The organism is Paenibacillus sp. FSL M7-0420 (genome assembly GCF_038002345.1).
In the GTDB taxonomy this organism is placed as follows: domain Bacteria; phylum Bacillota; class Bacilli; order Paenibacillales; family Paenibacillaceae; genus Paenibacillus_AQ.
Map to the genome: position 1 here is coordinate 7,493,612 of NZ_JBBOCJ010000001.1, position 115,343 is coordinate 7,608,954.

The following is a 115,343-nucleotide window of genomic DNA, read 5'->3' on the forward strand; positions in this document are numbered from 1 at the left end:
CCGCCATTGCTCGGTAAGCTCGTGAATCTGATTATGCTGCGAGGTAAAGACACTCGATAAGTATTCCAGTTCATTGGCATTCGCGCCAAGGCCCGGCTTCTCCGCCTGATGCTGCCGCATGACCCGGCTGATCAGCTCCTGAATGGGCGAGTATACCCGTTTGGAGATTAGAATAATCACCGCCAGGGAGGCCGCGAACAAGACGAGGAACAGGATCAGGCTGGTATTTCGCAGGACTGTGATTTTGCCCAGGATGGCGGACTTCGGTATCATCTCAATGAAGGTCCAATCCTGGATGCCCTTGATCGAGGAGTCGGCATACACCACCAGCTTCTCCCCCTGGCCATAGGGCTGGAACAGCTTCCAGCCGCTGGCGCCCTTCATTCCGTGGCTCCGGAGCTCTGCAATCTGCTGCGGACTCATGTCCGTACTGCTGAAGATCGTCTCGTCGCGGTCATTCAGCACGGTGATGGATCTGCTGGCGAAGTTTGAATTGTTCTGAAGCAGGGTCATGAGATTATCCGTATCCACATTCATGACGAACGCAGAGATGGAACTGCCTTTTTCATAAAATCTGACAATGGTCAGCACGTCCTTGGGTGTATTCCCGGTAAGAGGGAGGGATAAGGTTCGCGGAATGAGCACGCTATGGTTCACTATATCCGGGTCACGTAAGCGCTTAAGTATATCCTGATCGTAAAAAGCGGCGGTATCATTTAACCCAAGCCTGGAGTCAACAACCGTATTCGTATAATCGTTAATGAGGTAGACAGAATCAATGGAGGGGTTGGCGTTCTTAATGTCCATCAGCTGGCTCCATACCTCATAGGTTTCGAAATCGCCGTAATGATCTGAAAGCGCATACACCTTAAGTGCACTGTCATTACTGGAGGAGAAGCTGAAATCAAGCGCCCATTCCATCAGCCGTGACGTATTTCGGGCTCCGTTTACCAAGAGGGATTCCGAATGATCTCCGATCTCGTGCAGCAGGGTCTTGGAGGATTGCCCATAGAGCAGTACGAAGGATACCCCCAGTACCAGAACGTTCGCACTGACAAAATAAAAAATAAGCTTCATATAAGTAGGGTGCCGCTTCAGCGATGCGAAGAGTGGTTGTCTGAATTTCATGGCGCTGGAACCTCCGTAATCATAACTGCCCGGCTCGTAATAAGTAGGTTTATTATAGCATAACGTGCATTTTCGTCTGCCAAATCGTTTGTTTTCGGAAGAGTGTTGTTTTTGGGAAGGCGGTAAATCTGCGCTTGCGGGAAGGATTGGAGCTTCTCGGAATTGCTCTGGCCGTAAGGGCTTGATAAGGTGACGGCATAGATAACGGGACCCTCTTGGGGCGGTTACCGGTCTTGAGGAAAGGGGGGATGTAAAGATGAACTACCAGCTTAACGCAGGTAGACGTTCAAAATGGAGGCATATCGTGCAGAATCCATTTCTGTATGTAATGGCTGTACCGGGGCTGTTGTTCTTTCTCGTGTTCAGTTATTTGCCCATATACGGGATTATGATTGCCTTCAAAGACTATGATTTTGCCAAGGGGATCACGGGGAGTGACTGGGTAGGTTTTAGAAATTTTGATTACTTTTTTACATCAGATGACTTCTGGATTATTCTGCGGAACACACTGATGCTCAACGTGCTGTTTATTGTGTTTACGACAGCGGCTGCCGTTCTGATTGCACTCATGTTCAATGAGATCCGCAATAAGTATTTCAAACGGATCTCGCAGTCGCTTATTTTCCTTCCTTATTTCATGTCCTGGATTGTGATCGGAATGATTGTGCAATCCTTATTCGGCGGGGAAGAGCCCATGATTAATGTCTGGTTGCACAATATCGGCATGGAACCGGTCAACTGGATGTTTGAGTCGAAGCTTTGGCCGTATATACTGACTGTGATCCGTGTATGGCAAGGCGCCGGTTATCTTTCGATCATTTTCCTGGCTTCCATTACGGGAATACCGGAGGATCTGTACGAGGCTGCCCGGATTGACGGAGCATCCAAGCTGCAGATTGTAACCCGCATTACATTGCCGCTGCTGGTGCCGACGATTATGATCATGACGCTGCTGGCCGTAGGCAAAATTTTCAATGGTGACTTTGCGATGATCTATGCGATCATTGGAGACAACTCCATGCTGTATCCGACTACGGACGTTATTGATACCTTTGTCTTCCGCTCGATGAGACAGCTGCACGATTTCGGCATGTCTTCGGCTGTAGGCCTGTTCCAGTCCATTATGGGGCTGATCTTCGTCATTGCCGCCAACTGGGTAACCCGGAGGGTATCCAAAGAATCTGCTTTATTCTAGGAGAGTAACTATGAGACAGAAACATAGCGCTGCGGATCGCACCTTTACGGCATTCGCCCATACGTTCATTTTGCTGTTCACTCTATTTTGTCTGTTTCCTTTTCTGCTGATGATTGCCGGCTCGTTTACGGATGAGGAGGAGCTGATTGCGCACGGCTACACCTTATTTCCGCAAAAATTATCGCTGGCCGCTTATAAGGCGGTTCTGCAATCCGATGTATTGTTCAACGGCTATGGCGTCACCGTGTTCATTACGGTTGTCGGGGCCTTAAGCGCCCTGTGCATTTCGGCCATGCTCGGCTATTCACTGGCGAATAAACGGAATGTTCTGCAAACGCCTTTTCTGTTATTCTGCTACTTGCCTATGCTCTTCTCGGGAGGCATCATTCCGTTCTATATTGTGGTTAGCCAGTGGCTGCATTTGCAGAATACGATCTGGGTACTGATTCTAACCATGTTGTGCCAGCCATTCCTCGTCTTCCTGCTGGTCAGCTTCTTCCGCACCATTCCTGAGGAGCTGGAGGAAGCCGCCAGAATAGACGGAGCGAATGAGATGAGAGTGTTCTTCCAGATTATGATTCCGATCTCGAAGCCGATTCTGGCTTCTGTCGGCCTCTTCTATGCGCTGAGCTTCTGGAATGACTGGTTCATGGGACTGATGTTCATCGATAATGAGAAATTATTCCCGCTGCAATTAATTCTGCGCCGGATGGTCTCCAATATGGAGGCGGCCAAGAATCTGATTCCTTCCGGTGCGGCGATTGCAGTGACACCACCGACTTACGGGGTGCGGATGGCGACAACAGTGCTGACCATCGGCCCGATTGTGCTGCTGTATCCGATGCTTCAGAAATATTTTGTCAAAGGTCTAACGGTAGGAGCGGTAAAAGGGTAAGCCATTCAGATTGTGTCCATAGATATGGGAGGGTTATGAGATGAGGTTAAAAAGATGGTTTGGCACGGCAACAACAGCGGTATTGGTATCGTCACTGGTGCTCGCGGGCTGCGGGGGAAATACGAAAAATGAAGGCAATGCCGCGAATCCTCCGTCCAGTACAGACAGTGCAGCTCCTGCTGCCAAAGACATTGTGACGCTAAAGGCTTATTTCCCGGGAGATAAACCTGCGGGGTTCGATACTGTGCTGCAGGCGGTTAACGACAAGCTGAAAGCGGATAATATCGGAGCCGCCCTGAATGTCAATTTCATGCCATGGTCCGATTACGGGAATGCGGTATCCGTGAAGATGTCTGCCGGGGAAGAGTTCGATATGTATCTGGATGCTCCTTGGATATCCATGAACCAGATGATTGAGAGTAAATCTTTGATGGAGCTGGATGCGGCAGTGGCTGCACGGCCCGAGCTGAAGGCGTCCATTCCAGAGGAAATGTGGGAGTACAACAAGTTCGGCGGCAAAATTATGGGGGTTCCGCTCGGCACCACCCAAGGCCAGCTCTATGGCCTGCTGATCCGCAAGGACTTACGCGAGAAATACGGGCTTCCCGAGCTGAAAACGCTGGGTGACCTGGAGAAATTCCTGTATGCGGTCAAGGAAAATGAGAAAGACGTCAAGCCTTTTGTCATTAACGGAATTAAGGCGGATAAGCTGCCATTCATTCTGAGTGACTCTGCGAATCTGGCAAAGGATGAAGTGCTGGAGATTGGGGTCAACATGTTCTCGTATTCGATCAAGGATAAGAAGGTCATTGGCCAATGGGTGAGTCCGACGATTGCCGATGCCTATGAACGTGTCACCAAATATTATAAGGATGGAATTATCTCCAAGAATATTGCCCAGGAGCAAAATGCGGAGACGCTGTTCAAGCAAGGTAAATATGCGGCGACCTACTATGCAGCCGATGGTGTGGAAGGATTGAAATATTCGGAAATGCTGAAGGATGGCAGCGACAAGCTGGAGATCTTCATTCCGAACGGGGAGCAGGCCAAGCCTTATACAGCTTATCAGCAATGGAACTTCCTCTGTATACCGACGACTTCCAAGCATTCGGATACAGTTATGGATGTAATGAACTGGCTGTCGATTAAGGAGAACCATGATCTGATGGAATACGGCATTCAAGGGAAAGACTGGGAGCCTGTCGGCGATTCGAGCTATAAGGTACTGTCCGCGTATACCTTCCCTGGTTATGTGCTGACCTGGCGGCCGACGCTGAACCGTACACCTGACAACATGATGCCGGATGACAAGAAGTGGTTCGATTTCTCGACCAAGACATCCAACTTCACGCTGAGTCCAATTGCAGGCTTCAACTTCAACGCCGAGAAGGTAAAGACGGAATATGCCAAAATCACGCCGCTTCATGATTCGATCTTCCTGCCGCTCAGCCAAGGCCTGATCCCTGCGGAGGAAGGAAAGAAAACGATGGAGGATAAAATGGCCAGTCTCGGCGGGCAAAAAGTGATCGATGAAATCCAGGCTCAGATTGATGCCGTTACTTCCGGGAAATAACCGTACTTCACACACAGAAAGAGGTCACTCCAATGAAAATAACACGCAGCGCGCATAATCCGCTGATTGAAGCCGGGGATGTTGTCCCCTCCCGTCCCGATTTCCGGGTGCTGGGTGCCTTCAATGCAGGCGTGGCGCAGCTACAGGATGAGACGATCCTCTTGCTGCGCGTTGCCGAAGCGCCGATATCGGACCAGGCGGACGAGGTGCTCGTTCCCCGGCTGAATGAGTCAGGGACGGAGGTGCAGGTGGAGCGTTACGACAAGAGCGATCCGGGCTATGATTTCTCCGACTCGCGCTTCGTAGCCAAGGACGGACAGACGGTCATGCTCACCTCCTTATCCCATCTGCGGGTAGCACGAAGCCGGGATGGCATTCATTTCGAGGTGGAGCCGCAGCCGGCCCTGTTCCCGGAGCATCCTCTGGAAGCCTGGGGGATCGAAGATCCGCGGGTGACCCGGATCGGGGACACCTATTACATTACTTACAGCGCGGCCTCCGCGCGCGGTGTCGGTGTCGGGCTGGCGGAGACCCGCGACTTTCAGACGTTCAAGCGGCGCGGGATGATGCTGCCTCCCGAGAATAAGGATGTCATGATTTTCCCCGAGAAAATTGGCGGCAAATACTACGCCCTGCATCGTCCGGTGCCGAAGTCATTCGGCGCTCCCGAGATGTGGATCGCGGAATCGCCCGATCTGGATCATTGGGGGAACCACCGCTTCCTGATGGGACTCGGCGAGCAGGGCTGGGACTCGGCCCGTATGGGCGGCGGGGCGGTTCCGATTCGAACTGAACGCGGCTGGCTTGCACTGTATCATGGCGCGGACAGCAGCCACCGTTATTGTATGGGAGCGGTGCTGCTGGATCTGGAGGACCCGTCCCGGGTCATTGCGAGATCGCGTGTCCCGGTGCTGGAGCCGGAAGCTTCCTATGAGGTGAACGGATTCTTCGGCAAGGTCGTGTTCTCATGCGGAGCCCTGCTGCTGGACCAGACGGTCCGTATGTATTACGGAGCTGCGGACGAAGTGATGGCAGTGGCGGACATTCCCCTGGAGGATATATTAAGTACGCTGTGGTAAAAAGCTGGAGGCAGTGCAAGCTGCCTTCTTTCATCCGCTAAAAGGAAAGCGCTGTCAAAATAATGGCCCAGATAGCAAAGGAGCGTGTACATGACTGGTAACATGCAAAGTAGGATCAAGAGATGGATATGTCTCGTTATGGTTGGTTTGATGATCTCGACCCTCGGGTTCCACTACCCTGTATCGGCAGATGGATCGTCGCAAGAGCTGGCTGAAATGAAGCTGATGAAGCAGCGGGTGGTAGACTTCTATATCTCCAAAGATATCATCAATGACGGCACGAATGGGCGGGTCGAATGGACTTTTAAATCACAGGCCGGAACCTACTTATCTAGTCAAAAGGCGAATGGAAGCTGGGGCGATGTAGATTATACCAGTACGGCTTCCAGTGCCAACGGCAGAGCTTGGTCGCCTTACCTTGCGCTGGACCGGATGCAGTCGATGGCTCAGGCTTTTGCAGACCCGAAGGGGCCTTACTATCACGATGAAGCCCTGTTAGCCGGTATTCAGAAAGCACTGGATCACTGGTTCACGGTCAAGCCGACCTCCACTAATTGGTGGGAGACCGGGATCGGCAAACAATTACGGCTCAGCAAAGTTGCACTGCTATGCGAGGGCTATCTGACTGCGGAGCAGGCTGCCAATATTATCGACACGTTAGACAGTAAACCGAATACGATCGATGGGGCCAATTCGTCCTGGTACAATCAGAATTATATGATCCGCGGCTTACTGCTGGAGGATACCCAGAATGTCCGTAGCGCTGTAGAGGCGTTTAACGTGCTCTCGGCGGTGACGGAGACGCTAACGGGAATCCAGTCTGACATGTCCTTTTTCATGCATGGGAAGACGAATTATACCACGGGCTACGGAAGAAGCTTCGCCAGAGATATGTCCTTCTGGGCTTATGTCGTCTCGGGCACAAGCTTCGCTTACAGCCAGGCGGCCATTGACTCGTTGTCCTCTTATGTGCTGGATGGAACCAGATATCTGGTCAGAGGCGATGTTGCCGATCTCGGCATGGGAATGAACGGACCGGAGTGGCCGGATTATGAGAGCTCTGCGCTGACCTTCTATGAAGATCCGCTGGAGTGGATGCAGGCGGCTAACCCGAAGCGGGCGGATGAGTTCGCTGTTTTCCTGAATAACATCCGGGGTATTGGCACGGTCTCGGGCAATGGACTGGATGCGAACAATATGACGCAATGGCAGACCCTGGTCTCCTCTCATATGCGCAAGGATTACGGAATTACAGTCAAGATGTCCTCCAGCACGGTCAAGGGCGGTGAATGGAGAACCATTAATCCAAGCGGATATAACCTGCTCTATTGGACTTCGCAAGGCGCCACGGCCATTCAGAGAACCGGGGATGAGTACAGAACGGTGTACCCGCTGATGGACTGGAATCATGTTCCGGGAACAACAGCTCCCTACGTTTTCACGAAGGAGAATAACTTCAACAACCCGAAGACCTTTGTAGGCGGCGTAACCAATGAGCGCTACGGAGCCACGGCGTTTGATTTCAATAAGCTGAGTACCAGCGGGAAAAAGGGCTACTTTTTCTTCGATGATGAAATGGTAGCGCTGGGCGCAGGCATCACTTCAACGAATGCTGCACCGGTCCATACCACGCTGAACCAGAGTCTGGCAGTAGGCGATGTGCTCGTTGACGGCAAAGCTGTTGCAGACGCAACGTCGAAGGTGAACGGACGCTGGGCCTATAACGATCATACCGGTTATGTGTTCCCGGATAAGACGGACTTCCAGGTGAAGCAGGAGACGAAGACCGGGAAATGGAGCGATGTGGTTACTGGCAGTGCACCAGAACCGATCACGAAGCCGGTGTTCTCGATGTGGCTGGATCACGGCGTGAAGCCGGTCAATGCCTCCTATCAATACATCGTATTGCCGGGTAAAACCGCCGGGGAGGTTGGCAGCTACGCGGAAGCAAACCCGATTAGTATTCTCGCGAATACCCCGTCCGTGCAAGCGGTCCGGCACCGTTCGCTTGGCATTGCGGAGTTGCTGTTCTATCAGCCGGGTACGGTGACGCTAAGAGAAGGACTGACTGTCACCGTAGATAAACCGTCGATGGTGATCGTTGATGAATCCGCGGACCCTGTCCGCATCTCGGTGGCGAATCCCGAAACGCCGGGGATTACCGTTAATGTAACGCTGAACCGGAACGGGGACCAGACTACAACCACGTACAGACTCGGTAAAGATACGTTCACCGGGCGGAGTGAGACGATAAGCGAGGGAGCTTCCATCGACGACAGCGGGTATGATCTCGCTTACAGTAAAGGAGCGGCTGCTTCCTCCAGCGTAGGCAAGCAATTTGCTTCCAATGCTAACGATCTCTACAGAACCTCCAGCTGGAGTTCTAACGCTTCGGACGATGAATGGATTTATGTGGATCTGCAGGATCAATATATGATCAATAAGGTTAGACTGCATTGGGAGAAGGCTTACGGCAAAAGCTATAAAATCCAAGTATCCGATGATGCGGCTACCTGGAAGGATGTTTATGCGACCTCGATGGGAGATGGGGGAACCGATGACATTACGTTCGGTAAAACCAGTGCCAGATTCGTCCGCATGCAGGGCGTTCAGCAGGGAACCGGAGAGGGCTACTCGCTTGCTGAATTTAACGTGTATGAAGCGGTTGCCCTGAACCTTGCGGAAGGCAAAACCGTGATTGCAAGCTCATCCAAAGCCGCCGATGTGGCAGTGGGGAATGCGGTAGACGGCTCATTGACGACCCGCTGGGGGTCCAACTATGCCGATCCGCAGTGGATTTATGTCGATCTTGGCGCAAGTCAGCCTATTGCTAAGGTCATGCTGCACTGGGAAAGCTCGTATGGAAAGGAATACCGCATCGATGTCTCCGATACGCTGGACGACTGGAAGACAGTATATAGTACATCCAGCGGAGACGGAGATATCGACGAGATCTCTATCGATTCGGTGAATGCCAGATATGTCCGGATGTACGGAACTCAGAGAGCATCCAAGTACGGATACTCGCTCTGGGAATTCAAAGTGTTCGGACCAGAGAACGCAGAGAGGGTTCCGGCCCGGGTTGAGCTGGCGGCAGCGCCATCTTCGGTGGTGCCTGGAGGCAAAGTATCCGTTACGGGGGCCGTTTATGGGGACAACGATCTTCCGGTTCCGGGTGTAGACGTTGAACTCATAGCAGCCGATGGTAGCCTTGAACCTGCTAAAGTAACTACAGATGTGTACGGCAAGTTCAGTACGATCTATACTGCAGCATCGGTTCCCGGTAAGGTATCCATCTCGGCCGTACTGCCGGCAAGTCCATTCGTGACAGGGGCGGTTACCGTATCCGTTGAAGAAGAGGCTGTGCCTGTATCCGCCCGGATTGAACTGCAGGCCACACCGTCCTCCGTATCCGCTGGAGGCAAAGTGTCCGTTACGGGAACCGTCTATGACGGTGAAGATCTTCCGTTAGCCGGTGCTGCGGTCAGTCTCATGGCAGCCTCGGGTAGTTTCGAGCCTGCACTTGCCGTAACGGATGAGAACGGAAGGTTCAGTACGGTGTTTACGGCACCATCCGCAGCCGGGGATATCGCAATTACGGCTGTACTGACCGGCAATCCTTCCGTGACGAATACGGTTACCGTTTCGGTTAGCAAGGCGATACCGGTACCTGCTCTTATTGAACTACAGGCAGCACCGTCTACTGTGAATACCGGAGATGAAGTATCCATCACAGGGATCGTCTCGGGTAGTGACAATCTTCCGGTCTCCGGCGTAGAGGTTGCACTCGCGGCTTCCTCGGGCAGCCTTGAGCCTGCTCATGCCGTCACAGACGCGAACGGCCGGTTCAGCGCGGTCCTTACGGCACCGTCCACATCTGGAGAAGTGACGGTTACGGCGGTCTTGAGTGCGTATCCGTCCATTACGGGGAAAATCAACGTTTCGGTTAACGAGCGTTCGGGCGGCGGAAACGGCGGCGATCCGGGAGGTGAAGGGCCAGTGACTCCGACAGTACCAGTGCCGCCGGTTATTGTTGGAACGCCTAGTAAGCCGGACGAGAGTCCGCAAACCCCGGCTACTCCTCCGGTGGCTGGTCCATCCCTCACCGATATTGCGGGCCATTGGGCCGAAGCCAGTATCAGTGAAGCTGTTCGGTTGGGCATCATTACAGGGTATCCGAACGGCTCGTTCCAGCCTAACCGTAACGTCACCCGTGCTGAATTCACGGTGATGCTGGCGAAGGCGTTGAAGCTTCAGAACACAGAAGCAGCGTTGTCCTTCAAGGACAATGACCGGATCGGTTCGTGGGCCCGGACCGCCATCTCGCAGGCGGTAGCCATGGGAATCATCCAAGGGGATAACCAGAGCAACTTCCGCCCGGATGCGCCTGTAACCAGAGCGGAAATGGCCGTCATGCTGGCGAGAGCTTTACATCTGGCTCCTGTTGCCCGCTCCGCAGGATTCACGGATGACCGCGACATCCCGGCCTGGGCAGTTGGAGCAGCAGCCGAGATGAAGAAGTCGGGACTGATGCAAGGCAAAGGCAACAACAGCTTCTTCCCGAAGGATGCCGCAACGCGGGCAGAGACCGTCACAGTTCTGCTTAGAATGCTGGCAGCTAAGTAAACATAACCAACCTTTCATTTGTATACGTTAGAACACGGCAAAGCAGCGATTCTCCTGTTGTTAGGGAATCGCTGCTTTGCTTATGCTATAATTTAATAAAGTGTTTTTGAGCTTAGAGAAAATTGGATAAAGGATGCATCGACCAACCATGTATGAGAATCAGACTTCTATGCACCACAAGCTCTTTATTATCGGCGCAGGTGCTGCCGGACTAATGGCTGCTGTTACTGCGAGTGATATGGGGATCGATACTGCCATTCTGGAGAGTAACGACCGGATTGGCAAGAAGATCTTAATGACAGGTGATGGCCGCTGCAACATTACGAATGAATCCACTGTGACAGATACGGATGAAGCAGCTGCTTTATCGCGCAAATATCACAGTAATCAATCCGAATTTCCGCTTGCAGTAGTGCAGCAGTATGGCGTCAGTCAGACGATTGATTTTTTCTCCTTTCTCGGGCTGCCGCTGACAAGACTCAAGGGGGGCTTGCTGTACCCGATGTCGCTGCAGGCAGCGGCGGTACTGGATATTTTCCAGCTGGCGCTAGAGGATCGGAATGTTCCCGTATACCTTAAGAATAAAGTGGTGGATGTTACGGCTTCGGCAGATCATTCTCGCTTCACGATAAAATGCCTAACCGAGACAGAGGAAGAGGTTGTGTATACTAGCGACTATCTGCTTCTGTCTACGGGGGGCAACACCGGTCCCAATGCAGGAAAAGAACCTCCGGGTTATACCCTTGCCGAACGTCTGGGGCACACCGTGATTGAGCCTTTTCCGGCCATTGTGCAATTGAAGCTGCAATATCCGAATATGAGGGCACTGTCCAGTATCAAATCCCAGGGACAAGCCCATATCCTTGTAAAGGGTAAAGTCATCGGCAGTGAACAGGGTGAGCTGGCCTTCACAGACTATGGTATTACCGGTCCGCCCATTCTCCAGTTAAGCCGAAAGGCCGCGTATCATCTGGCAAGAGGAGAACAGGTGAAATTATCGGTGGATCTGATGCCTGGCCGCACAGAGGAAGAGCTGGTGGAGTTCCTAGAAAAGCTCTGGGAGACCTTTGGGCACCGGACCGTGGCGGATTCCCTCGTGGGTATCTTCAACAAAAAGCTTGTTACTGTTCTGCTTAAGGAGACGGGCTTAGATCAACAGCCACAGCTTCTTTGCCAGAATCTGCCGCAGAAAACTAAAGAGAACTTTTATAGGCTCTTGAAGCGTTGGGAATTTAAAGTGACGGATACCAATGGCTTTACGAATGCGCAGGTGACAGCCGGCGGCATTGATACGTCGGAGCTCACCCGGGGAACGCTGGAATCCAAGCTGGTGCCCGGGCTGTATCTGGCTGGCGAGGTGATGGATGTGGACGGAGATTTCGGCGGCTATAACCTGCAATGGGCCTGGAGTTCCGGATATGTGGCCGCCATGGCGATAGCTAAGTCCATTCAATAAATTTATTAGGAAAAGGGATGCATCAATTAACATGTATAAGGATCAGACTTCTAAGCACCACGAGCTGTTCATTATCGGTGGGGGTGCTGCAGGTCTAATGGCTGCAGTTACAGCGAGAGATCAAGGTATTGATACAGCCATTATTGAAAGCAATGACCGGCTCGGTAAGAAAATAATAACGACAGGTAACGGGCGTTGCAACATTACGAACCAATCCACCGCCACCGGTACGGATGAAGCAGCCGCTTTATCCATTAAGTATCACAGCAATCAGGCAGGATTCCCAATACATGTACTGCGGCAATTCGGTGTCCGCCAGACGATCGAATTTTTCTCCTCGCTCGGGCTTCCTTTTATGAGCTTGGAGAATGGCCGGATGTATCCGATGTCGCTGCAGGCGGCTTCGGTGCCTGGGGTGTTTAAGCTGGCGCTGGAGGACCGGAATGTTCCCGTATATTATAAACATAAAGTGCTGGATGTGACCGTTTCGGCGGGACATCCGCGGTTCGCGATAACCTGCCAGACGGAGACAGAGGAGCAGGTTGTGTATACCAGCGACTATCTTTTTCTATGTACCGGCGGCCTTACCGCTCCCAAAACAGGAACAGACGGCTCCGGTTATACACTTGTCCAGCGTCTGGGACACACCATGATCCACCCGGTGCCAGGCATTGTGCAATTGAAGCTGGATTATCCGTATTTAAAGGAACTGTCGGGCATCAAATTTGAGGGAGAGGCCCATGTGATCGTGAACCATGAGGTTATCCGCACGGAGTCCGGGGAGATTCTTTTTACAGACTATGGGATCTCGGGCCCGCCCATCCTTCAGCTAAGCAGAAAAGCTGCGTATAATCTCGGCATAGGAGAATCGGTGACCCTGTCGGTTGATTTGATGCCGGAGCGCACAGAGGAAGAGTTAATTGATTTCCTGGAGATCCACTGGGGGATCTTCGGACACCGGACGGTTGCCGATTCCTTCGTGGGTATCGTCAGCAAGAAACTGATTCCAGTGCTGCTGAAGGAGGCTGGAATTGATCAACAGCTGCATCTGCTGTGTCAGGATCTATCGTGGAAAACCAAGAAAATATTCTATAAACTATTGAAGCGTTGGGAATTTAAAATCACCGATACCAACAGCTTCACGAATGCACAGACCACTGCCGGTGGCATCGATACGACGGAGCTAGTCGAAGGAACGCTCGAATCTAAGCTGGTGCCGGGACTCTATTTGGCCGGTGAGGTGATGGATGTGGACGGCGATTGCGGCGGCTATAACCTGCAATGGGCCTGGAGCTCCGGATATGTCGCCGCGATGGCGCTTGCGGACTGGCGTGCCCGCATCACGTAAGGGTAGAGGGCCGCTGACAATACAGTACTAATGAAGGCACCTTTAAGGGTGTCTTTTTTTGGATTTTCAGACCTCCGAAAGATTCTTTAATGTTCGCTTTTTTATATTTTTCCAGCGACACAGTGTGCTTTAATAAGTTTAGTTAATGCTTGAAGTTCATATTTATGGTTAACCATATCAACAGTGAAGTCTTCTGCTTTTTTGACATCCATATTAAAGAACAAGTCATTATAGCTTAGGAAAATAACAAGTGCTGTGAAAGCAGTACGTTTATTTGCATTGTGAAACGGATGGTTTTGACCCAGTGACTCGAACAAAGCGGCGGCTTTTTCAAAAATGGTAGGGTAAGCATCTTCTTCAAAAGCTGAAGATTGTGGGCGAAGGACAGCAGATTCGAGCAGTCCCGGCTCTTTTACACCAACTTGTTCACCGGGACTATAGCGTTGAATCATTGCGAGATTAATGGCTATGACTTCTTGGACGGATAAATAACGGGTTTGAATCATCTGTCTTTGAGACCATGTAAGGTCTGATCGTATTGATTAATAACATCTGCCAAAGAATCCATAAAATCTTCACTAATTCCATGAGGAAGCGATACCTTTGTTGACTTTTTTATAATAATTTCTCCAGTGGACTGGTTTATGTCGATAAGAACGGTATCCCCTTGATCCAGCCCTATTTGCTTTAGTGCATCAGTCATTGTTATACCTAAGCTGTTTCCGAATTTAGTGACTTTTCGTTCCATTTCAACCATCCTATTCATTAAAAGTCCTCCTCAATATTGTATTCAACTGTTATAACAATTATACATTAGGGATGGCTTAACGTAAATATGCTAAGCAACTGTTAAGCCTATCCTGATCGTCCATGTTAACAGGTTTTTAAGGACCTAAAGAATTGTTGATAGGACTAGATTTAAATGAATAAGTTCAACTAAGCCAAGGAGGCCTTATTATATGAGCAGAGAGGCTGAGAAGCCACTGAACGATGGCCCTATAATCCGCAAGGAAAAGGTTATTGCTTCAAAAATGATCCGTATCTATTGCAAGAAAAAACATCATAAAAAGGAGCTCTGTGAGGAATGCCGGAATTTAAATGAGTATGTCATGAAAAGACTCTCCTACTGCAAATTTGGTGAAGAGAAAACCGCTTGTGCGAAGTGTCCGATTCATTGTTATACACCCGTCTACCGCCAGAAAATCAAGGGAGTTATGCGTTTCTCGGGACCATGGATGTTGTTGTATCATCCGTTAGAGTCCATAAAGCATATCCCCATGCCGGAGAAGTTAAAAAGACCGCTGTCCCGATAGTCGGCAGCCACCTCCCACGGTTGCCGGGCGAATGGCGCTACATCATCTCCTGTAGGTTTTGGTCCAGGAAAATAAAAAACCCAACTCTGCTAACGAAGCGGAGAAGGGTCTTTTCAGGATATAGTCAGCTCCACTAAAGAAGCGGAGAAGACTGTATCCATCCGTATTATTTCTGTGTATTCATGATATTATGTATGTGTGCGAAAGTCAAGTTATACGTTATCATTTTGGTTATTTAGGATGTGTACAATGATCTATAATATCTATTTCGATGAAGCAAATAAAATTGACCAGCCGGGAAAAGCAAATTCATATTACGGTGCGTATGGTGGTAGTGAGCAGACCATGTCTGAAATAGGACATTCGGTACAACGTATATATGATGAGCTTGGAACTAAGAGCGAGCTCCATTTCAGGGAATACAATCATGATCAGTATTTAAAGAAATATTTTAAGGCTCTTCATTATATTATCAATCAGGATGTTAATATTAATATTCTGATTGTTAGCAACACAGAAGCGCATAGTATAGCTAGACAACTAAACCTGACAATGAAGGAGCTACGGAACCTTTTTTATATCAAAATTCCCGAGAGGCTGTTCTACGGGGTAACGCGGCACTTGCAGGGTCAGGTGGATGTTAACATTAAAATTGATCGCAACGATGAATACGACGCTCTTGGACTTCCTACAAAAATTAAAGAACAAATGAACGCTCATTCAGTTTATCGGAGCAAAAAGTACAAAATTTCATCGGTTAAGTCAGAAGAGTCCCATGAGTCCATTCCCCTGCAAATCATTGATACATTCATGGGAATTGTAGTGTTTTTGATGGAAAAAAGCTACATGGCAGATTCAAACACAACTCTGATAAAGAGTGATTTAGTGTATCGTTTTTTATCAGAAGGTGATAATATCGAGCGATTTATAAAGCAGATTAAGCTCTATTCATGGAACGGCAATGAGAACTTGTCTGAATTGTCTGTAGGTAATTACGTATCTCAATTTATGGTACACAAAACTCGTTATGATGTTTCAGAAATAGCCAAGCTTCAGGCGGTTATGTTAAGGAACCCTAATCTATCTGCAATGGAATACCGTAAGCTAATGGAGTATCCTAACACGTTAGCACGTATGTTGTTGGGGTATAAGGATGAAGTTGAGGGTAGGGGAAGGAATTACTCATTAAAATAGCAGCGTTGAGCATGCAAAGGAACAGGTATGAAGGTATGTCCTGCTCCCCGGCTCTTCATTGGCTACACGGATTAAACCTTCCCTTGCCCCAACCACTCCCGCTTCAATATAGCGAATTGCTGGGTATTCTCGTACTTCGGCGTTCCGTCTTCGTTCGTGGTGAAGGAGATGAATTCGAGGAAGCAGCCTTCCCGGCGCATGCCCAGCTTCTCGACCAGCTTCTGCGATCTGAAGTTGTCGTCCTCGACGTAGGCGTAGATGCGTCTGGCTTCCTGCTCCAGGAAAAGGTAGCGCAGCAGCGCGCGGGCGCTTTCGCTGGCATAGCCGACGCCCTCGTAGGCCGGGTTGAAGTGCCAGCCTACGCTATAGGTATCGGGCTCCTCTTTCATGCAGAACAGATCGCCAATAATCGCCCCGGTCTCCTTCAGAGTGACGGCCAGATGGGAGTCGTCCTGACTTCGTTCAATTGCGGTGGCGATGGCTTCTTCTAACGTGGAGAGGCGTTCGCTCAGGAAGCAGTTCACCCGCGGATTCGCCAAATACTCTAGCATCCCCGGTGCATCCGTCTCCCGGAAGTTTCTGATGATTAATCGGTCTGTAGTGAATTTTTGCATGATGATCCTCCCTAAATGAAGTGAGCGTGTTATTTACCGGCAAACGGATGTGGACGGAATACGTGTCCCCATTGCTTGTGAATGTGATTTCGCCCTTATGCTGGCTGATGATTTTGTGGCAGGTTTTGAGGCCGATCCCGGTGCTATGGACCTCATGGGCCTCCGTTTGTATAACATTCGTGATATCTATCAACAGCCAGCGGTCTTCAATCCTATACGCAATCGTGACGGGAGCAGACGTATCGGCATACTTCGTAATGTTGGAGAACAGGTTGTCGAATACCCGCCTGAAGGAGATCAGGTGAAGATCCACGCGGAAAGGGACAGGGGACGGCTCCCAGGCTACCTGGAAGCCGTGATTCTCCAGCAACATCGACTGCTCATCGATTAACTGATCCATGAGCTGAATCCCATCGTACGACTCGAACTCCAAGTCATTCTCCTCTGTGTTGTACACGGTGAAATATTCGAATAGCTTGTCGGACAGATGCTTGATCTGATAGGCTTTTTCCCTGCTGTTATGAATGTATTTCGCTAACGCTTCCTGATCCTGATATTTCTTGTATTCGATGATGTCCAGGTAGCCGACCAATGCGGTGAGCGGTGTCCGCAGATCGTGGGACATGGCGGTGACCAGCTCGCTGTTGGCCAATCTGGCCTGCTCCTCGCTCTCCAGGCGCTCGATGAACGATTTCCTCATCTCATTAATGCTCTGGGCCAGCGACGATAGCTCATCCTTCCCTTTCAGCGTAATCGGATAATCCAGATTCCCGCCCTCCAGAATTTTAATTTCCTTCTCCAGCACGCCAATGTAAGAGGTCTTCTTGTTGATGAAGAACAGGACCAGGACGATGAAGAATAAGAACGACAGAATCACACCCAGAATCGTAATGAGGTTGTAGTACTTGTATTCAAAAAAATACTCCATATAGACCTTCGCAGTCGTATCCGCAAAGGTAACCGTAGAATATTGGGATTTGCTGAAAATGCTAGGGTCCGGTAGAAACCTTGTATTCTCGGTCTTGATGGTGTACCCGTCTGTAGAGTAGAGAAATTGGTTGTCCTTATAGAGATAGAGATTTACGTACTTGGTTTTCCTGACCCATTCAGCTATTTTTGCGTCATCCTTAAGCGCAAGATGCTGCCCGGAGATATATTCCTGGAGTGCCGGAAGGGCTTGCTCTTCTTGCTTGTTGATGAACGAGCTTCTGGTCCGGTAATGCTCCAGCAGATCTTCGCCTGTGGACTGCAGCAGCAGGAACAGCATGGCAGAGGCTATGAAAGAACCGATCAGGCACAGGATTAATTTCAGTTTCAGCCTGCTCCACCGCAGCTTGTTATTCAATCCGGTACCCCTTTCCCCAGACGGTTTTGATGAACTTGGGATTCTGCGGGTCCTTCTCCAGCTTCATCCGCAGGTTGCGGATATGAACCATCACCGTATTGTTGCAGCTGTAGAAGTAAGGCTCGCCCCACACACTCTCATACAGATTCTGCGCCGAGAAAATTTTATTGCGGTTAATGGACATCAGCGCCAGCAGCTTGTACTCAATTTCGGTCAGGGTCAGCTCCTTCCCGTTCATCATTACCTCGTTGACAGTAGGATTAATGCTTAGCCCGTTGAAGGTAATCACATCTGAGGGAGCGGAGGAATCCTCCTTGCCTTTGTACACATAATACCGCCTAAGTAAGGCCTTCACCCGTGACACCATTTCGGTGTAGGAGAAGGGCTTGGACAGGTAGTCGTCACTTCCGGCCGAGAAGGCCAGTGTTTTATCAGAGTCTTGAGTCTTAGCTGTCAGAAATAGTATAGGCGCGCTGGTCAGCTCACGAATCTCCACGCAGGCCTTAATTCCCGACTTCCGGGGCATCATCATGTCCAGAATGATCAGGTCAATGGTATCGTCTACTTTATTCACGGCATCTTCACCGTCAACAGCCTCAATGACATGGTATTGCTCACTCTCCAGCAGCACCCGGACAATCTCCCGGATCTCGTGGTTGTCGTCGGCTATAAGTATGGTCTTCGCAGGATTCATCATTCCTCCATCCCCCTCCTTTCCCGGGCACTCGTCGTGCTTACATTATAGATTGTCCATAGCGCTTAAACCACCGGATGACAGGCGACTTAAGAATTCTTAAGGAATTCCATGCCCGGATCTTAAGAATATTCACCTAAGCTGGAGATATCATAAGCCAGTGAAGAGAGGGATTCGTAAATGGATTGGTTATTACAAAAAAAGCGGGTCAGCAAGGTTCTCCTCGCTTGCGTAGGCCTTGTGACCACGATCGTATTCATCAGATACCTGCCGCAGCTTCTGCGGCTGACGATGTCGCTGGACGGCTTCCGCGATTATATCCTCTCTACGGGGAAGTTAGGGCCGGTTATGCTGGTGCTCTTCCAGATTCTCCAGACGGTAATCGCCCCGATACCGGGGGAGGTCGTTCAAATTGCCGGGGGATACATCTATGGCACCACGTTAGGTGCGGTCTTCGTTACCGGGGGAATGCTGCTGGGGGCGATGATCGCCTTTTACTTCACCAGATTCCTGGGCGGATCTTTCATTGAAGGCTTGCTGCAAAGGGAGAAGTTCAAGTGGATGCGGGGGATGATGGATAATAACAAATTCTCGGTTTTCCTGTTCATTATCTTTATCATTCCCGGACTTCCCAAGGATATGTTCATCTATGCAGCGGGTTTGACGACGATGAAGCCCCTAAGATTCTTTATGATCCTGCTCATCGCCAGATTTCCGTGGCTGCTGGCCTCCGTAAGCATTGGGGCTAATATCTACCACAAGAATTATGGACCCACCATCGTCATCTCCGCTATCTCCGTCCTGGCCTTTATCTTCGGATTAATCTATAAGGACAAGCTAATTGACAAATTATCTTCCTTCAAAGGTGGCAAAAGCGGGCTGTAGCCGCAACATGCAGGAATGATGTCTGTAAGTTGGACATAGAGTGGTACTACAGGAGGCGTTGCATATGTTAATTCAGCTTAGTGTTGCTTTGGCTGCGGTTGCTTTTGTCTGTCTGGTTGCATTTGTCATCCTTACGCTGCGCAAGGGAATGACCACACTCGGCGAGACCAACAGGACGCTGGGCGAGGTGAGGAATGCGATTCATGGATTAACGGGAGAGGCGACTCAGCTCATTCACACGGCGAATCAGGTTACCCGGGATGTGAAGGGGAAGATCAAGACCATCGATCCGATCTTTGAATCGGCACATAATGTAGGGGAAGTTATTCAGACGGTGACCGAGACCTTCAAGAAGAACGCTACCGACATCGGCCAGAGCTTGAACCCAGAGCCGGAGAAGGCTGCGGTCAAAAGTAAAAGCGGCCAGATCCGCGTTAATACGAAGTTTCAGTGAGCTTTCCATTATTGATGAAGAAGCGTCAGTTCAAGGCACCCCGGACGGGTGTCTTTTTGTATGCAGGTATCATTTCGCTGCAAAATAATCATTATCTCATAATAGCGCATAATCGGAGGTGATATGAGCAAATGATTGTTTCAGCACTAATTCGGCTTCTGCTATGCTCGGGGTATCCGACAGGTTCATTTCCGTCTACTTCAAGGGTTCGGATCACCCGGTACAAGAGGAGGGAAGACACCGAAATTCCACAGGTTATTGCAAGCGGTTACAACTGTATTCTGCAACAAATTTAAATCGGGAGGCAAATCAATGAATAGAATCGTTGCGAAGGTAACCAGTATAGGATTGTTGTTTTCTCTTGGACTCACTCTGTTATTCAGCGGGTGGGGGACTGCAGTAGTACATGCTGCGGGGCTTACGGTAACAGGCAGTGGAGGCGGAAATGAAGCAGCCTACGTGGAGTGGTCACCTGTCAGTAATGCATCGGGATATAAGGTATTCATCAAAGCGGCAAGCGCCGCAGATTCCCAGTATCAGCAGCTTCATAATGAACTGATCCGCAAATATGCCTCTTACTGGAGAGCAGATGCCGTAGGATTGGCCGCTGGTAATTATGTGATCAAAGTCGAAGCCGTGCTGTCAGGCGGGGGAACGGCGAGTGCAGTGACGGGTACGCTGGCCGCTGCGCCATATGACCGGTCAGGGTTTGCATTTTCCACAGCTTCACCTTATGGTACAGGCTCTGGTGCTTATAATGACAATGGAACGCTGAAGAGCGGGGCACAGGTGCTGTATGTCACCTCTCAGAATGCGCAGACCGTAACACTTCCCGTAGTGGTCAGCAGCTCGGGTACCGTGCAGACGGGAGTAGGTCTTGGTGGTATTCTTACTCTTCGGCAAAAAGGCTATGATACCACCCCGCTCGCCATCCGGTTCATCGGAAAGGTGACAGCCGCCGACCTCAGCGGACAGCTGAACAGCAGCGGGTATCTTGAGCTCAAAGGCAAAAATAATTATACGGAAATGAACATTACCCTCGAAGGAATAGGAAAAGATGCGACTGCCTACGGCTGGGGAATGCTGCTCAGGTATACCGGGAATGTAGAGGTAAGGAACCTGGGCGTGATGTTGTTCCCGGATGACGGCATTTCCATGGATACAGGCAACGCGAATGTGTGGGTGCACAATAACGATATTTTCTATGGATCAGCGGGAAGCGATGCCGACCAGGTCAAGGGGGACGGTTCTACGGACCTCAAGAAGGGATCAACGTATATCTCTATCTCGTACAACCACTATTTTGATTCCGGAAAAGCATCACTGGTCGGACTTAGCGAGTCTGCAGAATTCTTCGTGACCTTCCATCATAACTGGTTCGATCATTCCGACTCCCGTCACCCGCGGATCAGAGTGGCTTCGGTGCATGTGTATAATAACTTCTATGACGGCGTATCCAAATATGGTGTGGGCGTAACTACCGGCGCTTCGGCCTTCGTGGAAGGAAATGTGTTCAGGAATACCAAGAACCCGATGCTAAGCTCCCTGCAAGGCACAGATGCTCTGGGCGAAGGCACGTTCTCCGGGGAGAACGGCGGGATGATCAAAGCCTACAACAACAGTATCACAGGTGCGGCCAGTCTGATCTATGCGAACTCTAGCAGCGGAACAGCTCCGGCAAACGCAGCTTCACACGATGCTTACCTGGCCTCATCGAGAAGCGAGGCCGTTCCCGGCTCGTACAAAGCACTTGTCGGCGGAACAGCATATAACAACTTCGATACGCTGGTGGATACAGGTGTCAGCGTAGCAGCTGTCGATAACGTAAGCGTAGTACAACAGAAAGTTACAGCGGGAGCCGGACGCCAAGGGGGCGGCGATTTCAGTTGGACGTTCAACAACTCCGTGGACGACGCATCCTATGCCCTCAATGCGCCGTTAATGTCTGCCATCCGCAGCTACACCTCAGGACTGGTGTCTGTGGGAGGCAATTCCGGCCCCGTAGGACCGACCCCGGCTCCATCGGCGACGCCAGTGCCGACAGTGACACCGGCGCCAACAGCGACTCCGGTGCCGACAACAACTCCCGTGCCGACAGCAGCACCTACGTCAACACCAGCCCCTGGAGCAGCGGTTCACAATTTTACAGCGTCAGGAACATCGAGCAGCTTTTTCACTATTCAGGGTAATCTCTCCACCAGCAAAGGAACGGTAGTCTATAAAGGCCTGACCTTAACGCAATGTCTGAAAATCGAGAGCGCCACCAGTATCCAGTTCAACGCAGCCAAGGCCTCAACGCTAACGCTGGTGTTCAATTCAGAGGGGACCAAAATCAAAGTCGATGGGACAAGCTATCCCATAACGAACGGCGTGGCCACTATCTCCCTTGCGGCGGGCGCACATACGATTTCGAAGGATAGTACTGCTAATTTGTATTATGTGGTGGTGGAATAATATAACTACCAACCCCATTATCGCTTGGCGATGGCATCACTGGAAGTGATGGATTGTGTCATGATTCATGAACTGTACCATATTCACCACATGAATCATGACCGTTCTTTCTGGCGGCGTATTGGTAGTATAGTGCTGGATCAGGAATAAGATACTTGAACACCGTATTGTGTGAAAAAGTGAGTGACTGCATCCATGTCCATGCGGTGATCGAACAAGTGCTCAGGATAATAAATGCCTGGAGCCATCGGCTCATCCGTCGACATCATCAGCAGTAAATTTTCGGCCTGCACCGCAGCGCCAAGTGCAGTCATATGGGTCTGACCGAGTGGATCGGAGACAGTCATCCTGCGTTCCACTACGTTACCTTTCGCATCCATGCCTTTCATTAGAATCACCAGGTGATGAGCGCTCCCGGTTCCCGGATTGTACAATAATTTCCGTCTGAAAGGCTTGAATCGATCCCCACTAATCATCTTCCATATTCCGGTTTTGACCAGTCCTGCGAGTGCATAAGTAGAAACCTTATGATCGAAGGAGATGCGAAAGCTGGCAGAATCGATATGATGGGTACGAGGCAAGGTGACATGATCAGGAGTATCCAGTCTGTAACAGTGCGTCGCGTATCCATTTGGAAACTGTATTTTAACCGGGTCAGTCATGGGATAGACAAGCCGGCTCGTATTGGATTGAGTGATATGAAAAGGAATGCTCATCCGGTCCATAAAGGCTGCTGAATCCGGGCCGGCCTTATCCCGCAGGGAGTACAAGGCATGGATGTTAACTTCAACGTTCTGAAGCGATTTCGAGAGCATCATTGCAAACAGGGAGGCCGTTCCCGCCATCCATCCGGAAGAGAGAATCACGGGGGCATGAAGCTCTTCCTGATCTATTGTGCGGATCGCTTGCTGAAAAACTTCTGTCCAGCGTGTGACATCAATGAGTGGAATTTTTCTTCGTACTGCTGCTACCAGTAGTCGGTCATCCAGATCGTTCACCGCACTAATGATTAAAGTTATATTTTCTCCTGCGTGAATCAGCGGATCGACTGCCTGGGTATCAACAACAACCGTGTGCACCCGGTCCGATGGGAAAGGGGCTGCTTTGCCAGCAGAACGACCGCCAAGCACTAACTCCAGATCAGGGTGCCTGTCATGTAAAATGCGGGCAATCTGTACCCCTACAGCACCATAGCCTCCAGCGATGAGAACCTTTTTTCTATTCATTTGTTAACCTCCGTTTATAGGTTTATGTACTTATATGTTTAAACAATTGAACATAATAGTGTGAAGAAAAGGAATGCAGTTCACCAGCGCGGCTTGCGCTAGCTCTGACATTCCACTTCTACGAGATGAACGAGCTGTTTGAGCAATTCAATAGCATCGTTGAACTCCAGTTTGTAATACATCTCAGTCCCTTTTTTCTGAACCGACAGCAGCCCGGATTGGCGCAATATTTTCAGGTGATGAGAGACTGTAGGGCGTGACATGGGAACATGCTCTGCAATCTGTGATACGTTCATGCTGTCTCGGTCAATGAGCAGCGATATGATTCGCTGGCGAACGGGATCTCCCAGACCTTGAAGATAAGGGCTTAGATTCTCGAAAATATCAATGACTTGTTGATTACCTATCGGCTCGCTCATGGCTCACTCCGTTATAATGTTTAATTGTTTAAACGTATTATAGCCTTACATGCCACCTAAATCAAATTTAATATTCATGCCATATGAAAATAGCTGTTCCGCTTGTACAATAATCTTCATATCAATCGTTCTCTTTACTATCAACCAAATCAATAATCTCCCGTATATCCTGAATATTTAAAGCCTCTGCAATTCTAATGATATGGCTAAAATTAATACTTTCTCGTTTTCCATTGGCCAGTTCGCTTAATGCAGCATGGCGGACATGTGATAGTCTAGACAACTCCCGCATCGAAATCTTATGCTTTTTAGCTAAATCAGCTATGTTTACCACTATTCTTTTTCCCATAGTAATCCCTCACTCTTCCATCTCCCCATACCTTCCCACCGCCATCTCCGCCGACTTCAGCATACGCTGCTTCAGCTGCTCGCCCTCAGTGATCTTCACGCGCAGGCCCAGGAAGCGGATGCGGGAGAGCAGGAACTCGCTGTCGTCTCTCATGTAGTGGACGGTGATGCGGTAGATCCCGGTAGCTTCATCGAAGGCCACGGACTTATCGAAGCAGGAGAAGGTGGACAAGATCCGCGACAGCTCGGCATTGTAGACAGGAATGACCTGAATGCAGGCCGATTCTCTCAGACCGTCTAGAAGACGGGCGATCCGGGCCTTGAGGCTGTCTATCCGGTGGGCGGGGATGGGAGCGGGATCGGCAGACACAATGTTCCGCAGCTTCGTGGACATGAGCGAGCGCTGCCGGGTGCTGTACCACTGTAAGTACCACTCCCGCTTATACATATTGTACTCCAGCTTGTGGGGGAAGCCGGATGGGTCGGTTCGTTCCCCGCCATGCTTGATCGCATAGGTGAGCTGAATTCCCTGATTCTCCATGATGATGCGGCGCAGGGGGCGGAGCAGCGGATGATAGACCTGACGCTCCTTGCTGCGGGCCTTCTCGATGATAATCTCACCTACTTGAATAGAAGCTTCGGCCTCCAGCAGGGAATTCAGTTTAAGCAAGGTTTCGGTTGAAAAAGCTTCAGCCGCCGCCGGATGCCCCAGCATCGTCTTCAGCCAGGAGCGCTCCTGTGAGGTTAACGCCAGGGAGCCGGCCTCTTCCAGGCGGGAGATGATCTGGAAGTTGAATATTTTCTCAAAGGGATTCATAGTAGCTCTTAATCTCCTTCCATTCCTCCATGAACTGCTTGCGTAGCCAGCGGGGCTCCAGAATCTCGCAGCTGGAGCCGAAGCTCCGCAGCCACGGCTTGATCTCAAAGATCTCGTTCACCGTAATCTCGTACAGGAAGGTCGTATCGGATTCTTCTGTAATCACTCCCCACTGCCCCTGCGCCTCGACCCGCTCCCGGATGAAGTTGGCGCCGGACCTGCTCGGGTTATAGAATCGGACGGCGACCTTCACCGCACGGTTGGTATCCGTTACCCAGCTATACTCCAATTGAGCCTCTAATTGCTGAAGTCTCTGCGCAAACTCCTCTTCATCTACAAGCTCGCCCTCTTCAACCTGGGTCAGGCCATCCATCCTTAATTTCTTAATCCCGGTCCGGCTGTGATAGCCGATCAGATACCAGCGCCCATACTGATGATCGTAGACGACACGCAGGGGAAGAAGGCTATCCGTAATCCCTGCCGATTCCCGCTCGAAGAGGGGGTTGGTGTTCTGGGAGGTGTAGTTCATGCCTTTTTTGGGCGACAGGTAGAGGAATTTGATTCTCCGCCGCTGCTGGATCGCCCCATGGATCGAATAGAGATGCGCCTCATCCAGAATCCGTGAATGGTAATGATATTTGTACCGGTGGGTCTCCGTGGCTTCGGGAAGAATGCCCCGTAACCGCAGCGCCTTCTTCAAGGTGTCACGCAGGAGGTAACCCTGGACAGACGGAATCTGCGTATTGGCAATGACATCTGCATAATCGAACAGGTCGAGTAGCTCGTCATCCGTAAGCTGGTCCAGCAGTTCGTTGGCTGCCTTGTACCGGTAGGGACGCTTCTCATTTACCCTTACAATCACGCCGACCTCCTCCAGGTATTTCAGGTCTCCCCGGATGGTCTTCTCGTCCGGCAGCGGCGAATCGGCAGGCATCTGGTCACAACAGCCGTCATGCAGCTCCTTGGCCGTCAGTTCTTCGCTCTGAAGTGCGGTTAACAGCAGCGTCAGCCGGATGCTCTCCGTCTCCTTCAGCGATTTCGCCCGGAACAGGAACAGGAGCAGCGGATCGGCCGATTCATAGTAATTGTAGCGGAGCCATTCAGATAGCTCGGTGCCTTGTTCTGTGCTCAGATCCTGCTGCAGGACGGTTACCATCTCTTTGAGATTGCGCAGCGTTTTGTCATAGGTATGTACGGAAATGCCGAGCCGCTCGGCGAATTGCTGCCTGCTATAAGCTCCCCCGGCTAGTGACAGCATACGGAGAAACTGGATTTCTTTATCGAAGCTTTCCTTGGCCATATGTATACCTCCAGCCTGTAACGCGTTCATGAGTTGTAATAGTTAATACCTCTATTAAGCACCAGAGTTGCTTGAAAGGGAAGGTTTTTTGCCTGCTGCCATACTTTCACCCTGTTCACCCTTGGAAAAATGAGGGAAGATAAGGCCAGTGAAGCCGACTTTGAACGGAGGGATGGCATGAACCCTATCAATACGCTCATCCATGAGCAATTGAAGCAGATTGAACAAGAGGAGCAAGTGACGATCCTCTATGCCTGTGAATCGGGCAGCCGGGCGTGGGGCTTCCCCTCGCAGGACAGCGATTACGATGTGCGGTTCATTTATGTGCATCGGCCGGAGTGGTACCTATCGATCTGGGATACACGGGATGTCATAGAGCGTCCGATTAATAATATGCTGGATATTAGCGGCTGGGATCTGCGCAAAGCGCTGAAGCTGTTCCGTAAATCCAACCCCCGCTGCTGGAGTGGTTGCAATCGCCGATCCAGTATGCTGAGAAATTCAGTGTAGCGGAGCAGCTTAGAGGGATCTCACCGTATACTTTCTCGCCGCAATCCTGTATGTACCATTACCTGAATATGGCTAAGGGCAACTACCGGGATTACCTCCAGGGTGAGCAGGTGAAGATCAAGAAATACTTCTACGTGCTGCGTCCGGTGCTGGCCTGTGAGTGGATTCGCCGGTACGGGGAGATGCCGCCGATGGCATTCGAAGTGCTGGTAGACCGGCTGATTCCAAGGGACAGTGAGCTGTGGCAGGTTGTGCAGCAACTGCTGGCCCGGAAGAAATCGGGTGAGGAGCTGGACCTGGAACTGCGGCTAAGTGCGATTAACGAGTATCTGGAGGAGCAACTGCAAGGGCTGGAGAAGACAGCGGCGGCATACCTCAGTGCCAAGACGGATAATAGGGACCGGGAGCTTGACGCTCTGTTCCGGGATGCCTTGCAGGAAGTGTGGGGGCTGAATTTAATTTTAAACTAAAAGTGAAAAGGATCGAAGGGGAATTTTGGAACTGTAGGAGCGATAGCGACCGCCTTTATGGTTGGATTTCTACCGCCATTGGCGGTCTAAATCAGGAAATCCAACCATAACAGCGGCCGGAAGTCCAAAACTTCACCGAAGTGACGACTAAGCTTTAAGTTAGGTTTTGCTGATAATGAACGACCGACAGGAGGAAGACAATCATGGCTATTGTACAACTGAGATCAACGAACCCGCAGCTAAGTTTCATAATTAAAAAGAATCCGCAGAGCGGCATGCAGCTTCGCCCGGTCCGCCAGGGTATCGCTTACGGCTGGTATTCGGATGAGGCCACTTATAATGTGTATTTCAAGGATGCTGATAATGAGGTCTCCTATAAAAAGAACGAAGGCGAGAGCTTCGAGTATCTCAATGTCTCCCGCTATAACACCCCGTTATTCCCGCTGAATGCGGTGAATGAGTTCTTCTCTACCCCGTTCAAGGCGCGGGATGAGCGGGATGCGGAGGGGTTTGAGCACTCTTTTACCATCCAGATGATTCATGTCGAGCGCCTGCATTACATCCGGTTCTTCGAGCAGCATCTGAAGGATTATACGTTCACCCTGGAGCATCAGGCGCATAAGAGCTATTCCCTGACCATTACTACGCAGCTAAGCTTATACCACCTCCTGCATGTGGTCAGTGTGCTGTCCTTATTCTTATCGATCTTCGGGGATGAATATATCGATATTTCGGACCGGATTCTGGACAAATATATCCGCAGTCTGAACGTGATGGACGCCCCCTTCTATATCCGCAGCCTGTTCGCCCGGAATCTCCTGAAGACCCGGGAGCAGTTCAAGCGGTACAAGGTGGCGGTCGAGCAAACGGAGCTGTATCCGATCGGTCTGGAATATGGCAGTACGGCGATGCAGCGGCGAACGTTCATCTCAGGTGTGCTTCCGTTCGATAAGCCCATTCTGGATATCGGCTGCGGGGAAGGCTTCTACGCCATTCCGTATGCCGGGAAGATCGAGGGCGCTTATTATGCGGTGGACATCAACGAGGAGCTGCTGGAGGTCGTGAACCGGAAGGCAAAGGCCAAGGAGCTCGATAACATCGTCACCTTCCGTTCGCTGGAGCATTTCCTGGAGCTGTACAACGGAGAGCAGGTGGATATCATACTGACTGAGGTTGTGGAGCATATGAGTGAGACGGAAGCGGCTGCGCTGATCCGGCAGATCATCCGCCATGTGGATTTCGGGCAGCTGATTGTGACTACGCCGAATGCGGATTTCAATCCTTACTATGAGCTGGAAGGCTTCCGGCACGAGGATCACAAGTGGGAAAAGAGTCAGGCGGCGTTCGAAGAGTGGCTGACCGCCACACTTCAAGGGCTGGGCGTAGAAGCCGAATTCTCGCTCGTGGGTGACCGGGTGGGCGACATTCGTACTTCGCAGAGCGCGATTGTGCGCAGACAGGAGGGTTAGACCATGGACATTCAGACGAAGGTACACACGATATTCATGCTGGTGGGCGCGACGGAGTGCGGGAAGTCTACTTTTGCCAAAGAAGTGCTGATTCCACAGCTTAAGGCTGCGGACAGCGCTACAGGTCTGCGTACGAATGTGCAGTACCTCTCCTCAGACCTGATCCGTCAGGAGATCTTGGGCTACGATTACGATAAATACGACCAGGTCATGCTGGAGGCCAGCTCGCATACGTTCGCGCTGTTATTCGAGCGGCTGAAGCGGGTCACCTCCTGGCCGATTAATGCGGAGTTTGTCATTATGGATACGATAGGTCTCGCCGAGGATTACCGCAGCAAGGTGCGGGCGATTGCCCAGGAGAACCAGTATAATCTGGAGGTCATTCTGTTCGATTACCGTAAGCGGGAGGATTATTATGCCTCGGAGCGCTCGAAGAAGCTGATCTCGGGTCACCTGAACCGGCTGCGCCGGGAAGTGCTGCCAGTGCTGTCCCGCGAGGGCTACCATAGCATTCATAAGGTGCGGGCGAAGGATTTTCTGCTGGAAGGTCTGGAAGGTACTGATGATTCGGGGGAAAAGCGGCCGAACCCGGATTACCGGGTGCACATTCAGGACTGGGAGGCGTATGCCGCTGCGGTGCTTCCGCAGGAGCAGGAATACATTGTGGTCGGGGACGTACACGAGTGTGTTCAAGAGCTGCAAGGGCTGCTGCGCAGCTACGGCTACCGGATTGAAGAAGGGAAGCTAAGCGCTACGGATAAGCTGAAGAATACACGGATCATCCTGGCGGGCGACTGGATCGATAAGGGCAAGCAGACCCGGGAGATTATCGAGTTCTTGTATAGCAATCAGGAGCATTTCCTGCTGGTAATGGGTAACCATGAGAATTTCGTCTATAAGTACCTGCGGGGGGAGATCAAGGGGACTGAGCCGGAGCTGCTGAGAACCTATTTCGATTCCACTCAGGTGTTACAGGAAGATGAGGAGCTGCTGCGCAAATTCTCCGTGCTGGTGGAGAGTGCGAAGCCCTTTTACCGCTATATCGGGAATCGGGGGCCTTCCTTCTATGTAACGCATGCCCCTTGCCGCAATAAGTATATCGGGAAGCTGGATACGAATTCGCAGCGCCATCAGCGCAACTTCCGGCTGGACCGTGAGTCTGCGTATGAGCAGCAGCTGGAATTCCTGAAGGAGGAGGCGGAGGGGAATCATCCGTTCCATCTGTTCGGACATATTGCCGCGAAGCAGACGTTCCGGATCAAGAACAAATTACATCTGGATACGGGGGCGGTGCATGGGAACGGGCTGACTTCTGTCCTTATAACCTTCAAGCCGTTCTACAAAAGCCATAAATCCCGGCAGCAGCTATTGCAGGAGGATTTGCCTATCCTGTTCCGCGAAGTGAGCACAGTCTCCGTGGAGGAGCTGGATGCGGAGTCCATGCGCAGACTGCACTATTCCTCGCAGAATAAGGTCAACTTCATCTCCGGGACGATGTCGCCTGCGGATAAGGATGAAGTAGCAGGCGAGCTGGAGTCACTGCGCAAGGGTCTGGATTATTTTGCCGGACGCGGGGTGTATGAGGTGGTCCTTCAGCCCAAGTATATGGGCTCGCGTTGCACAGTGTATCTGTACCGGGACGTAGAGCATTGCTATGCGGTTAGCCGCAACGGTTATAAGGTCAAGGCTGTAGATCTGACGCCGGTCTATCAAGGTCTGCTGGACCGGTTCGGGGCGTATATGGAGGAGCAAGACATCCGCGTGCTGCTGCTGGACGGGGAGCTTTTGCCCTGGAAGGCGCTGGGGGAAGGGCTGATTGAACGCCAGTTCCAGCCGATTGGGCGGGCACTGGAGAACGAGCTTGCGTTCCTGAGAGAGCACGGGTTCGAGGAATCGCTCGGCGAGCTGATCCGGGAGTATGAAGCCAGCGGGTTCGAGCAGGACCAGCATCATCTGACCAAAGAGGCGCTTAACACCAGCTACGGCGCTCATGTGTACCAGACGTATAAGCATGTCCGCAGCATCCGGGATGCCTATGTGGGGCTTGACCAGCGGGACGAAGCGTACCGGGTGTATAAGCAGCAGCTGGAGCTGTATGCGGGGGATGCGGAGCTTGCGTATAAGCCGTTTGCCATATTGAAGGAAGTGCTGGAGAGCGGAGAGGAACGGCTGCCTGAAGGATTAACCTCGGAGCAGTACCGTTTCCTGAATGATGATGAGATTCTGGTGCTGGATCTGAAGGACACGGAAGCGTACCGCAGCGCAGAGGCGTTCTTCGCCACAATTACCGTAGAGCAGCAGATGGAAGGCATCGTCATCAAGCCGGAGCAAGAGCAACCGGGAGTGGTCCCTTACCTGAAGGTCCGTAATCCGGGGTACCTGTCCATTATTTACGGCTACGACTACAGATTCCCGCACAAGTATTCCAAGCTGATGAAGCAGAAGAACATCGTGCCCAAGCTGCGGACATCCCTTGCCGAGTACCGGCTGGGTAAGCAAATGCTGGAGATTAAGCTGGAGGAGATCTCGGCCGACAACAGTGCCTATAAGCAGATTGCCGCGAACCTGTTGTTCGAGGTGACGAAGGAGAAGGAGATCGATCCGAGGTTATAAAATGTCAAGGCAGGCTGCCGGGAAGCTCCCGGCAGTCTTGTTCGCGTACCTGTTTAGCCGCAGAAGGAGCTAAAATGAAACAAAACGCCAGATTCCTGCAAGAAAACGCAGATTGATGGTCAAGACGCTTTTAGGATAATAATATGGGTGTTGAGAGGAGGCAGTGCCAGTTGGAGATTAGATTTGAAGCAGACACCGGCATGAACCGGGGATGGGCTAAGGTCGTTACGCATCCGGCGGAGCAGGAGCATTGGAAGAATCTTGAGGCAACCTTTCAAGCAGCAGAGAAGCGGATCATAGTGATCAATGCCAGCAATAACCGCCAGGTCTCCCTGGAGACAAGCAAGGTTGCGGTAATCGAAGTGGAAGACCGGATGTGCAGTGTACACCTGATTACCGGAGAGATGTACCTGCTGAATACGAGGCTGAAGTTCGCGCTGGAAGCGCTGGATACACCCGGGTTCATCAAGATCAACAACCAGACCATCATCAATACCCGCTATATCAAAGAATTCTCGGCAACCGCTAATGCGCGGGTGGAAGTCCTGCTGACGAATGATAGTTCTTATACTGTCAGCCGCTACTATATCAATCATTTCAGGAGGAGTTATCATGGCTAATCAGCTCAAGCAAGCATTCTTTCAGGTATTTACCCTTACGTCACTCTGGGTCACGCTGCTGTTAACGGTGTTCTTCAGGGATCAGCCAGTGGAGATGCTGTATCTGTGGCGTCTGGCGGGCATCGCCGCCATCGCTGCTGTGCTATTCGGCGTCATGTACAATGTGCTGTGGAATCACTTCACGCTGAAGCCGCTGTGGAATATTCTTATTGGATCGATTCTCAGTATTGCAGGCGGAATGGGCATGGTGTGGTTGTTCTCTGTCGAGATGTTCGATTCCATCAGTGCCTGGTGGCCTGGAATGCTGCTGTTATCCGTGATCCTGCATACGGTTGCGTTCTACTTCTATGCCAGAGCGAACAGCAGGAAGTCGGCAGAAGAGCTGAATAAGATTTTGAAGTAACATGATGCGTGATGCCAAAAGAAGGAGAGCACCCGCCGGGGCTGCTCTCCTTCTTCGTATATACACTATGCCGTTCCTTGGACCGGCTTGGAGTTAACCCATCACAACCAGCACTTCGTTCTCTGCCGCCATCCGGGACACAGGAATGAGGTTGCCCTGGATTTCTTCGCCATTGATGACGATGCGGGAGACGCCCTTCTGGACGCCGTGCTTGTTCTCTACCTGGATGTTCAGCTTCTTCCCGCGGAATTCGCGCACCATGGAGAAGTCGGTCCAGTCCGAAGGGACACACGGGTCCAGACGGAGGCCGTCCTTCTGCGGCTGAACGCCCATAATGCCCTCTGCCAGTGAGACCATAACAGTGGAGGCTGTGCCTGTCAGCCAGTGGACATGGGCCCGGCCCTGATACGGGCTGTCCTTGGACTCCACGAATTGGCCGTGGACGTAAGGCTCCAGCTTGCGGACCTCCGCATTCTCATTCATGGTGGCCGGACTGCAGTTCAGGAAATACTCGAACGCGCGTTCACCGTTGCCGATCACCGTCTCCGCCAGGATAAGCCAGCCCTGCGGCTGGCTGAAGATGCCGCCGTTCTCCTTGGTCGAAGCGTTGAACAGCGCCATCAGTGCTACCGGCAAGCCGTATTTGCGGAATGGGGGGTAGAACAGCATCGTGCCGTAATCGGTCCGCAGATTGTCATAGACCTTGTCCATGGCGAGCTTGGCCTGTTCCGGGCGGGCCGCACCGCTTAGCACCGACCAGCTCTGCGGGTTCAGCCAGATTCGGCCCTCGTCGTTCTCCCAGGAGCCGATGGTATAGTTGTCCTCGGTGAAGCCGCGGACGAACTGATCCTTCTCCCAGGCATACTTCTGGATATTACCGTCCAGCTCCTCCAGCAGGCCTTGTGCCCACGCAGCATCCTCCGGCTTGTTCTTGTTCTCCGCGATGTCCATGAATACCTTGAAGCCCATGTACAGCTGGAAGGCCACGAACAGTGATTCACCCTTGGCGCCAAGCCGCAGGCAATCGTTCCAGTCGGCATGAAGTCCAATCGGCATGCCGTGGGCACCCATCCGGTCGAGACTGAATTGAAGTGCCTGCCGCAGGTGCTCATATACCGTAGCTTCGCCTTGATCCGAATAAGGAATGACCTCATCGGTGAAGTCCCAGTTCCCGCTCTCATTCAGATACTTGATTACCGTCGGGAATAGCCACAGAGCGTCATCGGCCCGGTAGTGGGGATGTCCGGTCTCCCGCACATATTCAGGGTCGTCCGGTGTTCCTTCATGACCCGGATTATGGTCGAATTTCACCAACGGCAGCCCGCCGCCGTTGGATACCTGGGCAGAGATCATCAGCCGCAGGCGTTCAAGAGCCATCTCATGGTCCAGATGGATAATGCCCTGGATGTCCTGCACCGTATCCCGGTAGCCGAGCCCGTTGCGCAATCCGGAGTACTGGAAGGAGGCAGCACGCGACCAGATGAAGGTAATGAAGCACTGGTAAGCATTCCACGTGTTGATCATATGGTTCAGATTGCTGCTTGGCGTCTGCACCTGGAAGCGGTTAAGCTTGCTGTGCCAGAAGGTCTTCAGCTCTTCAAGCTCCCGGTCTACCACGGACAAATCCTGGTAGTGGCTAAGAATGCCGGAGGCTCCCTCTTCATCATATTGTCCCAGCAGGAAGGCGACTTCCTTCTCTTCCCCCGGCTGCAGCTCCACATTGAGCTGCAAGGCACCGCAGGCATTGGTATTATAGTTCAGCGAATTGGAGCATTGACCGTTCTCCACGGAGAGCGGATTCCCGTAGCTGCGGTAATCTCCAAGGAACGTATCGCGGTCCCCGTCATAACCGGCCACCTCTGCTCCGGCCGCGCCGAAGAATCTCCAGGTTTGCTCTCCCGCGATGTTTTCATTGATGACTTGAAGAATTTTATCGTGCTTGAAGTAGGTCCGGGAAATAAACAGCGTGTATTGCAGGTTCACAGTATCTTGCTCATAGTTGTTGTCATTGGTGAATTCGGCGAAGCCGAAGAGGGCCAGCTTGCGAGCCGCAGTGCCGTCATTGCGGATCTTCATGCGCCATACTTCATAGGTCTTGTTCAGCGGTACGTAGTATAAGGACTCGGTATGAATGTTGTCATAATCTGAGACGATGTTCGTGTATCCGGTTCCATGATGGCAGACGGACTTGTATTGCTCCAGATCCTTGCCTACCGGCTGCCAGGAGCCGGACCAATAATCCCCATTCTCCAGGTCTTTGACATAAATGTAGCGCCCAGGCTCGTCCTTGGAGTTGAAGTGATAGCGGATATGCCGTCCGTTGGCCCCGGATTTCACGAAGCTGTAGCCCCCGGCGTTACCAGAGATAATCGCACCGTATTCCGGCGAACCGAGATAGTTGGCCCAAGGAGCAGGCGTATTCGGCTTCGTAATCAGGTACTCTTTGTTCTTGTCGTCAAAATGACCGTATTGCATAACCATTCCTCCTCATGATAGATGACAGGCAGGGCTATGAACGCGCGTTCATAAATGACCGAAGAATCCCGCCCAATTCCATTATAAGACAGTTGCGGTCTGACAATATACCCTATATTTGAGAAAACAACAAACAGTAGAGCCTTTTTATAGCAGTTTCCTATATTTGAATGGGCACATGGCCTTGTTAAGATCAAAAGGAAGGTCTATGTGAGTGCAGCCGAATGGCTGGAGGTATAAGGAGGAGTGCAGGATGAGTGTAAAGCAATGGTCTGAAGATACGATATCCTACGATTTAAATGGTGAATGGTCTATCCGCAGAGCAGAGCCCGAGGAGTGGGGAGTATATTGCTCCGTCTATTATAACATGCAGTATAACGGCTTTTTTAGAGAAGAAGGTTATACGAACCCGCGCAGGAATGCCTTTTGGATATACAAGGGGGAGAGTAGAATCGGCGGAGTCCGGATGTCACCGAATGTGATCTACCATCTCTTTGTAATCCCTCCGTTTAACGATTCATTCGGAATATTGAAGCAGCTTAAAAAGTTGTTGATTCAGTGGTCTGACCGGAAGGAACCGATACGGACCTATGAGGTTCTGCCGGATCAGGTTCAGCTATACGCGCGGGCAGGCTTCTGGCCGGATGAATTCAGATGCCGCTGGATGCAGCGGCCTACAGAAGAGTTCCACATCAGCTGGGAGGACAATCTGCGGATTGAGAGTCCTGAAGTGGAAGTAACTGAGGAGGGAGGCAAACGGTTCATCCTTGCAGAAGAGATTGCCCGCTGTGATTTTGAGAGCTTTAGAGGGGGCTTAGATGCGACCCGGCGGAAGCAAACTGCTGTGAAAGATTTCCTGCCTACTGACCCTAGTTACTCTAATGAAGAATTAACACAGGCCTCCACACTGGTATTTGATAAGGCCACGGGACAGCTCATTGCCAATTGCCGGCTGTGTCTGCAGGATCATGTGGCGGCAGTCTATAGCATCGGCGTTAACCCCGCCTATCGTGGGAGAAGACTGGCTACACGGATGCTGCAAAGAGCGCTGACGATGCTGAAGGGGACTTATCCGCTGCTGAGATTGTATGTAATGGAGGGAAATGATGCGGAATCTGTGTACTATAATCTCGGGTTTAAGCCCGGGGTGCAGGAGGTTCAGAAGATGTATATCCCGGTGAATTAACGGAAATAAGCGATCCGCAGGATCAACCAGGGCATCCTTAGGGTGTCTTTTTTTAACTTTTCAAATGAACCGCAACACAAGGTTGGGAGGAAATTCGTAATTACGCAATGATCTTTGTCACAAAAAAGGGGATTTGTAGAGTTAATGTAGAGGACTGTCGGATAGTATTAGAAACTAAGAGATTATTATACACAACCTGTCGGTATCCGTATCGCACGATTTGGTGAACGCCTGCAAAGGAAGGGAGGATTTTACAGGTAATAGGCAAGCGGTCTATGAACAATAGGAAGTGTCGGCTGATCCAATAAAAGTCCCTTTAGATGAGGAGAACAAAAAAAGATGACAACATCGAAGAAATGGAATAAAAGAGGTTCCCGCGCTCTGGCAGCCTCGTTGTCGATTGCGCTGGTTGCTGCCAACTTTGCGCTGGCCGGACCCGTGGCCCATGCGGCTGTAGCGGATAATGATGGTTCGGAACAAATTTTCACTTCGGAGAAGTACCGGAGCTTCACCAAGCCCGATAGCGGAGCTGTTAACCTAACCTTCCCGGAGCTCTCCATTACCGCAGATCCTGATGAGATGATGACGGGGGCTACGGTTGTAATCAATGGATATAAGTCAGGTGACAAGATTACGTTCGCCACATCCGGCACTGGAATTACAGTTGCCACCAGCGGAGGTAACGGAGCCTACATCTTAACAGGCAATGCGCCGGTTGAAGTCTACCAGCAGGTATTGGAGAATGCCCAGTTTACGATGACCTCGCCGGGTGAACGCAGTCTGACCTTCGGTCTGGGGCCTGTTCTCGCTTTTAATAAGAATGGCCATTTCTATGAATATGTGACAAATGGTGCAAACATCAAGTGGCCGGATGCCTTAGCGAAGGCTGAAGAGCGGACCTATTATGGACGCCAAGGGTATCTAGCGACGATTACCGACCCGGATGAGAACGCTTTTATTGCGGAGAAGGCTAGAGGAATTGGTTGGGTTGGCGGGAAAGATGTAGCTCGTTCCGAGACGAACGGAAGGGCCAATACACGTGTGTTCGCCTTGCAGAACAACGAATATAATGGTTATGGCGATTGGCGCTGGGTAACCGGACCCGAAGGAAAGCTGCAGTATGAAGGCAAATCCGGACTTCCATTCTATAAGGGTTACAATGCTAATGGTGGAAGAAATGATTCCGCCACGGTGACGGATCTTACTTATGGGCTGGGAACTGGCCATATCATGCACAATAACTGGGATGCAGGGGAGCCCAATGACTCCTCCTACGAGCACGTAGTGCATATTTTTGCAAGTGGAAAATGGAACGATTATCCGATTGATAACATCGTGAATGCCTACCTCGTTGAATACGGCGGTATGGAAGGCGATGCCACCACCAGCATAAGTACCACCATTACACTGGTGGATAAAACTCCGCTGAAACAGGATAACGATGCGGCAGAAGAGTATCTCGGCGTGAATCCGCCAATCTATACGAAGGCATCACTTGCAGTTCTCAAGACAGCAACAGATGCTGCCAACGCTGTCCTTGAAGATGAGCATGCGTCTCCTGAAGAGGTTGAGGCCGCCCGTAAGGGTCTGGAGGATGCGATTGCCGGACTGGTTAAGCAGCCGCCAGTAGCTGACAACGCAAGCTATACCGAGGGCAGCAACAATCAGGTATCCATTAAGTTCGACAAGCCTATCAAGTTCAATGAAGGCGATACGGATACTACGGATGACTTCAGAGTGACACTGGACGGAAGATTGGTCGATGTTACGCATGCTGTAGTATCTGACCAAGATCCTAGTGTCATTATTCTGACCCTGGCCAGCCCGCTGGTTAATGATCCTGTGGTTAGAATCGAATATGATGCCGCAGAGTCGGCAATCCAGGCTCAGACACCTGGGAAGGAGCCAGTGTCCGACTTTACACTCATTGCGAACGGACCGTTTGGTGATTCCTTGGAAATTGAAACGCCTGCTAAGGGAACAGAGGTATATGGAGCAGACTTCCCGCTCCCGGTAACCGGACAAGCTGCACTGGACTCGGTGGTTACGGCTGCTGTGTATAAAGTGGATGTCCACCCGAATGCGCATCTGTTCGATCTTGAGGTAGGGATTACGGTAACCGATGATGTCTATAAGTGGGACACCAAGCTGCCGGGTCCGCTGGCACCAGGCTCCTACCATGTGGCGGTGACTTCGACCAAGACATTTGGCGATGAAGTAAGAACAGAAACGAAGCTGGTGCCGTTCACGGTACCGCAGCTGGAATTGACCCATGTGGCGGTAAACGAAGGCCAGCCGGATCACGCGGTATTGACGTTCAACCAGCCTGTAGGCTCTGCATTGACTGATGCTGACCTCACCGGACTGACCATTGATGGACGGAAGGTTATTGCTGTGAAGTCCGTACAGGGCGATAAAGTAGAAGTCGTTCTGGAGGAAGCGCTTGGTCCAAATGATGCATTGGTCGTAGGGTACGATCCTGCTGCCGGTAATGTTACGGCTGAGGGCAACGTCCTGAACGAATTGAAACCGATCCAGGCCGGCGACCAGTCAGGCATCACGAAGGATAACAATGTAATTCCGCTTCAGCTGATTGCCGCCTATCCCGAAGCGGGCAAGCTTAAGCTGGTGTTCAACAAGCCGATCAACGATCTGACTGATCTGGCCGGATTCACTTACGGCGGCGTGCCGCTTCAGGCACCTTTTGAGATTAACGGCAATGAGCTTATCGTTTCAATTCCCGCAGATCATAACGGCGGCATGCTCAGCTACGATCCGGAGCTTGGCAATGTAACGGAGAACGGCAACAAGAATAACCTGCTTACAGGATTGCAGCCGGGCATTGACCTAGGCGGGGATAGCAAATATATCGCAGACGGCGGCAAGCTGCCGGAGAACGGTCTGGGATTAACGGCAGGGGATAAGCCGGTATCGCTGAGTCCAGCCTTCCAGCCGGATGTACCAAGCGGCTATCAGGCGACCGTGCCTAATGAGACGGGGACTATTGCGCTGAATCTTGCTCCGGCAGGAGACAACGATACGCTGCGCAAGGTTAGCTTGAACGGTGTAGAGGTCCCTGACGGAGATTGGAGCAAGCTGCCGCTTCAGGAAGGGCTGAACATCATCCAGGTGGACATTGTGGATGCGAAGCGTCCAGGCGTTAAGCTGGGGCAATACCAGATTCAGGTTATCCGCGCAAGCGGGAAGCTCGTATCGCTTGATCCTTCGAGCGGCACACTGCAGCCAGAATTCAAGCCTGAAACTGCAAGCTATGATGTATCCGTAGCGAACAGTGTATATGAAATGTCATTCAAGCCGGTTACACTTGATCCGGGTGCGGTGGTAACACTCAGCATTGCCGGTGAAGCTCCGGTAGAGGTTACGAACGGTCAATGGAGCAAAGCGCTCCCTCTAAAAGTAGGCAAGAATGAAGTTCTGGTTACCGTCAAGGATTCCGCAGGCGGAACGAATACGTATACAATGATCATTACCAGACAAGAGCCTGTATCTTCAGGCGGAGGCGGAGGTTCCGCTCCGGCTCCAGCAGCTCCTGAAACATCCAAGACCGAAGTGATTCAGGTAGATGTGGCTATCGGCGGAGCCAATGCGGCTGGCATCACGAAAGTGCCGGTCCAGCGGACGACTCACAGCAACGGAACGATAACGGATCTGGTCCGCTTCACCAAGGATAAGGCCGAAGAGGCAGTGAAGAAAGCAAAAGAGACGGGACAAAGCATCGCCCGTGTGGTCATTCCGGATCCGGCAGACAATGTCAGCGAAGTGAATGTCCAGATTCCGGCAGAGACTGCCAAATTGCTGAAAGAGAATGGCATTGTGCTTGAAATTTACACAGAGAATGCGATCATCCGTATCCCGAACGCTTCTCTGGAAGGAATCGGGCAGGATTTCTATTTCCGGCTAGTACCGGTAAGGAATGCAGCAGAGCGCAATGAGATTGAGAAGAGAGCCACACTTGAGGCTGTGGTCCGTGAAGTGGCGAAGGACAACAAAATCGAAGTGGTCGCAAGACCGATGACCATCGAGACGAACCTGTCTAGCCGGGCGGTAACTCTGATTCTGCCGCTCAAAGATGTGAAGCTGCCTGCGAACGAAGCGGCGCGTAATGCCTTCCTCGCACAGCTCGGTATTTTCATTGAACACACTGACGGCACGAAAGAGGTTGTCAAAGGCAAAGCGGTTACCTATAAAGAGGGACTGCTTGGACTGGAATTCTCGGTAAGCAAATTCAGTACCTTTACGATTATCAACTTCAATAATCAGTCGCCTGCTACGCATGTATCCTATATCGTTGGCTTCCCGGATGGTCAATTCAAGCCGGACGATCGGGTAACGCGCTCGCAGATGGCACTTATGATTGCCCGGAATCTGGGCTATGATGCTAGTGCGGCTGTAGGCACTCCTCCCTTCCCGGATGTAGCTGTCCGCCATTATGCGGCAGCAGCCATTGCCTTCGTAAATGCACAGGGCGTGATGAAGGGTGATCCGGCCGGGAAATTCCGGGGGGATGCGCCGATTACGAGAGCAGAGATGGCCGCTGCTGCTGCCAACTACCTGAAGCTTGCGGTACCGGCAGACGGAAAATCGAGCTTCAGCGATACAACTGGACATTGGGCCCAGGCTGTAATTGAAGCCAACGTGTCGGCAGGCCTGCTCAAGGGCTACCCGGACGGCAGCTTCAAGCCGAATGCTTATCTGACCCGTGCGGAAGCAGTAGTCATTGTTAATCAGATGTTTGACCGCGGCCCGCTCCATGGAGCAGATGCGGTGAAATTCCCGGATGTCTCCAAGAATCATTGGGCCTACCTGGATATCCAGGAGGCTATCATCGACCATCAGTACCGGATCGACAGTGAACAGAAGGAACAACGGGTTACAGAATAAATGGATAGGGGTTGGAGGAGAGATCATTTCTCCTCCAGCCCCTAAATCATTAAATTTGAAGTATAATGGTTATAAAACCGTACCGATTTCCAGTTGCGAAGGAGATCCGAATGAAAGCAATCCTGATTGACGATGAAGAATTGGCACTAAAGGCTTTGGAACGCCAATTGCATGCGCTTGGGTGTTTCGAGATTATCGGCAAATATACCGATCCGCTGCAAGGGCAGCAAAAGGTAGAGGAGACCGAGACCGATATTGTGTTTCTCGATATTCATTTACCGGAGCTGAGCGGGATTGAGCTGGCGGAAAGGCTGCTTGAACAGAGACCCGATCTGCAGGTTGTATTCGTAACGGCATATGATAAGTATGCGATCAAGGCTTTTGAGCTGAATGCCCTGGATTATTTGCTTAAGCCGATTCATACGGACCGTCTGAAGCTTACAGTTCGGAGATTGAATGCTCAGCAGAAGCCTGGCCTGGTAGCCCGGGCAGCGTCAGCGCAGACAAGCTGGAGAATGCTGATGCTCGATGCCTTCCGGATCTACGAAGGGAGCCAGGAGCTTCCGTCGCTGCAATGGAGAACGGCGAAGGCGCAGGAAATCTTCTTTTACCTGCTGCATCATCGCGGCAAAGTGGTCAGTAAAGCCACCCTGATTGAATTGCTGTGGGCTGATTTTGATCCGAATAGGGCCTATCCGCAGTTATATACAGCTGTGTATCATATCCGCAAGATGCTGGAGCCCTTCAGCAGAGAACGGATTCTCCTGCAAAATACGGCGGACGGCTATCTGCTTAAGCTGAATGGCATCTGCCTGGACGTTGATGAGTTTGACCGCTTTATCCAAGCGGGGTTAGAGCTCTCGAATGACACCCTGCCCGAATACGAACGAATCCTGAAGCTGTTCAAGAGCGAATATCTGGAGGGGTACGATTATGTGTGGGCGGAGCTTGAACGGCAGAGATTCCAGCTGCAGTGGATTCGGCTGAAGCTGAATCTGGTCCGCTGGTATATGGGGAATGCAGAATATGAACAGGCCTTCAAGCATATTGAACAGGTCTGCACCCGCTATCCGTTAGAGGAGCAAGCGCAATTATTGTACATGCAAATATCGGATAGAATGGGCTTTCATTTTCTGGTGCAAAGACAGTATGTATTGCTGGAAACGGTCATGGAAGCAGAGGTTGCGGAGAAACCGAGCCGGGAGATTGTCAAATGGTATAGGGATTGGGACAACAAGCGTCAGAAAGGGTGAATCCGTGGATTCATCCTTTTTGCCCTATCTAAATTATGATATATTTAATCTTGAATGAACTTGTTCTGCAAAGACCCGACGAAGGAGCCCCCCATGACCCAATTTGTCTACAAGCAGATTATTGCTGACCTCAAAACGAAGATCTTTGCCGGGCAGTACGCCGATATGAAGCTGCCGGATGAGCGCAGTCTCAGCGAGGCGTATCAGGTTAGCCGCAGTACCATTAAGCGTGCGCTGATGAAGATGGAGAGCTCGGGCATTATTTTCAAGAAACGCGGCTCCGGCACCTTCATCAATCCGTTATACATCAAGAACGATTCGATCTTCAATTACGAGGGCTCTAATCTGGGGGTGTCGGATAACTTCCAGATGCACGGCAAGAAGCCGGAGATCAAGGTGCTGAGCTTCGAGGTCATCCGGCCCACGGAGGAGCTTCAGCGGGATTTGTTCCTGATGCCTCATGATTTCGTGTATAAAATCGTGCGTCTGCGCCTGTTCGAAGGTGCGCCGTTCATGATTGAGACGGGATATATTCCGATTAAAATTGTGCAAAATCTCGACCAGACGATTATCGAGGGGTCGATTTTTCATTATCTGGAGGAATCGCGCAATCTGGCGGTGACCAAATCCTTTTTGTCTATTTTTGCCGAGCCTTCAATGCCGAATGACCAGGAGCTGCTCCATCTGAAGGAGAATGAACCCGTAGGAATTATGGAGGGGATCTTCTTCCTGGATAACGGCACGCCGTTCGAATTCTCGCATATGCGCTTCCATTATGAGTATCTGAAGTTTAACACGTTCGTATCTGTGCATTGAGGATGGACGGTGTAAATAGCATAATTTAGGTATAGCAGGCCGGGAGGAGTCCCGGTCTTTTTTTGGTGTTTTTTATATAACAAATTAATCCATAATTATAAAAATAAACATCTTTTTGTGCGTAGTTTGCAGAGGATTTCATACTATGTTCAAAATTTCACAATATTGGACCGTATTAATTTCTAAAAAGATTGAATTTCTGAAATGCCGATGTATGATGTAACTGTAGAAGTGATACATTCAATTTACAAAGAAAAAGATTAGGGAGTGGAAGACATGGGATTAACAATCGAACAGGTGGATTATTCCTCGAAAACGTATCTGGCAAAGCTTGATGCTTACTGGCGTGCAACGAACTACATTTCCGTAGGCCAGCTTTATTTGAAGGATAACCCGTTGTTAAGAGAACCGCTGAAGGATGCAGATGTCAAAGTGAAGCCGATCGGACACTGGGGGACCATCCCTGGGCAGAACTTTATCTATGCGCACCTGAACCGTGTAATCACTAAATATGATCTCAACATGTTCTATATTGAAGGCCCGGGCCATGGCGGCCAGGTGATGGTGTCGAACTCTTATCTGGACGGAAGCTACACCGAAATCTATCCGCAGATCACCCAAGACATCCCTGGTCTGAAAAAGCTGTTCAAGCAGTTCTCCTTCCCTGGCGGTGTTGCCTCCCATGCGGCTCCTGAAACACCCGGATCGATTCATGAAGGCGGCGAGCTGGGTTACTCCCTGTCGCACAGCGTGGGCTCAATTCTGGATAACCCTGAGCTGATCTCCGCAGTAGTGGTAGGTGACGGCGAAGCAGAGACCGGTCCGCTGGCCGCTTCCTGGCTGTCCAACCGGTTCATCAACCCGATTACAGACGGTGCGGTATTACCGATTCTGCACTTGAACGGCTTCAAGATCAGTAACCCGACCATCCTCTCCCGGATGAGCAGAGAAGAATTAACCGCCTATTTTGCCGGAAACGGCTGGGAAGCATTCTTCGTGGAAGGTGAGAACCCTGATCTGATGCACCCGGAAATGGCGAAGGTGCTGGATACGATCGTAGAGAGAATTGCCGCCATTCAGAAGAATGCCCGTGAAAATAACGATACTGCCCGTCCGGTATGGCCGATGCTGGTCTTCCGCTCCCCTAAAGGCTGGACCGGTCCGAAATCGTGGGATGGCGTGCCGAACGAAGGCTCTTTCCGTGCACACCAGGTACCGATTCCTGTGGATCAGAAAAACATGAAGCATGCTCCGGCGCTGCTGGAATGGCTGAACAGCTACAGACCTGAAGAATTGTTCGATGCTAACGGCCGTCTGAACGCGGATCTGGCGGAAATTCTGCCAACCGGCGACAGACGTATGGGGATGAACCCGGTAACGAATGCCGGTAAACTGATCAAAGACCTGCACAAGCCGAATTTCCGCAACTACACCTTAGATAATTCTGTTCCGGGTCAAGTGATTGCGCAGGATATGGCCGTGCTGGGGAAATACCTGAAAGAGGTTGTTACGCTCAACGAAGAGAACCGCAACTTCCGGATCTTTGGACCGGATGAGACCATGTCCAACCGTCTGGGACCTGTATTCGAAGTGACCAAGCGCCAATGGATGGACGCTATTCAGGAACCGCAGGATGAATTCCTCGCTCCGTATGGCCGTGTCATTGACTCCCAGTTATCAGAGCATCAGGCAGAGGGGATTCTGGAAGGGTACGTACTGACCGGCCGCCACGGATTCTTCGCCAGCTATGAAGCGTTCCTGCGCGTGGTCGATTCGATGATCACCCAGCACTTCAAGTGGCTGCGCAAGGCGACAGATCAGACCTGGAGAGAAGATATTCCATCCCTGAACGTCATCGCTACATCGACCGTGTTCCAGCAAGACCATAACGGTTATACCCACCAAGATCCGGGTCTGCTCGGCCATCTGGCTGACAAGAAGCCTGAATTCATCCGTGAGTATCTGCCGTCCGATGCGAACAGCCTGCTGGCTGTATTCGACACGATCCTGAATGACCGTCAGAAGATCAACCTGATCGTATCCTCCAAGCATCCGCGTCCACAGTGGTTCTCGGCCGATGAAGCTCAGGAGCTGGTAACTAAAGGACTCAAAATCATTGACTGGGCCAGCACCGACAAAGGCGGCGAGCCGGATCTCGTAATTGCTTCTTCCGGTACAGAACCAACTATGGAAGCCTTGGCTGCGATCTCGATCCTGCATGAGAAGCTGCCTGAGCTGAAGATCCGCTACATCAACGTGGTCGACCTGCTGAAGCTGAGAAGTCAGAAGCTTGATCCGCGCGGCTTGTCTGACGAGGAGTTTGATCAATTTTTCACAAAAGACAAACCGGTCATCTTCGCCTTCCACGGCTATGAAGGCCTGATCAAAGACCTGTTCTTCGACCGCCACAACCATAACCTGCATGTGCACGGCTACCGCGAGAATGGCGACATCACGACACCGTTCGATATGCGTGTACTCAACCAGATGGACCGCTTCGACCTCACGAAGGAAGCGGTGCTGAGTCTGCCGGAAGCAAGCAAATACCAGGCTATCGCTGACGAGATGGATGCTATGGTGCAGAAGCACCACGCGTACATCCGTGAAGAGGGCATCGACCTCCCAGAGGTTGAGAACTGGGTATGGAAGGCTTTGAACTAAGGTTAGGACGATAGTGTTATTTCATTAATAATATAGTAGGCTTCAATTAAGGAGCGCCCCGGTTAGTCATGTTGATGGCTGCGGGGCGCTTTTTGTGTCCGATGATTGGAGCTGGATTATGGTCTCCGGGTTGTCCGGGATCGATGAGGTCTCCGGCTGCAATACCTTCTTCCGCTGCGCCGCGGTGAGTACAGGGACACCATTACTCCCATTCATCTCCAACATGTGCTTCCAATAGCGCTTCGGCATCTTAGAGGAACGCAGCCGGTCATTGCGGCGCTCCTTGATGCCGATGGCGTGATAGAAGCCGGTCCATAAGCGGCGGTACGCTTCCTCGGTCTCATCGGGCTCGGGTGGAGTCCACCCGCTTAAGGGAACGATGGCCTCCCGTCCGGGCTCATGAATCAGCGCCGCCCCGTGCGTCTGGTCGTAGATCATGAAGCTCTCCCCCTGGAACCGGTCGCAGAAGTGTTCCCGGATTACAGGCAGCACATAGCCCTGCGGTTCAATGACTGCGGCCATGACCGGGCCGTATACAGAGAAGCGGACGAAGCCTGTATACAGATGCGCTTCATGCCGGAGCTGCTGAACGGCCTTCATCAGACTGTTAACAGTATCATCAGCCAGCATATTCATCACCTTGCGGCCATGCTGGAAGCCGAGATACAGGAAGTTCAGCAGCAGCATTTCCTTATCGGGGGCGCAGCTCCAGAAGCCCAGACGCACCAGCTCCTCGGCTTCGCGGCTGATCCGCAGCGGCAGGGACTTCAGTACCCGCGCGGCCTTCTCCTTGTCGGTCTCAATCCATTTCGCTTCCAGCAGCAGGCCTATTTCTCCGCCTTCAGCATGAATTGCCAGCGGAATCTCCTTCCAGGCATAGCTCTCAAATACACAGCACAGCAGACCCTCGAAGCTTCCGTCATAGGTGTACGCCAGTGCGGACGGCTTGAACATCAGGCCTTCGCCCCCTTGTTGAAGCTGTTCCAGTCCCCGGCGGCGGGCAAGGTGGAGAGGTTGAAGTCATCGAACAGCGTGAGCTGTTCCACCTGCGGCTGCTGGAGAGCCAGCTGCTGCCCGGACATGAGGGAGCGGAGCAGCGTATGCTCGCTTACCTTCAGCCCTTCCAGCGGTTTGTCCTTGCAGGTGATGAAGAACTGGGCACGCTTGAGGACCACTCCCAGCTTCTTCAGCGCGTGGAAATCGAGCGATCCGGCCCGTCTGGCCTTCACGATCCGCTGTGCACTTCTTACGCCGATGCCGGGTACACGCAGCAGCATTTCGTACGGGGCGCGGTTGATCTCAACGGGGAACTGCTCCCGGTGGTTAACGGCCCAGCTGCACTTGGGGTCCAGCAGCGGGTTGAAGTTCGGCACGGCCTCATCCAATAATTCATTCGCCTTGAAGCCGTAGAAGCGCAGCAGCCAATCGGCTTGATAGAGCCGGTGTTCCCGCAGCAGCGGCGGCTTGGTGTCTAGAGCGGGCAGGAGGGAATCCTCTACCACCGGGGTGTAGGCCGAGAAGAATACGCGCTTAAGTGAGTATTTGCGGTATAAGCCTTCCGTCAGATTCAGAATCTGGTAATCGGTATCTGGCGTTGCTCCCACGATCATCTGGGTGCTCTGTCCAGCCGGAGCGAAGCGGGGAGCATGGTTATACTTGACGATATCGGAGCGGTTCTCCTTGATCCGGCTGGTAATCAGCCCCATCGGCTTCAGGATGGATACCTTGCTCTTATCAGGTGCGAGCCGTCCGAGGCTCTCCTGCGAGGGCAGCTCGATGTTGACGCTCATGCGGTCGGCGAGCAGCCCAAGTCTGGACAGCAGGGCTTCGTCTGCTCCGGGGATGGCTTTTACATGAATATATCCGTTGAAATGATAGACATTGCGCAGCAGCTCAAGTGCGGCAATTAACTGCTCTGTGGTGTAGTCCGGATTGCGCATAATGCCTGAGCTAAGAAATAGTCCTTCTATATAATTACGGCGGTAGAATTGCATGGTGATATCTGCGATCTCTTCGGGGGTGAAGGCCGCCCGGCGAATGGGGTTAGATTTGCGGTTGATGCAATAGGCACAATCATATACACAACCGTTGGTCATAAGCACCTTCAGCAGCGAGATACAGCGCCCGTCCGCCGCGAAGCTGTGACAGATGCCCATCGGAGAGGTGTTGCCGAGCGCCCCGGCCTGGCCCTTGCGGTCGGAACCGCTTGAAGTGCACGCCACATCATATTTGGCGGAAGCGGTCAGAATCTCTAGTTTCTCCATTACATCCACGGTCTCAATCCCCCTCATATGTGAGCATTATATACCGAACGTACGTTCTTGTCAAAAGTATCTCCCCCTTCTTGGCCGACTGTAAAATGTATGCGCATTCCTTCTTGTGCTATAATAGAACCTGATGGTTCATGGAATGAGGAATCATACGGTTATTGAAATTCGGGTTAGGAGTGTTGCTGAAGTGAGAGGATATAACATATGGCGGCCCATCATGCTGATTGCGGTTGCGCTGCTGACAAGACAGTTAGTGACAAGTGTGTGCCTGATGTTCGGCATGTCGCAGGAATCGGCAGGCAGTGTAGCCATGCTGGGCATGATCGTTGCTGCTCTTATTATGTACAACCGCATGATGAAGGGCCGCCGCCGCAGATAAAATAAACAGAAGATCCGGCCGTATCTCTTCAGGCGGAGCGGATTGCATAGGAACAGGCTTGAAAGACGCCCGCACAGGTGTCTTTTTATTTTAGAACTGTCTTTTTACTAAAAAAATTTATGCAGACAGGTGCGCATCCCGGCGATCCGGCAAGCGGTGCTTGAATAATCTGGCTGGAGCTTATATTCTTAGAAGGATATGCTATATGAAGGACCATAGAGATTCAAGGTAACGTATATTCCCTGCAGGGAGGGCGTTATCTATAGAATCAACCCACAGCATGGGAAATGAACATACAGGAGGAAACCAATTGAGTACACAGAACATTGGAGTGCCGTTAGAGGGTTTTGCAGAATTTAGCCGGACGGTAGCCGCAGAGGGTGCGGTACTGCTTAAGAATGAGGGACAGGTGCTTCCGCTGGGTGACGGTGAGAGCGTCGCTGTTTTTGGCAGAATACAGGTGAATTATTACCGCAGCGGTACAGGATCGGGCGGTAGCGTTCACGTTGCATATACGACGAATCTGCTGGATGGACTGCGCAGCAAGAAGAACATTAGCGTGAATGAAGAGCTGGCTGCAGCCTACGAGGCCTGGATCGGGCTTAACCCGTTCGATGACGGCGGCAAGGTATGGGCTGCGGAGCCGTGGAACCAGAAGGAAATGCCGCTTACGGACGAGCTGGTGAAACAGGCAAGAAGCCAGTCAGCCAAAGCGGTTGTGGTCATTGGACGTACGGCGGGCGAGGATCAGGATAATGCCGATACTGCAGGCAGCTACCGGCTGACGGAAGATGAGAAGGCGATGCTTGTCTCGGTTACGGCTCATTTTGAACAGACGATTGTGGTGCTCAACGTATCCAACATTATGGATATGAGCTGGGTAAATGACGCCGCTTATGTGAACCCTATCTCTGCAGTGATCTATTCTTGGCATGGCGGCATGGAGGGCGGCCACGCGATCGCCGATGTTCTGGCCGGAGAGGTTACGCCAAGCGGCAAGCTGACGGACACTATCGCGTATTCCATTGAGGATTACCCGTCGACCCGCAACTACGGCAATGAGTTCAAGAATTTGTACGAGGAAGATATCTACGTGGGCTACCGTTATTTCGAGACCTTCTGTCCCGATAAGGTTCAGTATGAATTCGGCTACGGGATCTCTTACACGACCTTCAAGCTGGAGCCGGAGGAAGCGAAGCTGGTGAACCAGGCGGGCGAGCCGCAGATTGAAATCGGCGTCACCGTAACGAATACGGGAGCCGTATATGCCGGTAAAGAAGTAGTGCAGGTGTATGTTGAAGCGCCGCAAGGACAGCTGGGTCAACCGGCCAAAGCGCTGGCAGCCTTCGCTAAGACCAAGCTGCTGGAGCCTGGTGAGTCTCAGCGCATTACTGTAAGCTTCCCGCTCCATTCCATGGCTTCCTATGATGACGCCGGAGTGACCGGGCACGCTTCCGCTTATGTGCTGGAAGCCGGAACGTACCGCTTCTATGCAGGAACCAGCGTCAAAGCGGTATCAGCAGTACTTCTGGATGGACAAGAAGGCTATGTGCTGGATGAGCTTAAGGTCGTGGAACAGCTGCAAGAGGCTATGGCGCCTACCGAGAGCTTCATGCGGATGAAGCCGGGTGCCCGCAAGGCAGACGGTTCGTATGAGCTGGTCTCCTCCGAGGTGCCAACGCGCAAGGTGGATCTGGCGGAGCGGATTGAACGCAATCTGCCGCAACAGCTTCCGCAGACTGGCAATCAGGGATATACCCTGAGAGATGTCCATGACGGAAAAGTTAGCATGAGCACCTTCATTGCCCAGCTAAGCGACCAGGATCTGGCGGCGATTGTCCGGGGCGAAGGAATGAGCAGCCCGCTGGTCACTCCAGGTACGGCATCGGCGTTCGGGGGCGTGAGCGACAGTCTGTTCAGCTACGGCATTCCGGTTGCAGCTACAGCGGACGGCCCTTCCGGCATCCGTATGGACAGTGGTGCTAAGGCAACACAGGTATCGATTGGAACCCTGCTGGCCGCTACATGGAATGCGGAGCTGGTGGAAGAACTGTATGTTATGGAAGGCCAGGAATTATTGCGCAACCAGGTGGATGCGCTGCTGGGACCGGGGCTGAATATCCGGCGCAGCCCGCTCAACGGGCGTAACTTCGAATATTTCTCCGAAGATCCGCTGATCTCGGGGATCTTCGCTGCCGCATGCACACGCGGAATTATGAAGGGCGGCTCTAATGCGACGCTGAAGCATTTTGCCTGCAACAACCAGGAGAAGCACCGCAGTAAGGTCGATGCTGTAGTATCGGAACGCGCGCTTCGTGAGATCTACCTGAAGGGCTTCGAAATCGCAGTCAAGCAGGGCGGAGCCAATTCGATCATGACCTCCTACAATCCGGTGAACGGGCATTGGGCGGCTTCGAATTATGACCTCAACACTACGCTGCTTCGCGGCGAATGGGGCTTCCAGGGCATCGTCATGACCGACTGGTGGGCGATCATGAACGATGTGGTGAACGGAGGACCGGCAGACCGTAAGAATACGAACTGGATGGTCCGCGCCGAGAATGATCTGTACATGGTTGTTAGTAACTATGGGGCAGAGGTTAATGCTTACGATGACAATACAATCGCATCACTGGAGAACGGCACGCTTACCCGCGGGGAGCTTCAGCGCTCAGCGATCAACATCTGTGAGTTCATCATGAAGGCGCCGGTATTCTCCAGAAAGCACGAGATTATTGAAGCGGTCGATACGTTCAAGGCTGATCCGGCTATCGGGGCTGAGCAGATGCAGGTGCTGAGCGAGAACGCACAGGTAACGCCTGCTGTGTCCGGGCCGACCTACATTCAGGCTGACGAGGCGGGCCAGTACCGCATTATTGTCAGCATCATGTCTCCTGAGCCTGAGCTTGCGCAGAGCGCCTGCAACCTGACCCTGAATGGACAAGCGGTAACCACCATTCAGACGAACGGAACGGAGGGCCGGTGGATCAGACAGAAGCTGGTCAAGGTTGAACTGGAAGCCGGACGGTATGAGCTGAAGCTGGACTTCGTCAAGCCCGGCCTGCAGATTGAATGGATTGAATTCAAGCGGGTATAGCATCAGATCATTGATAGCATGAGCAGCAAGGCACCCTCCGGGGTGTCTTTTTTTGCAAATATTGAATTTACATGATCCGCCTGATTCCGCATACCCGCACGGCCGCCGAATAAAATAGAGATAAAACGGCTACTATGAAGGGATGGCAGGAACGTATGCAAATACATGTAGTGCAGCCGGGCCAGACGCTGTATGGTATTTCACAGGCCTACGGAGTAAGCACTGATACTATAACTGAGGCGAATCAGCTCTCTGCGCCGGGAAGCCTGGTGGCAGGGCAGGCGCTGGTAATCCCGATTGCCGGGCAGTATTATTGGGTGCAGCCGGGCGACAGCTACTACAGCATCGCCAAGCGGTTCGGCCTGAAGGCAAGCGAGCTGGCGGAGGTGAACGGGCTGACGCTGAATCAGCCGCTGCAGGTCGGACTCCGTATGTACATTCCCCCTGGACCCAGGCGGCAGGCGGAAGTGAACGCGTATGTGGAGCCAAGGGGGGAGAGTGTCTCCCAGCCGCTGCAGAATGCTGCCCGTGAGGCTGCTCCTGAGCTGACGTATCTCGCACCGTTCAGCTTCCGGATCAAGCGGGACGGAACGCTGGTCCCGCCGCCCCTGGACGGCCTCGCCTCCATTGCCGCGAAGCATCAGGTGACGCTGATGATGGTCGTGACGAATCTGGAGGATGCCCAGTTCAGCTCTGAGCTCGGGCGCATTATTCTGAATGATCAGGAGGTTCAGGATCGGCTGCTTGAGAACATCATCGCGGAAGCGAAGCGGCTGAACTTCCGGGATATCCACTTTGATCTGGAGTTTCTCCGGCCGGAGGACCGTGAAGCGTACAATACTTTTCTGCGGAAAGCGGCAGAGGTCATTCATAAGGAGGGCTTCCTGCTGTCCACCGCCCTTGCCCCCAAGACCAGCGCGTCACAGGTTGGGGCCTGGTATACGGCGCATGACTATAAGGTCCACGGCGAGGTGGCCGACTTCGTCATTATTATGACGTATGAATGGGGCTATAGCGGGGGGCCGGCGATGCCTGTCTCGCCCATCGGGCCTGTCCGTCAGGTACTGACTTATGCAGCAAGTGAGATGCCCGCAGGTAAAATCATGATGGGCCAGAATCTGTACGGCTATGATTGGACGCTGCCTTTTGTAGCAGGGGGGCAATATGCCAAAGCGCTCAGTCCGCAGGCGGCCATTGATCTGGCGAGGAACAGGAATGAAGCCATTCTGTATGACTATAGGGCCCAGGCGCCGCATTTCAATTACACCGATGACGAAGGGCGGCAGCATACGGTATGGTTCGAGGATGCCCGCTCCATTCAGGCCAAGTTCGATCTGATCAAGGAGCTGGGCCTGCGGGGCATCAGCTACTGGAAGCTGGGCCTGCCTTTTCCGCAGAATTGGTTGCTGCTTGAGGATAACTTCAAGGTGGTCAAAAAATAGACTGGAGACCGTGCGGCCAGCGGCGGCGTAAGAATCCCCACACCAAAACGGATGTGCCCATGCTTCATGGCGGCGCATCCGTTTTTTTGAAAATATAAATGTTAGCCCATTAAGCCCTTGAGCCCGCCCAGAAAAGGCCGGATCGACTTGATCATGTTGTAGCCCATCTTCATCACCGGCATAGCCTTCTGCACCATTCCGAACATGCCCATGAACCGTCCCAGCCCTCCGCCGATACCGGCAGCCCCGCCTCCCCCGCCCATTAGCGAGCCGAGTAGAGGCATGAAGCCGGATACCTCTGCTCTGCGCGCAGCTGAAGAGGATTTCCGTTTCGGGGTTGGCCCCTTACGCGTGCCGGGTCTGGACAGAATCACCGCCTCCTGGTTCAGGTCTGTAATCCACCCTACATAGGAACGCCCATTATGCAAAGTGATGCAGACCGGCTGGCCTTTCAGCTGCTGTGCCCGCTTGCGGAGCTTTGTTGAATTTGCCATTCGTCATTCACCTCACTGTTCTATTTACTCTATTTTACTCAGAACCTGAGGGGCGGCTTGTGCGGGTATGGAGTTCTGCGGAATATATTTGAACAACCCAGGGTTGTCTTTGGGGGCAGATGTTCTAAAAATATACAAATTGTGAATTCAGATTAATTGTCGTGAAATATTTTACAGTGAAAAAAAGGGAAACGGATATGCATGTAGAATTACCCTGAAGTACTGGGTTTAGAGTGAAAAATCATGACTTTAGTCCCGGTTCTAATTCTATTGGGGAGTGACCTAATCTCTTGGCTATCCATCGTTATTTAAGAAATACTTGCTTCATCGTCTTATTATTTGTTCTGTTACCCTTTACACGGAGTTACGCCGATGCCGGGCAAATGGCAGACATCAAAGGACACTGGGCGGAATCCGATATTCAGCAGTGGCTGGATCAAGGACTCATTAACGGCTATCCCGATCATACCTTCCGGCCGGGGGCAGAAGTATCCAGAGGTGAATTCGTAGCGCTAGTGAACAGAGCGTATAAGTATTCAGATACGAAGGCTATTAGCTTCAAGGATCTGAAGCCGGAGAATTTTGCGTACATAGAAGTACAGAAGGCTACCGCTCAAGGATATATCAGCGGATTCAGCGACAATACTTTCCGTCCTGACAAGCCAATTACACGACAGGAAACCGCAGTGATCCTATCCAGAATATTAGGCTTTGACAGTAAAGGGGCAACGGCCTCCGTCTCTTCACTGGACGCGAATCTTATTCCTGCCTGGAGCAGACCCGCCGTTCAGTATCTTCTGGATCAGGGGATCATGAGCAAGAATGCGGATGGCACCTTCCAACCTCAGCGCAATATGACCCGTGCCGAGACTGTAGTGGTCATTAAGAAGGCGCTGGCTCTGGGTACAGTGGTTTATGATCAGGCAGGTACTTTTGGAGAGTCCGCAATTAGCACAGTACAGCATAATGTAAGAATTACAGCTTCCAATGTCACGCTCCGCAATATGCATATCCAGGGTGACCTCGTCATTGCTAAAGAGGTGGCAGACGGGAACGCCTACCTTGAACAAGTTCAAGTAGACGGTGTAACCCGTGTTGAAGGCGGAGGCAGCAACAGTATTCATATCCGGAACAGCAAACTAAACACAGTATCTGTGAACAGGCTGAATCATGCGGTGAGAGTTGTAGCTGAGGGTACAAGCGCTGTGCAGGACGTACAGATTCTATCCAGCGCGGTTATTGAGGAGAAGGATATTACCGGCGATGGTTTTGTGAATGTAACCGTGCTTCCTAATGCCCAAGTATCGTCATCAGAGCGGACAGTGGTGCTTGCCGGAGACTTTAAGAAGGTTTCTGTAGGCGGCAGCCTCAAAGAGTTCAATGTTCGCTCAGGTAGCGTAGCTAATTTGCTTATCCAAGAGAATCTGGTAATCCCTACTCTGAATTTCAGCAAGAATGTTGTTATTGAGCAGCTGGAAATGAAGAGTAAGCTGACAATCTCCGGTGAAGGCCAAGTCAAAGGCGTTGTATTGTCGCAAGGCGTACCAGACCCTAAGCTGCCAAAAGAACAAACACCTGCTGCACCTGCAACTGGCGGTGGCGGCGGGTCCTCTGACCCTGGAGCGGGCGGCGGCAGCGGCGGTGGATCTCCTGATCCAGGTACAGGCGGGGGGAACGGGTCTAATCCTGTACCGGCGCTGGCTGTAACCGGAATTACCGCAGCAAACGGTATGGTAGAAGTCCAATTTAACCGGAATCTGGACAGTATACCGGATACTGCTGATTTCGCAGTTCTCGAACAGGTCAATCATGGTGAGCTTCATAAGGTAGAGGTAACTTTGGTTACGCTGCTTGACAATAAAACAACAGTGAAGCTCACGATTCCCTCAATAGCAATTAGCGAGGCTGAGCAACTGGCAGTATACTCCGTGTCTTATAAGGGTGGAAGCCCTGTATTATCTGAAGCAATTACTGTGCCTAAGGCTAATGTGACTGTGAGTGGGCGTTTGTTTATTCAGCCATATACGGAGACCAAGCCGGTTCCTGCCTTCAACCTTCATATCTACTTAACAGGAGCGAAGGGGACATATACTACTACCGTTACTAAGAGTGGAGATTACTCTTTTGTAAATGTAGTGCCAGGAACTTATGTCGTACTTATGCCTCTTTATCCATACAGATACCATACTCAAGAATTTACTGTGGAAGCAGGTAAGGATCTCGTTCTGCCCGATCATACGATCATAGAGAATCTGCCGGAAGCTGATGTCGATCAAATTACTTATACAGATATGCCTGTTATTTATGGTAGGGTTTTAAATTTGCGTGAGCCCTTCAAAGTAAAGATTGAGCTTGAAAATGGGAAGGAACTTAACAGCTATTCAGGAGTATATGATTTACAATTTGGCATCAATCTATATGAATACAATCCGAAACTGCAACTGAAGGAAAATGATAAATTATATGTGACCTTATACACGGATCGCGGCTGGACTAGTCAACGGTTTGAGATAAAGTTAGTTGAACGGCCTCAAACTAAGGCGCCTGTGGTGACGAGCGTGGTGTACGAAGATACTACAAGAATTAGAGGCATATTAATAGAAGATTCTTATAGTGAGGTTACAATTACCCGTGAAGATGGAACTTTATTTGGAAGATCCAGTAGTTATGACGGCATGTTTGATATCTACCTGTATAATCCCTCGCTTTTATCTGTTGGAGAGAAACTGATGGTCTATGCGCAAGCTCAAGGAAAGAGAAAAAGTGAGCCTGTCTACATCACTGTCGCAGCACCTAAGGCCGAAACAGCGAAACCCGTAGTTACTCGAATCGTTTATGAGAATGATTGGACAATCTACGGAACGGCTGAAGGAGACTCCACCATTGTTGTCAAACGTGCGGATGGTACCGTTCTGGGGCAGGCAAAGACCAGCAGTTATGAATACGTTGGTAATTTATGGGTAGAACTTGATCCGCGTCCTGTTGCTGGAGAGACTCTATATATAACCGCTAAGGGATATGAGAAGCTGACAAGCGAGCCTGTCGCCGTTGTAGTAGCCAGCAGGCCAACCACGCCAACTCCTACAGTAGTTGGTGTGGTTTATAGTGATAGTCCGAAGATAGAAGTTTATGTTCCTGGTCTATTCGACGCCTCGTATTTCTATCTTAAGACCAAGGATGGTAAATTAATTAGTGAGCTATTTACGTTCGGTGAGCGAGTTAACTTCTGGAACATTAAAGTTGCTCCTAATACACAATATCAAGTGACGGTTGTTGGTCCATTAATGAAAGAGAGCGAACCTTTCATCTTCACAGTGATAGACCGAACCCAAGCAACCGAATAATGAAGCAATTATAGTAAAAAGTTAAAAGGACACCTGCGGGTGTCCTTTTTAATAGACCGTTAACACAGTGCAACTCAAGTCATATCTACTCTCTAGGCCTCTGCTAAAATCAACAATGGAAGGAGGAGGACAACAATGTACGAATGGAATGAGATGGTTCAGCGCATGATTGACTGGGTGGAGGAGGACCTTGCGGCTTCGCCTACGCTGCTGGAGATGTCTGAGCAGCTGGGGTATTCGCCGTATTACTGCACCCGGCAATTTCATGTGCTGACCGGAATGACACTGCGGGACTATGTCTGGCAGCGCCGGATTGGCCGGGCGGCACTGGAGCTTAGGGACACGGAGGCGCGTATTCTCGATATTGCCGTAAAGTTCGGCTTTTCCTCTCAGGAGGCGTTCACGCGGGCCTTTTTCAGAGCCTTCAAGCTCACTCCCCATGCCTACCGCAAGGCTCCACAGCCGATTCCGCTGGCTATTCGTGCCGAGGTGTTCTCTCCTTATCATTATCTGATCAGGGAGCGGGATAGAATGAGACAGGTGCATTTGCAGGAAGCGGAGATTAAGCTTGAGTGGATACCGGCGCATAAGTTTATCGGCATCCGCGATATCGGCTCTAACAATTACGGAGGATTCTGGAAGAATGGGCATGACTGCGATGAGGTGTCTGGAACCCTGGAGAGCATGTCGCATCATACGCTTCCCGGCCAGTTGGGCCAAACGGCAGGCTGGTTCTATCAGGAGGGGCGCAAAGGCTATCTGTATGGTATCCTTGTCGCGGCTGATTACGACGGGGCGGTTCCGGAGGGCATGGTATGCCGGGATATCCCGGAATCGGAGTACCTGGTCTTTTTTCATCCGCCCTTTGATTACTTGCAGGATAATGGGCAGGTGATGCGTATCGTTGAGGAAGTGGCTTGGAATTATGATCCTGCGGTTATGGGCTATGTGTGGGATGAAGAGGAGAAGCAGGATTATCAGCGGCATTTCCCGGAGGGTTACGGGTATGCGGTGCTGCGGCCGGTCCGTAAATTAGACTAACTTCAGACAGCAGGCTGGCTTAAGCAAAAGCGTTCGGCGCTTCTGCTTAAGCTGCTGCATGTTATACAACAACGCTCCCTTAGGCGAGGCTCAGCACCGTTTGTGCAAGAGTATCTCCCTGATGTTCCAGCGAAGCAACCTTGCCCAGCAGCTCTGCCTGCAGCTCACGCTGCCGGGTCGTCCAACTGGCTCTGGGGGCAGCGCCGGCTGTTTGGAGTATGGCCGGGCCGGACATCTCCTTATAGTATTTATCCAGCAGGGCAGCCATTTCAACATAGATTGCCGACATCTCTTCCAAGGCAGCATGTTGTTGCGGGTCATGCACCAGCGGCAGAGAGTCGCGTAAGTAGGAGGCGGCGCAGCGGCGGGCATCTGCCAGGGCCATCAGGCAGAAGTGATTGACCGATAACCTGCGGCTGAAGGCTTCTTCGTCCGCTGCGGCGTACCAAGGGTGGTCCAGCAGTCCCTCGCTCCATACCTCCAGCGCCTTGTATCCTACGGCATAAGTACTGTTGTTGGCTATGGCCTCCGCCTGCATAGATTCCAGCTTAACGCGGAGCGACGCATACAGATTCTCCAGCGCAGACGGAGCCTCCGCCTGATCGCCAAGACGAATCAACCGGTAAGGCCATTGATCCACATGGAGATACCCTTGGCTTACCCTCATATGAGCCTGGAACTCAGGATCAGCTTCAAGCTCACTGAAGGTCTCATCGTCAAAATAACTGCGGCACAGCAGCACATCCCCCTCCGCCAGATATCCTGTAATGACTCCCCACTCCGGCGCTACTCTGAGGTTAATGGCAAGGGGCAGTCTGCCTTGGCGGATATCCTCCAGAATCGCCAGCTTCTCGGCTGTGCGCTGCTGCGGCTCTAACCGGTTGGCCCGGTGGGCACTAAGTCCATAAGCCTTACAGGCGGGGATGGAGTAGTCATAGACGACAAGGGCATCTGCAGCGCTGTAGTCCCATACCGGTTCAAAAGCCACCCTCCAGCAGGCTCCCGAATAGCCCATCACCTGCTCATAGGTGGTCTCTACGCCTCTGGCGGTAAGAGTGAGCGCCATGGCCCCTGCCCAGGAGCAATCCTGCCCCCGTCCGAAGCCCAGCCGCGGAATCCCTTCAATGATGCATTGATCCCGGGAGGAGCGGGTCTGATAGAGATGGCTGCGGTCCCGGCTGTAATGAATCTGTTCGCCTTCCGCACAGCTTACGGCGTGAATACCTTCGGTATTCAGGTAGACCAGCAGCAGGTAGTCCTGACCCCCGCAGTCGATCAGGCTGGGAAACAGCTCATGTGTGGCGGTGAACTGAGTCCAGCGGAAATGCTCGTAATGCTTCATTTTGTCCGCAACGCTGCGGTGTGCCTGTTCATTCCCATAATGCGCAGCCATAATCTGCAGCTCATTACTGCTTGAGACATGCCCGTTCGAATGGATATCTATCGTAAGCAGCTGGTCCTTCAGCACAAAGGTCGAATACATACCGTCAGGGGTCTCATAGGTAACCAGCAGCAGCTTCAGGCGGCCGTCATTCCATGAGTGGGGAAAAAGATGCTCTCCAGGGATTAAGCTTAAGCGGTCTGAGACTACGAACTGGTTCACAAGCTGGGTAACATCCAGCTCCTGCTGTCCATCCGTATAGATCGCAGAGAGCACCACGAGCTCCTGGGGCAGCAAAATGCCGTCAATGGAGTGATTCAATGCGGCGGATAGCAGAGGAAGGGTGGCCGTCTCCGGCAGAGACTTGCCGGTCTCCCATTTGGATACCGCCTGGGCGCTGACATGGAGCAATTCCGCTAATTGTTCCTGGGACAAGCCTCTTGTTTTGCGGAGGGTGGCAATTCGTTTACCAACTTTTTCGCTAACGATCATGCGCAGTACAACTCCTATAGTGGATTCCGACGTCGTAAGTCTATTATAATCTCCGTTTTCGAAATAACCCATATACTGGAGTAGGGCACGCGGTATAACAAAATCAACCGTAAGTTGAGGCAAGCTGTGACGCACCAGCTAACCCCCTTCTGAATGTGGCTGTGTCCCTCTTTAACCATGATAAATAAAAAAGACTTGTTCTTTTGAAGAATTCATGATATATTACTTCTTGCGTTGCATTGAATGTTTTCTTTGCGGTCATGGCGGAATTGGCAGACGCGCTGGCTTCAGGTGCCAGTGGTAGCAATATCGTGGAGGTTCGAGTCCTCTTGACCGCATAATGGTTTTAACCGTGATGCAAGCGAAGACCCTTCTTAAATGAAGGGTCTTTTTTTTGCTGCGAATAGAATATATGCTAAAAACCGAACACAGCCCCCCTTCACCACGTACCCGTGATAAAAGGGGGGCTTTTGCATGATCGTGCAGGGTTCATCTCTACTGCGATACCACGCGCTATATTACCCCTGCCAGATGTCAGCAATCCGCACCGGCTGGCCGGTCTTCATGGAGCGGTTGGCGGCAATGCCGGTCATAATCGACATCGCGCCGTCCTTGTGCGAAGCTGCGCGGTTGAAGCGGTCCTCCTGCTTTTTATCAAAAATATCGCTCAGCAGCACCGGATCGCCGCCGCCATGTCCACCACTGCTGCTCTCGAACTCCACGCGGTAAGGCTCCTTGAAGTGAGGATAGATCATGATGCTGACGCCTTCCAACGCGCCTTCGTTTTCTTTTTTGCCGCCGGAATTGACGTAGGACTGCTCGGTAATCCGCACCTCCATCCGGCCCTGTGTACCGTTGAACACGATGATGAAGCCCTCCCACGGCATATATGCGTTAAGCGAATAGTTCATGACGGTCTTGTTCTTGTACTTGACCATGACATTCATGGTGTCCTCGATGCTGATATTGTCCCCGAATACACTCTGGTCGCGCTGGTACCCGTCCTCGTGCTCAGCATCCAGGTACATACTCTTCAGGTGTTCATTACGGTCCAGGTGCAGCGCGAACGGGTCGTTCTCGGCAGCCTTGCTGCCGTAGGCACGCTGATAGAACTCGGTGATGCCCCGTTTCTCGGCATTCTCTCTCCCGTAGAAGCGCAGATCGCCCATGGCGAAAACCGTGTCCGGCTGCGACCCCAGCCAGAAGTTCATCAGGTCGAAGTGATGCGTCGATTTATGCACCAGCAGGCCGCCGCTGTTCCGCTTGTCGCGGTGCCATCTGCGGAAATAGTCCGCTCCATGCTGGGTATTGAGCAGCCATTCGAAGTTCACGGACAGTATTTCGCCCAGCACGCCGTCCATAATGACCTCACGAATCTTCGTGTTATGCGGCGCATAGCGGTAGTTGAAGGTGACCCGCAGATTCTTGCCGGTGCGCTCAATTGCATCGAAGATCTCCCGGCATTTCTCCTCGTCAACCGTCATCGGCTTCTCGGAAATGACATCACAGCCCAGCTCCATCGCGCGGATGATATATTTGTGATGCGTCCGGTCAATCGTAGTCACCAGCACGAAGTCGGGCCGGGTCTCGGTGATCATCCGGTCGAAGTCTTCTGCCTTGTACGTAGGAACCTCATGATAATCGTATTTGTCCGTAAGCATATGATTGGCGAAATTCATCCGTGTCTGATTGACATCGCAGAAGGCCACCAGCTCGGAGGTTTCGTTGTAAGCGGTAACAAGAGCGCCATAGAAAAATTCAGCCCGGCCGCCGGTGCCGACAAGTGCATATTTCTTTTTGGACAAGGGGATCACTCCATTTACTTGGATTTGATTCTATTTTATAGTATAGAAAATGCAGAAAGTGAACGGTATTTAGTCATTTTTGCTCAAAAGTGTGCTTATCTTATCCATTCAGGGGGCTTAGTGCAGGGTGGAACCTATTTTTCAGATTGAGCAGCTGAGGCGCATCGGGCATTTCAATATGGACACCGACCATTTCCATGATTTCTACGAAATATATTATCTGCTGTCCGGGCAGCGTCACTATTATATCCGTAACGGAAGGTACGCGCTGGAAGCCGGAGACCTCGTGTTTATTAACAAAAATCATCTGCACCGCACAACCGGCGGAAGCCATCTGCCGCATGAGCGGGTGCTGATCAGCTTCAATGATGCCTATCTGGAGCCGGTGGCACCCGGGGCAGACTGGATGAATGTGTTCGAAGGGGAGAGCTTCCTGCTGCGGCCTACGGCGCATGAACAGGGACTCATCACAGATCTGCTCCAGGCGATGCAGGAGGAACAGAAGGAGGGGCTGCGCTGGAGCACTGAATATACAAGGATGCTGCTGCAGCAACTGCTGATTACGCTGGAGCGGATCAGGAGGGCGAAGCCCGCCCTGGTCTCACCGGAGCAGAGCGAGGGGCAGCGCCGGGTATACAGTATCATCGAATACCTGGACAACCATTACAGCGAGCGGCTGAGCCTTGGGGGGATTGCCGAGCGGTTCTTCATCAGCGCTACGTATCTGTGCCGGATTTTCAAGCAGACGACAGGCTTCACCATCATTGAGTACCTGAACTATGTCCGCATCCGTGAGGCTAAGGTACTGCTCACGCAGACGAAGTGGCCGATCACCCGGGTGGCGGCGGAGACGGGATTTGAGAGCATTGCGCATTTCGGGCGGGTATTCAAGGCCATTACGAGGCGTTCCCCTCTTCAGTACCGCAAGCAGCACAGGGGATGAAGACTACGGCTCGCATCCGCTGTTACATTCGACAATCGCTACGAAAATGTTACATATTTTTCTATCTTTTGACACGGGATTGGCCTTATAATGGTGAAGGATTAAATACAAATATTGGGGTGTGTTATGAAAATGAAATCAGGGGGCCTCTGGCTTGCTGCTGCTATGCTGACGGTAACCGTAACCGGGTGTTCCTCGGACAATGCAGGCGCTGGCAGAGAGAGCATGGAGAAGCTGAAGACAGAGATTAGTGAGCTGCAAAAGGAGAACAAATTCCTGAAAGAACAGAATGATATGTTAAAGGAGAGCCTGGTAAAGCCTGTGACAGCGCAAGAGGAGGGCGGTACGGCTGAACTTCTAAATAACGGGAGCAGTCCGGCAGCGGCTGAACCCGGGGAGGACCACAAGCTGATCGTAAAGGGCACGCCGCTGGTTATCGATGGAACGGGTGAGTATACCATTACCAAGACCTCTTTTGACAAGAAGATTAGTCCTTCCAATCCGGGGTCATTCTACACCTACTATGAAGCCAAGGAACCGGGCACAACCTATCTGGCGATCACTTTGAAAGTGAAGAACCTGGCAGGTGAAGCTATGAATGCAGACGAAGTAGCGGATGTGGAGGTCAAATACGACAATAAATACGAGTATAGTACCTTCGATACCATGGAAAAGAACGGCGGGGAAGATTTCACCTATACCAATATCTCGAGGATTGAACCGCTGAAGAACGGCACGCTGGTGTTCCTGGCCGAGATTCCTGATGAAGTGAAGTCGAGCGGCAAGCCGCTATATGCGGATTTCGAGATTGAGGGTGAAACCTACCGTTACATCATAAAGAAATAAGAGAAGAGCCTGTGCGGCCGCAGAGTGAACTGTGGTCAGCAGGCTCTTCATTGATGTAAAAGGATTAATCCTAAGCGAAAAAAGCTGGCAGATACTCCTTGTTCGCCTCCAGCATCTCATCCAGCATGGCGATGGCAACCTCCACGGAAGGGACGAGCGGGTGATGGGCCAGCGCCTGAATCGCCAGGCTGCGGTCGCCGGTCACGGCAGCATCGATGGCGAGCTGCTCATAGGTCTTCACGGCATGGATCAGCCCCTTGGCCATCGGCGGAATCTGGGTCAGCGGCAGCGGAAGGGGACCGGTCTTAGTGACGACGCAGTTCACCTCGATGCTGGCATCGTCCGGCAGGAAGTCAAGGATGCCCCGGTTCGCCACATTCAGCGTCTGAATGTCATTGGTCCCGTTGTAGAGCGAGCGCATCAGGTTCACGGCCGCCTCGGAATAAAAGGCTCCGCCGCGCTGCTCCAGCTGCTTCGGCTTCTCATCCAGCGCAAGATTGCTGTAGATGGCGAACAGCTCCTCCTCCACACGCTTGACGACTTCAGCACGGTTCCCGCCTTGTGCGGCGGCTTCCTGCTGCTCCGCGAGCATCGCATCGGTCATGTAGAAGTACTTCAGATAATACGAAGGCAAGGCATGCAGCGATTGCAGGAACTCGGGGTTCCATTCTCGTGCCGGAACATTCTTTGCACTGTAGCCTGCGGTATCCTCCAGCATCTCCTGCAGCTTGTCTTCCCCCTCCACATCAATCCGGGTAATCCAGTGAAGGTGGTTCAGGCCGACGAATTCGGCATAGATCCGGTCCGGGGCAGTGTCGTATTTGGCCGATACCTGCTTGATCAGGCCGATCGGGGCATTACAGAGACCGATGCTCTTCACCTTGGAGTACCGCAGGACCGCCTCGGTGACCATGCCTGCCGGATTGGTGAAGTTGAGCAGCCAGGCGTCCGGTGCCAGCTCCTCAATATCCCGGCAGATGCCGAGAATGACCGGGATGGTGCGCAGCGCCTTCAGCATGCCGCCGGGACCGGTCGTCTCCTGGCCGATCACGCCGTATTTCAGCGGAATCGCCTCGTCACGGGCCCGGGCATCCAGCATACCGACACGGATTTGCGTGCTGACGAAGTCTGCACCGGCAATGGCTGTGCGGCGGTCGGTCGTGAGATGGACCTCGATCGGCAGCCCGGACTTCTCCACCATGCGCTTTGCCAGAGCGCCCACGATGTTCAGCTTATGCAGGCCTGCCTCAATATCTACAAGCCACAGCTCCCGGACCGGAAGCTCCTTATGATGCAGGATGAAGCCTTCTACCAGTTCGGGGGTATAGGAAGACCCTCCGCCGATGACGGCAATCTTAAGACCTTGGTTCGCTGTCACAATGAATCACTCCTGTCGTGTGGTAGTGGGAATAAGCCCGAACTCCCTGTAAGCACGCATCGTCTCATACATAACCTGGCTGACGGTGACCCCGTCACTCTCCAGCGCCGACCAGAGAGCGCCGACCACAGGCTCGGTGGAGAGAGTGACCACTGCCGCGCCTGGTGCCGCTTCATGCACAGCCTGCTCAATCGGTCCGCGAATCCAGCCCCGGTCGCCCCGGGTTAGCAGGCTACCGGCCAGGACCACATCAAATTCATCGTTCTCCATACCGAGCCGATGAATGACGGCCGCCGCAGCCTTGCCCAGTTCCACGCCTTGGCGGTTCAGGATCGCCAGAGCGGCGGTATCGCCCTCAGCCGCTGCCGGAAAAAGCAGGCGGGCCGCATCTAGCGGCACCTGCTTCCCGTGATCCAGGAAGTCATCGTACATGTCTTCCACCCGCTCATAGCCGAGCAGCTTCAGGAGCGGCTCCGTCAGCAGCGTGGGGGCCTCACGGCCGTCCCAGGCCCGGATGACTGTGCGGAACACCTCGATGTTCAGCGCGCCGCCGCCGCCGAAATCGCCGTACATATAATCGAAGCCGCCGCACTGGAAGTGGCGGCCCTGCGGACTACGGCCCGCCGCATTGGTGCCGGTGCCGCAGATCAGGGCTACGCCGTAGGGGCGGTTTGTGCCCGCCCGCAGGCCGATCATCGTATCGCCGCTGATCGTGTACTGTGTGAATCCGATGCGGCGGATCATCGGATGAAGAATATTATAGTCCGTCTGGCGGTCAGCACCGGCAAGCCCCAGATAGGCTTGCCGAAGCTGATCCAGCCGGAGCCCGGCTTCGGCCAGCGCCATGGAAGCCGCTTCGCGGATGTTATTCTCCGCCTGCGTCACGCTGGTCTGATGATTGCCGTTGCCGCTCCGGCCTTTGCCTAGAATACGGCCCTGTTCATCGCTGATGAGGGCGTAGGTCTTGCTGCCTCCCCCATCGATCCCCAAGTAGTAAGCCAATGTTTGTCACTCCTAGAGTTTTGTGAGCGTGCCGGTGCAAGTTACTTGCACCGGCATGCTTAAGTGCACTCTGTACAGCTAAATCGGCTGAGTTACCGCCGAATATGCATTTAGCTGTATTTCGTGCAACTATAATTCCATCTGTACCCGAATTCTCCTGAATGAACTACTCCTTCGCCTTCTGCTTCTGCGGCGCGCGGGTGGATTCCCGCACGATCAGCTCCGGGTCGATCCGGATATTGGAGCCGCGCTTCATCTCCCCGCTGATCCGGCGCAGCAGCATGTCGGCGGCGGCGATTCCAATCTTATCCGCCGGCTGGCGCAGGGTGGTCAGGTGCGGGCGGAGCTGGGAGGCGATATAGTGGTCGTCGTAGCCGACTACTGCAACCTCCCCGGGTACCTTTACGCCAGCCTCCATCAGAGCGTTAATGACCCCGAGGGCGATATTGTCATCTCCGGCGAATACCGCCCCCGGCAGCTTGCCCGCCGTGAGCCAGCGCTGGGCTGTGTCATAGCCCATGGCGATCTCGAATTCGCCGGGAACGATCTCGAACGGGGCGAGGCCCTGCTCCTCCAGCGCCTGCAGGAAGCCCGCGCGCCTCTCCCGCGTACTGCGGAACATCTCCTGCCCGCAGAGATGGGCGATGGAGGTATGCCCCAGCTCCAGCAGGTGGCGGGCTGCGGCATACCCGCCCTTGAAGTTGTCGATGGTGATCGAGTAGGTGTCATTCTCCGGCAGCTGATTGTCGATCAGCACATAGGGAATGCCCCGCCGCTTCAGCTCGACAATATAATTGTCCTCTTCCAGCGGGGAGAGCAGGATGAGTCCGTCCATTCTGTCCTCCTGAATCAGGTAGTGGCTCTCGCCGGAGCCGATGCCATCCGACACGGAGATGGCCAGATAGTATCCGTGCAGGGCCAGCGTCTCATTCAGCTCCTTGACTACGGCATCGAAGAAGGAATCCTGGAGTGTCGTGACGATCAGGCCGATGATCCCGGTCTTGCCGCTGGCCAGACTGCGGGCCGCTGCATTAGGGCGGTAATCCAGCTCCTTGATGGCGTCCAGCACCTTCTGGCGGTTCTTCTCCCGCACAGTCCCGGCACCGTTTAATACCCGCGATACGGTGACCACGGACAGTCCTGATTTTTTGGCAACATCAAAAATACTCACTTTCATCTCAAACGCTCCTTGCGGCGGATTTTCCGGTGCTATATTCTATTATCCAGTATACAGGTCGCACCGGAGTTCCGCTAAACGTATATCATTGCCGGGCCGCCTTATCTCTTGATGATCTCCATAACCTTCTTCTGGATCACCGGCATAACCTCTTCCAGCGACTTGTGACCGGTCTCGACCGGCTGCAGCTCATTGATGAACATGTCGTTGATCTGCGAGTAGTGGGTGATCAGATGGTTATAGGATTCATAGCCGTATTTGACCGCGCCCTCATAGACTTTCTTCACATCCCCCGGATCAATGCCGTCAAAATGCTTGTAATACACCTCGGCCGCTTCCGTATTAACCGGCGGATTGCCGCCGCTCAGCTCGATGGACTTCTCCTGGACTTCGGTGGTCACCAGGTATTTGATCCATTCAAAAGCCTCCTTCGGATGCTTCGAATCCTTCAGGATCAGCAGCGGATCGACGTACAGCGTGCTGCGCACCTTGTCATTGCCTCCCCATGGCACGGCGGCTACGCCGACCTTAAACGGGAAGTCATTGGCCCCGGCGAGGTTCCAGGAGCCGCCGATCGACATGCCGATCTTGCCGGCGACGAACGGGTCGCCGTTCTGTCCGGCCACGCTTTTGCTCCACTCGGAAGTCGGGGACACCTTATCCTTGAACACAAGGTCGAACAGCTTCTGGTACGCGGCAATGACCTCCGGGGAATCGAAGTGCGTCTCGGAAGGGACACCGCCGTTAGTCCAGGTATCTTCAGAGTAAGGCTCTGCTCCGAAGTACAGCGGCCGCATATCACGCTCCGCCCAAGTGAAGTCCACGCCGTATTGTGTTTTGGCAATATCGTCCGAGACGAGCGTCATCTTCCTGGCATCCTCCACCATACGGTCAAACGTCCAGCTCTTATCCTCGTAATCGCTTGGCGGGTAGGAGACGCCTGCGGCATCGAACATATCTTTGTTGTAGAGCATCAGGGTGACGTACATATTGACCGGTATGCCGTAGGTATGACCGTTTACGGTATAGATTTTCATCAGGTTCTCAGGGATATGGTAGTCCTCAGCCTTGAAGCCGTCTTCCTTAATGAGGTCCGTCAGATCCAGCAGCATACCCTTGTTGTAGTATTCGGCAAAACCGCCGTATCCGTAGTGGCTTGTCACATCCGGGGAATTACCGCCGGCAATCAGCGTCTGCAGCTTGCTGTCGAACTGCTCATAGGGCGCCTTCTCCACCTTGACCTTGATGTTCGGATGCTCCTTCTCGAAATCGGGGATCAGCTTCTCGATAAAAGTCCGGTCCTCGGAATCAATCGTATAGTGGGATATCGTCACTTGCTCCCCTGAACTGCCGGTATTCCCGGCTCCGCTGTCACCTGCGGCCACGTTGCCTGCCGATTTGCCGCCTCCGCAGCCCGCCAGGACTGTCATTGCGGTCAGGGCTGCTGCCAGCAGCAGCGCATACCTCTTGCTTTTCATGATATGGTTCATTGTCCAATCCCTCCATGATTTCAAGTGTTATAACCCGCGATTACTTGATGCCCGTCAGTACGATGCCCTCGACGAACTGCTTCTGGGCGATGGCGAATAGGGTAACAATCGGGACCATCGCCAGGACGGAAGCGACCATCAGCAGATGCCACGGCGGAATGCGGAAGCGCGATGAGGTGAGCGAGGCCATGCCGACGGGAAGCGTGAATTTGTCCGACGAGCTTAAGTAGAGCACAGGGGTCAACAGATCATTCCAGCTGTAGATAAAAGCAAAAATTGCCACGGTTGCCAGCGCCGGTGCAGACAGCGGCAATGCGATGGTCCGCCACATCCGTAGCTCGCCGCAGCCGTCCATCCGTCCGGCATCGAACAGTTCCTCGGGCAGCGTGGAGAAGAACTGCCGCAGCAGGAAGATGTTATACGCCGAGCCGAAGAAGGCGGGAACGATCAGCGGCAGGAAGGTGTCGATCCACTGCATCTTAGAGAACAGCACGAACTGCGGAATCATAATGGCCGGATACGGCAGCATCATCGTGCTCAGCAGCAGGATGAACCAGAAGTTGTTGCCGCGTCCCCGGTATCTGGCGAACCCGTAAGCGACCAGAGCCGAAGAGAGCAGGGTGCCGAATACGGAGAACCCGGCGATGATCAGGCTGTTTTTGTACAGTGTGCCGAACTGAAGCGTCTCAAAAATATCGGTATAATTGCTCCAGGCCCAGCTCTCCGGCAGAAAAGTCGGCGGGAACTTCAGCATTTCCCGTTTCGACTTCAGCGAGGTGGAGACCATGAAGAACAGCGGCAGCAGCATAAGGAAGGTGGTAATGATCAGTGTGACAAAGCTGGCGATCTTAACAGGCTTGATTCTCCGGCGCAGCCGGGAAGGCGATTCAAGCGGGCGGGTGGCCTTAACGGTGCTCATCGGCGGCTGCCTCCTTCATAATGGACATAACGGCGCGAGAGCCTCATAATGACCGCCGTGAACAGCATGACGACAATCAGAAGGACCCAGGCAAGCGCGGAAGAGTACCCGGCACGGTATTCCTTGAAGGCACTTGTATACAGATTGTAGACGTAGAACCAGGTGGAATAATTGGGTCCGCCCTGCGTCATGACGAAGGCTTGCGTGAAGACCTGGAAGGAGTCGATCAGCCCCATAATCAGCTGGAACAGCAGGACTGGCGAGATCATCGGCAGTGTAATATTCAGGAAAATGCGGAAGCGCCCTGCCCCGTCCAGATTGGCGGCTTCGATCAGGCTGGCCGGGACGCCCTGCAGACCGGCGAGGAAGAGGATCATGCCCGAACCTGCTGTCCAGAAGGACATGATGATTAGCGCATACAGCGCCGTATCGGGATTCATCAGCCAAGCCGGGCCGTGAACGCCGAACCAGGAGAGCATATAATTGAAGAGGCCAATCTGCGGATTGAAGATCCAGTACCAGAGGAGCGACATCGCAACGCCGGAGACCATGCTCGGGAAATACATCGCGGTCCGGAAGAAGCCGCGCCACGGAAGGGTCTGATGCAGCAGCAGAGCGAACCCCAGACCAAGCAGCAGCTGTACTGGCACACTGATAAAGGTGTATCGCAGAGTGACTGTCACGGAACGCCAGAACAGCTCATTGTGGAACATCTCGGTGTAGTTGGCGAGGCCGATGAATTGGGGCGGATGAATAATGTCATAGTCGGTGAAGCTGTAGTACAGCGAAGACAAGATCGGGTACAGGGCGAAGATCAGGAAGCCGACCAGCCAGGGGGAAATGAACAGATACATATAGAACATCTGCCGCCGGCTCTCACTCTTAATCACGAACACACCAGCCTTTCCTTGCTTAAAGTATAAGCGCTTTAACTTTAGCGGTAAATAAAAATCGAAATATGCCATAATAACTAGGGAGAACAAATCACAAGTTAAACCGCTTTAATTTTAATGCTATCTGTTTCCCTAATCATAGTGGATGAAACGGAAATAATCAACCCTTTATTTCGGGAGTAAAGCGCTACCAGTCAGAAAATATAACAAATAAATGAATTGGTTTGCTGAAAATGATGAAAATTCTAGTGTGAACAAGAATTTTGTGTCAGGTTATATGACTTATGAGCGCGATTTATGGAGCGGCTCACCTGCGGGCGATAGATTTGCATACAAAGTGCCTGTCAGTCAACGCGCTGTCCAATGTAATCGGTTTTTCGCATACAATGGGCTCGGTAGCCCTCGCGGAGCCCCATGTAATCGGTTTTCCGATTACAATCAGCCCGGCAGCCCTCGAGCTGCCCGATGTAATCGGTTTTCCGATTACAATCGTCCCGGTAGCCCGCACGCCGCCCAATGTAATCGGTTTTCCGATTACAATCAGCCTGGCAGCCCTCGAGCTGCCCGATGTAATCGGTTTTCCGATTACAATCGTCCCGTCAGCCCGCGCGCCGCCCGATGTAATCGGTTTTCCGATTACAATCAGCCCGTCAGCCCTCGCGCCGCCCGATGTAATCGGTTTTCCGATTACAATCAGCCCGGTAGCTCTCGCGCCGCCCGATGTAATCGGTTTTCCGATTACAATCGCCCCGTTAGCCCGCGCGCCGCCCGATGTAATCGGTTTTCCGATTACAATCAGCCCGGTAGCTCTCGCGCCGCCCAATGTAATCGGTTTTCCGCATACAATTGGCCCGGTAGCAATCGCGGCGCAGCAAAAAACCGTCCGGCATGCCGGACGGTCCTTGCACCATGTCAGCCGGTGCGGCTTAATTCAGTTCCATTGGTGATCGCCGGACAGATACTTCTCGGTCAGTACCGACAGCAGCTCGATTCCGACTTGATTCTGTCCGCCTTCCGGGATGATCAGGTCCGCGTATTTCTTGGAGGGCTCGATGAAGGCCTCGTGCATCGGCTTCACCGTGGTCAGGTATTGCGTATGGATCGAACGGATGGTCCGCCCGCGTTCCTCGATATCCCGCAGCACCCGGCGCAGGATACGCACATCGGGATCGGTGTCCACGAACACCTTGATGTTGAGCTGCTCGCGCAGCTTCTCATCGGACAGCACATGCAGTCCTTCCAGAATGACGATATTATTCGGGGCAAGCTCCACAGTCTTCTCGGTTGAACGGGCATGAACCGTGAAGTCATACACGGGAGCGAAGGCGGCTTGTCCCGCTTTGAGACAATCCAGATGCTCAATCAGCAGTTCCGTGTCAAAGGCCAGCGGGTGGTCATAGTTAATTGCACCGCGTTCAGCCATGCTGAGGTAAGAATGGTCTTTATAGTAGTTATCCTGGGATATGAATGTTACTTTGTCAGAGCCAAGACGGTCAATCACGGAGCGCGCTACCGTTGTCTTGCCGGAGCCGGTCCCGCCGGCGATACCAATAATAAGCATGGTGAATTTATAAACCTCCCTAAGCAATTGCCTTTGCAATTCCAATATTGTAGCACAGCGGTCAACTTATTTCACCTTGCTGGAGCGGAATATCATGTGAACATTCTAATAATTCGGTTATTTTGTGGAGGAATGATATAATTTCAAGGATTCATACAGATCGGGTGCTACGAAGAAGGAGGCTAGGATAATAAAATGAACGAGGAGAATGCTTTAATGGAGGCGTTCGGCAGGACGCAGGTGCAGCTTGCTGGCCATGGCGGACGGGACGCAGCCGTACTCAAGAAGGCGCTGGCCAGTGTAGAGGACAGTCTCGCTGCGGATATGTACGGGACAGGGACGGTGATTGAGGAGTTCCAGGCAGAGATGGCGGAGGCGCTGGGCAAAGAATGCAGCGTGTTCTTCCCCAGCGGCACGATGGCCCAGCAGATTGCCCTGCGCATCTGGAGTGACCGGGAGGGCAGCCCAAAGGTCGCTTATCATCCGCTATGCCACCTGGAGATTCATGAGCAGGACGGCCTGAAGGAGCTGCATCATCTGGAGCCGCTGCTGCTGGGCAGTGCCGACCGCCTGATTACCCTGGAGGATGTGAAGAGAATGGGACCGGGGATCGCCTGTCTGCTGCTGGAGCTGCCGCAGCGGGAGATCGGCGGACAATTGCCGGAGTATGCTGAGCTGGAAGCGATCTCAGCCTATTGCCGGGAGCAGGGAATCAGGCTCCATCTGGACGGGGCAAGGCTGTTCGAAGTGCTGCCTTACTATGGAAAGACCGCAGCGGAAGTCAGCGCGCTGTTTGATAGCGTATATGTCTCCCTGTACAAGGGCATCGGCGGGATTGCCGGAGCGATCTTAGCCGGGAGCCGGGAGTTCACGGAGGAGTCGAAGATCTGGAAGCGCCGCCACGGGGGCGACCTGATCAGTCTCTATCCCTATATTGTCCCCGCCCGGTATTATTACCAGCAGCGAATCGGCAGGATGTCAGAATACTATGAGCAGGCCAAGGAGCTGGCAGCCTTATTCAACAGCTGCCATAAGGTATCCACGCTGCCGGAGGTTCCGGTCTCGAATATGTTCCACATTCATTTCGCGCTGCCTCTGGAGCAGCTTGCCCCTGTATTGATTGGGATCTATAACGAGACCGGCATTGGCCTGACACCACGGCTCAAGCCAACCGGCGAGGCTTCCTGCTATTATGAGATCAATATCGGCGATCATTATGGCGAAGCGGACCAGACGGCCCTTAGAAGCATGTTCCGGCTGCTGGATGAGCGGCTGAAGCAGCTCTGATCAGCAAGCTTGCCAAGCCAAGAGAAGAAGCCTCTGCGGATCTTGTCCGCAAAGGCTTCTTTGTTTATGCCCCCCACGGAGCAGGCAGCACCTAAGCGCGGCCTGCCAATCAGCCCCGCCTCACGTAGAGTCCTAGGCCTGACTCCGCAGAGCCATTTTTCTAACCGGTCCGGCCACCATCTGCTTCTCAGCCCCGTTCAGTCCGAACAGCCACATGGTAAGCACATAGATGAGGGAGTACAGGATGACATACATGCCCAGGTACACGTAAGAAGTGATGCTCACGAAGCTAAGCAGGAACCCGCACACCCCGGAGAGCAGCACCACCGGAATGAAGACGCGGATGATCTGCAGCCAGAAATGAAGAATATCGAACTTCAATTTATATTTGTAGTACACATTATTCAGGCATACATTGATGATCATCCCGATAGCCGTAGCAATGGCGCAGCCTGTAATCCCCCAGATCCGGATGAACCAGAAGGTTAAGGCCACCTTCAGAATTGCAACTGAGAAGTAGATAAAGGCCTTCACCCTGTGCATATTCATCGCTTCCAGCATGGTGGCGAACAGCGATTGCACAATCGACGTGATCTGGGGAATGATGATGATCAGCGCAACCGTGTATGCATATTTGTAATCCGGGCCGAGCCAGATCAGAATGAAGCTCTGTCCGAATAACACGAAGCCCGAGACGATGTAGCCTACGATCAGCGCCTGGATTCTGCCTATTTTGACCAGCTCCAGCATTAAAGCCGCCTGATCGGCCCCTTTGACGATCATCTTGGTGAGCTTCGGCAGATAGAAGCTGGCCAGCACATTGGAGAAGTTGAGAATATACGTGTTGAGCTGGGCAGCGATGGCGAAAATGGCGATGGGCGTAGCCCCGAGGAACATCCCGATGATCAGCGGATCAGCATTCGTATAGATCTGAAAGGCAATCGAGGATAATAAGATATACGACGAATAGCTGAAGATCTCCTTGAACAGCTTGGTATCGAAGCCGTGGAACCGGACCCTCAGATTCAGCTTGGTGCGGCAAAAGACCACGTTGATCACGCCGATCGCCAGGTTCAGCACCAGCGCAACGGTGACCATCCCTGTCGATCTGAAATCGAACAGCAGGACCAGCACCATCATGGCCGGAGAGAGGACCACGCGGATCAGATTGATGATTTTGAGATAGACGAACCGCTCATAGGCCGTAATGATCGAGCTGAAGATATTCAGCGGGAACGAGACAGCCACGTTGATGGCGGCAATGATGAAGATGGTCTTCAGAATGCCCAGCTCAGCTTCATCAAGGCTGCTGAAGATCGCATCGAAATTAAACACCAGAATCACACTGGCAAGTAAGGAGAGGAGTCCGATGGCTGAGAACAGCAGCAGGAACATTCCGTTAATATTGCGCTGGCCTGCGGAGTCATTCTCGGAGATGTATTTCGCATTGAAGCGGATGACCGCGCTGCCGAAGCCCAGATCCAGCAGGACGATATAGGCGATGATGGAGTTTACCAGCGCGAATAATCCATATTCGGATTTCCCCAGGGTCGACACAATGAACGGCGTCGAGCCCAGGGAGATAATAACGCCTAGGAATACCGAAGCATAGGTTATGATTGCAGCAAGTTTTATATTTGTTTTCAAGGGTGGGATCGCTTCCTCGCTACAGAGAGTGTCTTGTGCTTATCTTAAGCGGTAACGATAGACGAAGCAGGTTCTTCAGCGCTGCTATTCGACATGGCTTCAATAATTTGGTTGTAATGCTTGACCGAGAATTCATTATTGTACCGTGGGCGCTCGAGCGTCTTCAGTTCTTCCAGCAATGCCGGGATTTGCTTCACATCGTTCGTGAATTTCACATAGCCCAGATGCTTGATCCATTCGTAGCTGCCTACGACCTTATAATTGTAATTCCCCAGCGCAATACAAGGCGTGGACGTAATCGCTGCAAAAATCATCCCGTGCAGCCGGTCCGTAATCACAACCTCGGCCTCTTTGAACTGATTCCATAAGGTATTCAGCTCGTGATCCCGGTCTTCCAGGGAGACAGGGCGGAGGATGCAGGTGTCGGTGAATGTAGTTGTGCTGTAGTGCTTGGAGGTGTACTCCTGGATGACCTTCTTATCCTGCTCGCTGAAGATGCTCTCCTTATCGGCTCTAATGCACAGAAGGGCACCGTGGCGCTCCTTGGGAGGGTCAGTGATGTCCAGGGACATGACAATGTCCGGCGTTAACAGCACTGCGTTGTTTCTGAAACCTGCTTTCATAATTTCGTACGACGTTGCCTCTCTGGCGACCAGAGTGAGGTCCTTATGGGAACCGTAGAGGTCCTGTGTCTTTTTGAACTCCGCACGGCCCAGCTCGGTATCACCGAAGTAGATGGTCTGCGGGAAGACGATAATTTTGTTATTCGGGAACTCGGAGATAATCTTGCGGCGTACCTCTTCCTCACGGAAATACTCGATTCCGAAGTTGCCCCCGCCTTGAAGCACGAAGATATCCTCCGGCGAACAGAATTCCTCCAGGCACTTCATGTTATGCATCAGCCGGTTGGCTACAATCTCTATGAGCGTATAGTCGGGAAAAGCTTTCCGCAAAAAATTCATCTGCGCATAAGTGATGGCGTGATCGCCGAGATTGTCATGCTCAGGGGAGCCGACGACGTAAATGGCTTTTGTCTTGTCTTTATATGCATTCCGGTAGCTCAGATAGCCCTTATAATATTGATAGACGGGAATATTGCTTACATAATTGCGGAAAAACAGCGGCAGGATCTTCTCAAGGGCTTGGCTCATATCATATTACTTCCCTTCAAACGGAGTTTGGAATAATACAGCATTTTGTATACCGTGGAGCTGGTCATAATCAGCAGGGCAGCGGTCTTCATCTCCCGGCGGAGAATGCGGTTGCGCAGGATCGCGGAGGTATGCTTGCTCAGGAACCCGCCCAGCTCGGCCAGATATTCCTTGTTAACTGCAGTCTCGCCGGTAATCAGCTGGAAGTTGCACAGCTCAATGCCTTCCGTTACCGTCCGGGATAACGAGATTTCTTTGGCGATCGGATAGTTTTTATCCTGAATCGTCTCGTAGATCTCCAGCGCCGCGCAATAGCGGTCGTAATATTTCCGGTTGTTCATCGCTCCGGTGATGCTGTCGCTTCGCTTCAGATACAGATATTTGGGGGAATCCAGCGAGACGGTCTTGTTCGCCTGGAGGAATAATTTATAGGTGGTAAAAATGTCCTCGAAATACCGGCCGACCGGATATCTCACCTGGCTGAACAGCTCGGCCTTGTACAGCTTATCCCAGGCAAGGTTCTGGATCTCGGTATCCTCCAGCAGCTTGTCGAGGGCATGCGCATTATCGTATACACGCACCTGGTGCGTGAAGGACTTTTCCAGCTTGACATCATCCTGCACCTCGCAATGACCGCATACAGCGATATCTGCATTGTGGGCGGTGATGAGTCCGTACAGGGCTTCGTACATGTCCGGTTCGATCCAGTCATCGCTGTCGACGAACCCGATATACCGGCCCTCTGCCACATCAATTCCATAGTTGCGGGCATCGGACAATCCGCCGTTCTGCTTATGAATGACGACGACACGCGGGTCCAGCTCCTTGTAATACTCGCAAATCTCGCCGCACTTATCGGGTGATCCGTCATTGACCAGAATCAATTCAAAATTGCGGAAGGTCTGCGCCAATATCGAATCCACACACTTCCTCAGGTACAGTTCCACGTTGTAGATAGGCACAATAATACTTATCTCTGGCTTCACTCGAGCAGTCACTTCCTTTCCCGGTTCTGATTCGGGTCTACGCGTCACTTTATTTGTGATAATCTTACTATCCGGGTCAAAAGGTTGTATATACTACTAAAGTGTACTTATCCGTAATGCGTGATGCTCCAGATCAGCAAAAAGGGGCTGTCCCAAAAGGATAGCCCGCAACTTTTAAGTAGGATTAACGTGAGCACATGGGTGGACGCTCCGCGAACGGAACGTTGTTACAATCGCTGTTGTGTCCGGATTTTATTGTATTTTACCTTAGCGGTGAAAATCCGTACACAAAGGCGACCGCTGCCGCTTTTCCACAATCGTTCTGTTCGCTCCGCTGTTTAAGCGAGATGCATATTTCTTTCAAAAACGATTTTTGCGGATGGATTGCGAGGTAGTCAATTAAACGTAATCGTCAGCGCACTGGTAAACTGGCCATCCGGCAGCAGTGAAATGACGTTCTGCTTTTCCCGGAAATCGCCGGTGAAGCCTTCGATATCGGCCACACCATGCCAAGGCTCGATACACACGAACGGTGCATTCTTCGGCTGCCAGATGCCGAGATCGGGGAAGCCCGTGAAGGCGACCGTTACGCTCAGGTCAGACTGTTTGCTTTTCAGGGCAACCGATTTGGACTGGACATTGCGGAAGACGAGGGCGTCATGCGCGAACATCTCGTGGTTCAGCGGAAGTGTATTTCCGTCTTCCAGCAGGGTCTCGCTGTTACCTTGGATGATCTGGCCGGTCTTGTTCAGGAATAAGCGCTCCAGGCGCTCCGGCTGTTCGAATTCAAGGTAATAGTCGGTGAAGCTGCCTTCTCCGCCAATCGGGCAGTTGAACGCCGGATGGGTGCCGAGCTGGAAGAAGATCTCTTGTCCGCCGGGGTTCTCCACACGGTAGCCGATCTCAAGCGTATTGCCGCTCAGGGTGTAGGTCAGGAACAGGTTGAACGGGTAGGGATAGCTCGCCAGAGTGTTCTCGCTGTGCGATAGCCGGTAGACTGCCTGCGTCTCGCTTGCTTCCACCAGCGTGAATTCACTACGTCTGGCGAAGCCGTGATTGGCCAGCTTGTACGCCTGCCCGTCCACATGGATCTCGCCGCCCATGGCTGCCCCGATAATCGGGAACAGCACCGGCGAACGGCCTGTCCAGTAAGCGGCATCCCCGCTCCACATATATTCCGTCCCGGTATCTGTTCTTTTGAAGCTGACCAGCTCTGCTCCGAGTGAATGAATCTCGGCTACGGCTGATCCGCTGCGTAAAATAGTGTTCATGCTTTTACCCCTCTCGCCCTGCAATATGTAATCCTGATGTCTCATATTCTAACAGACTTCCCCGCAGGTGCCAGCAAATAACGGAAATTCTCCAGCCTATAATTTTTACAGTATGTACAATGACAAACAGGTGGAATTCGTTAACATATAAGGATAGCAATCATTCCATATCAGCGGAAACGGGGGATAAGCCGATGCAGGTGAAGCAACTTTTGGTGAACGGTGAGCGGCTGAAGAATACCATTGAGGCCTTTGCCGATTTCGGGCGGACAGACCATAACGGCGTTACCCGGCTGTCGCTGTCGGAGCAGGATGTGCGGGTACGCGGCTATTTCACTGCCTGCTGCGAAGAGCTGGGCATGAGCGTGAAGGTGGATGATCTGGGCAATATGTATGCCACTCTGGCTGGCAGTGAAGAGGGGCCGCCCATCGTGATCGGCTCACATCTGGATACTGTCAAGAAGGGCGGCAGATTCGACGGCGTGCTCGGGGTGATTGCAGGCCTTGAGGTAGTGAGAACCTTGGTGGATCACGGGATTCGGCCCCGGCTGCCTGTCACGGTGATGAACTTCACCAATGAGGAAGGTGCCCGCTTCGAGCCGTCCATGATGGCATCAGGCGTCTTGTCCGGCAAGTTCGATAAGGCGGCTATGCTGGAGAAGAAGGATGTGGAAGGCATCAGCTTCGGCGAGGCGCTGGAGGCCAGCGGTTATGCCGGGGAGGTGGAGAACCGGATCAGGGAAGCGGCCGCTTATCTGGAGCTGCATATTGAGCAAGGCCCCGTGCTGGAGAAGGAGAACGTTAAGATCGGTCTGGTTGACTGTGTTGTGGGCATGGTCTGCTATGAGATTGAAGTGACCGGGGAGTCGGATCATGCCGGGACTACGCCGATGGATATGCGCCGGGATGCGCTGTTTGCCGCTACGGATATTATTACGGAGCTGCGCCGCAAGCTGGCGGTGCTGGACCCTGAGCTGGTCTACACGATGGGCCGGATGAACGTGCTGCCTAATATTCATACCGTCATTCCGAACAAGGTGATCTTCACCGTGGAAGCGAGACATAAGGACATGGATGTGGTCCGTGAAGTTGAGGCGATTATTCACGGTCTGCCGGAGGAGCTGCTGGAATGCAGCGTATCGAAGACGAAGCTGTGGGGCCGCGACACGGTATGGTTCGATCCGGGGATCTGTGCGCTGGTGGAGCAGGCTGCGCAGAAGCTTGGTTACAGCAGCCGGAAGCTGGCGAGCGGCGCGGGGCATGATGCCCAATTCGTGGCCGGGTTCCTGCCGTCGGCGATGATTTTCGTCCCAAGTGTGAACGGGAAAAGCCATTGCGAGGAAGAGCTCACCTCCTACGAGGATTGTGAGATGGGCGTGAATGTGGTGCTGGAGACGGTGCTGTCGGTGCTATCCCGCGCCTGAGCGGCGGGCAGGGCAAGCTACGCCGGACTAGGCGAATTCCATAGATTGGCGATGAAGACACTTAACGGTGTCTTTTTTCGTGTTGGTGAAGGTGTGTGGGCCGAATGTATGTCAAAAACCGAACACATTTGGCTTCACGAGGGCAACCGGGCCGATTGTATGTCAAAAACCGAACACATTTGGCTTCACGAAGGCAACCGGGCCGATTGTATGTCAAAAACCGAACACATTTGGCTTCACGAAGGCAACCGGGCCGATTGTATGTCAAAAACCGATTACAATGGGACGGGGAGCGGCGTGTGGGCCAAATGTAATCGAAAAACCGATTACAATGGGACGGTGAGCCGCGCGTGGGCCAAATGTAATCGAAAAACCGATTACAATGGGACCGGTGGCGGCGTGTAGGCCAAATATAATCGAAAAACCGATTATAATGTGCTGGCGCGAAGTGCGCGGGCCGAATGCAGCCCAAAGGGAGAATGTGGAGTACTACTGAACTAGAATCCGCCGGATACGGGCGGTACATGGTCCTCCCCTAGCAGGGCTGACCGCCTAGGTTAAGTTAATTAGTTGAAAAGTTAAGGGAAAAGTGGCGAAGGGGAATTTAGGAACTGTAGGAGCGGCAGCGGCCGAAAGCCCAAAACTTCTCTGGAGCCGCGGCTCATCCCAAAACGCCAAAATTCCTTAGCTCAATCTCTCTACACAGATTCAATCCCAATTTCTCAACATCCGTATGCAATTCCTGTGCTGGACAGGCTATAAGCAAGATATCGATATCGCAGCAAGAATGGGAGATAGTCAAGGCGGGGGCGGAAACGTTAAGTTAGATGGGCGGGAGGGCAGAACACAGCAGAACGGCAATCGAATCGAACCGAATCGTTCACCTCCGGCAGCTGCATATCAATTACGAACACATGGGGGAGATGAGAAGGATGAAGAGCTCTTGGAGAAGGCGGCTACTGATGAGTGCCAGCCTGATGCTGGCGGTAGGCGGACTGGCAGGCTGCTCGGGCGGCGCGGACGGCAACAAGAATACAGAGGGAGCAGCGGCGGATGAGCCGACACCGATCTCGATCTGGGCGTCGCTGAACACGAATGTCTCGATTACGCTGAAGAATATGAGTGAGATTACGGCGATTAAGGAATGGGAGAAGAAGACCAACATTAAGACGGAATTTCAGCATCCGGCGGTCGGGGCAGAGACGGAGCAGTTCAACGTGATGCTGGCCTCCAATAAGCTGCCGGACGTGATGTTCGTCTATGGTGATTACTCCAAGCTGTTCACGGACGGCAGCATCATTAAGCTGAATGATCTGATCGACCAGTACGCGCCTAACCTGAAGAAGATTCTGGACGAGAATCCCGAGGTGGCAAAGCAGCTGAAAGCGGATAACGGCGACATCTATGCCATCCCGCATCTGCGGCTGGGCAAGTACAAGACCTTCGGCGGCATGTTCATCCGCCAGGACTGGCTGGATGAATTGAAGCTGCCGCAGCCGGAGACGATTGCCGAGTGGGAGACGGTGCTGAAGGCCTTCAAGGAGAACAAGGGCGTCACCGCTCCGCTCCTGTACGGCGCTCCGCCCAAGCTGACGACGATGGGCCCGGCGGCCGCGAATTTCCTGGAGGCTTACGGCATCACGAATACGATCTTCCTCAAGGACGGCATGGTGGCATTCGGACCGGTCGAGCCGGAATTCAAGGAGTTCCTGACCACCTTCCACCGCTGGTATCAGGAGGGGCTGATCGATCCTGACTTCGCTACCAACGATCAGAAGACCTTTGATGCCAAGATTCTGAGCGGCCAGGCCGGTGCCTTCTTCACTTACATCGGCGGCGGCATTGGGCGTTATCTGCCCGCCCTTCAGGAGAAGGAGCCAGAGGCTAATCTTACGGCTGTCCAGTTTCCTGTAGTGAACAAGGGCGATGAGCCTATGTTCACCGGCCGGTCCTGGGAGTGGAGCGGTGCCGGAGCAACGATCACCAAGAGCAACAAGCACCCGGAGGAGACGGTGAAGGCGCTGGATTATTTCTTCAGTGAAGAAGGCCATATGCTGAAGAACTTCGGCGTAGAAGGCGTGACGTACACGATGAAGGACGGGTATCCGACCTACACGGATGAGATTCTGAAGAATCCGGACGGGTTGTCGGTGGTTCAGGCGATGGCAAAGCATTTCATTGCCAACTACCCGTTTGTCGGGGAGGATGACGACCGTTACAACGAGCAGTATTACCAGTTCCAGCAGCAGAAGGACGCGGTGACGCTCTTTTCCAAATACAGCGACAACACGCTTAAGGTCGGTCTTCCTCCGGTCAGCCTGACTACAGAGGAATCCAGTGAGTACAGCAAAATCATGAGTGACATCACCACCTACCGCGATGAAATGTTCATTAAGTTCGTCATCGGTGCGGAGCCGCTGGAGAACTTCGATAAGTTCACGGCCCAGATCAACAAGTTCAATGTGAAGCGGGCGATTGAAATTCAGCAGGCGGCGGTAGACCGCTACAACGCAAGATAAATTAGGATGAAGGCTACCTGCGGAGCGGCAGATTGAGCTACTAGCGCCCCCGCAGGCTAGTCCTGCAAAAGAAAGGAGGGAGACTTGTGACCCGGAAGTTATCCCTGGTATGGCTGAATTACAAGCGAAATAAAGTGATCTATTGGATGGCGCTCCCCGTGGTTTTGTATTTTCTGGTCTTCAAGTATCTGCCGATGTATGGTGCGGTCATCGCGTTCAAGGAATATACCGTCGGCAAGGGCATCTGGGGCAGCGAGTGGGTGGGGCTGCAGCATTTTCAAGATTTTTTTCAGAGCTATTATTTCTGGCGGGTGCTCAAAAACACACTGATCCTCAGCTTCTACCAGCTATTATTCGGCTTCCCGGCCCCGATCCTGCTGGCGCTGCTGCTCAATGAGCTGAGGCATGAAATATTCAAGCGTACGGTGCAGACGGTCTCTTATATTCCCCACTTCATCTCCCTGGTGGTTATTTGCGGGATGGTGGTAGATTTCTCTTCCCGTGACGGGCTGTTCAATTCGATCATTACGTTCTTCGGCGGGGAGAGCAGCGCGCTGCTGAGTGAGCCGGGGAATTTCCGCACGATCTATACGGCTTCCTCCATCTGGCAGGAGCTTGGATTCTCGACCATTATTTATCTGGCAGCGCTCAGCGGAATTAACCCGGAGCTCTACGATGCGTCGAAGGTGGACGGGGCCAGCCGGATACGCCGGGTATGGCATATTACGCTGCCGGGCATTATCCCGATGATTGTGATTCTGCTGATTCTGCGCATAGGCGGGCTGATGGAGATCGGCTTCGAGAAGGTGATCCTGCTCTATAATCCCAATGTCTACGATACAGCGGATGTCATCTCCACCTTCGTCTACCGCAAGGGGATCAGCGAGAGTGCAGAGTTCAGCTACACTACGGCGGTCGGCCTGTTCCAGTCGCTGGTCAATTTCATTTTGCTCATAGGCGCTAACCGGCTCTCCAAGGCCGTATCTGACAATAAGCTGTTCTAAGCGGGGGATTCTCATGACCATTCAACGAACAATAGGCGAAAAACTGTTTGACAGTCTCAATGTGCTGCTCATGGTTCTGCTTATTATCATCACCTTGTATCCGCTGTGGCATGTGCTGAATGCCTCGTTAAGCGACTCCAACCGGCTAATGGCCCATAGCGGGCTGCTGCTGCTCCCGGACGGGTTCAATCTGGACAGCTACAAGCTGGTGCTCAGTAATCCGAGCATTCTCTCCGGCTACCGGAATACGCTGGTGATCGTAGTGCTGGGCACGGCGCTCAATTTGCTTTTTACCATCCTGGGGGCCTATACTCTCTCCCGCAAAAGCTTCATGCTGCGCAATCCGATCATGCTGGCCATTGTATTCACCATGTTCTTCAACGGCGGGATTATCCCGACCTACCTGTTGATTAACAATACGCTCCACCTCGGCAATAACCTGCTGGCGCTGATTGTACCCGGGCTGGTCAGCAGTTATAATCTGATCATTATGCGTACAGCCTTTCAGGGGATATCCGAGAGTCTGCTGGAATCGGCCAGAATAGACGGTGCGGGGGAGATGCGCATTCTGTGGCGGATTGTGGTACCTTTATCGATGCCGGTCATTGCGGTCATGATTCTGTTCTACGGGGTAGGCCACTGGAACTCCTGGTTCAGCGCCATTCTGTATATCCGCGACCGTGATTTGTATCCGCTTCAATTGGTGCTGAGGGAGATTCTGATCCAGAATAGTACGGATTCGATGACCACTTCGGCAGCTATGGGCGACAAGGAAGCAATCGGAGAAAGTGTGAAGTATGCAACGGTGATGGTGGCTACGCTGCCGATTTTGTTTATATATCCGTTTTTACAGAAGTATTTTGTGAAGGGCGTCATGATCGGCGCAATCAAGGAATAGAACGGAGCCGCACCAGCACTGTACCCACATCATGAACAAGGAGGAGGAGCGCCATGAAAAAGAAAAGCATCCTGCTGTCCTGGAGCCTCTCTTATCTGGTCATCCTGCTCATTCCCGTCACCATTGGGGCGGCTGTCTTTGCGGAGTCCCGCAATCTGCTGAAGGAAGAGGTGAACCGTTCCAACATGGTGCTGCTGTCCCAGGTGCAGGAGACCATCGACAGCCAGACCCAGGATATCAGCAGTATCAGCAGCCAGCTCATGGCCGATTCCCAGCTGAGCAGCTTCATCAACCACGCCTCCGAGCAGGATGCCAGATGGCGGCTGATGGGGCTGGAGCTGATCAAGAACCTCAAGTCGATCAGGATCGGGAACGGGCTCATCCGCGAGCTGTACATCTATGTGAAGTCTTCGGATGTGGCGCTGTCCTCCTCTTCGCTGGTATCCAAGAAGCTGCTGTATGACATTTACTATGAGGGGACCGGGGTAAGCGGGCCGGAGTGGACCCGGCTGATGCAGGAGTCAGACCAGAGTGTCTTCCGCAAAATGAAGGTCCTCAGCGAAGACCGCCGCATTGAAGAAACGCTGGTCTATCTGCAGCCGTTCCCGGTTCAGGTGTCGCAGAGCAGCCCGGCGACCTTTGTGGTGATGCTGGACCCGGAACGTTTCCAGCAGGCGATCAACAATGTGCGGCTGGAGCCGGAGAGTATTGTATTCATCCTGGACCGTGACGGGCGAACGCTGTTCTCCACAGGCACCGTTGAAACCCCTTACACGATACATCAATACTTGCAGCAAAATAAGGATAGCGGACGGCGGACCGGCACGGCCGACTGGAACGGGGAATCGGTGACGGTCTCACAAATATCCTCTAGTGTTGAGGATTGGCAGTATGTCTCTATCGTTCCGACCCGGATCTATGCGAAGAAGTTGATGGTGATCCGCAGTATCACCTTCGCCGGTGTGGCTGCTGTTCTGCTGCTGGGCGGCATCGCTGCCTGGTGGTTCACCCGGCGGAATTACCGGCCGCTTGGCCGGATTATGAGTATTATCTCCGACAAGGTTAAGGGGAAGCTGGAGCAGCCGGATGACGAGTTCGGTATCCTGCAGACGGTGCTGACCCGGGCCTGGGAGGAGCAGGACCAGTTCGCCACGCGGCTGAAGGAGCAGCAGACGATGGTACGCAGCAGCTTCCTGGCGAGACTGCTAAAGGGACGGGTACAGCCGGGAGAAGGTCTTGCCGGGGAGATGGAGCGTCTGGGCCTCCCGCTAGAGAGCGATGCCTTTGCAGTCCTGCTGGTACACATAGAGAATTATGAGGGTCTGTTCCGCACACGGGCCCCGGAGGATGAGGAGGGGAAGCGCCAGTTCGTCCATCTGATCCTGACCAATGTGCTGGAGGAGCTGCTGGGCCCGGCCGGTCCGGTCTATTCCGCAGAAATGGATGGACGGATCGCGCTGCTGGTCAATCTCCGGGGAAATACGGCGGACGCAGTGCCGGAGCTGATCCGGGCGACCGGGGAGGCGCAGCATTTCATCCAATCGCGCTTCCTGATCTATTTCTCCGTTGGCGTGAGCAGTGTCCACACCTCTCTGGCAGACATCTCCGCCTGCTTCCGGGAGTCGGAGGAGGCGCTGGAATACCGGCTGATTCTCGGCATTGGCCAGATTATTGACCAGGAACGTATCCGGCAGCCCAAGGAGGAGCTGTATTATCCGCTCGATCTGGAGCGTCAGCTGGTCAATTATATTGCCACAGGGAACTATGCCCGCTCCACCGAGGTGATGAATGAGATTCTGATGACTAATTTTGCCGGGGAGCCCTTATCCGTTGAGCTGGCCCGCTGTCTGATGTTCGAGCTGATCGGGACCATGCTGAAGGCCACAGAGCAGATCAAGACGGATGACCAGAAGGAACTGACCCGGCGCAACGAGCTGATCCGGCGGCTGTTCGTCTGTGAGACCTTCGAGGAGATGGAGACGGAGCTGCTGCAGATTCTGGAGACAGTCTGCCAGATGGTGCATGAACGCAAGCGTTCCCATAACACCGAGCTGAAGGAGCAGCTCCTGGAATTCATTCATGAGAATTACAATGATGTGAATCTGGGACTGACCCATATCTCGGAACGCTTCCGGTTCCATCCTACGTATGTCTCGAAGTATTTCAAGGAACAGACCGGCACCAACGTTATCGACTATATCAACCAGTACCGGATTGAAGAGGCCAAGCGGATTCTGGAGGCTGATGAACTGAATGTGCAGGAGGTCTCAGAGCGTGTGGGCTTCCTGAACAGCAATTCCTTCATCCGTGTGTTCAAGAAATATGAGGGGATCACTCCGGGCCAGTATAAACAGGCCAATCGGCTGATCCAGAACGATAATGTATAACAAGGAGGATATACTGACATGTGGCAACAAGCGATTGAGGATGCACTACGCGTAACGAAACGTAATATTACAAGATTCGGGGACCGGTTCCCCCATGTGAGTGCCGGGGATGAGCATTATACACTGAATGACAATACCGAGTGGACGGCGGGCTTCTGGTCCGGCATCCTCTGGCTCTGCTCCGAGTACAGTGAAGATCCGATCTACCGCGGGCAGGCGTTAAGCACCGTCCAGAGCTTCCGCCGCCGGATGGACCAGAAGATCATCTTCGATCATCATGATATTGGCTTCCTGTACTCTTTGTCCTCCAAGGCCCAGTGGATTATCGAACGGGATGAAGGCGCCAGACAGCTTACGCTGGAGGCGGCGGATATGCTGATGAAGCGCTGGCGCGAAGGGCCCCGCCTGATCCAGGCCTGGGGGCGGGAGGGGGATGCCGTTAACGGTGGACGGATCATTATCGACTGTCTGCTTAATCTGCCGCTATTGCTATGGGCGCATGAGCAGACCGGCAATGAATCTTACCGGCGGGTAGCCGAGCTTCATGCTCTGAAGTCCCGCCGCTTCCTGGTGCGCGGGGATGATTCCAGCTATCATACCTTCTACTTCGATCCGGCCACCGGAGACGCCATCCGCGGCGGGACCCATCAGGGCTACAGTGACGGCTCCACCTGGACGCGCGGGCAGGCTTGGGGCATCTATGGTTTCGCCTTGGTCAGCCGGTATCTGAAAAGCCCGGAGATGCTGGAGACGGCGAAGCGGCTGGGCCGCTACTTCGTGGCTCATCTGCCGGAGGATGGGGTCGCGTATTGGGACTTCGACGTTCCCGTTGAACCGGGAACGAAGCGCGACAGCTCGGCATCGGCCATTGCCGCCTGCGGGCTGCTGGAGATTGCGGCGCAGCTGGAGGCTGGCGACCCGGAGCGCCAATTCTTCCAGGAGGCGGGGGAGGCGTCGGTGAGAGCGCTGGCGGAGCATTATTCGACCCATGGCAGCGATCAGGCCGAGGGTCTGCTGGAGCATGGCGCATATTCCGCCAGAGCCGGGGATTCGCCGGATGATTACACGATCTGGGGCGATTATTATTATCTGGAGGCGCTGATGCGGCTGGAACGGGGGATTCCGGGGTATTGGTATGAGCGGCCCGTTCTATAGATCCCAGCTATGTGGGATGGCGCTTTCCGCATCCGCCCCTGATAATCGGTACATGACCTATTGTGGTTATGTACCGATTATTATTTTCGGAGGGGATGGAATGAACAGCAGAACATCTAATACATCTAATACATCCAACACAGGAAATGTAGCTAACACAGGCAATGTAGCTAATGAAGCCAATACAGCCAGCCCTTGGGAGCAGGCAGACGGGGATCAGTATGTGCAGAACATCAGCCGCAAAATCCCAGGATACGCGCTGCAATATGACTTGATGGATACGCTGCTGACCGCGCGGCTGGACAAGCAGGAAAAGCAGGAAAAGCAGGAAAAGCAGGAAAAGCCAAGGCTGTTGGTCGTGGGAGCAGGCGGGGGACAGGAGATATTGAAGCTGGGCCTGAGCCATCCCGGCTGGAGCTTCAGCGGGCTGGAGCCCTCGCAGAGTATGCTCCAGGCTGCCAAGCAGCGTTTGGAGGCTGCGGGTCTGCTGAATAGAGTGCGGCTGCACCATACGGAGATTGCCGCGTGGAGCAGTAATGCGCTGTATGATGCCGCAACTTGTATGCTGGTGCTGCACTTTGTGCAGGGGCGGGAGAACAAGCTGGCGCTGCTCCGCAGCATTGCCGCGCGGCTTCAGCCAGGCGCGCCGCTGTGCCTGTCCGCCATCTGCGGGGTGCCGGGCACGTCTGCATGGGAGCTACAGATAGCAGGCTGGCGGCTGCATATGCTCGGTAACGGCATCGCAGAGGATGAGTGGCAGACCTTCGAGCAATCCTTCGGAGTCACCTCCCATCCGCTTCCTGCCGCAGAGATGGAGAAGCTGCTGGAGGAGGCCGGGTTCACGGCCATATCCCGGTTCTTCGGCGCGTATTTGATCGACGGCTGGGTGGCGGTGAAGGCGGAGGATCAGCCGTAGGTCTTGCGGAGGTTTGAATAGCCAGAAGAAATGAGGAGCATCGGTGGGAAACTCATTTAATTCCAACTGGTCTGGTATCCGGGCTCGATTAATAGGCAGTTGCACTTTGTACAACAGAATGCTGTAAAAAAGGCTTCGAAATAGGATCTATTGTACTCCGTACATTCGAATATTGAAAAAAGACCCTTTTTCAGCCGAATCACAACATTCCAATGTATGAAATACAATAGAATCGTATTTTATGGTCAGCGATGCGTTTTCTATTGCAGGAAATACAATCAGCTACTTGAGTGTAAGGGTAGAATTCGGCAACGGGTGCAGGTTCAGCCTAATATTAGCTCGAAGTTCATGTTCAGACTTTAATTTAATCAGAGATAAGTGTATTCTGTGCAACTAAAAACAGTGCAACCGAAGGCGTTCCTCTTCTAACTGTATTCTGTACAACTACATTTGCCCGGATGAGCTAAAATCCAGGTATAGAGGCATTTTACTTGCACGAAATACAGCTAAACAGAGATTGGGCGGCACATCCGTCGATTTAGTTGTACAGATTGCAATTAAGCTCAATTGAGCCTATCCCCTGGACCTGGATCGGGTGCGATCGGGCACAGCACCCCTCAGTAAGCGATGAGTTAAAAGTAATTTTCATCCCTTCACCGCCGAGCTGGCCACTCCTTCAATGATATATTTCTGGCCGAGCAGGAAGACGAGAATCATCGGGATGATCCCGGCGGTGGCGGCGGCCATCATGCCGTTGTAATCGACATTGTTCTCCAGGATGAAGTTCTGCAGCCCGAGCGGCACGGTGAACAGATCCTGGTCAATCAGGAAGACGAGCGCGTTCTCATAGTCATTCCAGTGCCAGGAGAAGTCGATAATTGCCAGTGTCGCCAGCGAGGGCTTGGCCATCGGCAGGATGATCCGCGAGAAGATGCGGAAATGGCCGGCACCGTCGATGAAGGCGGCCTCCGAGATTTCATGAGGCACGGAGAGGAAGAACTGCCGCATCATGAATACGCCGAAGATGGTGAACATGCCGGGCAGAATCAGCGCCCAGTGGGTGTTATAGATGCCGGCCCAGTCGAACATGATGAACTTGGGCACGAACAGCACCTGCGGAGGAACCATCATCATGGACAGGTAGACCAGGAACATCGTATTGCGCCCCTTGAATTCAATCCGGGCAAAGCCGTAGGCCGCCAAGGCGGACAGGGAGACCGCACCGATGGTACTCAGCACAGCGACTTTAAGGGAATTCAGATAATAAGGCACGAAGCTGCCCTGGCCGGACCAGACTTTGATATGATGGCTCCAGTTGAAGTGGTCCGGAATCCACTGGATCGGATAGCGGAATACCTCTGCCGGGGTCTTGAAGGAGGTGCTGATCATCCAGAGGAAGGGCACAATCATGACGATGCTGAAGAACAGCATGATTAGGGTGGTGATGCTTTTGGTAACGATGGCTTTATTCATATTCTCAGCTCCTTAGTAGTGAACCCAGCGTTTCTGGCCCAGCCATTGAACCACGGTGAAGATCAGAATGATCAGGAACAGGGCCCAGGAGACCGCTGATGCATAGCCCATCTCGTAATAGCGGAAGGCATTCTGATAGATGAACAGGGATAATACGGTGGTGCTGTTCCCGGGTCCGCCCTGCGTAATCGCCTGGATGATGCCGAACTGCTTGATCGACATGATCAGCCCGGTAATCAGCAGCAGAAAAGTAGTGGGACTCACCAGCGGCCACAGAATGCTGCGGACCGTCTGCCACGTGCGGGCACCGTCGATAGTGGCTGCCTCCAGCAGCTCGCCGGACACCTCCTGCAAAGCGGCGAGATAGATAATCATGTTATAGCCGAGCATGAACCAGATCCAGATGATATCAATCGCATACATGGACGTATCCATCGTGGACAGCCAGCCGGGAGGATTCTCGATGCCCAGGGAGCGGAGAATGCCGTTGACCGGCCCGTTATTCGGGTGGAACAGCAGCATCCAGACGAAGGCTACGGCTACGCCGCTGGTAATGTAAGGCATGAAGTACAGGGCGCGCAGCAGCTTTTTGAGATAGACGGAACGGTTCAGAATGACAGCCACCAGGAATGCCAGCCCAATGGATACAGGAACAGAGAGCAGGAACAGCAACGTGTTCTTGATGGCAATATAGAAGACCTCATCCCCCAGCATCCGCCGGATATTGGCCAGCCCGATGAACTTGGTATTAGGACTCATAAACTTGTAATCTGTAAACATGAGATAGAACGAATACATCGCCGGTATGATAAAAAACAGCATCACGCCAATCATATTGGGCCCGATAAACAGATAGCCCAGCAGCTGCTGGCGTCGCATCCAGGTTGCCTTCACAATAGCCCCACTCCTTTAGGTCTTGTAAGTACATTACAAGCATAGCAAGCGCCCTTCCGGGCGATAAGGAACAAAACCACCCACTTCATGGCACAGAAATATACAATTGTGCAGGCAGCGGGGGGGTGTATCGGTCTTAGTTATGTTCTATCCGTGTTCAGGCCAAAAAGCGGCATTCCCGGAGGGAACGCCGCTGCAGCGGTATGGCTATGAGACTGTATAAGCAGGCTAAAGGCTTAGTGTGTCCTGCTTCTCCCGCAAATTGTGCCGGTACTGGCTGGGCGTCTGCGCGGTCAGGCGCTTGAAGATCTTGATGAAGTAGTTATCGCTCACGAAGCCGACCCGATTGCCGATCTCATAGACCGGCAGGTCGGAGCCGGTCAGTAGCCGGATCGCCTGATCTACCCGTACACGGTGCAGATAGTGGATGAGGGTGTGGCCGGTTTTCTTTTTGAAGAGGGTGCTGACATAATTCTCGGCCATCATGACATACTGGGACATCGACTTCACGGTAATATCCTCAGCGTAGTGTTCATGCAGATAGTGCAGGATCTTCTGAATCTCCGGGTGGCTCGTAATCTCCTCATGGGCCGGGGGTTGCGGGGAAGCAGCAGCGGATGGTAGCGCGTTCCCCGTGCGGTTGTCCTGGTTCTTCTCCAGCTCGCCGCTGATCTTGCGCAGGGTGTCCCGGAGGGAATTCACGCTCATCGACAGCTTCAGAATATAATTGGACGCCCCGTATTCCATGGCCTGCCGCACATTCTCGAAGTCATTCATGCAGGTCAGCATGACGAAGCGGGAATCAATTCCCTCCTCACGGGTTCTGCGCAGCAGCTCGACGCCATCCATCTCCGGCATGACGATATCCGAAATCACCAGATCTGGCGCATCCTCGCGGATCATCTCCAGCGCTTCTGCCCCGTTGCCCGCTTCTCCGCTGACCATGAAGCCGAGCTCTTCCCAGGCGATAATCTCGCGCACACTTTCCCGTACGAATACCTCATCCTCCACCAGCAGTACCTTCCACATGTATAATCCCTCCCGTAGTTATGCTTAAGCCGGATGTTCGTTGCCGTATGGTGTGGACATTAACAGCGGCATGGTCAAGCGGACCGTAACACCTTCGCCGCTGGAGAGCACTTCAAGCTGTCCTTCTTCCCGGAAAAGCAGCCGCAGCCGCTCCTGAATATTACTCAGTCCGATGCCCGGACGCTTGCGCGGAGCCTTGGTGCCGCCGGTCTGCTCCATGCCTACGCCATTGTCCCTGATCTCGATAATCAGACGGTGCTCTTCGCGGCGGACGTTCAGCTCAATCAGGCCATGGCCGGGCAGCCTGCTGATTCCGTGAATGATGGCGTTCTCCACCAGCGGCTGGAGGCTGAGCTTCGGCACCAGAGCATACAGAATGTCCTCGTCATACGTGAAGGTACAGTCGAATTTGTGCGCATAACGGACCTGCTGAATATGGACATAGGCTTCTACAAGCTCGATTTCATCCTTGAGATGGATCAGATCCTTATCGGTGTTCAGACTGGCCTCCAGCAGCTTGCCGAGCGACAGGGTCATGTTGGTAATGTCTTCATTCTGCTCGCGGATGGCGATCCATTTGATCGTATTCAGCGTGTTCAGCAGGAAGTGGGGATTCGTCTGGGCCAGCAGCATCTGAAAATGCACCGCCTCCTTCTGGCGCTCCTCCGCCTTCAGCTTCTGGATCAGCAGGTTGGTGTCGTCAAGCATCGTATTGAAGGTCCGGGTCAGCTCAAGAATCTCGCCGCTGAACTTATGCTCCGGCAGGCGGATTTTCAGGTTCTTCTGCACCGCCGCCTTCATCTTGTTCTGCAGATGGGACAAGGGCCGGGTTATGGTCGTAGCAATCACGAAGGTCATCATCAGGAAGATGCTCGTCAGCACCAGGAACGTAAGGAAGTATTGCTGCTTCAGCCCCTCGATCTCCGCGAACAGCACCGACAGCGGAATCCGGTTGACGATATACCAGTCCAGCGATTCCACATAGATATAATTAATCAGGGCGTTCGAGTCTTTATCGATAAAATACTGCTGTCCCGGCTGCCCGGCAAAGCCCTCCTTCACCTTCTCGGATAATTGGCTGCCCGGAACCGACTGGGAGATATCCTCGCCAGAACGGGTAATCAGGAAATACTGCTGCTCCAGATCGGACTGCTTGTGGATGGAGCGCAGCCAGTACGTATAATCAATGCTGATCCGGGCCATGCCGTACGGCTGGTTCCGGGCATCCTCCAGATAAGCGTATAAGGATAGAAGATAGGCGCTGGTAGAGACATCACGCAGAACGTAGTTGGCATCATTGGGCACCCAGTGATAGGAGTTGTTATCCATCTGCTTCCGGTCGAACCCCGAATTGGCCCGCAGTTTGGAGTATACCAGTGAATCCTTGGGCGGATATGAGGTGTATGCGCTTTCAGATAAGTCCAGAATCATGAAGTAGACCGAAGGATTATACAGGAAGAAGCTGTTGTTCAGATTCTTGAAAATATTCTCCATCAGCCGCTTGTTCTCCAGCTCATTACGCTGCTCAGGATGGAGCAGCACGGACTTCACGGTGTCATCCTGCTTCAGGAACAGCAGCGTTTTGAAGGCGATGCTGATCTGATCCTCCAGTGTGCGGTACATCTGCTCCAGCTGATAGTGGCTCTGCTGGCTGATTTTCTTCTGGACCAGCGTCTCAATGCGCTGATAGTTATAGATATTCAGTGCGCCGAACGGCAGCAGAATTAGGCACACAAAGGCGGTGAACAGGCGGTATTTCAACTTCTGGGGAACCAGCATACGCAGCAGCTGTGACACAGGGAAGCACCTCCAAGCCTGACTGAACCTGCCCGTTCCGGGTCGGTTGATATGCTAGATTATAGCATAATCCCTCCGCCGGATTGGCGATATTTCAAATTGCATGGTTTTGTTCCAGTTGGCACGGGGGCAGGGAAGAAATGCATAGATTTGTTCTATCCGGGCTGCTTGACAGCGGGACAAGGCGGATGGATAGTTATCCGCCCCGCATGGTCAAGGACCCGATGGAGTATGCAGGGGTATTTCTCGGCCAAAATCCTCGTGCCCACTGATACTAACCCCCTATGTTTGTGGACCGACGGACTCAGGTGCTCTTATTTGCCGAAAAGACCAACTTTATGCCGGCAGGCGGACTGAGAGGCCTTTATATCACTCCAGGTAGCCGGAAATGAAGGGGAAAATGGTAGTTAAGCGCATCTGAGTCCGCATAGTCTCCAGAATAGCCGGATTTGCCCAAATAAGCGCATCCAAGTCCGCAAGAACACGGCTGGAGCTTGCCGCGTTCATTCAAGGCTTAGTCTGTTCCTGATAGGGTAAGACAAAAGAAAGAGAGGCGCCATGATTCCCATGGCAAGCCTCCTGTATGATGCACGATATCTCTCCATTTCTTCTCTGTCCTCACCTTCGCCGCTACTTCTTCTGCTTCAAATACTCATTATGGCGGGCTGCCATGGCCTGCACGGTCTGGTCGAGCGGCTGCGAGCCGAGGAAATATTTCTCATACTCCTGTGAACGCAGGTCCATCACCTCTTGCGGCAGGCTGCGGACATAGGTGGGTGTCTTGTTATCGAACATGACGTACATCAGGGAGTCCAGATCGTAGGAGTCACTTTTGTCGCCGATGAGGCTCTTGAGCGCATCCTCCTGCTTGGCATCCTTGGAGGCCGGGAGTCTTCCGCCCGCAGCCATCGGGGACATGCCGCCATCGGAATACCACTTCAGGAACTCCCAGGCCGCTTCCTGCTTTTTGGACTTGGCGTTGATGGAGATGTAATCGCCGAGGCCCCCGCGTGTCACGTAATCACTGGCGGATTCAGCAAGCCGGGGTACCGGAGCGAAAGCGATTTTGAAATCACGCGGGAAGTCGGTGAAGTTATTCGAGCTGCGCAGCAGCCACGCCCCGATATTGAGCATCGGCACCTCTCCGCTGAGGAAGACCTGCTCCACCGGCATCTTGGAAGTCAATTGCTCGCCGAGCGGCGGTGTGGTCTTCTCCTCCTGCATCATTCCGTTCAGCGTCTCCAGCCATTGTCTGACCAGCGGATGATCGAGATTGGAGGTGCCGTCCGGCTTGGTGTAGCCCTCCTGGGACAGCACGGAGTCGATGGGGTCCACGAAGGGCTCCATATTTTGAATAAAACCGTACGAATCGCCGCTCTTCAGCTTCTTCGCATACTCACGCAGCTCATTCCAGGTCCATTCCTTCGGAACCGGCAGGTTGGCCTTATCGAGGGCGTCCTTGTTCAGGGCGATGAAGAACGGGCTTTTGGTCGTCGGAACGCCGTAGAACTTGCCGTCAATTTTCCAGCTCGCGGTGTCTGCGCCCATCTTCTCTTCAATGTTGTAATCGGTGAAGCCGCTGAGGTCCAAGGCCAGTCCCGATTCCACCCGCTTGGCGGCATGAGAAATCGTATAGTTCACGAACAAATCCACATCCTGGCCGGTAATCATCGCCGTGTCCAGCTTCAGATTGCCGTCATCATCATTGACATAGCGCACATATTCCACCTGAATATCGGGGTGCTCCTTGTTCCAGTTGTCCACGACCTGCTGCGGACCGGATTCCGGCGGGACACCGCCCCACATTTTGAGCGTTACCGGTGTATTTTTACCTGTGGCAGAGCTTCCATTGTCCGCTGAAGACGAATTACTGCTGTTCCCGCAGCCTGCGGCCAGGCCCATGACCAGAACGAGTGAAGTGATTCCGGCGATAACACGGCTCTTATTCAAAAGCGACAACCTCCCTATGTGTACTGTATAAGCTTGCAACTCAAGAATAGCAGATGGCCGGGAGCGTCAGAAGGAACAAAAAACAGGAGAATATGGAACATAACTTTACATTCTCTTTCCTGATAATGGCCAGAGCGGTTATAGTGCAGGGAAACGTTCTATTCGAAAGGAGCGGTTGCGGCGCTTCAAGCCCATTGTGTAAAAACACAATCATGTCAGATCCTGTTTTTCTTTTTACCCAAAATGCAGCTGAAAATCATATGTTATGATTCTTTACATAAGAGAACCCTACCTGACAGGAGCGATGAAAGATGATTATTGGCGTACCGAAAGAGATCAAAAACAACGAAAACCGCGTAGCGATTACCCCTGCGGGTGTGGTAAGTCTAAGCGCAGAAGGCCATAAGGTGCTTGTTGAGGCCGGAGCGGGTGCGGGCAGCGGCTTCCTGGACGAAGAGTACGCTGCAGCTGGTGCGGAATTGGTTGCAGAAGCCGCCGCAGTGTGGGCCGCCGCTGAAATGGTAATGAAGGTGAAAGAACCGCTGAGCAGTGAATACGGCTACTTCCGCCCTGGGCTTATCCTCTTCACGTATCTGCATCTGGCTCCAGAGCCGGCCCTGGCTGCCGCCCTTAAGGACAAAGGCGTATTCGCCATCGGCTATGAGACTGTAGTGGATGGCCGCACCCTGCCGCTGCTCACTCCGATGAGCGAGGTAGCCGGACGGATGGCAGTTCAGCTCGGTGCCCAGTTCCTGCAAAAGAACTACGGCGGACAGGGCATCCTGCTCTCCGGGGTTCCCGGCGTAAGCCGTGGTAAGGTCAGCATCATCGGCGGCGGTGTGGTCGGTACCAATGCAGCGAAGATGGCCATCGGGCTTGGCGCTGAGGTAACTATTATCGACCTGAGCGCAGACCGGCTCCGCCAGCTTGACGATATTTTCGGTGCCCAGATCAGCACCTTGATCTCTAATCCGTATAACATCGCTAAGGCGGTTGCTGACGCGGATCTGCTGGTAGGGGCTGTACTGATTCCAGGCGCGAAGGCACCTAAGCTGGTAACGGAAGCAATGGTGCAGACGATGAAGCCGGGCTCCGTCATTGTCGATGTGGCGATTGACCAGGGCGGGATTGTGGAGACGATTGACCGGGTGACCACGCATGACAACCCTGTCTTCGAGAAGCATGGGGTCCTGCACTATTCGGTCGCCAACATGCCAGGTGCAGTCGCCAAAACCTCGACCATCGCCCTAACCAACGTCACCGTTCCTTACGCGCTGCAAATTGCCAATAAAGGCGTATTCCAGGCGATCGAAGATGATGCCGGTCTAAAGAGCGGCGTCAACGTAGCCAACGGCAAAATCACCTGTCAGGCCGTCGCCGAAGCGCTTGGAGAAGAATACTTCACGGTTGAGGCCGCTGTAGAGCAGGAGTTCACGCTGATCTAATTTGCGGCGGGGGAGTAAACAGAAGAATGTGTGTCAGAGTCCGGTGAGCAATCACTGGGCTTTTTTTTGGCGAGTGGACCAGGCGGATGTAGGCGAAAAACCGAACATATTGGGCTGGAGCGAGGCTAGAGAGCTAAATGTAGGCGAAAACCGAACACAATGGGCTGGCGGGGGTCGAGCGCGTCTGACACCCGCCCCATGTAAGCTATCGCTCCACGTTATTTTGCTTTTGACGCAAATTCTTCATGATATGTCAGGTTTTCTACTGGAATCTGGTTTATTCCTATAGGCACGCGGCAGGCTGCGTACTATAATGTAATCACTTATTCTGCTATTCTTCAGGTTGGGGTGGGAACATTGGCACAATCAGAGCCGTCATTTGACCGTTTTTTTGACAGTATGGAGTCCCTGGCGGATACGCTCAGCGAATCGCTCCAGTCCCAGGTTACGATTGAGGACAGCAATCATCATGTGATCGGGTACAGCTCCCATCAGACGGAGAGTGATCCGGCACGAATCTCGACCATCATTGGCAAAAAGGTGCCCAGCACGGTCATTATCGGCCTGCGCAAAAAGGGAGTTATGCATGAGCTGGAGAGCAGCACGCATCCGATCCGCATCCCTGCGGTAATGGAGGTCGGGCTTGGCCCGCGGCTGGCCATGTGCATCAAGCACCAGCAGGAGATTCTGGGCTATATCTGGGTGGTGGACCGGGGGAATCTCGCCGCAGGGCAGGCGGAGGAACTTGTGGAGAAGGCTGCCGGGATTGCCGGGCGGTATCTGCTGAAGCAGCGCGGATGGAAGACGAAGCAGGAGAAGGCCATGGAGGATTTCTTCTGGAAGCTGCTGACCTCGCATTATGACAGCGAAGCGCATATCCGCCAGGAAGCGGAGGCCGGATCGGTGCTGCTGCCGGAGAACTATTACATTGGGGTGCTGGAGAGCAGCAGGCCGGTAGATGAGCATTTTCTGCAGCGTTTTCGCCGGGTAATGGACACCTTTACCGGGCAGCGGCTGCTGTTCCAGACCGCCGAGCAGAACCGGCTGATTATTCTTTTCTCCTTTATGTTTCCGGTGGAAGGGACCGGGCGTCTGTCTTCGTTCCTGCACAAGCTGCTAGGGGAGCTGGGCCAGAGCGAAGGCGGCAAGCTTACGGCAGGCTGCAGTCCTGAATATCGCGAATATACCTCGGCTGCTGAAGCATACCGCGAAGCGCTGCAGATTCTGGAGATGAAGAAGCTGCTGCCTTATCATACGCGTGAACTGCTGCTCTATGAAGAGATCGGGTTCTGGGCATACCTTCCGGCTATTCTGGAACAGAAACGGAGCCGCCCCCGCCGGAGCCCGCTGCTCTATCCTTTGAAGGAGCATGACCGTGAGCATAAGAGCGATTTGCTGAGAACCCTCGCTGTATACCTGTCGCTGGACGGCAATCTGAAGGCAGCGGCCGCTTTTCTGCATATTCATACCAATACCTTAATGTACCGCCTCAACAGGATCGCCGAGATTACAGGCCGGAGCCTCAAGGAGACCGACTACCGTACCTCCATCTACCTGGATCTTCTGACCGAGGAGACCGCGCAGGTAAATCTATGGTTCCAGGAGGCTTCCAGGTCAGGAGTGTAGCTTAATGTTTCCGGGCGATCCGAAACGCATTATTAGCCTGTTCAAAGCCGATCTGAGGATAGAACGATAGAGCTTCCTCGGAAGACAGCAGCACGATGGACACCTGATCTCCTAATGCCTCCTGAAGCAGCTGCACCAGGTCTTTGCCTATATTCTGCTTCTGATACTCCTTAATGACGGCCAGATCCGACAGATAACAGCAGTAGCAATAGTCGGTGATGGCCCGTGCCAATCCTACCACCCGGTCGCCATCCCAGCAGCTAATTAGGATATCGGCTTGATCGATCATTTTCTCCATACGGTCTAAATCATTGTGAGGACGCTTAAGCCCTGATAATCTAAACACCTCGGCCATTTGTTCAGGCAGCATTTTTTCGTTGACCTTAAATTCTAATGCCATAATGATTCTCCTTTTACATTCATTTTTATTATTCTAAGCTATAAATGAGCACCATTGGATAAAGAATACTCTTGCATCGTCTATAACTAAGTGGAGGTTTCTATGAGAAAAATAGTGAGCGTATTTCTCAGTGTCGCAGTGATTTCAATGAGCATTGGAGTGAATAGTATATTTGCTTCAGCTGCACCCGTTGGTAATATAGCTAGTGTCACATCTTCCAGAGAACATCCAAGTATTTTTATCAATAATGAAAAATTAGATATCTACGCTAATGTTACAACTCTAGGGACAACTCTTGTTCCTATGCGGCCTATATTTGAGGCTTATGGAATGACAGTAGAATGGGATAACACTACTAAAACAGTTACTGCGACAAAAGGAGATATTAAAATTAAGTTAACAAATAATTTATTTGAGGGGGTTGTGAACGGAAGTAAAGTGGTATTAACTCAGGCTCCTTCTTTAGAACCTGATAGTAATATATTCTTTGTGAATTTAAGATTTATCTCTGAAGCACTTGGTGCACAGGTGACTTGGAATAAAACGGCTAATGATGCCTCCGTGTATATTAATTTTCCTGAATAATACTGAATGAATTTAAAGAGCCTACCGTTCAAATGGGTAGGCTTTTTATGTTGAGAAGACTTACGGGTATATCCAACACTGTATCCGGGTAGATAGTACCAAAAAGAAAGAAAGTATTGACATAAATTTAACTTTAATCATAAATAATGTTAATATTATGTCAATCTTGGGTTCATTTGCTTTGATATAATTTCTGCTAAGTAAGTGAAAGGAGATTGGAGTGTTGAAAAAAGAGCTAGGATTATTGATGTTATTGAGTACTATTTTGCTGTCAGGGTGTGGGGGGGGATAAGCCCGCAACAGTCACGAAAGGTACGGGGGATTTGCCCAGTAAACAAGTAATAACTCAACCGGAACAGAATACAGATCGTTCTGGAGATTGTACTGTAGACCGTATAAGCTTGGATAGTGAAACAGCACAAAATTTCTATGGAACTTGGAAAGTTGAGAAACTTCTAGGGTTCGCAAATTCATACAATGATGCTTCCGAATATCCAACAGGGCAAAAATTTATTGGAGATAAAATTATCATCGAAAAAGACTTTTTTTCATCAAAAGGACTCAAAAACTATAAAAATTATCAATATGAACTTAAAAATCCATTATATCAGAATACAGCGACATGCTATAACTCTACCTCTTTTTATAGATTGTATAAAATTCAAATTCCAGACTTAAATGAAAATGATGAGGTACAGGCAATAGATATAAGTGACCCTTCTACAAAAATGAGCATACCTGTAAGTTTAAGCTTTTTAGCTGTTAATGACGACAGGCTTATCTTGTTATCAGAGGCAACTATTTTTGAGCTTAAAAAAATTACTGATTAATGAATTAAGGTTATGTTTTTAAACAAGAAAGGTCAGCCTTTTTAGCTGACCTTTCTTGTTTATGCCGTAAAACGATTAAACTATAGTGTATATACTGGATATTTGTGAGTATAACCCATGCCTTTACAGAATAAATTTGCCCCCTTCCTCTTGAAGAGTTCCTTCCTACACTATAAAGAGAGATTAGATTCCTTTTTTACAACCATTTTCCAAATAATAAGAACAAATGTTCCTATATTTTAACACTGTAAACACTAGAGTCAATGTAAATTCCCTTTTATGGACGGGTGGCAAAAAAAATTATTGTTCTGGTTGTAATCCATCAGTGTAAATTACCTTATATAGTGAGGGCATCTGTTCTGAGCCTATCTGCTAACTAGAGGAGTGTGATAGAAATGAAGAAAGTGCTATATGTACCATTGGATGACCGGCCTGTAAATCTAGATGATGTGATTGTGCAGGGCAGATCGGCGGGGATTCATGTGATCACACCGGATGTAACGGACCTTAAGAATCGCTTGGATTCGGAAAAGACAGTATCGGGCACAACCCTGCTGACCACTTCCTCACCGGCTTATGGAGATACCGCAAAAATCCGGCAATGGATTCTGGATCATGCGGCGTCCGTGGACGGTTTTATTCTGTCGGCGGACATGCTTGCCTACGGGGGATTGATTGGGAGCCGCCGTCTCCGGGCGGGTGCGGGTGGTGCCTACCCGGCGTATGACGCTGCAATTACACATCTGCTGGACGTCATCCGTGAAGTGAAGCAAGCTTACCCGGACAAGCCGGTGTATGTAATGGATACAATTATGAGGCTGGCGACCACCTCTTTTGCGGAAGGACTGGACCTCGCGGCCTATACGGAGTCCCGCAACTTCATGCTTCAACCGCGCAGAAGCTTCACAGCGTTTGACGATATTATCAGCGGATATAACCTGTCCCCGACGGGTGCCTATGGCAGTACGGCTACTTTTGATAAAGAGCAGTATTACAATACCAGAGCGCATAAATTCAAGACGAACCGCTATATTCTGGAGGTGCTGGCGCAGGAGGGGTCTATTGATTTCCTTGCTATCGGTGTGGATGATGCCAATACTCAGGGCGTGCAGATTAACGAGATTCATTATATGGAAGCAGGGATTAATGAATGGCTGGGCGGGACCCAGGGTCAACATCCGGACCGGGCCATCATTCTCCCGGATGCAGACGGACTGGGACAGTCCTTACTGGCGCGGATGGCGAATCAGCTCTACCGGAACGGAGCCACCACGAGGTATACCGTTGAATATTTCGGACCGCATGGCTCTACCCTTACGAGTCCGTATGAATATATGGATGTGCATCAGAATATCCTGCGGCATCTGGATATTGTGGGGGGGAAGGCGGTAGGCGATGCCCGTGAGGTGGAGATTATCGCGATTACAGCAGCGGATCAGGCGCTGGCTGCGGTTAACCGTATCGAGGATAACAATTCCCGCCTCATCCCTTCGGTAGTGATTGACTGTGTCGGCGCAGGTGCAGCAGATGCAAGTATAACTGAGGCTCTGCTGGGCAGCAGGCATACTGGCGCGCTATTAGGATATAGCGGCTGGAATACGCCGGGGAACAAAATCGGCCTCGCACTGGGCATGGCCCAGGCCCGGTATGCTTATGTCGTTACAGAGACCGATGCGGCGGCGCTGGATCTTGCAGTTAACGCTCACGGCTCGCTATTGTTCAAGCGCTTCCTGAAGGATTACTTCTACAAAAGGCTGGCGATTGGCGAAATCCGGACGTACTCCAGAGCCCATTCGCTCTATGATAATGTTGCAACATTTACCGATCAGAATATGCTGTTGTTTAATAGCCCTGAGGATTATGCTCATCTGCAGGACATGCTTAAAGAGCGGATGCAGACACACACGGCCACGCTTGCCGGAACGTGCGCCTTCCTGATTGGCAGTGCTGAACCGGCGTGCAGTATCCGGCAGGTTAGCGGAAACGGCTGGTCTTTCTCCGAATACGCCAGCGCGGTACTTCCATACGATGATCCCGATTATATTTGGGGCCGTGCCTTTGAAATAACTTTGAATCCTCATGTCACGTTAGAATAATAGGTGTCCCTGATAGGCAGCTCTCCGTGGATAGATTACGGGGGGCTGTCTTGTTGTAAGTGTGTATTTGCAGGGGATTTGTTGCTGAGTTCATCTCCTGCGCACCAATAGGAGGCCCGACACGTACAATAACCTATATTTCATGACAAGAAGACGAAAGGGGGAAGCAGAATGGGGTATGGATACGCGGCTCCGGCGGATATGGCTTTTGAGAGTAGAATGCGGGGGGAGATTATTGCGGCAGCCCGGGCAATGAATGTAGGGGGGACTGATTTCTCGACCTTCAGTAACTCCCGCTGCAATCCGAGATATTGGAATCGTACAGCGGGCGGCGGTTTTGAATTGAAGGCAGGGGTCGCGCCTTCGGCGGCGATTAATGATATTTTTGTGAATGGACAGCTGTATGCCTTTGAATGTGCTATGGCGATGGTGATGATTCTATATAGAGCAACCATTAACATGATCGGGGAGGCGGCCTTCAACCGTTATTTCACCGGCCTGTACCTGTGGGACTGGAACTATGACAGCAATCTGAAGCTGATTACCACGTTCAACCGGGCCGAGCTGCAGCCGGGCGATGTGGTCTATTTCAAGAATCCCGACCATGATCCGGCTAAGCCGGAATGGCAGGGGGAGAACGCGATTATGTTGTCCAGAGACAGTTACTACGGACACGGGCTCGGGATTAAGAATGCCACTCAGATGATAACCTCGCTCAACAGGGAGCGGGTGCCGGGCAGCCGGACCTCTGCCTATCTGGCGGATGAGGGGCTTCACCCGGATTTTGCCTATATTGCTTCTCTTGGCAACTCACGACTGAGCCCGCCGGTCTCCGCCAAAGTGAATGCAAAAACGTCCATCTTCTCCAGAATAGGTACGAAATCCTATATTGTCCGCTAGAGCGGCAGCGGTCTAATCCTTGGCCGAACGGAACTTGAGCGGGTGCAGGCCGGTGGTTTTTTTGAAAACAGTACTGAAATAATGGGGATTCTCATAGCCGACCCGCTCTGAGATCTCCATGACCTTCAGGTCCGTGGTCAGCAGCAGCTCCTTCGCCTTGCCTATGCGGATCTGGGTGATATAGTCGGTAATGGTTCCGCCGGTCTCCTTCTTGAACAGCAGGCTGATGTAGTTAGGTGTCAGAAACACCTCCTCGGCAATCCTGGATACGGACAGCTCCGAGGCGTATCCCTCCTGAACGATGGTGCGGATGCTGCTGACGATCCGGCTGTTCCTGGAGGTGTTCTTGCCTGCTACATAAGCGCTTAAGTCATGCAGGAGCGACAGCATATGCGCCTTAAGGCCGGTGATCGTGGTCTGCTGGTACAGCTTATCCATGATGCTAATCCGGTCGCTTAGCACCTGCCCAATATCCTCATCTATCTCATACAGGGCTCTGGCGGAGGTGAAAATCATCTCTGCGCAGATACTCTGCACGTATTCAATTCTATGCTTGGGACCGGCCAGTCCATCGAACAGCTGCTCCAGCAGCCGGGTGACGGTGTCCGTATGTCCTGCCTTCAATTCATTCATTAGCCGGGCCTGAAGTTTATAGATAAAGGTGCTCTGCAGCTTCTCTGTGTCGGGCTGAATATCATTAATGTAGAGGACGGAGGCAGGCCCGGTATAGAATTTGTACACCAGCGCGGCCAGCGCATCCTTATAGGAATCCTCAAGCTGGCCCGCCAGCGGACAAGCCCGCCCGATGCCGACGGAGGCATCCAGCCGCAGATACTTCTGAATATTAGCGATGATGTGTTCGCAGGTCCCGGAGATGGAGTGGGACGGAGGTGTCTGCGGGGTGCAGATCACCATAATGAATTCGTTCTCGCTGGCCACGAAGCTGATGGCACAGGGGTGGCTGTCCAGGCTCTCCTGAATGATATTTTGGATAGAAAAATAAAGCAGCTGCTTATGCTCCTCCGAGTATTTATCCACCGCGCTCCGGTATTCATCCAGCTGGAGTACACAGACGCTGAGAAGCGTCCCCTGCTGGAAGGGCAGGGCGAAATACTGTATCTTCTGCCAGATTTCCTCCTCCCTGCGGTAGAGGCCGGTGATCAGATTCTGAAGGAATTTCTCCCGCAGCAGCGGCATATTGTCTTGAAGCTGCTGCTTAAGCTGCTCCAGATCAAGCTGCTGCTCGCGTTCCTCTGTCAGCTTGGCCACCGCCTGGCGGAAGACACTGCGGATCTCGGGCAGCTTGACCGGCTTCAGAATATATCCCTCGGCGTTCACCTTCAGCGCCTCCCGGGCGTAGGCGAAGTCCTGGGCGCCGCTGATAATAATAATCCGGGCCTTGCAGCCTGCCTCCCGCAGCTTCTCTGCTACCTCAAGCCCCCCCATTAGCGGCATCATAATGTCGGTGAACAGGATGTCAGGCCTGAGCTTCAGGCATAATTCGTAGGCCTCCAGCCCGTCTGAGGCTTCCCCGATAATCTCAATCCCGAACTCTTCCTGCCAATCGAACACACGGATCAGACTGCTGCGGATAAACGGCTCGTCATCCGCTATGATCATCGTTAACATCTTCATTCACCTCATTCCAAGTAGTGACCACCGGGAACCGGATGACAGCCAGCAGACCGCAGCCGTCTTCGGTATTGTCGTAATAACGGATGCCGTAGGACTCTCCAAAAAACTGCCGGATCCGCATATGCACATTGCGGATGCCGTAAGACTGATTGCCCGGCTGCGGGTCTGCCAGCAGCTGGTTCAGCCGTGCGGGATCGGCGCCTATTCCATCGTCGAACACGGAGATGCTAAGCAGCTCCTGCGTCTGCTCTACCCGGATGCGGATCGTGCCGGTGCCCCGCCGCTGCTGAATGCCGTGAATCAGGGAATTCTCCACCAGCGGCTGGAGACTAAGCTTCACCACCAGACATTCCTCTGCCAGCGCCCGGTCCGTCTCCTCCAGCTCATAGTGAAGCCGGTCCTGGAAGCGGAACTGCTGAATCTGCAGATAGCTCTCGACCTGCCGCAGCTCATCGCGGAGCGGGATAATATTGCGGCCCTTGCTCAGGCTGTACCGGAAGAAATCCGAGAGCGAGGTGACCATGCTGCTGATCTCGGGGATATCGTGGTTAATGGCAATCCAGTTAATGGAGTCCAGGGTATTGTAGAGAAAATGCGGATTGATCTGGGCCTGGAGCATTTGCAGCTCGGCTTCCTTTTTGCGCAGCTCGGTGACGTAGAGCTTGTCGATCAGCGCCTTAATCTGCTGGAGCAGCTTGTTGTAGCGGTTGAATAAATAGGAGAATTCATCCTTGCGCCGGTAACGGATGGGGATATTGAAGTTCCCGCTCTCGGCATGCGACATCGACTGGATGAACTTGCGGATCGGGGCGGAGATATTCTCGGACAGCAGCAGGGCCATCAGGAAGGAGACGAGCATGCAGATGACAATTACGACATACATCACCCGGCGGAAGGAGACCAGCTCTCCGTTAAGCTCGCGGACAGGCGAGAAGGACAGGATCGTCCAGCCGGTATTCTCCAGCGTCTTGTACGAGACGAGCATCTCCTCGCTGCCGATAGAGTGGCGGAAGGAATGCAGAGCGGATGAGTGGTCCGGAGAGAGAGGGTTGCTGGTACTGTCAGCAGGGCCTATAGTCAAGCTAAGCTTACTGTAATAATCCTGAGCGGCGATATTCTGGCCGATGAGGGACGGCTCGGGGCTGATGGCGATGGTTCCAGCTCTGTCTGCGATGTAGACTTTACTGCCGGGCGTGGGCTTATAATGCTCCAGGAGTGTGCTGAATTCGGCTACCGGGATATCTAAGGTGAGCAGTCCGACATAGGGCAGCTGTGCATGCCGGATACCAAACAGGCGCTTCGCGAATTTGAGGGTGAATCTGGAATCCAGTGAGCTAAGGCCCACCACGGCAAAATCGGCTTTGGCCGGAATGCTTAAATACCAGGGCTTCAAGGTAATAAGATCGATATTGAATACACGCCGTGAGAAATTATATTGGGTATATTCCGGCCGGTTCAGCATATAGAGCATAGGGACGAAGCTGTTGCCGGAGGTCCCGTTCGCGGGGAAATCCTCAAGGATTCTGCTAAGGGCGGCCAGCTCATTAATGATTCCGGTGCTGTCTGCAGGCCGGTTGGAGGAGATGAGGTCAGCGAATTCAGAATTCAGGTACAGCGCGGTCATGGATTGATTAGCGGCTTCGAACCGCCGGGCCAGATTATCCTGAACCAGATTGAAGTTATTCTCAATCGATGTATTCATATTCCGGGTAATGATCCCGGCGGATTTGTTATAGATGGTGACCGAGATGATCGTGGTCGGGAGGAGAACGAGGAAGAGAAAGTAGAGGATCAGACGGCTGCGGATGCTGAAGTTATACAGGAAGAGAGCCTTCGACAACGAATCGTAATATTTCTTCATCGGAGTCCTCCTTCAGTAAGTCAATAATTGGTATACATTGTAAAACGCTTGAAGTCAGGATGTCAACGCAGGAGGTGCGGTGTGAAAAGGTTACTGTTCTATCTTATTGCCATCTTAGGTTGCGGGCTGGCTATCTATACTTTTGTCTATGACCGCCCGCTGCTGCCGGACCTCACTCAAGGCGGGAAGGCTCTACCGGCGGCGCAGACCATCCGGGTGAGGGTCGCCCTGTCTGACTGGACGGAGAACCTGGAAGTGAAGAATGCCATCAGCCATTATAATAAAACGAATCCCGATCAGATTGAGATCGTAATGATGAACCTTGCTACAGACGCCTACGACGATACCTTAAATATGCTGATGACCTCCGGGCAGGGGCCGGATGTGTTCAGTGTCGATAACGCCTGGCTGGCCACTTACGTCAACAAGGGGTATCTTGCTAATCTGTCTGCTGATCTGGATGCCGGATGGCTGTTGCGTTTTCCGGTATGGGCCAGGAAGTACGCGTCCGGCCCGTTGTTCAAGGGCGGAATCTACTTCATGCCCTCCAGTATTGATACCGTGCGTCTGATCTATAATAAGCAATTGTTCCGGACCGCCGGACTTGACCCGGAGCAGCCTCCGCTTACCTTCGCCGCACTGGAGCAGGCGGCCCTGCAGATCAGCCGGGCCGGAGCGCCGGTGAACAAATACGGCTTCGCGTTGCCCGCCGGGGATAGCCGGGCCAGTCTCCAGGCCGGGCTGGAGCTATCGAATACCTTCAGCGGTTATTATCTCTATGATTACCGGTCGGGCCGTTATGACCTGAGTGTGTATGCCCCTTGGCTGCAAATGGTGCGGGAGATGAAGCAGCAGGGCAGCCTCTACCCGGGGGAGACTCTTCTGAAGCTGAGCAGCGCGCTCCGGCAGTTCGCGGATGGCAATATCGGCATGATGTATGTTACCAGCAAAGATTATGTCAAGCTGCAGGAGTATATGCCTAAGGATGACTGGGGGGTGGCGCTCCCTCCGGCGGCAGACCTGTCACGGCGCGGGGCCGGGGCCCTGATGATGGTCCCCCAAGCTCCGCTGGTGGTGAACAGTGCGGCGCAGAGCCGGGAGGCTGCGGTGAAGGTCTGGACTTTTCTTCAATCGAAGGAGTTCCTGGGCATGCTGTATCAGCAGGCGCTCGCCCTCCCGGTGACAGACGGGATTATGGATAAGCCGGGCGCTTCACGCGGGCTGCGCCACTTCAGGGAATTCTATCCCACCGCAGCAGAATCGATCTATCCGCTATCCCCGCAAATCATGGACCAGTATGATCCGAATACGGTATCCATGGAGCCGCGTTATTCAGGCGACCGTCCAAGAATGCAGCTGTATCTGCGGATCATCGCGGGGGACATTCCGCTGGACCAGGGACTGGGCAGCGAGAGTGAGCGGCTGAATCAGATGCTGGACATTGCAGCTACCGGGTATTCTTTTCGGCGTGAGGAATATATCTATCCGCAGTTCGATCCCCGCGCCCCGTTATTGGGGGAGAGCCTGCAGAACCGTTCGAGCAGCGGACGGAAATAGAATAGGCTTATATTCAGGGACCTTTCCCGGCCATTGCGGCTCGCGGGAGGGCCCTTTTGTGTTGTCTCCTATTTATATGGGATGTCTGCCGGAATCTAGCTCTACTGCACACACCGTGCCGGAATCGCAGAATATTACTATATTGATCCATCTTTCTGCTGCTAGCTTCTATGTAGTCAAAAGATAGATTAAGCGAGGAAAGGACAATCTAGCAGTAGAATACAAATCTGTCGTTAAAGGAGATTGGGAAATGACTCTACTATCTACAGGACCACTGGAAAACAATGCAGTTGGAGGGGTAAGACCCACCACACAGGTTACGGTCAGAATAGATAACCGCAGCAGCGTTTCAGCTTCTACAGTATTGGTACAAGGCTATTACATGCAGGGGGGCATGCGGGTACTGTATGTCAGTCAACCACTTAATATAGCTGCCAATGAATCTATTACTTCTACTTATTATGCGGATTTGGATGCTTTTGAATTTGTGTTTGTCACTCCGGCTACTGGGGATGACCCGATTCAGATCTCCGTATGGGGCAAGAGCAGCACCGGCCAGCTCGTCACCGCCCACCGGGTGGTCTCGGCTGAATTATTGGGCGATACTGGCGGTACGGGGGCCACTGGAGCGAACGGGGCGACCGGAGCCACAGGCCCGGCAGGCGCGACGGGAGTGGGAGTAACCGGGGCGACTGGTGCTGGAGCGACCGGAGTAACGGGCCCGACAGGCGGGACAGGCGCAACGGGAGTGACAGGTCCAACAGGCGCAACGGGCGCGGGAGTGACCGGTGCAACGGGTGCGACCGGAGTGACGGGTCCGACAGGCGCAACAGGCGCAACGGGCGTGGGAGTGACCGGGGCGACCGGTGCTGGAGCGACCGGAGTGACGGGTCCGACAGGCGGGACAGGCGCAACGGGCGTGACGGGTCCAACAGGCGCAACGGGCGCTGGAGTGACCGGTGCGACCGGAGCAACGGGTGGGACCGGAGTAACGGGCCCGACAGGCGGGACAGGCGCAACGGGAGTGGGAGTAACCGGGGCGACCGGGGCTGGAGCGACTGGAGTGACGGGTCCGACAGGCGCAACGGGTGCGACCGGAGTGACGGGTCTGACAGGCGCAACAGGCGCAACGGGCGTGGGAGTAACCGGGGCGACCGGGGCTGGAGCGACTGGAGTGACGGGTCCGACAGGCGCAACGGGAGTGGGAGTGACCGGGGCGACTGGGGCTGGAGCGACTGGAGTGACGGGTCCGACAGGCGCAACGGGAGTGACAGGTGCGACCGGTGCGACCGGTGCGACAGGCGCAACGGGAGTGGGAGTGGCAGGAGTGGCAGGAGAGGCGGGAGCAGCAGGAGCTACGGGGGTGACCGGAGCGACTGGAGCGACCGGTGCGACTGGCCCGAATTTTGCATCAGAAGGGTTCTCCGCATTGCTGCCGACGTTCTCGGCCACGACCAGTACGCAGCTTACGGGCTGGACGGTGACTTCGCCTTACTATGACAGTGCGACATTTAATGAGACTACCGGTAACTATACCATTCCAGCAACAGGCCGATATTCGTTTGAGGCGACCATTAACTACAGCACTACGGCTGCAATCTCCATTGCGATAGGTGCGGGAATTGATCCGGCTTTTGTGGTGCGGAGAACGTCTCCTACCGTGACAGATCTGGTCACCGGACTGTTCCCTCTGCTGAATGTTAACATTGCGCTTGTGTTGTCCCTGCGGACGATACTGGGCAATGGCACAGTATCCTTGACGGGTGAATTTGAATTAACGGCAGGCGATGTAATCGGACTGTTCTATGTAGCAGACGGATTAACTATTCCGCTTGATCTTGGCGGCTCCTCGTCGGGCGTCGTATGGTCTGTTCACAGACTGACTTAATCCCGGCAGGCGGATCAGACCCATAAGCTTCAGCTAAAAGAGCGTTCCACAGCAATCATTGTGGAGCGCCTTTTTTGTTGTATAGGAAACTATAGTTTCCTTCTGCTGTGGAAAAGGGGTGTGTAAATTTGTGGATACGAGTTCTTTAAATGATTCGTAGAATGACTTTGATGCTGAATGTGACTGAAGGCTGAGGGTATGCTTACAACCGAATACAATTGGCTGTTACAGCGGAATATGGACCCAATCTAAGTGAAAAACAGCATACATTATACTCGCAAGCAGGCATATGAACCAATGTAAGTGAAAAACAGCATACATTGAGCTCGCAAGCAGGCGCACGCCCTGAATATATGTGAAAAACAGCATACATTATACTCGGAAGCAGGCATACGACCTGAATGTATGTGAAAAACAGCATACATTGTGTTCGCGCGAAGGTAATCTTGTTTAACGCAGGGTGATTATGTTCAAATATAAGAATTTATATGTTGCACACGATAAATTATCCTTCTATTTCCCGCTGAAACGGTACCGTCCTTTAAAAGGACGGCAAAGCCGTTTCCACTTGCTGTTTAGGAAATTATGATTTTCGGCAGTAACATTTTAAGAGGAATCCTGCAATAAGTGCAACAAATACTGCCCCAAAGAAGCGGTCAATGCTGAAATCCTGCACGAACGAGACAATTTCATAATTCAAAACCCTTGCTATACCTGGTTTTTTTGAGCATAGAAAAAGGAGTACCTCCCCAAATTCTCGAAGTTATAGGCGACGAAACCAACACCCGAGAAGAAAAGAGGTAATCCCCATCTATTCTATTCGACAAGAAGAACTGTTTTCCTTCGAGGAATTGCTCCAAATGAGTCCAGAAGATAAATACAGCCAAATCTTTGAACACTTACATTTAGCTCCAGTTCTGTTCGCACTGGGGAAAAAGAACCATCGCGGACGGCCTGAAAAATTAAATGTACCTGCCATGATCTACTCGCTGCTGATTGCAAAAATGGAGAACATCGAGTTTGTCTCTGCCTTGGTTCGGCGACTGAATCATAGCAACGAATTTCGAGTCCAGTGCCGGTTCACCGGCTCGGATAACATTCCAAGTCAGGCCTCCTATTCCCGTTTGATTCATGCGCTGGAGCAAACGGGAATGCTGGAACAACTTCAGGATCGCCTAGTCACGTCTGCCCTAGAAGAAGGCTTTGTGAGCGGAACCCATCTGGCTGTGGATTCCTCCATGGTCGAGGCTTGGGATTGCCAATTTAGCGAATCGGCCTCCAAGCGTCGTGCGGCTCGCCGGGGGCAAAAGAAAGGCGAAGCTTCGGTGGCCGAGCAAATTCAGCTCGAACATCCCGAGCCTGAGCCTAAGGTGGCGAACGAGCCGCTGAAGAAACCCAGATATAGCAAGCCCGGCCGTCCATCCCAGGCGGAAAAGGAACGTCGGCGCGAGGAAATGGAAGCCTATGAACAAAGTCTCGGACCGTTCCAGAAAACCATTGAAGCGATGTTGCCGTACCCGTACGATGAACTACTGACCGCGTTGCCCCGGCATGCTGCGCGTTGTGACAAGAAAAATACGAAGGGCCGAATGACCAGCTATTACGGGTTCAAGGCGAATCTGCTGGTCGACACGGACAGCCAGTATATCCTCAGCGGCCTCTTTAGTTCGGCCAATCCGAATGACCAGCGTATGGCGGTCGTCCTTCTCAAAGGCCTGCTCCTGAAGTTTCCGATGCTAAAGGTCAAGCATATCTTGGGCGACAAGGGGTACGATTGCGCGGCGGTCTACCAGTTGATTCATTCGCTCGGCGCCTATCCTGCGATTTCCCTGATTCACCACAAAGACCCGCCTGCGGGAATGAATCTGGATTACACGCCGGTGTGCGCTCAAGGGCATGCGTACCGTTACGACAGTTTTGATGCCAAATATGAGACCCTGAAGTACACCCGGCCTAGTGAATGCAAAGGCTGTGCGCTTTCCGGTACCGAATGCCAAAAAGTGTTTAAAATTCGAATCCAAACGGATTTGCGTTTACACACCTATCCCGCCAGAGGTAGCGAAAGTTTTACAACACTGTACAAGAAGCGTACGGCTGTGGAGCGTGTGTTTGCCTATCTCAAAGAGTATTTCGGGATGAAGCGCACACGCCACCGCGGTGTCCGGGCAAGTGTCGATTTCCAGCTCAGTACGCTCGCGTACAATTTGAGTAAGTTTGCGTTAGACAAATTGAACCAGCAGTTGAGGAATTCCCAGCAAATCGCCTGATTTTTTAAAAATGTGACCTTAGATTTTGGCCTAATCTTGCTATTTAACAAATTGAATTATGAAATTGACTCCGAACTGCAACAAATTCAGCGCTAACTTGCTCGAAGCACCGGAATTTGTGCAAATCATGCAACATTGTACTTGCAACCAGTAAAAGGTATAGGTGAATCCTGCCAAAAGTGCAACATTACTGCTCCTTAAAAGCGGCCGGTGAGAAGGCGTGTGGACAAAATGTATGCGAAAAACCGAACACAATACGTTGCCGCGAAGATGCGTGGGTGGGATGCAACCTAAAAAAAGGGAGCACGGGGAGCATTACTGCCCCTGAATTCGCAGATGTCCAGAAGCAGAAGCGAGGCCCTTCCAAACTCCGTAGGATTTTGAACTTTTATTATAGATGGCCTTATTTAGCATGGGGCCGCCTGCGGCTACACTTAAGTCAGGGAAGAGGGAGACTGCTGAAGGAATCAGGAGGCGGAAGGAATGATTACTCAAGGGAAGAGAAGTGTGGCGGGTCCGGGCAGCAGCTTACCGGTACGCAAGAGCACGAAGAAGAAGCCCATGATGCTGAAGCATCTGCTGAAGCATAAGGTGCTGCTGCTGATGCTGCTGCCGGGCGTAGTGTTTTTGCTGATCAACAATTATCTGCCGATGTTCGGGATTGTGATTGCGTTCAAGAATATCAACTATGTGGACGGGATTCTTGGCAGTCCGTGGGTGGGGCTGGATAACTTCAAATTCCTGTTCGCCACCTCGGATGCCTGGATTATCACGCGCAATACGGTGCTCTACAACTTCGTGTTCATTGTGCTCAATCTGGTTTTTGCCGTATCCATCGCGGTTGCCCTGAATGAGCTGAGGAACAAGCTGGCCGCCAAATTCTATCAGAGCATCATGTTCTTCCCCTACTTCCTGTCGATGGTGGTGGTGAGCTATCTGGTGTTCGCTTTTCTGAATGTTGAATACGGTTTCATTAATAAAGGGGTCTTCGCCCTGTTCGGGCTGGATGAGCTGAACTGGTATTCGGAGCCGAAGTACTGGCCGTTCATTCTGCCGCTGATCAATCTCTGGAAAGGGGTGGGCTATGGCTGTGTCATCTATCTGGCGGCGATTATCGGCATTGACAACGAGTACTATGAAGCGGCTCTGATCGACGGTGCCAGCAAGTGGAAGCAGATTCTGCACATCACCATTCCGCTGATCCGGCCGGTCATTATTATTACAACGATTCTGGCGATCGGGGGCATCTTCCGTTCCGACTTCGGGCTGTTCTACCAGACGACACTGAACTCCGGGGCGCTGTACCCGACCACACTGGTCATCGACACCTACGTCTATAACGCGCTGATTAATATGGGTAACTTGGGGATGTCCGCAGCGGCCGGATTATACCAATCGGTGGTCGGCTTTTTCCTGGTCCTCGGCTCGAACTGGATCGTGCGTAAGGTTGACAAGGATCAGGCGGTTTTCTAGATAAAAGTCAGGCGGCGCACGTACCCTAAGAAGGAGTGGAAATCCGTGGCTAATAACGAAATATCCCGATTCACTAACGTTCTCCTCCATATTATTTTTATCATCCTGTCTCTGGCCTGCCTGCTGCCGATTGTACTCGTCTTCATGATCTCCATTACCGACTACGATTACATCGTGCGCAACGGGTATCAATTCATCCCGGAGAAGCTTAGCCTGGAAGCTTACGCGTATATCTTCAAGGATTACAGCGTGGTGCTGCGGGCCTACGGCATCTCGTTCTTCGTCACCATTACCGGAACGCTGGTCAGTGTGTTCATCTCCTCCCTGTATGCGTATCCGATCTCGCGGGCTGATTTCCGGTACCGGGGAGTGTTCGCTTTCCTGATCTTCTTCACCATGCTGTTCGGCGGCGGGCTGGTACCGTGGTATATGGTCTACACCCAGGTGCTCGACCTCAAGAACTCCATCTGGGCGCTGGTTGTGCCGATGCTGCTGTCCCCGTTCAATGTGCTGATTATGAAGACGTACTTCCAGATGAGCGTGCCGCCCGCGCTGATTGAAGCCTCTACGATTGACGGGGCGGGGGAGCTGCGGACGTTCTTCCGGATCGTGTTCCCGCTATCTCTGCCGGTGTTCGCTACCATTGGACTATTCAACACGCTGCATTACTGGAATGACTGGTTTAACAGCATGATTTTCATTACCGATACAGACCTCTATTCCCTCCAATATCTCATGTACAAAATGATCTCCCAGGCAGACTACCTGAGCCGCAACGGGGCACTCATTCAAGGCTCGGCCACCGAGCTGGCCAAATTGCCGGGCGAGACGATCCGCATGGCGATGGCGCTGATCGGCATTGGGCCGATTGTGCTGGCCTATCCGTTCTTCCAGCGGTATTTCATCAAAGGACTGACGCTCGGCTCTATCAAAGGCTAACCTCGGCATTTACCGATTAGCATATATTGTTCCATCAAGGGGAGGAAAAAAGTATGGCAGGTAAAAAAGTCACAGGTCTGCTGCTGTCGCTTGTGCTGATAGCCGGATTCACCCTGGCCGGATGTGCGGGGAATGGCGGCAATACCGCTGCGCCTACAGAGAAAGCGGGAGAGAGCACCACGGCTCCGGCGGCAACGAAGAAAGCTGCTGCCACGGAAGCAGGCGGAACGGAGGCGCCGGGTGCGCTTGATCCGGTGGAGCTGTCCCTGTATCTGCCCGGCGGGCCGGATAAGGATGTGGCGTCCGTGGAGCAGGAGATCAACGCCTACCTGAAGGATAAGATCAACGCCACCCTCAA

General features: G+C 52.5%; 85 protein-coding genes, 1 tRNA gene and 2 pseudogenes (2 of these 88 running past the window's edge). 52 read left to right on the forward strand and 36 right to left on the reverse strand.

Features of this window, described 5'->3' with window-relative positions:
* Positions 1-1,128, reverse strand: the 5' end (the start) of a protein-coding gene (locus MKX51_RS32440; protein WP_340995300.1) for an AraC family transcriptional regulator. It extends 1,203 nt beyond the left edge of the window; only the first 1,128 of its 2,331 coding nucleotides appear in the window; it begins with the start codon at positions 1,126-1,128; the stop codon falls past the left edge of the window.
* Positions 1,129-1,384: 256 nt separating this feature from the next.
* Here MKX51_RS32440 and MKX51_RS32445 point away from each other — a divergent pair, with 256 nt between their 5' ends.
* The 7 genes from MKX51_RS32445 (at position 1,385) to MKX51_RS32475 (ending at position 13,300) form a co-directional block, all read left to right on the forward strand.
* Positions 1,385-2,323 carry an ABC transporter permease gene (locus tag MKX51_RS32445; protein ID WP_340945582.1) on the forward strand — a complete coding sequence of 313 codons (939 nt, stop codon included), beginning with the start codon at positions 1,385-1,387 and terminating at the stop codon, positions 2,321-2,323.
* Between the two features lie 10 nt (positions 2,324-2,333).
* Complete coding sequence (locus MKX51_RS32450) at positions 2,334-3,218, forward strand: carbohydrate ABC transporter permease (protein WP_340995301.1); 885 nt, start codon at positions 2,334-2,336, stop codon at positions 3,216-3,218.
* Positions 3,219-3,258: 40 nt separating this feature from the next.
* Positions 3,259-4,791, forward strand: coding sequence for an ABC transporter substrate-binding protein (locus MKX51_RS32455; RefSeq protein ID WP_340945577.1), 1,533 nt, complete (start codon positions 3,259-3,261; stop codon positions 4,789-4,791).
* A gap of 32 nt (positions 4,792-4,823) precedes the next feature.
* Positions 4,824-5,870 carry a glycoside hydrolase family 130 protein gene (locus MKX51_RS32460; RefSeq protein WP_340995303.1) on the forward strand — a complete coding sequence of 349 codons (1,047 nt, stop codon included), beginning with the start codon at positions 4,824-4,826 and terminating at the stop codon, positions 5,868-5,870.
* Between the two features lie 138 nt (positions 5,871-6,008).
* Positions 6,009-10,496 (forward strand): polysaccharide lyase family 8 super-sandwich domain-containing protein, encoded by a 4,488-nt coding sequence (locus MKX51_RS32465; protein ID WP_340995304.1) that lies wholly within the window; start codon positions 6,009-6,011, stop codon positions 10,494-10,496.
* Between the two features lie 148 nt (positions 10,497-10,644).
* Positions 10,645-11,952, forward strand: a complete 1,308-nt coding sequence (locus MKX51_RS32470; RefSeq protein WP_340995306.1) for an aminoacetone oxidase family FAD-binding enzyme — start codon at positions 10,645-10,647, stop codon at positions 11,950-11,952.
* 31 nt (positions 11,953-11,983) lie between these two features.
* The gene (locus MKX51_RS32475; RefSeq protein ID WP_340995308.1) at positions 11,984-13,300 is read left to right on the forward strand and encodes a BaiN/RdsA family NAD(P)/FAD-dependent oxidoreductase; all 1,317 of its coding nucleotides are present in this window, start codon (positions 11,984-11,986) and stop codon (positions 13,298-13,300) included.
* Positions 13,301-13,401: 101 nt separating this feature from the next.
* On the opposite strand, the gene MKX51_RS32480 is transcribed toward MKX51_RS32475, so the two are convergent.
* Complete coding sequence (locus tag MKX51_RS32480; RefSeq protein ID WP_340995309.1) at positions 13,402-13,806, reverse strand: type II toxin-antitoxin system death-on-curing family toxin; 405 nt, start codon at positions 13,804-13,806, stop codon at positions 13,402-13,404.
* Positions 13,803-14,066 carry an AbrB/MazE/SpoVT family DNA-binding domain-containing protein gene (locus MKX51_RS32485; protein ID WP_340945558.1) on the reverse strand — a complete coding sequence of 88 codons (264 nt, stop codon included), beginning with the start codon at positions 14,064-14,066 and terminating at the stop codon, positions 13,803-13,805. Before MKX51_RS32485 ends, MKX51_RS32480 begins: the two co-directional genes overlap by 4 nt.
* Before the next feature lie 193 nt (positions 14,067-14,259).
* Here MKX51_RS32485 and MKX51_RS32490 point away from each other — a divergent pair, with 193 nt between their 5' ends.
* Positions 14,260-14,613, forward strand: coding sequence for a nitrous oxide-stimulated promoter family protein (locus tag MKX51_RS32490; RefSeq protein WP_340995310.1), 354 nt, complete (start codon positions 14,260-14,262; stop codon positions 14,611-14,613).
* Positions 14,614-14,862: 249 nt separating this feature from the next.
* The gene (locus MKX51_RS32495; protein ID WP_340995312.1) at positions 14,863-15,807 is read left to right on the forward strand and encodes a DUF3800 domain-containing protein; all 945 of its coding nucleotides are present in this window, start codon (positions 14,863-14,865) and stop codon (positions 15,805-15,807) included.
* A 71-nt stretch (positions 15,808-15,878) separates the two neighbouring features.
* Here the strand turns inward: MKX51_RS32495 and MKX51_RS32500 are convergent, their stop codons facing one another.
* From MKX51_RS32500 to MKX51_RS32510, 3 genes are read right to left on the reverse strand one after another with little or no spacing between them, the layout of a single operon-like run.
* Positions 15,879-16,346, reverse strand: a complete 468-nt coding sequence (locus MKX51_RS32500; RefSeq protein WP_340995313.1) for a GNAT family N-acetyltransferase — start codon at positions 16,344-16,346, stop codon at positions 15,879-15,881.
* Entirely contained in the window at positions 16,270-17,766 is a 1,497-nt protein-coding gene (locus tag MKX51_RS32505) for a HAMP domain-containing sensor histidine kinase (protein ID WP_340995315.1), read from the reverse strand. Before MKX51_RS32505 ends, MKX51_RS32500 begins: the two co-directional genes overlap by 77 nt.
* Positions 17,759-18,463, reverse strand: a complete 705-nt coding sequence (locus tag MKX51_RS32510) for a response regulator transcription factor (RefSeq protein ID WP_340995316.1) — start codon at positions 18,461-18,463, stop codon at positions 17,759-17,761. The genes MKX51_RS32505 and MKX51_RS32510 overlap by 8 nt, the downstream gene beginning before the upstream one ends.
* A 177-nt stretch (positions 18,464-18,640) precedes the next feature.
* Between MKX51_RS32510 and MKX51_RS32515 the strand changes: the two genes are divergently transcribed.
* The 4 genes and pseudogenes from MKX51_RS32515 to MKX51_RS32530 form a co-directional block, all read left to right on the forward strand.
* Positions 18,641-19,345, forward strand: a complete 705-nt coding sequence (locus MKX51_RS32515; protein ID WP_340945546.1) for a TVP38/TMEM64 family protein — start codon at positions 18,641-18,643, stop codon at positions 19,343-19,345.
* A gap of 64 nt (positions 19,346-19,409) precedes the next feature.
* Positions 19,410-19,799, forward strand: a complete 390-nt coding sequence (locus MKX51_RS32520) for a DUF948 domain-containing protein (RefSeq protein ID WP_340995317.1) — start codon at positions 19,410-19,412, stop codon at positions 19,797-19,799.
* 312 nt (positions 19,800-20,111) lie between these two features.
* Positions 20,112-22,253, forward strand: a complete 2,142-nt coding sequence (locus MKX51_RS32525; RefSeq protein WP_340995318.1) for a pectate lyase family protein — start codon at positions 20,112-20,114, stop codon at positions 22,251-22,253.
* Between the two features lie 15 nt (positions 22,254-22,268).
* Positions 22,269-22,403: pseudogene (locus MKX51_RS32530) on the forward strand (M48 metallopeptidase family protein); the annotation flags it as partial.
* On the opposite strand, the gene MKX51_RS32535 reads toward MKX51_RS32530, so the two are convergent.
* From MKX51_RS32535 to MKX51_RS32555, 5 genes are all read right to left on the reverse strand, one after another.
* On the reverse strand, positions 22,394-23,479 hold the full coding sequence (locus MKX51_RS32535) for a saccharopine dehydrogenase (RefSeq protein WP_340995319.1): 1,086 nt from the start codon (positions 23,477-23,479) through the stop codon (positions 22,394-22,396). The pseudogene MKX51_RS32530 and the gene MKX51_RS32535 overlap by 10 nt on opposite strands.
* 98 nt (positions 23,480-23,577) lie before the next feature.
* The gene (locus tag MKX51_RS32540; protein WP_340945537.1) at positions 23,578-23,898 is read right to left on the reverse strand and encodes an ArsR/SmtB family transcription factor; all 321 of its coding nucleotides are present in this window, start codon (positions 23,896-23,898) and stop codon (positions 23,578-23,580) included.
* A gap of 121 nt (positions 23,899-24,019) precedes the next feature.
* A complete protein-coding gene (locus MKX51_RS32545) occupies positions 24,020-24,247 on the reverse strand; it encodes a helix-turn-helix domain-containing protein (protein ID WP_036726310.1) in 228 nt (75 codons plus the stop codon).
* 9 nt (positions 24,248-24,256) lie between these two features.
* Entirely contained in the window at positions 24,257-25,063 is an 807-nt protein-coding gene (locus MKX51_RS32550) for a WYL domain-containing protein (protein ID WP_340995320.1), read from the reverse strand.
* A complete protein-coding gene (locus MKX51_RS32555) occupies positions 25,050-26,363 on the reverse strand; it encodes a helix-turn-helix transcriptional regulator (RefSeq protein WP_340995321.1) in 1,314 nt (437 codons plus the stop codon). Before MKX51_RS32555 ends, MKX51_RS32550 begins: the two co-directional genes overlap by 14 nt.
* A 177-nt stretch (positions 26,364-26,540) precedes the next feature.
* Between MKX51_RS32555 and MKX51_RS32560 the strand changes: the two are divergent.
* From MKX51_RS32560 to MKX51_RS32580, 5 genes and pseudogenes are all read left to right on the forward strand, one after another.
* A pseudogene (locus MKX51_RS32560) lies at positions 26,541-27,343 on the forward strand (nucleotidyltransferase domain-containing protein).
* Between the two features lie 203 nt (positions 27,344-27,546).
* Positions 27,547-28,812: a class I SAM-dependent methyltransferase gene (locus MKX51_RS32565; RefSeq protein ID WP_340995323.1), complete on the forward strand. Its 1,266-nt coding sequence runs from the start codon at positions 27,547-27,549 to the stop codon at positions 28,810-28,812.
* A 3-nt stretch (positions 28,813-28,815) separates the two neighbouring features.
* The gene (locus tag MKX51_RS32570; protein WP_340995324.1) at positions 28,816-31,425 is read left to right on the forward strand and encodes a metallophosphoesterase; all 2,610 of its coding nucleotides are present in this window, start codon (positions 28,816-28,818) and stop codon (positions 31,423-31,425) included.
* A gap of 170 nt (positions 31,426-31,595) precedes the next feature.
* Complete coding sequence (locus MKX51_RS32575; protein ID WP_340995326.1) at positions 31,596-32,045, forward strand: LytTR family DNA-binding domain-containing protein; 450 nt, start codon at positions 31,596-31,598, stop codon at positions 32,043-32,045.
* Positions 32,038-32,448, forward strand: coding sequence for a hypothetical protein (locus MKX51_RS32580; RefSeq protein WP_340945505.1), 411 nt, complete (start codon positions 32,038-32,040; stop codon positions 32,446-32,448). The genes MKX51_RS32575 and MKX51_RS32580 overlap by 8 nt, the downstream gene beginning before the upstream one ends.
* Positions 32,449-32,541: 93 nt before the next feature.
* Here MKX51_RS32580 and MKX51_RS32585 read toward each other — a convergent pair whose 3' ends face one another.
* Entirely contained in the window at positions 32,542-34,923 is a 2,382-nt protein-coding gene (locus MKX51_RS32585) for a GH36-type glycosyl hydrolase domain-containing protein (protein ID WP_340995327.1), read from the reverse strand.
* A gap of 253 nt (positions 34,924-35,176) precedes the next feature.
* On the opposite strand from MKX51_RS32585, the gene MKX51_RS32590 reads away from it, so the two are divergent.
* The 5 genes from MKX51_RS32590 to MKX51_RS32610 all read left to right on the forward strand — a co-directional run bounded on the left by MKX51_RS32590 (position 35,177) and on the right by MKX51_RS32610 (position 45,741).
* A complete protein-coding gene (locus MKX51_RS32590) occupies positions 35,177-36,109 on the forward strand; it encodes a GNAT family N-acetyltransferase (protein ID WP_340995328.1) in 933 nt (310 codons plus the stop codon).
* A 339-nt stretch (positions 36,110-36,448) separates the two neighbouring features.
* The gene (locus tag MKX51_RS32595) at positions 36,449-41,011 is read left to right on the forward strand and encodes an S-layer homology domain-containing protein (protein ID WP_340995329.1); all 4,563 of its coding nucleotides are present in this window, start codon (positions 36,449-36,451) and stop codon (positions 41,009-41,011) included.
* A 110-nt stretch (positions 41,012-41,121) separates the two neighbouring features.
* On the forward strand, positions 41,122-42,264 hold the full coding sequence (locus tag MKX51_RS32600; RefSeq protein WP_340945498.1) for a response regulator: 1,143 nt from the start codon (positions 41,122-41,124) through the stop codon (positions 42,262-42,264).
* A gap of 93 nt (positions 42,265-42,357) precedes the next feature.
* Positions 42,358-43,080: a GntR family transcriptional regulator gene (locus tag MKX51_RS32605; RefSeq protein ID WP_340995331.1), complete on the forward strand. Its 723-nt coding sequence runs from the start codon at positions 42,358-42,360 to the stop codon at positions 43,078-43,080.
* Positions 43,081-43,356: 276 nt separating this feature from the next.
* On the forward strand, positions 43,357-45,741 hold the full coding sequence (locus tag MKX51_RS32610) for a phosphoketolase family protein (RefSeq protein ID WP_340995332.1): 2,385 nt from the start codon (positions 43,357-43,359) through the stop codon (positions 45,739-45,741).
* Between the two features lie 66 nt (positions 45,742-45,807).
* Here MKX51_RS32610 and MKX51_RS32615 read toward each other — a convergent pair whose 3' ends face one another.
* Both MKX51_RS32615 and MKX51_RS32620 read right to left on the reverse strand, forming a co-directional pair.
* Positions 45,808-46,695, reverse strand: coding sequence for a TIGR03915 family putative DNA repair protein (locus MKX51_RS32615; RefSeq protein ID WP_340995333.1), 888 nt, complete (start codon positions 46,693-46,695; stop codon positions 45,808-45,810).
* Positions 46,695-48,005, reverse strand: a complete 1,311-nt coding sequence (locus MKX51_RS32620) for a putative DNA modification/repair radical SAM protein (protein ID WP_340946779.1) — start codon at positions 48,003-48,005, stop codon at positions 46,695-46,697. Before MKX51_RS32620 ends, MKX51_RS32615 begins: the two co-directional genes overlap by 1 nt.
* Positions 48,006-48,198: 193 nt before the next feature.
* On the opposite strand from MKX51_RS32620, the gene MKX51_RS32625 reads away from it, so the two are divergent.
* The 3 genes from MKX51_RS32625 to MKX51_RS32635 all read left to right on the forward strand — a co-directional run bounded on the left by MKX51_RS32625 (position 48,199) and on the right by MKX51_RS32635 (position 52,929).
* Positions 48,199-48,390, forward strand: a complete 192-nt coding sequence (locus tag MKX51_RS32625) for a hypothetical protein (RefSeq protein ID WP_036691301.1) — start codon at positions 48,199-48,201, stop codon at positions 48,388-48,390.
* Positions 48,391-48,670: 280 nt separating this feature from the next.
* Positions 48,671-51,487 carry a glycoside hydrolase family 3 C-terminal domain-containing protein gene (locus MKX51_RS32630; protein ID WP_445322045.1) on the forward strand — a complete coding sequence of 939 codons (2,817 nt, stop codon included), beginning with the start codon at positions 48,671-48,673 and terminating at the stop codon, positions 51,485-51,487.
* A 155-nt stretch (positions 51,488-51,642) separates the two neighbouring features.
* Positions 51,643-52,929 carry a glycoside hydrolase family 18 protein gene (locus tag MKX51_RS32635; RefSeq protein ID WP_340995336.1) on the forward strand — a complete coding sequence of 429 codons (1,287 nt, stop codon included), beginning with the start codon at positions 51,643-51,645 and terminating at the stop codon, positions 52,927-52,929.
* A 101-nt stretch (positions 52,930-53,030) separates the two neighbouring features.
* Here MKX51_RS32635 and MKX51_RS32640 read toward each other — a convergent pair whose 3' ends face one another.
* Positions 53,031-53,423, reverse strand: a complete 393-nt coding sequence (locus tag MKX51_RS32640) for a hypothetical protein (RefSeq protein ID WP_340995337.1) — start codon at positions 53,421-53,423, stop codon at positions 53,031-53,033.
* Between the two features lie 290 nt (positions 53,424-53,713).
* Here MKX51_RS32640 and MKX51_RS32645 point away from each other — a divergent pair, with 290 nt between their 5' ends.
* Together MKX51_RS32645 and MKX51_RS32650 are read left to right on the forward strand one after the other, a co-directional pair.
* Positions 53,714-56,767, forward strand: a complete 3,054-nt coding sequence (locus MKX51_RS32645) for an S-layer homology domain-containing protein (RefSeq protein WP_340995339.1) — start codon at positions 53,714-53,716, stop codon at positions 56,765-56,767.
* Between the two features lie 135 nt (positions 56,768-56,902).
* Positions 56,903-57,808 carry an AraC family transcriptional regulator gene (locus MKX51_RS32650; protein ID WP_340995341.1) on the forward strand — a complete coding sequence of 302 codons (906 nt, stop codon included), beginning with the start codon at positions 56,903-56,905 and terminating at the stop codon, positions 57,806-57,808.
* Positions 57,809-57,887: 79 nt separating this feature from the next.
* Here MKX51_RS32650 and MKX51_RS32655 read toward each other — a convergent pair whose 3' ends face one another.
* Positions 57,888-59,681: a helix-turn-helix domain-containing protein gene (locus MKX51_RS32655; RefSeq protein ID WP_340995342.1), complete on the reverse strand. Its 1,794-nt coding sequence runs from the start codon at positions 59,679-59,681 to the stop codon at positions 57,888-57,890.
* A gap of 254 nt (positions 59,682-59,935) precedes the next feature.
* On the opposite strand from MKX51_RS32655, the gene MKX51_RS32660 reads away from it, so the two are divergent.
* Positions 59,936-60,019: transfer RNA gene (locus MKX51_RS32660), tRNA-Leu, on the forward strand.
* 180 nt (positions 60,020-60,199) lie between these two features.
* Here the strand turns inward: MKX51_RS32660 and MKX51_RS32665 are convergent.
* Positions 60,200-61,486 carry a Gfo/Idh/MocA family protein gene (locus tag MKX51_RS32665; protein WP_340945472.1) on the reverse strand — a complete coding sequence of 429 codons (1,287 nt, stop codon included), beginning with the start codon at positions 61,484-61,486 and terminating at the stop codon, positions 60,200-60,202.
* 127 nt (positions 61,487-61,613) lie between these two features.
* On the opposite strand from MKX51_RS32665, the gene MKX51_RS32670 reads away from it, so the two are divergent.
* Positions 61,614-62,429 (forward strand): AraC family transcriptional regulator, encoded by an 816-nt coding sequence (locus MKX51_RS32670; RefSeq protein WP_340945470.1) that lies wholly within the window; start codon positions 61,614-61,616, stop codon positions 62,427-62,429.
* Positions 62,430-62,555: 126 nt separating this feature from the next.
* Positions 62,556-63,275 carry a bZIP transcription factor gene (locus MKX51_RS32675; RefSeq protein ID WP_340995344.1) on the forward strand — a complete coding sequence of 240 codons (720 nt, stop codon included), beginning with the start codon at positions 62,556-62,558 and terminating at the stop codon, positions 63,273-63,275.
* 70 nt (positions 63,276-63,345) lie between these two features.
* Here the strand turns inward: MKX51_RS32675 and MKX51_RS32680 are convergent, their stop codons facing one another.
* The 6 genes from MKX51_RS32680 to MKX51_RS32705 all read right to left on the reverse strand — a co-directional run bounded on the left by MKX51_RS32680 (position 63,346) and on the right by MKX51_RS32705 (position 70,137).
* Positions 63,346-64,653, reverse strand: a complete 1,308-nt coding sequence (locus tag MKX51_RS32680) for a 6-phospho-beta-glucosidase (protein WP_340995345.1) — start codon at positions 64,651-64,653, stop codon at positions 63,346-63,348.
* A 6-nt stretch (positions 64,654-64,659) separates the two neighbouring features.
* The gene (locus MKX51_RS32685) at positions 64,660-65,655 is read right to left on the reverse strand and encodes an N-acetylglucosamine kinase (RefSeq protein ID WP_340995346.1); all 996 of its coding nucleotides are present in this window, start codon (positions 65,653-65,655) and stop codon (positions 64,660-64,662) included.
* A gap of 166 nt (positions 65,656-65,821) precedes the next feature.
* Positions 65,822-66,832 (reverse strand): LacI family DNA-binding transcriptional regulator, encoded by a 1,011-nt coding sequence (locus tag MKX51_RS32690; RefSeq protein WP_340995347.1) that lies wholly within the window; start codon positions 66,830-66,832, stop codon positions 65,822-65,824.
* Positions 66,833-66,933: 101 nt separating this feature from the next.
* Positions 66,934-68,322: an ABC transporter substrate-binding protein gene (locus MKX51_RS32695; protein WP_340995349.1), complete on the reverse strand. Its 1,389-nt coding sequence runs from the start codon at positions 68,320-68,322 to the stop codon at positions 66,934-66,936.
* 40 nt (positions 68,323-68,362) lie between these two features.
* Positions 68,363-69,241, reverse strand: coding sequence for a carbohydrate ABC transporter permease (locus MKX51_RS32700; RefSeq protein ID WP_340995350.1), 879 nt, complete (start codon positions 69,239-69,241; stop codon positions 68,363-68,365).
* Complete coding sequence (locus MKX51_RS32705; protein ID WP_340995352.1) at positions 69,238-70,137, reverse strand: carbohydrate ABC transporter permease; 900 nt, start codon at positions 70,135-70,137, stop codon at positions 69,238-69,240. The genes MKX51_RS32700 and MKX51_RS32705 overlap by 4 nt, the downstream gene beginning before the upstream one ends.
* Positions 70,138-70,418: 281 nt before the next feature.
* On the opposite strand from MKX51_RS32705, the gene MKX51_RS32710 reads away from it, so the two are divergent.
* Entirely contained in the window at positions 70,419-71,081 is a 663-nt protein-coding gene (locus MKX51_RS32710; RefSeq protein WP_340995354.1) for a hypothetical protein, read from the forward strand.
* On the opposite strand, the gene udk is transcribed toward MKX51_RS32710, so the two are convergent.
* Positions 71,066-71,695: a uridine kinase gene (gene udk, locus MKX51_RS32715; RefSeq protein ID WP_036726376.1), complete on the reverse strand. Its 630-nt coding sequence runs from the start codon at positions 71,693-71,695 to the stop codon at positions 71,066-71,068. The two genes, MKX51_RS32710 and udk, sit on opposite strands and share 16 nt — an antisense overlap.
* A 195-nt stretch (positions 71,696-71,890) precedes the next feature.
* Between udk and MKX51_RS32720 the strand changes: the two genes are divergently transcribed.
* Positions 71,891-72,982: a threonine aldolase family protein gene (locus MKX51_RS32720; RefSeq protein WP_340995356.1), complete on the forward strand. Its 1,092-nt coding sequence runs from the start codon at positions 71,891-71,893 to the stop codon at positions 72,980-72,982.
* Between the two features lie 132 nt (positions 72,983-73,114).
* Here MKX51_RS32720 and MKX51_RS32725 read toward each other — a convergent pair whose 3' ends face one another.
* From MKX51_RS32725 to MKX51_RS32740, 4 genes are all read right to left on the reverse strand, one after another.
* The gene (locus MKX51_RS32725; RefSeq protein WP_340945444.1) at positions 73,115-74,629 is read right to left on the reverse strand and encodes an oligosaccharide flippase family protein; all 1,515 of its coding nucleotides are present in this window, start codon (positions 74,627-74,629) and stop codon (positions 73,115-73,117) included.
* A gap of 44 nt (positions 74,630-74,673) precedes the next feature.
* Positions 74,674-75,780 carry a polysaccharide pyruvyl transferase family protein gene (locus MKX51_RS32730; RefSeq protein WP_340995357.1) on the reverse strand — a complete coding sequence of 369 codons (1,107 nt, stop codon included), beginning with the start codon at positions 75,778-75,780 and terminating at the stop codon, positions 74,674-74,676.
* The gene (locus MKX51_RS32735; protein ID WP_340995359.1) at positions 75,777-76,766 is read right to left on the reverse strand and encodes a glycosyltransferase family 2 protein; all 990 of its coding nucleotides are present in this window, start codon (positions 76,764-76,766) and stop codon (positions 75,777-75,779) included. The genes MKX51_RS32730 and MKX51_RS32735 overlap by 4 nt, the downstream gene beginning before the upstream one ends.
* 395 nt (positions 76,767-77,161) lie before the next feature.
* Positions 77,162-78,037 carry an aldose 1-epimerase family protein gene (locus MKX51_RS32740; RefSeq protein WP_340995360.1) on the reverse strand — a complete coding sequence of 292 codons (876 nt, stop codon included), beginning with the start codon at positions 78,035-78,037 and terminating at the stop codon, positions 77,162-77,164.
* Positions 78,038-78,231: 194 nt separating this feature from the next.
* Here MKX51_RS32740 and MKX51_RS32745 point away from each other — a divergent pair, with 194 nt between their 5' ends.
* The 7 genes from MKX51_RS32745 (at position 78,232) to MKX51_RS32775 (ending at position 88,340) form a co-directional block, all read left to right on the forward strand.
* Positions 78,232-79,461, forward strand: coding sequence for a Zn-dependent hydrolase (locus MKX51_RS32745; RefSeq protein WP_340995362.1), 1,230 nt, complete (start codon positions 78,232-78,234; stop codon positions 79,459-79,461).
* Positions 79,462-80,393: 932 nt separating this feature from the next.
* Entirely contained in the window at positions 80,394-81,980 is a 1,587-nt protein-coding gene (locus MKX51_RS32750) for an extracellular solute-binding protein (protein WP_340995363.1), read from the forward strand.
* Between the two features lie 146 nt (positions 81,981-82,126).
* Entirely contained in the window at positions 82,127-82,984 is an 858-nt protein-coding gene (locus MKX51_RS32755) for an ABC transporter permease (protein WP_445322095.1), read from the forward strand.
* 13 nt (positions 82,985-82,997) lie between these two features.
* Entirely contained in the window at positions 82,998-83,882 is an 885-nt protein-coding gene (locus MKX51_RS32760; protein WP_209994071.1) for a carbohydrate ABC transporter permease, read from the forward strand.
* Positions 83,883-83,935: 53 nt separating this feature from the next.
* Positions 83,936-86,269: a helix-turn-helix domain-containing protein gene (locus tag MKX51_RS32765; protein WP_340995367.1), complete on the forward strand. Its 2,334-nt coding sequence runs from the start codon at positions 83,936-83,938 to the stop codon at positions 86,267-86,269.
* A gap of 18 nt (positions 86,270-86,287) precedes the next feature.
* The gene (locus tag MKX51_RS32770) at positions 86,288-87,424 is read left to right on the forward strand and encodes a glycoside hydrolase family 88 protein (RefSeq protein WP_340995368.1); all 1,137 of its coding nucleotides are present in this window, start codon (positions 86,288-86,290) and stop codon (positions 87,422-87,424) included.
* 100 nt (positions 87,425-87,524) lie between these two features.
* On the forward strand, positions 87,525-88,340 hold the full coding sequence (locus MKX51_RS32775; protein WP_340995370.1) for a class I SAM-dependent methyltransferase: 816 nt from the start codon (positions 87,525-87,527) through the stop codon (positions 88,338-88,340).
* A gap of 645 nt (positions 88,341-88,985) precedes the next feature.
* On the opposite strand, the gene MKX51_RS32780 is transcribed toward MKX51_RS32775, so the two are convergent.
* The 5 genes from MKX51_RS32780 to MKX51_RS32800 all read right to left on the reverse strand — a co-directional run bounded on the left by MKX51_RS32780 (position 88,986) and on the right by MKX51_RS32800 (position 95,483).
* The gene (locus MKX51_RS32780; protein ID WP_339252930.1) at positions 88,986-89,813 is read right to left on the reverse strand and encodes a carbohydrate ABC transporter permease; all 828 of its coding nucleotides are present in this window, start codon (positions 89,811-89,813) and stop codon (positions 88,986-88,988) included.
* 12 nt (positions 89,814-89,825) lie between these two features.
* Positions 89,826-90,707: a carbohydrate ABC transporter permease gene (locus MKX51_RS32785; RefSeq protein WP_340995371.1), complete on the reverse strand. Its 882-nt coding sequence runs from the start codon at positions 90,705-90,707 to the stop codon at positions 89,826-89,828.
* 228 nt (positions 90,708-90,935) lie between these two features.
* Positions 90,936-91,736, reverse strand: a complete 801-nt coding sequence (locus MKX51_RS32790; protein ID WP_340995372.1) for a response regulator — start codon at positions 91,734-91,736, stop codon at positions 90,936-90,938.
* A 24-nt stretch (positions 91,737-91,760) separates the two neighbouring features.
* Positions 91,761-93,533, reverse strand: coding sequence for a sensor histidine kinase (locus MKX51_RS32795; RefSeq protein ID WP_340995373.1), 1,773 nt, complete (start codon positions 93,531-93,533; stop codon positions 91,761-91,763).
* 630 nt (positions 93,534-94,163) lie between these two features.
* Positions 94,164-95,483 (reverse strand): ABC transporter substrate-binding protein, encoded by a 1,320-nt coding sequence (locus MKX51_RS32800; RefSeq protein WP_340995374.1) that lies wholly within the window; start codon positions 95,481-95,483, stop codon positions 94,164-94,166.
* Positions 95,484-95,794: 311 nt separating this feature from the next.
* Here MKX51_RS32800 and ald point away from each other — a divergent pair, with 311 nt between their 5' ends.
* Together ald and MKX51_RS32810 are read left to right on the forward strand one after the other, a co-directional pair.
* A complete protein-coding gene (gene ald, locus MKX51_RS32805) occupies positions 95,795-96,928 on the forward strand; it encodes an alanine dehydrogenase (protein WP_340945404.1) in 1,134 nt (377 codons plus the stop codon).
* A 357-nt stretch (positions 96,929-97,285) separates the two neighbouring features.
* Positions 97,286-98,554: a PucR family transcriptional regulator gene (locus MKX51_RS32810; protein WP_340995375.1), complete on the forward strand. Its 1,269-nt coding sequence runs from the start codon at positions 97,286-97,288 to the stop codon at positions 98,552-98,554.
* Between the two features lies 1 nt (position 98,555).
* On the opposite strand, the gene MKX51_RS32815 is transcribed toward MKX51_RS32810, so the two are convergent.
* Positions 98,556-98,954: a GNAT family N-acetyltransferase gene (locus tag MKX51_RS32815; RefSeq protein ID WP_340995377.1), complete on the reverse strand. Its 399-nt coding sequence runs from the start codon at positions 98,952-98,954 to the stop codon at positions 98,556-98,558.
* Between the two features lie 102 nt (positions 98,955-99,056).
* Here MKX51_RS32815 and MKX51_RS32820 point away from each other — a divergent pair, with 102 nt between their 5' ends.
* From MKX51_RS32820 to MKX51_RS32835, 4 genes are all read left to right on the forward strand, one after another.
* Positions 99,057-99,539 (forward strand): copper amine oxidase N-terminal domain-containing protein, encoded by a 483-nt coding sequence (locus MKX51_RS32820; RefSeq protein WP_340995379.1) that lies wholly within the window; start codon positions 99,057-99,059, stop codon positions 99,537-99,539.
* Positions 99,540-99,862: 323 nt separating this feature from the next.
* Positions 99,863-100,369, forward strand: a complete 507-nt coding sequence (locus MKX51_RS32825; RefSeq protein ID WP_340995380.1) for a hypothetical protein — start codon at positions 99,863-99,865, stop codon at positions 100,367-100,369.
* Between the two features lie 395 nt (positions 100,370-100,764).
* The gene (locus MKX51_RS32830; RefSeq protein WP_340995382.1) at positions 100,765-102,465 is read left to right on the forward strand and encodes a DUF4127 family protein; all 1,701 of its coding nucleotides are present in this window, start codon (positions 100,765-100,767) and stop codon (positions 102,463-102,465) included.
* Positions 102,466-102,636: 171 nt separating this feature from the next.
* Entirely contained in the window at positions 102,637-103,365 is a 729-nt protein-coding gene (locus MKX51_RS32835; protein WP_340945393.1) for a protein-glutamine gamma-glutamyltransferase, read from the forward strand.
* 12 nt (positions 103,366-103,377) lie between these two features.
* Here MKX51_RS32835 and MKX51_RS32840 read toward each other — a convergent pair whose 3' ends face one another.
* Together MKX51_RS32840 and MKX51_RS32845 are read right to left on the reverse strand one after the other, a co-directional pair.
* On the reverse strand, positions 103,378-104,994 hold the full coding sequence (locus MKX51_RS32840; RefSeq protein WP_340995384.1) for a response regulator: 1,617 nt from the start codon (positions 104,992-104,994) through the stop codon (positions 103,378-103,380).
* Complete coding sequence (locus MKX51_RS32845) at positions 104,969-106,861, reverse strand: cache domain-containing sensor histidine kinase (RefSeq protein WP_340995386.1); 1,893 nt, start codon at positions 106,859-106,861, stop codon at positions 104,969-104,971. Before MKX51_RS32845 ends, MKX51_RS32840 begins: the two co-directional genes overlap by 26 nt.
* Before the next feature lie 81 nt (positions 106,862-106,942).
* Here MKX51_RS32845 and MKX51_RS32850 point away from each other — a divergent pair, with 81 nt between their 5' ends.
* From MKX51_RS32850 to MKX51_RS32875, 6 genes are all read left to right on the forward strand, one after another.
* Entirely contained in the window at positions 106,943-108,418 is a 1,476-nt protein-coding gene (locus tag MKX51_RS32850) for an ABC transporter substrate-binding protein (protein ID WP_340995387.1), read from the forward strand.
* Positions 108,419-108,668: 250 nt separating this feature from the next.
* Complete coding sequence (locus MKX51_RS32855; RefSeq protein ID WP_340995388.1) at positions 108,669-110,306, forward strand: hypothetical protein; 1,638 nt, start codon at positions 108,669-108,671, stop codon at positions 110,304-110,306.
* An 860-nt stretch (positions 110,307-111,166) separates the two neighbouring features.
* Complete coding sequence (locus MKX51_RS32860; protein WP_340942798.1) at positions 111,167-112,573, forward strand: transposase; 1,407 nt, start codon at positions 111,167-111,169, stop codon at positions 112,571-112,573.
* A 483-nt stretch (positions 112,574-113,056) separates the two neighbouring features.
* A complete protein-coding gene (locus MKX51_RS32865) occupies positions 113,057-114,046 on the forward strand; it encodes an ABC transporter permease (RefSeq protein ID WP_340995390.1) in 990 nt (329 codons plus the stop codon).
* Positions 114,047-114,091: 45 nt separating this feature from the next.
* The gene (locus MKX51_RS32870) at positions 114,092-114,985 is read left to right on the forward strand and encodes a carbohydrate ABC transporter permease (RefSeq protein WP_076077305.1); all 894 of its coding nucleotides are present in this window, start codon (positions 114,092-114,094) and stop codon (positions 114,983-114,985) included.
* 53 nt (positions 114,986-115,038) lie between these two features.
* Positions 115,039-115,343, forward strand: the beginning of a protein-coding gene (locus MKX51_RS32875) for an ABC transporter substrate-binding protein (protein ID WP_340995391.1). The gene runs 1,249 nt beyond the window's last position; the window shows 305 of its 1,554 coding nt (coding positions 1-305); its start codon is at positions 115,039-115,041; its stop codon lies beyond the right edge, outside the window.

Excerpts from the sequence above, each read along its gene's own strand:
- udk (WP_036726376.1), bottom strand. The coding sequence starts at position 71,695 with ATGCTTATTATTGGTATCGCCGGCGGGACCGGCTCCGGCAAGACAACG.
- MKX51_RS32780 (WP_339252930.1), bottom strand. The coding sequence starts at position 89,813 with ATGAATAAAGCCATCGTTACCAAAAGCATCACCACCCTAATCATGCTG.
- MKX51_RS32615 (WP_340995333.1), bottom strand. The coding sequence starts at position 46,695 with ATGTTCAAGCCGTCCGCACTGGCGTACACCTATGACGGAAGCTTCGAG.
- MKX51_RS32550 (WP_340995320.1), bottom strand. The coding sequence starts at position 25,063 with ATGAATCCCTTTGAGAAAATATTCAACTTCCAGATCATCTCCCGCCTG.
- MKX51_RS32815 (WP_340995377.1), bottom strand. The coding sequence starts at position 98,954 with ATGGCATTAGAATTTAAGGTCAACGAAAAAATGCTGCCTGAACAAATG.
- MKX51_RS32730 (WP_340995357.1), bottom strand. The coding sequence starts at position 75,780 with ATGAGCCAAGCCCTTGAGAAGATCCTGCCGCTGTTTTTCCGCAATTAT.
- MKX51_RS32555 (WP_340995321.1), bottom strand. The coding sequence starts at position 26,363 with ATGGCCAAGGAAAGCTTCGATAAAGAAATCCAGTTTCTCCGTATGCTG.
- MKX51_RS32740 (WP_340995360.1), bottom strand. The coding sequence starts at position 78,037 with ATGAACACTATTTTACGCAGCGGATCAGCCGTAGCCGAGATTCATTCA.
- MKX51_RS32470 (WP_340995306.1), top strand. The coding sequence starts at position 10,645 with ATGTATGAGAATCAGACTTCTATGCACCACAAGCTCTTTATTATCGGC.
- MKX51_RS32565 (WP_340995323.1), top strand. The coding sequence starts at position 27,547 with ATGGCTATTGTACAACTGAGATCAACGAACCCGCAGCTAAGTTTCATA.
- MKX51_RS32465 (WP_340995304.1), top strand. The coding sequence starts at position 6,009 with ATGGTTGGTTTGATGATCTCGACCCTCGGGTTCCACTACCCTGTATCG.
- MKX51_RS32510 (WP_340995316.1), bottom strand. The coding sequence starts at position 18,463 with ATGATGAATCCTGCGAAGACCATACTTATAGCCGACGACAACCACGAG.
- MKX51_RS32485 (WP_340945558.1), bottom strand. The coding sequence starts at position 14,066 with ATGAATAGGATGGTTGAAATGGAACGAAAAGTCACTAAATTCGGAAAC.
- MKX51_RS32640 (WP_340995337.1), bottom strand. The coding sequence starts at position 53,423 with ATGGCAAATTCAACAAAGCTCCGCAAGCGGGCACAGCAGCTGAAAGGC.
- MKX51_RS32540 (WP_340945537.1), bottom strand. The coding sequence starts at position 23,898 with ATGAGCGAGCCGATAGGTAATCAACAAGTCATTGATATTTTCGAGAAT.
- MKX51_RS32520 (WP_340995317.1), top strand. The coding sequence starts at position 19,410 with ATGTTAATTCAGCTTAGTGTTGCTTTGGCTGCGGTTGCTTTTGTCTGT.
- MKX51_RS32515 (WP_340945546.1), top strand. The coding sequence starts at position 18,641 with ATGGATTGGTTATTACAAAAAAAGCGGGTCAGCAAGGTTCTCCTCGCT.
- MKX51_RS32845 (WP_340995386.1), bottom strand. The coding sequence starts at position 106,861 with ATGAAGAAATATTACGATTCGTTGTCGAAGGCTCTCTTCCTGTATAAC.
- MKX51_RS32610 (WP_340995332.1), top strand. The coding sequence starts at position 43,357 with ATGGGATTAACAATCGAACAGGTGGATTATTCCTCGAAAACGTATCTG.
- MKX51_RS32710 (WP_340995354.1), top strand. The coding sequence starts at position 70,419 with ATGAGCGCGATTTATGGAGCGGCTCACCTGCGGGCGATAGATTTGCAT.
- MKX51_RS32490 (WP_340995310.1), top strand. The coding sequence starts at position 14,260 with ATGAGCAGAGAGGCTGAGAAGCCACTGAACGATGGCCCTATAATCCGC.
- MKX51_RS32460 (WP_340995303.1), top strand. The coding sequence starts at position 4,824 with ATGAAAATAACACGCAGCGCGCATAATCCGCTGATTGAAGCCGGGGAT.
- MKX51_RS32775 (WP_340995370.1), top strand. The coding sequence starts at position 87,525 with ATGAACAGCAGAACATCTAATACATCTAATACATCCAACACAGGAAAT.
- MKX51_RS32720 (WP_340995356.1), top strand. The coding sequence starts at position 71,891 with ATGAACGAGGAGAATGCTTTAATGGAGGCGTTCGGCAGGACGCAGGTG.
- ald (WP_340945404.1), top strand. The coding sequence starts at position 95,795 with ATGATTATTGGCGTACCGAAAGAGATCAAAAACAACGAAAACCGCGTA.
- MKX51_RS32630 (WP_445322045.1), top strand. The coding sequence starts at position 48,671 with ATGGGAAATGAACATACAGGAGGAAACCAATTGAGTACACAGAACATT.
- MKX51_RS32445 (WP_340945582.1), top strand. The coding sequence starts at position 1,385 with ATGAACTACCAGCTTAACGCAGGTAGACGTTCAAAATGGAGGCATATC.
- MKX51_RS32770 (WP_340995368.1), top strand. The coding sequence starts at position 86,288 with ATGTGGCAACAAGCGATTGAGGATGCACTACGCGTAACGAAACGTAAT.
- MKX51_RS32475 (WP_340995308.1), top strand. The coding sequence starts at position 11,984 with ATGTATAAGGATCAGACTTCTAAGCACCACGAGCTGTTCATTATCGGT.
- MKX51_RS32840 (WP_340995384.1), bottom strand. The coding sequence starts at position 104,994 with ATGTTAACGATGATCATAGCGGATGACGAGCCGTTTATCCGCAGCAGT.
- MKX51_RS32750 (WP_340995363.1), top strand. The coding sequence starts at position 80,394 with ATGAAGAGCTCTTGGAGAAGGCGGCTACTGATGAGTGCCAGCCTGATG.
- MKX51_RS32455 (WP_340945577.1), top strand. The coding sequence starts at position 3,259 with ATGAGGTTAAAAAGATGGTTTGGCACGGCAACAACAGCGGTATTGGTA.
- MKX51_RS32525 (WP_340995318.1), top strand. The coding sequence starts at position 20,112 with ATGAATAGAATCGTTGCGAAGGTAACCAGTATAGGATTGTTGTTTTCT.
- MKX51_RS32595 (WP_340995329.1), top strand. The coding sequence starts at position 36,449 with ATGACAACATCGAAGAAATGGAATAAAAGAGGTTCCCGCGCTCTGGCA.
- MKX51_RS32835 (WP_340945393.1), top strand. The coding sequence starts at position 102,637 with ATGGGGTATGGATACGCGGCTCCGGCGGATATGGCTTTTGAGAGTAGA.
- MKX51_RS32650 (WP_340995341.1), top strand. The coding sequence starts at position 56,903 with ATGTACGAATGGAATGAGATGGTTCAGCGCATGATTGACTGGGTGGAG.
- MKX51_RS32790 (WP_340995372.1), bottom strand. The coding sequence starts at position 91,736 with ATGTGGAAGGTACTGCTGGTGGAGGATGAGGTATTCGTACGGGAAAGT.
- MKX51_RS32860 (WP_340942798.1), top strand. The coding sequence starts at position 111,167 with ATGAGTCCAGAAGATAAATACAGCCAAATCTTTGAACACTTACATTTA.
- MKX51_RS32495 (WP_340995312.1), top strand. The coding sequence starts at position 14,863 with ATGATCTATAATATCTATTTCGATGAAGCAAATAAAATTGACCAGCCG.
- MKX51_RS32755 (WP_445322095.1), top strand. The coding sequence starts at position 82,127 with ATGGCGCTCCCCGTGGTTTTGTATTTTCTGGTCTTCAAGTATCTGCCG.
- MKX51_RS32570 (WP_340995324.1), top strand. The coding sequence starts at position 28,816 with ATGGACATTCAGACGAAGGTACACACGATATTCATGCTGGTGGGCGCG.
- MKX51_RS32865 (WP_340995390.1), top strand. The coding sequence starts at position 113,057 with ATGATTACTCAAGGGAAGAGAAGTGTGGCGGGTCCGGGCAGCAGCTTA.
- MKX51_RS32655 (WP_340995342.1), bottom strand. The coding sequence starts at position 59,681 with ATGATCGTTAGCGAAAAAGTTGGTAAACGAATTGCCACCCTCCGCAAA.
- MKX51_RS32760 (WP_209994071.1), top strand. The coding sequence starts at position 82,998 with ATGACCATTCAACGAACAATAGGCGAAAAACTGTTTGACAGTCTCAAT.
- MKX51_RS32620 (WP_340946779.1), bottom strand. The coding sequence starts at position 48,005 with ATGGAGAAACTAGAGATTCTGACCGCTTCCGCCAAATATGATGTGGCG.
- MKX51_RS32765 (WP_340995367.1), top strand. The coding sequence starts at position 83,936 with ATGAAAAAGAAAAGCATCCTGCTGTCCTGGAGCCTCTCTTATCTGGTC.
- MKX51_RS32695 (WP_340995349.1), bottom strand. The coding sequence starts at position 68,322 with ATGAACCATATCATGAAAAGCAAGAGGTATGCGCTGCTGCTGGCAGCA.
- MKX51_RS32635 (WP_340995336.1), top strand. The coding sequence starts at position 51,643 with ATGCAAATACATGTAGTGCAGCCGGGCCAGACGCTGTATGGTATTTCA.
- MKX51_RS32700 (WP_340995350.1), bottom strand. The coding sequence starts at position 69,241 with ATGAGCACCGTTAAGGCCACCCGCCCGCTTGAATCGCCTTCCCGGCTG.
- MKX51_RS32585 (WP_340995327.1), bottom strand. The coding sequence starts at position 34,923 with ATGCAATACGGTCATTTTGACGACAAGAACAAAGAGTACCTGATTACG.
- MKX51_RS32580 (WP_340945505.1), top strand. The coding sequence starts at position 32,038 with ATGGCTAATCAGCTCAAGCAAGCATTCTTTCAGGTATTTACCCTTACG.
- MKX51_RS32535 (WP_340995319.1), bottom strand. The coding sequence starts at position 23,479 with ATGAATAGAAAAAAGGTTCTCATCGCTGGAGGCTATGGTGCTGTAGGG.
- MKX51_RS32545 (WP_036726310.1), bottom strand. The coding sequence starts at position 24,247 with ATGGGAAAAAGAATAGTGGTAAACATAGCTGATTTAGCTAAAAAGCAT.
- MKX51_RS32590 (WP_340995328.1), top strand. The coding sequence starts at position 35,177 with ATGAGTGTAAAGCAATGGTCTGAAGATACGATATCCTACGATTTAAAT.
- MKX51_RS32690 (WP_340995347.1), bottom strand. The coding sequence starts at position 66,832 with ATGAAAGTGAGTATTTTTGATGTTGCCAAAAAATCAGGACTGTCCGTG.
- MKX51_RS32605 (WP_340995331.1), top strand. The coding sequence starts at position 42,358 with ATGACCCAATTTGTCTACAAGCAGATTATTGCTGACCTCAAAACGAAG.
- MKX51_RS32745 (WP_340995362.1), top strand. The coding sequence starts at position 78,232 with ATGCAGGTGAAGCAACTTTTGGTGAACGGTGAGCGGCTGAAGAATACC.
- MKX51_RS32675 (WP_340995344.1), top strand. The coding sequence starts at position 62,556 with ATGAAAATGAAATCAGGGGGCCTCTGGCTTGCTGCTGCTATGCTGACG.
- MKX51_RS32830 (WP_340995382.1), top strand. The coding sequence starts at position 100,765 with ATGAAGAAAGTGCTATATGTACCATTGGATGACCGGCCTGTAAATCTA.
- MKX51_RS32855 (WP_340995388.1), top strand. The coding sequence starts at position 108,669 with ATGACTCTACTATCTACAGGACCACTGGAAAACAATGCAGTTGGAGGG.
- MKX51_RS32450 (WP_340995301.1), top strand. The coding sequence starts at position 2,334 with ATGAGACAGAAACATAGCGCTGCGGATCGCACCTTTACGGCATTCGCC.
- MKX51_RS32600 (WP_340945498.1), top strand. The coding sequence starts at position 41,122 with ATGAAAGCAATCCTGATTGACGATGAAGAATTGGCACTAAAGGCTTTG.
- MKX51_RS32820 (WP_340995379.1), top strand. The coding sequence starts at position 99,057 with ATGAGAAAAATAGTGAGCGTATTTCTCAGTGTCGCAGTGATTTCAATG.
- MKX51_RS32480 (WP_340995309.1), bottom strand. The coding sequence starts at position 13,806 with ATGATTCAAACCCGTTATTTATCCGTCCAAGAAGTCATAGCCATTAAT.